At 62.5% G+C, this 113,918-nt stretch carries 106 protein-coding genes and 3 pseudogenes (1 of these 109 running past the window's edge); 47 read left to right on the forward strand and 62 right to left on the reverse strand.

Features of this window, described 5'->3' with window-relative positions:
• Positions 1-486: 486 nt before the first annotated feature.
• Positions 487-1,506: a LacI family DNA-binding transcriptional regulator gene (locus tag ONR57_RS20355; RefSeq protein WP_265125537.1), complete on the forward strand. Its 1,020-nt coding sequence runs from the start codon at positions 487-489 to the stop codon at positions 1,504-1,506.
• A 98-nt stretch (positions 1,507-1,604) separates the two neighbouring features.
• Here the strand turns inward: ONR57_RS20355 and ONR57_RS20360 are convergent, their stop codons facing one another.
• From ONR57_RS20360 to ONR57_RS20385, 6 genes are all read right to left on the reverse strand, one after another.
• Positions 1,605-2,555: a hypothetical protein gene (locus tag ONR57_RS20360; RefSeq protein ID WP_265125538.1), complete on the reverse strand. Its 951-nt coding sequence runs from the start codon at positions 2,553-2,555 to the stop codon at positions 1,605-1,607.
• Between the two features lie 134 nt (positions 2,556-2,689).
• Positions 2,690-3,061: a nuclear transport factor 2 family protein gene (locus ONR57_RS20365; RefSeq protein ID WP_265125539.1), complete on the reverse strand. Its 372-nt coding sequence runs from the start codon at positions 3,059-3,061 to the stop codon at positions 2,690-2,692.
• 3 nt (positions 3,062-3,064) lie between these two features.
• The gene (locus tag ONR57_RS20370; RefSeq protein ID WP_265125540.1) at positions 3,065-4,126 is read right to left on the reverse strand and encodes a nitronate monooxygenase family protein; all 1,062 of its coding nucleotides are present in this window, start codon (positions 4,124-4,126) and stop codon (positions 3,065-3,067) included.
• Positions 4,123-4,872, reverse strand: a complete 750-nt coding sequence (locus ONR57_RS20375; RefSeq protein WP_265125541.1) for a CoA-transferase subunit beta — start codon at positions 4,870-4,872, stop codon at positions 4,123-4,125. Before ONR57_RS20375 ends, ONR57_RS20370 begins: the two co-directional genes overlap by 4 nt.
• Positions 4,869-5,729 (reverse strand): CoA transferase subunit A, encoded by an 861-nt coding sequence (locus tag ONR57_RS20380; RefSeq protein ID WP_265125542.1) that lies wholly within the window; start codon positions 5,727-5,729, stop codon positions 4,869-4,871. The genes ONR57_RS20375 and ONR57_RS20380 overlap by 4 nt, the downstream gene beginning before the upstream one ends.
• Positions 5,722-6,504, reverse strand: coding sequence for an enoyl-CoA hydratase family protein (locus ONR57_RS20385; RefSeq protein WP_265125543.1), 783 nt, complete (start codon positions 6,502-6,504; stop codon positions 5,722-5,724). The genes ONR57_RS20380 and ONR57_RS20385 overlap by 8 nt, the downstream gene beginning before the upstream one ends.
• Positions 6,505-6,591: 87 nt before the next feature.
• On the opposite strand from ONR57_RS20385, the gene ONR57_RS20390 reads away from it, so the two are divergent.
• The 5 genes and pseudogenes from ONR57_RS20390 to ONR57_RS23425 all read left to right on the forward strand — a co-directional run.
• On the forward strand, positions 6,592-7,392 hold the full coding sequence (locus ONR57_RS20390; RefSeq protein WP_265125544.1) for an SDR family oxidoreductase: 801 nt from the start codon (positions 6,592-6,594) through the stop codon (positions 7,390-7,392).
• A complete protein-coding gene (locus ONR57_RS20395) occupies positions 7,389-8,300 on the forward strand; it encodes an SDR family oxidoreductase (RefSeq protein ID WP_265125545.1) in 912 nt (303 codons plus the stop codon). Before ONR57_RS20390 ends, ONR57_RS20395 begins: the two co-directional genes overlap by 4 nt.
• A complete protein-coding gene (locus ONR57_RS20400; protein WP_265125546.1) occupies positions 8,297-9,478 on the forward strand; it encodes an NADH:flavin oxidoreductase in 1,182 nt (393 codons plus the stop codon). The genes ONR57_RS20395 and ONR57_RS20400 overlap by 4 nt, the downstream gene beginning before the upstream one ends.
• Positions 9,479-9,591: 113 nt before the next feature.
• Positions 9,592-10,110 carry a helix-turn-helix domain-containing protein gene (locus tag ONR57_RS20405; protein ID WP_265125547.1) on the forward strand — a complete coding sequence of 173 codons (519 nt, stop codon included), beginning with the start codon at positions 9,592-9,594 and terminating at the stop codon, positions 10,108-10,110.
• Positions 10,110-10,550 (forward strand): annotated as a pseudogene (locus tag ONR57_RS23425) (DUF6036 family nucleotidyltransferase); the annotation flags it as partial. The gene ONR57_RS20405 and the pseudogene ONR57_RS23425, both read left to right, overlap by 1 nt.
• Positions 10,551-10,681: 131 nt before the next feature.
• Here the strand turns inward: ONR57_RS23425 and ONR57_RS20415 are convergent.
• Both ONR57_RS20415 and ONR57_RS20420 read right to left on the reverse strand, forming a co-directional pair.
• Complete coding sequence (locus ONR57_RS20415) at positions 10,682-11,302, reverse strand: response regulator transcription factor (protein ID WP_265125549.1); 621 nt, start codon at positions 11,300-11,302, stop codon at positions 10,682-10,684.
• Entirely contained in the window at positions 11,299-12,423 is a 1,125-nt protein-coding gene (locus ONR57_RS20420) for a sensor histidine kinase (RefSeq protein WP_265125550.1), read from the reverse strand. Before ONR57_RS20420 ends, ONR57_RS20415 begins: the two co-directional genes overlap by 4 nt.
• Before the next feature lie 139 nt (positions 12,424-12,562).
• On the opposite strand from ONR57_RS20420, the gene ONR57_RS20425 reads away from it, so the two are divergent.
• From ONR57_RS20425 to ONR57_RS23545, 5 genes are all read left to right on the forward strand, one after another.
• Entirely contained in the window at positions 12,563-13,612 is a 1,050-nt protein-coding gene (locus tag ONR57_RS20425) for an ABC transporter permease (RefSeq protein ID WP_265125551.1), read from the forward strand.
• Positions 13,613-13,634: 22 nt separating this feature from the next.
• Positions 13,635-14,321 (forward strand): ABC transporter ATP-binding protein, encoded by a 687-nt coding sequence (locus ONR57_RS20430; RefSeq protein ID WP_265125552.1) that lies wholly within the window; start codon positions 13,635-13,637, stop codon positions 14,319-14,321.
• Positions 14,322-14,378: 57 nt separating this feature from the next.
• On the forward strand, positions 14,379-15,569 hold the full coding sequence (locus ONR57_RS20435; RefSeq protein WP_265125553.1) for an alpha/beta hydrolase: 1,191 nt from the start codon (positions 14,379-14,381) through the stop codon (positions 15,567-15,569).
• A gap of 125 nt (positions 15,570-15,694) precedes the next feature.
• Positions 15,695-16,036, forward strand: a complete 342-nt coding sequence (locus tag ONR57_RS20440) for a 2-oxo-4-hydroxy-4-carboxy-5-ureidoimidazoline decarboxylase (protein ID WP_265125554.1) — start codon at positions 15,695-15,697, stop codon at positions 16,034-16,036.
• Complete coding sequence (locus ONR57_RS23545) at positions 16,018-16,236, forward strand: Ig domain-containing protein (RefSeq protein WP_374116502.1); 219 nt, start codon at positions 16,018-16,020, stop codon at positions 16,234-16,236. Before ONR57_RS20440 ends, ONR57_RS23545 begins: the two co-directional genes overlap by 19 nt.
• A gap of 19 nt (positions 16,237-16,255) precedes the next feature.
• Here the strand turns inward: ONR57_RS23545 and ONR57_RS20445 are convergent, their stop codons facing one another.
• The 16 genes from ONR57_RS20445 to ONR57_RS20520 form a co-directional block, all read right to left on the reverse strand.
• On the reverse strand, positions 16,256-16,981 hold the full coding sequence (locus ONR57_RS20445; protein ID WP_265125555.1) for a histidine phosphatase family protein: 726 nt from the start codon (positions 16,979-16,981) through the stop codon (positions 16,256-16,258).
• A gap of 26 nt (positions 16,982-17,007) precedes the next feature.
• Positions 17,008-17,760 (reverse strand): SDR family NAD(P)-dependent oxidoreductase, encoded by a 753-nt coding sequence (locus tag ONR57_RS20450; RefSeq protein WP_265125556.1) that lies wholly within the window; start codon positions 17,758-17,760, stop codon positions 17,008-17,010.
• The gene (locus ONR57_RS20455) at positions 17,748-19,376 is read right to left on the reverse strand and encodes an NAD(P)/FAD-dependent oxidoreductase (RefSeq protein WP_265125557.1); all 1,629 of its coding nucleotides are present in this window, start codon (positions 19,374-19,376) and stop codon (positions 17,748-17,750) included. Before ONR57_RS20455 ends, ONR57_RS20450 begins: the two co-directional genes overlap by 13 nt.
• Before the next feature lie 5 nt (positions 19,377-19,381).
• Positions 19,382-20,359: an alpha/beta hydrolase gene (locus ONR57_RS20460; RefSeq protein ID WP_265125558.1), complete on the reverse strand. Its 978-nt coding sequence runs from the start codon at positions 20,357-20,359 to the stop codon at positions 19,382-19,384.
• Positions 20,356-21,798: a TRAP transporter large permease gene (locus tag ONR57_RS20465; RefSeq protein WP_265125559.1), complete on the reverse strand. Its 1,443-nt coding sequence runs from the start codon at positions 21,796-21,798 to the stop codon at positions 20,356-20,358. Before ONR57_RS20465 ends, ONR57_RS20460 begins: the two co-directional genes overlap by 4 nt.
• Positions 21,798-22,307 carry a TRAP transporter small permease gene (locus tag ONR57_RS20470; RefSeq protein ID WP_265125560.1) on the reverse strand — a complete coding sequence of 170 codons (510 nt, stop codon included), beginning with the start codon at positions 22,305-22,307 and terminating at the stop codon, positions 21,798-21,800. Before ONR57_RS20470 ends, ONR57_RS20465 begins: the two co-directional genes overlap by 1 nt.
• Positions 22,308-22,320: 13 nt before the next feature.
• Complete coding sequence (locus ONR57_RS20475; RefSeq protein WP_265125561.1) at positions 22,321-23,598, reverse strand: hypothetical protein; 1,278 nt, start codon at positions 23,596-23,598, stop codon at positions 22,321-22,323.
• Positions 23,599-23,625: 27 nt separating this feature from the next.
• The gene (locus ONR57_RS20480) at positions 23,626-24,609 is read right to left on the reverse strand and encodes a 3,4-dihydroxy-2-butanone-4-phosphate synthase (RefSeq protein WP_265125562.1); all 984 of its coding nucleotides are present in this window, start codon (positions 24,607-24,609) and stop codon (positions 23,626-23,628) included.
• Positions 24,610-24,619: 10 nt separating this feature from the next.
• Positions 24,620-25,654 carry a 4-hydroxy-2-oxovalerate aldolase gene (dmpG, locus tag ONR57_RS20485; RefSeq protein WP_265125563.1) on the reverse strand — a complete coding sequence of 345 codons (1,035 nt, stop codon included), beginning with the start codon at positions 25,652-25,654 and terminating at the stop codon, positions 24,620-24,622.
• A 1-nt stretch (position 25,655) separates the two neighbouring features.
• The gene (locus ONR57_RS20490) at positions 25,656-26,546 is read right to left on the reverse strand and encodes an acetaldehyde dehydrogenase (acetylating) (RefSeq protein WP_265125564.1); all 891 of its coding nucleotides are present in this window, start codon (positions 26,544-26,546) and stop codon (positions 25,656-25,658) included.
• Positions 26,547-26,555: 9 nt separating this feature from the next.
• Positions 26,556-27,338 carry a 2-keto-4-pentenoate hydratase gene (locus ONR57_RS20495; RefSeq protein ID WP_265125565.1) on the reverse strand — a complete coding sequence of 261 codons (783 nt, stop codon included), beginning with the start codon at positions 27,336-27,338 and terminating at the stop codon, positions 26,556-26,558.
• A gap of 5 nt (positions 27,339-27,343) precedes the next feature.
• Positions 27,344-28,531 carry an acyl-CoA dehydrogenase family protein gene (locus ONR57_RS20500; protein WP_265125566.1) on the reverse strand — a complete coding sequence of 396 codons (1,188 nt, stop codon included), beginning with the start codon at positions 28,529-28,531 and terminating at the stop codon, positions 27,344-27,346.
• 54 nt (positions 28,532-28,585) lie between these two features.
• Positions 28,586-30,250, reverse strand: a complete 1,665-nt coding sequence (locus tag ONR57_RS20505; protein ID WP_265125567.1) for an FAD-binding protein — start codon at positions 30,248-30,250, stop codon at positions 28,586-28,588.
• The gene (locus ONR57_RS20510; protein ID WP_265125568.1) at positions 30,247-31,134 is read right to left on the reverse strand and encodes an alpha/beta fold hydrolase; all 888 of its coding nucleotides are present in this window, start codon (positions 31,132-31,134) and stop codon (positions 30,247-30,249) included. The genes ONR57_RS20505 and ONR57_RS20510 overlap by 4 nt, the downstream gene beginning before the upstream one ends.
• Positions 31,135-31,209: 75 nt before the next feature.
• The gene (locus ONR57_RS20515) at positions 31,210-32,427 is read right to left on the reverse strand and encodes an acetyl-CoA C-acetyltransferase (RefSeq protein ID WP_265125569.1); all 1,218 of its coding nucleotides are present in this window, start codon (positions 32,425-32,427) and stop codon (positions 31,210-31,212) included.
• A 25-nt stretch (positions 32,428-32,452) separates the two neighbouring features.
• Entirely contained in the window at positions 32,453-33,244 is a 792-nt protein-coding gene (locus tag ONR57_RS20520) for an IclR family transcriptional regulator (RefSeq protein WP_265125570.1), read from the reverse strand.
• Between the two features lie 134 nt (positions 33,245-33,378).
• Here ONR57_RS20520 and ONR57_RS20525 point away from each other — a divergent pair, with 134 nt between their 5' ends.
• Genes ONR57_RS20525 through ONR57_RS20555 form a run of 7 tightly spaced genes read left to right on the forward strand, consistent with a single transcriptional unit; the run spans position 33,379 to position 39,229 of the window.
• Positions 33,379-34,524: an acyl-CoA dehydrogenase family protein gene (locus ONR57_RS20525; protein WP_265125571.1), complete on the forward strand. Its 1,146-nt coding sequence runs from the start codon at positions 33,379-33,381 to the stop codon at positions 34,522-34,524.
• Positions 34,521-35,396 carry a VOC family protein gene (locus ONR57_RS20530; protein WP_265125572.1) on the forward strand — a complete coding sequence of 292 codons (876 nt, stop codon included), beginning with the start codon at positions 34,521-34,523 and terminating at the stop codon, positions 35,394-35,396. Before ONR57_RS20525 ends, ONR57_RS20530 begins: the two co-directional genes overlap by 4 nt.
• Positions 35,393-35,920, forward strand: a complete 528-nt coding sequence (locus ONR57_RS20535) for a flavin reductase family protein (RefSeq protein WP_265125573.1) — start codon at positions 35,393-35,395, stop codon at positions 35,918-35,920. The genes ONR57_RS20530 and ONR57_RS20535 overlap by 4 nt, the downstream gene beginning before the upstream one ends.
• Positions 35,917-37,089, forward strand: coding sequence for a Rieske 2Fe-2S domain-containing protein (locus ONR57_RS20540; protein WP_374116503.1), 1,173 nt, complete (start codon positions 35,917-35,919; stop codon positions 37,087-37,089). Before ONR57_RS20535 ends, ONR57_RS20540 begins: the two co-directional genes overlap by 4 nt.
• 14 nt (positions 37,090-37,103) lie before the next feature.
• On the forward strand, positions 37,104-37,358 hold the full coding sequence (locus tag ONR57_RS20545) for a hypothetical protein (RefSeq protein WP_265125574.1): 255 nt from the start codon (positions 37,104-37,106) through the stop codon (positions 37,356-37,358).
• Positions 37,351-38,361, forward strand: coding sequence for a ferredoxin--NADP reductase (locus tag ONR57_RS20550; protein WP_265125575.1), 1,011 nt, complete (start codon positions 37,351-37,353; stop codon positions 38,359-38,361). The genes ONR57_RS20545 and ONR57_RS20550 overlap by 8 nt, the downstream gene beginning before the upstream one ends.
• Positions 38,362-38,389: 28 nt before the next feature.
• Positions 38,390-39,229, forward strand: coding sequence for a MaoC/PaaZ C-terminal domain-containing protein (locus ONR57_RS20555; RefSeq protein ID WP_265125576.1), 840 nt, complete (start codon positions 38,390-38,392; stop codon positions 39,227-39,229).
• Here the strand turns inward: ONR57_RS20555 and ONR57_RS20560 are convergent.
• Positions 39,204-39,749 (reverse strand): TetR/AcrR family transcriptional regulator, encoded by a 546-nt coding sequence (locus ONR57_RS20560; RefSeq protein WP_265125577.1) that lies wholly within the window; start codon positions 39,747-39,749, stop codon positions 39,204-39,206. The genes ONR57_RS20555 and ONR57_RS20560 overlap by 26 nt on opposite strands.
• Positions 39,750-39,798: 49 nt before the next feature.
• Between ONR57_RS20560 and ONR57_RS20565 the strand changes: the two genes are divergently transcribed.
• Positions 39,799-40,551, forward strand: a complete 753-nt coding sequence (locus tag ONR57_RS20565; RefSeq protein ID WP_265125578.1) for an SDR family NAD(P)-dependent oxidoreductase — start codon at positions 39,799-39,801, stop codon at positions 40,549-40,551.
• A 12-nt stretch (positions 40,552-40,563) separates the two neighbouring features.
• Here the strand turns inward: ONR57_RS20565 and ONR57_RS20570 are convergent, their stop codons facing one another.
• From ONR57_RS20570 to ONR57_RS20580, 3 genes are all read right to left on the reverse strand, one after another.
• Positions 40,564-41,622, reverse strand: coding sequence for an alpha/beta hydrolase (locus ONR57_RS20570; RefSeq protein WP_265125579.1), 1,059 nt, complete (start codon positions 41,620-41,622; stop codon positions 40,564-40,566).
• A gap of 64 nt (positions 41,623-41,686) precedes the next feature.
• Complete coding sequence (locus ONR57_RS20575; RefSeq protein WP_265125580.1) at positions 41,687-42,418, reverse strand: SDR family NAD(P)-dependent oxidoreductase; 732 nt, start codon at positions 42,416-42,418, stop codon at positions 41,687-41,689.
• A 101-nt stretch (positions 42,419-42,519) separates the two neighbouring features.
• Positions 42,520-43,680, reverse strand: a complete 1,161-nt coding sequence (locus tag ONR57_RS20580) for a steroid 3-ketoacyl-CoA thiolase (protein ID WP_265125581.1) — start codon at positions 43,678-43,680, stop codon at positions 42,520-42,522.
• Positions 43,681-43,835: 155 nt separating this feature from the next.
• Here ONR57_RS20580 and ONR57_RS20585 point away from each other — a divergent pair, with 155 nt between their 5' ends.
• Positions 43,836-45,062, forward strand: coding sequence for a cytochrome P450 (locus tag ONR57_RS20585; protein WP_265125582.1), 1,227 nt, complete (start codon positions 43,836-43,838; stop codon positions 45,060-45,062).
• Positions 45,063-45,151: 89 nt separating this feature from the next.
• Here ONR57_RS20585 and ONR57_RS20590 read toward each other — a convergent pair whose 3' ends face one another.
• Complete coding sequence (locus ONR57_RS20590) at positions 45,152-46,861, reverse strand: SulP family inorganic anion transporter (protein ID WP_265125583.1); 1,710 nt, start codon at positions 46,859-46,861, stop codon at positions 45,152-45,154.
• A gap of 96 nt (positions 46,862-46,957) precedes the next feature.
• Complete coding sequence (locus ONR57_RS20595) at positions 46,958-47,305, reverse strand: helix-turn-helix transcriptional regulator (RefSeq protein ID WP_265125584.1); 348 nt, start codon at positions 47,303-47,305, stop codon at positions 46,958-46,960.
• Positions 47,306-47,589: 284 nt separating this feature from the next.
• Here ONR57_RS20595 and ONR57_RS20600 point away from each other — a divergent pair, with 284 nt between their 5' ends.
• The 3 genes and pseudogenes from ONR57_RS20600 (at position 47,590) to ONR57_RS20610 (ending at position 51,548) form a co-directional block, all read left to right on the forward strand.
• Complete coding sequence (locus ONR57_RS20600; protein ID WP_265125585.1) at positions 47,590-49,194, forward strand: ABC-F family ATP-binding cassette domain-containing protein; 1,605 nt, start codon at positions 47,590-47,592, stop codon at positions 49,192-49,194.
• A gap of 35 nt (positions 49,195-49,229) precedes the next feature.
• Positions 49,230-49,595 (forward strand): helix-turn-helix transcriptional regulator, encoded by a 366-nt coding sequence (locus tag ONR57_RS20605; protein ID WP_265125586.1) that lies wholly within the window; start codon positions 49,230-49,232, stop codon positions 49,593-49,595.
• Positions 49,592-51,548: pseudogene (locus ONR57_RS20610) on the forward strand (heavy metal translocating P-type ATPase). The gene ONR57_RS20605 and the pseudogene ONR57_RS20610 overlap by 4 nt, the downstream one beginning before the upstream one ends.
• Positions 51,549-51,616: 68 nt before the next feature.
• Here ONR57_RS20610 and ONR57_RS20615 read toward each other — a convergent pair.
• The 5 genes from ONR57_RS20615 to ONR57_RS20635 form a co-directional block, all read right to left on the reverse strand.
• Complete coding sequence (locus ONR57_RS20615) at positions 51,617-52,780, reverse strand: thiolase domain-containing protein (RefSeq protein WP_265125587.1); 1,164 nt, start codon at positions 52,778-52,780, stop codon at positions 51,617-51,619.
• On the reverse strand, positions 52,777-53,820 hold the full coding sequence (locus ONR57_RS20620; protein WP_265125588.1) for a thiolase domain-containing protein: 1,044 nt from the start codon (positions 53,818-53,820) through the stop codon (positions 52,777-52,779). The genes ONR57_RS20615 and ONR57_RS20620 overlap by 4 nt, the downstream gene beginning before the upstream one ends.
• Positions 53,817-54,803: a Zn-ribbon domain-containing OB-fold protein gene (locus tag ONR57_RS20625; RefSeq protein ID WP_265125589.1), complete on the reverse strand. Its 987-nt coding sequence runs from the start codon at positions 54,801-54,803 to the stop codon at positions 53,817-53,819. The genes ONR57_RS20620 and ONR57_RS20625 overlap by 4 nt, the downstream gene beginning before the upstream one ends.
• A 112-nt stretch (positions 54,804-54,915) precedes the next feature.
• A complete protein-coding gene (locus ONR57_RS23430; protein ID WP_265125590.1) occupies positions 54,916-56,454 on the reverse strand; it encodes an alpha/beta fold hydrolase in 1,539 nt (512 codons plus the stop codon).
• Between the two features lie 187 nt (positions 56,455-56,641).
• On the reverse strand, positions 56,642-57,460 hold the full coding sequence (locus tag ONR57_RS20635) for a crotonase/enoyl-CoA hydratase family protein (RefSeq protein WP_265125591.1): 819 nt from the start codon (positions 57,458-57,460) through the stop codon (positions 56,642-56,644).
• 60 nt (positions 57,461-57,520) lie between these two features.
• Here ONR57_RS20635 and ONR57_RS20640 point away from each other — a divergent pair, with 60 nt between their 5' ends.
• From ONR57_RS20640 to ONR57_RS20655, 4 genes are read left to right on the forward strand one after another with little or no spacing between them, the layout of a single operon-like run.
• On the forward strand, positions 57,521-59,134 hold the full coding sequence (locus ONR57_RS20640; RefSeq protein WP_265125592.1) for an acyl-CoA synthetase: 1,614 nt from the start codon (positions 57,521-57,523) through the stop codon (positions 59,132-59,134).
• On the forward strand, positions 59,115-60,218 hold the full coding sequence (locus tag ONR57_RS20645; protein ID WP_265125677.1) for a nitronate monooxygenase family protein: 1,104 nt from the start codon (positions 59,115-59,117) through the stop codon (positions 60,216-60,218). Before ONR57_RS20640 ends, ONR57_RS20645 begins: the two co-directional genes overlap by 20 nt.
• Before the next feature lie 8 nt (positions 60,219-60,226).
• Positions 60,227-61,672, forward strand: a complete 1,446-nt coding sequence (locus ONR57_RS20650) for an aldehyde dehydrogenase (RefSeq protein ID WP_265125593.1) — start codon at positions 60,227-60,229, stop codon at positions 61,670-61,672.
• 9 nt (positions 61,673-61,681) lie between these two features.
• Positions 61,682-62,122, forward strand: coding sequence for a nuclear transport factor 2 family protein (locus ONR57_RS20655; RefSeq protein ID WP_265125594.1), 441 nt, complete (start codon positions 61,682-61,684; stop codon positions 62,120-62,122).
• A 59-nt stretch (positions 62,123-62,181) separates the two neighbouring features.
• Here the strand turns inward: ONR57_RS20655 and ONR57_RS20660 are convergent, their stop codons facing one another.
• The 8 genes from ONR57_RS20660 to glyA are packed head-to-tail and all read right to left on the reverse strand — an operon-like array spanning position 62,182 to position 70,586.
• Positions 62,182-62,430 carry a CsbD family protein gene (locus ONR57_RS20660; protein ID WP_265125595.1) on the reverse strand — a complete coding sequence of 83 codons (249 nt, stop codon included), beginning with the start codon at positions 62,428-62,430 and terminating at the stop codon, positions 62,182-62,184.
• Between the two features lie 43 nt (positions 62,431-62,473).
• Positions 62,474-63,856: an L-serine ammonia-lyase gene (locus ONR57_RS20665; RefSeq protein WP_265125596.1), complete on the reverse strand. Its 1,383-nt coding sequence runs from the start codon at positions 63,854-63,856 to the stop codon at positions 62,474-62,476.
• The gene (locus ONR57_RS20670; protein WP_265125597.1) at positions 63,853-64,275 is read right to left on the reverse strand and encodes a glycine cleavage system protein H; all 423 of its coding nucleotides are present in this window, start codon (positions 64,273-64,275) and stop codon (positions 63,853-63,855) included. The genes ONR57_RS20665 and ONR57_RS20670 overlap by 4 nt, the downstream gene beginning before the upstream one ends.
• A 25-nt stretch (positions 64,276-64,300) precedes the next feature.
• Complete coding sequence (locus ONR57_RS20675) at positions 64,301-64,891, reverse strand: sarcosine oxidase subunit gamma (RefSeq protein ID WP_265125598.1); 591 nt, start codon at positions 64,889-64,891, stop codon at positions 64,301-64,303.
• Complete coding sequence (locus tag ONR57_RS20680) at positions 64,884-67,739, reverse strand: 2Fe-2S iron-sulfur cluster-binding protein (RefSeq protein ID WP_265125599.1); 2,856 nt, start codon at positions 67,737-67,739, stop codon at positions 64,884-64,886. Before ONR57_RS20680 ends, ONR57_RS20675 begins: the two co-directional genes overlap by 8 nt.
• Positions 67,736-68,014 carry a sarcosine oxidase subunit delta gene (locus tag ONR57_RS20685; RefSeq protein WP_265125600.1) on the reverse strand — a complete coding sequence of 93 codons (279 nt, stop codon included), beginning with the start codon at positions 68,012-68,014 and terminating at the stop codon, positions 67,736-67,738. Before ONR57_RS20685 ends, ONR57_RS20680 begins: the two co-directional genes overlap by 4 nt.
• A 17-nt stretch (positions 68,015-68,031) precedes the next feature.
• On the reverse strand, positions 68,032-69,264 hold the full coding sequence (locus tag ONR57_RS20690) for a sarcosine oxidase subunit beta family protein (protein WP_265125601.1): 1,233 nt from the start codon (positions 69,262-69,264) through the stop codon (positions 68,032-68,034).
• On the reverse strand, positions 69,261-70,586 hold the full coding sequence (gene glyA, locus ONR57_RS20695; RefSeq protein ID WP_265125602.1) for a serine hydroxymethyltransferase: 1,326 nt from the start codon (positions 70,584-70,586) through the stop codon (positions 69,261-69,263). The genes ONR57_RS20690 and glyA overlap by 4 nt, the downstream gene beginning before the upstream one ends.
• A gap of 111 nt (positions 70,587-70,697) precedes the next feature.
• On the opposite strand from glyA, the gene ONR57_RS20700 reads away from it, so the two are divergent.
• Entirely contained in the window at positions 70,698-71,363 is a 666-nt protein-coding gene (locus ONR57_RS20700) for a GntR family transcriptional regulator (RefSeq protein ID WP_265125603.1), read from the forward strand.
• Positions 71,364-71,405: 42 nt separating this feature from the next.
• Here the strand turns inward: ONR57_RS20700 and ONR57_RS20705 are convergent, their stop codons facing one another.
• Entirely contained in the window at positions 71,406-71,852 is a 447-nt protein-coding gene (locus tag ONR57_RS20705) for a cyclopropane-fatty-acyl-phospholipid synthase family protein (RefSeq protein ID WP_265125604.1), read from the reverse strand.
• A gap of 145 nt (positions 71,853-71,997) precedes the next feature.
• Here ONR57_RS20705 and ONR57_RS20710 point away from each other — a divergent pair.
• Positions 71,998-72,284, forward strand: a pseudogene (locus ONR57_RS20710) (IS30 family transposase); the annotation flags it as partial.
• Between the two features lie 79 nt (positions 72,285-72,363).
• On the opposite strand, the gene ONR57_RS20715 reads toward ONR57_RS20710, so the two are convergent.
• Positions 72,364-72,858 carry a nitroreductase family deazaflavin-dependent oxidoreductase gene (locus ONR57_RS20715; RefSeq protein WP_265125605.1) on the reverse strand — a complete coding sequence of 165 codons (495 nt, stop codon included), beginning with the start codon at positions 72,856-72,858 and terminating at the stop codon, positions 72,364-72,366.
• Positions 72,859-72,967: 109 nt separating this feature from the next.
• Complete coding sequence (locus ONR57_RS20720) at positions 72,968-75,517, reverse strand: molybdopterin-dependent oxidoreductase (protein ID WP_265125606.1); 2,550 nt, start codon at positions 75,515-75,517, stop codon at positions 72,968-72,970.
• Between the two features lie 521 nt (positions 75,518-76,038).
• On the opposite strand from ONR57_RS20720, the gene ONR57_RS20725 reads away from it, so the two are divergent.
• The 3 genes from ONR57_RS20725 (at position 76,039) to ONR57_RS20735 (ending at position 78,445) form a co-directional block, all read left to right on the forward strand.
• The gene (locus tag ONR57_RS20725) at positions 76,039-76,227 is read left to right on the forward strand and encodes a hypothetical protein (protein WP_265125607.1); all 189 of its coding nucleotides are present in this window, start codon (positions 76,039-76,041) and stop codon (positions 76,225-76,227) included.
• A 188-nt stretch (positions 76,228-76,415) separates the two neighbouring features.
• Entirely contained in the window at positions 76,416-78,020 is a 1,605-nt protein-coding gene (locus ONR57_RS20730; protein ID WP_265125608.1) for a hypothetical protein, read from the forward strand.
• Between the two features lie 245 nt (positions 78,021-78,265).
• Positions 78,266-78,445, forward strand: a complete 180-nt coding sequence (locus ONR57_RS20735; RefSeq protein WP_265125609.1) for a hypothetical protein — start codon at positions 78,266-78,268, stop codon at positions 78,443-78,445.
• 340 nt (positions 78,446-78,785) lie between these two features.
• Here ONR57_RS20735 and purU read toward each other — a convergent pair whose 3' ends face one another.
• Entirely contained in the window at positions 78,786-79,634 is an 849-nt protein-coding gene (gene purU / locus ONR57_RS20740) for a formyltetrahydrofolate deformylase (protein ID WP_265125610.1), read from the reverse strand.
• A gap of 18 nt (positions 79,635-79,652) precedes the next feature.
• A complete protein-coding gene (locus tag ONR57_RS20745; protein WP_265125611.1) occupies positions 79,653-82,118 on the reverse strand; it encodes an FAD-dependent oxidoreductase in 2,466 nt (821 codons plus the stop codon).
• A gap of 329 nt (positions 82,119-82,447) precedes the next feature.
• Between ONR57_RS20745 and ONR57_RS20750 the strand changes: the two genes are divergently transcribed.
• Positions 82,448-83,239 (forward strand): IclR family transcriptional regulator, encoded by a 792-nt coding sequence (locus ONR57_RS20750; RefSeq protein WP_265125612.1) that lies wholly within the window; start codon positions 82,448-82,450, stop codon positions 83,237-83,239.
• Positions 83,240-83,246: 7 nt separating this feature from the next.
• Here ONR57_RS20750 and ONR57_RS20755 read toward each other — a convergent pair whose 3' ends face one another.
• Together ONR57_RS20755 and ONR57_RS20760 are read right to left on the reverse strand one after the other, a co-directional pair.
• Complete coding sequence (locus ONR57_RS20755; RefSeq protein WP_265125613.1) at positions 83,247-84,467, reverse strand: NAD(P)/FAD-dependent oxidoreductase; 1,221 nt, start codon at positions 84,465-84,467, stop codon at positions 83,247-83,249.
• 1 nt (position 84,468) lies between these two features.
• Positions 84,469-84,801 carry a bifunctional 3-phenylpropionate/cinnamic acid dioxygenase ferredoxin subunit gene (locus ONR57_RS20760; RefSeq protein WP_265125678.1) on the reverse strand — a complete coding sequence of 111 codons (333 nt, stop codon included), beginning with the start codon at positions 84,799-84,801 and terminating at the stop codon, positions 84,469-84,471.
• 182 nt (positions 84,802-84,983) lie between these two features.
• Between ONR57_RS20760 and ONR57_RS20765 the strand changes: the two genes are divergently transcribed.
• Complete coding sequence (locus tag ONR57_RS20765) at positions 84,984-85,781, forward strand: IclR family transcriptional regulator (RefSeq protein ID WP_265125614.1); 798 nt, start codon at positions 84,984-84,986, stop codon at positions 85,779-85,781.
• A 264-nt stretch (positions 85,782-86,045) separates the two neighbouring features.
• Positions 86,046-87,935, forward strand: a complete 1,890-nt coding sequence (locus tag ONR57_RS20770) for a BCCT family transporter (RefSeq protein WP_265125615.1) — start codon at positions 86,046-86,048, stop codon at positions 87,933-87,935.
• A 110-nt stretch (positions 87,936-88,045) separates the two neighbouring features.
• Here ONR57_RS20770 and ONR57_RS20775 read toward each other — a convergent pair whose 3' ends face one another.
• Genes ONR57_RS20775 through ONR57_RS20785 form a run of 3 tightly spaced genes read right to left on the reverse strand, consistent with a single transcriptional unit; the run spans position 88,046 to position 91,931 of the window.
• Positions 88,046-89,635, reverse strand: a complete 1,590-nt coding sequence (locus ONR57_RS20775; RefSeq protein ID WP_265125616.1) for a GMC family oxidoreductase — start codon at positions 89,633-89,635, stop codon at positions 88,046-88,048.
• Positions 89,636-89,646: 11 nt separating this feature from the next.
• Complete coding sequence (locus ONR57_RS20780) at positions 89,647-90,741, reverse strand: acyl-CoA dehydrogenase family protein (protein WP_265125617.1); 1,095 nt, start codon at positions 90,739-90,741, stop codon at positions 89,647-89,649.
• Positions 90,742-90,749: 8 nt separating this feature from the next.
• Entirely contained in the window at positions 90,750-91,931 is a 1,182-nt protein-coding gene (locus ONR57_RS20785; protein WP_265125618.1) for an acyl-CoA dehydrogenase family protein, read from the reverse strand.
• A gap of 121 nt (positions 91,932-92,052) precedes the next feature.
• On the opposite strand from ONR57_RS20785, the gene ONR57_RS20790 reads away from it, so the two are divergent.
• From ONR57_RS20790 to ONR57_RS20800, 3 genes are read left to right on the forward strand one after another with little or no spacing between them, the layout of a single operon-like run.
• On the forward strand, positions 92,053-92,937 hold the full coding sequence (locus tag ONR57_RS20790) for a 3-oxoacyl-ACP reductase (RefSeq protein WP_265125619.1): 885 nt from the start codon (positions 92,053-92,055) through the stop codon (positions 92,935-92,937).
• A 14-nt stretch (positions 92,938-92,951) separates the two neighbouring features.
• Positions 92,952-93,713, forward strand: coding sequence for a glucose 1-dehydrogenase (locus tag ONR57_RS20795; RefSeq protein ID WP_265125620.1), 762 nt, complete (start codon positions 92,952-92,954; stop codon positions 93,711-93,713).
• A gap of 2 nt (positions 93,714-93,715) precedes the next feature.
• A complete protein-coding gene (locus ONR57_RS20800; RefSeq protein WP_265125621.1) occupies positions 93,716-95,182 on the forward strand; it encodes an FAD-binding protein in 1,467 nt (488 codons plus the stop codon).
• Between the two features lie 47 nt (positions 95,183-95,229).
• Here ONR57_RS20800 and ONR57_RS20805 read toward each other — a convergent pair whose 3' ends face one another.
• Together ONR57_RS20805 and ONR57_RS20810 are read right to left on the reverse strand one after the other, a co-directional pair.
• Entirely contained in the window at positions 95,230-95,355 is a 126-nt protein-coding gene (locus tag ONR57_RS20805) for a hypothetical protein (RefSeq protein ID WP_265125622.1), read from the reverse strand.
• A gap of 79 nt (positions 95,356-95,434) precedes the next feature.
• Entirely contained in the window at positions 95,435-96,331 is an 897-nt protein-coding gene (locus ONR57_RS20810) for an alpha/beta hydrolase (protein WP_265125623.1), read from the reverse strand.
• A gap of 148 nt (positions 96,332-96,479) precedes the next feature.
• Here ONR57_RS20810 and ONR57_RS20815 point away from each other — a divergent pair, with 148 nt between their 5' ends.
• On the forward strand, positions 96,480-97,346 hold the full coding sequence (locus ONR57_RS20815; protein WP_265125624.1) for a helix-turn-helix domain-containing protein: 867 nt from the start codon (positions 96,480-96,482) through the stop codon (positions 97,344-97,346).
• Between the two features lie 145 nt (positions 97,347-97,491).
• On the opposite strand, the gene ONR57_RS20820 is transcribed toward ONR57_RS20815, so the two are convergent.
• Genes ONR57_RS20820 through ONR57_RS20850 form a run of 7 tightly spaced genes read right to left on the reverse strand, consistent with a single transcriptional unit; the run spans position 97,492 to position 106,201 of the window.
• The gene (locus ONR57_RS20820) at positions 97,492-99,141 is read right to left on the reverse strand and encodes an amidohydrolase (RefSeq protein WP_265125625.1); all 1,650 of its coding nucleotides are present in this window, start codon (positions 99,139-99,141) and stop codon (positions 97,492-97,494) included.
• 5 nt (positions 99,142-99,146) lie between these two features.
• Positions 99,147-99,596, reverse strand: coding sequence for a cytosine permease (locus ONR57_RS20825; RefSeq protein WP_265125626.1), 450 nt, complete (start codon positions 99,594-99,596; stop codon positions 99,147-99,149).
• On the reverse strand, positions 99,593-100,579 hold the full coding sequence (locus tag ONR57_RS20830; RefSeq protein WP_265125627.1) for a cytosine permease: 987 nt from the start codon (positions 100,577-100,579) through the stop codon (positions 99,593-99,595). Before ONR57_RS20830 ends, ONR57_RS20825 begins: the two co-directional genes overlap by 4 nt.
• An 18-nt stretch (positions 100,580-100,597) precedes the next feature.
• Positions 100,598-101,146: a DUF3156 family protein gene (locus ONR57_RS20835; RefSeq protein ID WP_265125628.1), complete on the reverse strand. Its 549-nt coding sequence runs from the start codon at positions 101,144-101,146 to the stop codon at positions 100,598-100,600.
• Positions 101,143-102,546: an APC family permease gene (locus ONR57_RS20840; RefSeq protein ID WP_265125629.1), complete on the reverse strand. Its 1,404-nt coding sequence runs from the start codon at positions 102,544-102,546 to the stop codon at positions 101,143-101,145. Before ONR57_RS20840 ends, ONR57_RS20835 begins: the two co-directional genes overlap by 4 nt.
• Positions 102,547-102,579: 33 nt before the next feature.
• Positions 102,580-104,073 carry an aldehyde dehydrogenase gene (locus tag ONR57_RS20845; RefSeq protein WP_265125630.1) on the reverse strand — a complete coding sequence of 498 codons (1,494 nt, stop codon included), beginning with the start codon at positions 104,071-104,073 and terminating at the stop codon, positions 102,580-102,582.
• Between the two features lie 7 nt (positions 104,074-104,080).
• Positions 104,081-106,201 carry an FAD-dependent oxidoreductase gene (locus tag ONR57_RS20850; RefSeq protein ID WP_265125631.1) on the reverse strand — a complete coding sequence of 707 codons (2,121 nt, stop codon included), beginning with the start codon at positions 106,199-106,201 and terminating at the stop codon, positions 104,081-104,083.
• Between the two features lie 209 nt (positions 106,202-106,410).
• Here ONR57_RS20850 and ONR57_RS20855 point away from each other — a divergent pair, with 209 nt between their 5' ends.
• The 8 genes from ONR57_RS20855 to ONR57_RS20890 form a co-directional block, all read left to right on the forward strand.
• The gene (locus tag ONR57_RS20855; RefSeq protein WP_265125632.1) at positions 106,411-107,331 is read left to right on the forward strand and encodes a LysR family transcriptional regulator; all 921 of its coding nucleotides are present in this window, start codon (positions 106,411-106,413) and stop codon (positions 107,329-107,331) included.
• Between the two features lie 112 nt (positions 107,332-107,443).
• The gene (locus ONR57_RS20860) at positions 107,444-108,124 is read left to right on the forward strand and encodes a DUF1028 domain-containing protein (protein ID WP_265125633.1); all 681 of its coding nucleotides are present in this window, start codon (positions 107,444-107,446) and stop codon (positions 108,122-108,124) included.
• Entirely contained in the window at positions 108,121-109,284 is a 1,164-nt protein-coding gene (locus ONR57_RS20865) for a M20 family metallopeptidase (protein WP_265125634.1), read from the forward strand. The genes ONR57_RS20860 and ONR57_RS20865 overlap by 4 nt, the downstream gene beginning before the upstream one ends.
• A 19-nt stretch (positions 109,285-109,303) precedes the next feature.
• Positions 109,304-110,728: an aspartate ammonia-lyase gene (locus ONR57_RS20870; protein WP_265125635.1), complete on the forward strand. Its 1,425-nt coding sequence runs from the start codon at positions 109,304-109,306 to the stop codon at positions 110,726-110,728.
• A 17-nt stretch (positions 110,729-110,745) separates the two neighbouring features.
• Positions 110,746-111,576: an alpha/beta fold hydrolase gene (locus tag ONR57_RS20875; protein WP_265125636.1), complete on the forward strand. Its 831-nt coding sequence runs from the start codon at positions 110,746-110,748 to the stop codon at positions 111,574-111,576.
• A 60-nt stretch (positions 111,577-111,636) separates the two neighbouring features.
• Positions 111,637-112,557, forward strand: coding sequence for an acetaldehyde dehydrogenase (acetylating) (locus tag ONR57_RS20880; protein WP_265125637.1), 921 nt, complete (start codon positions 111,637-111,639; stop codon positions 112,555-112,557).
• Entirely contained in the window at positions 112,554-113,597 is a 1,044-nt protein-coding gene (dmpG, locus tag ONR57_RS20885; protein WP_265125638.1) for a 4-hydroxy-2-oxovalerate aldolase, read from the forward strand. The genes ONR57_RS20880 and dmpG (ONR57_RS20885) overlap by 4 nt, the downstream gene beginning before the upstream one ends.
• Before the next feature lie 167 nt (positions 113,598-113,764).
• A protein-coding gene (locus tag ONR57_RS20890) for an NAD(P)/FAD-dependent oxidoreductase (protein WP_265125639.1) crosses the window boundary here: on the forward strand, positions 113,765-113,918 show its 5' portion. 1,136 nt of this gene lie beyond the right edge of the window; the window shows 154 of its 1,290 coding nt (coding positions 1-154); its start codon is at positions 113,765-113,767; its stop codon lies beyond the right edge, outside the window.

The following is a 113,918-nucleotide window of genomic DNA, read 5'->3' on the forward strand; positions in this document are numbered from 1 at the left end:
CCGCCGCAGTACCCCCATACACATTGATGACAACACCATCATCAGACGCACACGACACAAGACTTAAAGAGAGCGCTCCGGCCGCTGAGATAGCAGCGCAACGCTGCCATCTGCGCGAGCGCGTTCTGTGGAACCGAGGTTCCATGTACTGGCTCCTAACTTTGCACTCACGATCGACATGTGAGTGAGGGATAAAGGCGCGAATGTCCTTTCTTCGAATGTTCTGAAGCTTGAGTTGGCGTTGTAGTCAGCCGTGCAAGCGCCGCCCCAGCTCGTTGCTTCGGCAGCCCCGGTCGGCCCGTCGGTGAAGACTGGTGATGCAGGCGCTGAGCGCCATCAGAGCGCGGAGGGTGTGCTCCGCAGGTCCTGCTGAGAGTAGTTATCGTATATGTGCTCTATGCCACGCAAGCGTTTTCCGTAAGCGTTTGCGTTACTATAACTAAGACACCACGGTGGCTGTCAAGGGTTGAACGGAGCGCAAATCTGATGCCACGCTCTCATGAGGTGACAATGGCCGACGTTGCCCGCGCGGCTGGTGTCTCTCTCGCCACGGTGTCGCGGGTACTCAGTAATGCGCCTGGCGTTGGCGCTGCTACTCGGGCGAGGGTGCGCGGCGAAGCGGAGCGCCTCGCCTATGTTGTATCTCCCGAGGCGTCTGGCCTCGCCCGCGGAACGACACAGAGGGTTGCGGTCCTCGTCCCGAGGGTTACCCGATGGTTCCACGCGGCGATGCTTGAAACCATCGAAAGCGAACTGCGCACAAGGGGAATAGACGTCCTCTTGTATCAGGTCGAGCAGTCGGAGCTGCGAACCCAGTTCTTTACCAACTTGCCTGCACGGCGAAAGGTCGATGTGGTGCTGCTGATCTCGCTTCCGCTTGACGAACGGGAAGCAGAGCGGCTTGCGGACCTCAAGGTTCACGTAGTGGTCGCTGGCGGTCAGATTCTGGATTACCCGTACGTGATGATCGACGACCACACTGCCGCGCGAGCGGCAACTGACTATCTCACCAGCCTGGGGCATGAACGAATCGCCACGATCACGGTCAATGATCCCGCTTCGCTGTACTATTCTTCGGCCGCTGCGCGCCTTCGGGGTTACACGGACAGTCTCGCTGCCGCCGGCCTGGAGGTCCGGCCGGAATACATCGTTCGGCTGCCTTACAGAGCCGAATCCGGATGCGAAGGTATCCGCCGGCTTCTCGGGCTCGACGAGCCGCCCACCGCTGTCGTCACCTACTCCGACGAGATTGCGCTCGGCGCGCTGCGTGAGCTTCAGCGGGGCGGAGTCCGAGTGCCCGGCGACGTATCCCTCACAGGCTTTGACGGGCACCCGATGGCAAAACTCTTCGGAATCACCACCATCGATCAACAGATCGCGGAGCAGGCGAGGGTGGCGGCCCGGATGGCAATCGACTTGATGGGCCGGAAATCGGTCCGTCCGGCAGTGTTGGTTGGCACTGAGCTCGTGGTCGGAGACTCAACGGGTGCTCCGCCGCGGACGTAGGCGGCGCACCTGGGAGCGGCAAGGACGATCAAGATGTGTCACCGCTGTGGTCGACAGCGGCAGATCAGACGCCTTCGCACTCAAGTACTGCAGCCGCACTAACTGAGTCCGATTAGGCTGCTGAAGTCGATGCAGAGGGATCCCTGGCAGCCGGGATCTTCTGGCGCGGTGTATGTGATTGTCACACTGGGGGACTCGGTGCTTTGGGCAATCCCGGTGGAATCGCCGAGGGAGGAACCTCCACCTCCGCCGCCGCCTCCTTGAGCCTCGTTCGAGCCGCCGCCGCCCCCGCCGCCGTAAAAGCCACCTCCTCCGCCGCCGCCCGCAGGGCCAAATCCGAGACCGCCTGTGCCGCCGATACCGAGGACGCCACTTGCGCCGTCACGGAAAGGGGAAGTAACTCCCGCGCCTCCGCTACCTCCCGTAGTATCGGTTCCCGCCTCGCCGCCCTGACCGGACGCGTTGCCTCCGTTGTCTCCAGCGTCCCCGCCAGGGGCGGAGCCCGCGCCGCCGTTGGCACCGCCACCACCTCCGCCTGCGGCGATGATGAGTCGGGAGTCCAGATCGGCAGCATCCGTGCGCACATCGGACGCACCGCCGCCGCCCCCGCCAGCGGTGCCTCCGGCGCCTCCGCTGGCACCGCCATTCACCCCGCCTGCACCCGGTGATATAGGCGCGCCATCTGCACCGTTACCGCCGACGAAAACGAAAAGTGGGCCCGACAAACCGCTCAGCGTGCTGGTAGCGGTTCCCGCTAAACCGCCAGCTCCGCCAGCGAGTCCACCGCCGTCTGAGCCGTTGCCGCCATGACCACCGACAGCCGATATTTCGAGTGTGTCCACCCCCGCCGGAATCTCAAAAACATGGGCCCCAGGGGTGTCGTAAACGCATGTCACCTCGCCAGCTGTCTGCGTGCATTCGGCGGGCAACTGAGCGGTCGCGGTGGCCGGGAACGCGAGCACTGCGGCAGTGAGGATGCCCGTAGGGACGACGCCGCGAAGCACCGTCGTGCGTCGACGAGTAAGACGGGTACTTCGCGGCATCTCCATGACGTTCTCCACATCTGATCCGGGGTCCCATGACTTCGGCGAATGTGGTTACGCTAGCGATCCGCCGCAATGACGTCCGGTGAATTCCGAAATTGACGCGATATCGACACGGCGTCACGAGCAGGGCAGCAACCTCACTCCACTGTCATATCGTCCTGTGACCAGAACGCCCGCATGCTTGTGATCTTGCCGTCGTCATTGAACGTCATGACGTCGATGGGGTGCACTGTGATCGTCTGCTCGCCAGCCTTGGCCACCACTCTCAGCCCAAACGCCGCGCTGTTGCCGGCGACGCGCACACCTTGGTGTTCGGCGGCGATGTCTGCTTGGCACACCGTGGCGTAGAACTTTTCGATCGCATCGCGGCCTTCATGCAGGGGTGTGCCAACGGGATCTTCGACCGTCGCGTCAGCCGTGTAGAGGTCCGCGATGTCGGATGCGGACCCCGCAGTGAGTCGTTTCGCATATTGTGCGACGGTTTCGCGAATCTGTTCAGGTGTAGCCATGTTTCATCCTTCCGTGAGTTTGCTGAGTTCTGCGAGCCGGATTTCGGCGTCGGTGATGATGCGGCCGACGAGATCGGCGACGGTGGGGACGTCCTCGATCATGCCCACCACCTGTCCCGAGGCGAGGACACCCGCGTCGGTGTTGCCGTCCACAAGACCGGCCCGCAAGAGCATGGGTGTGTTCGCTGCCATCATGAGTTGCGACCACGTCAGGTTGTTTTCGCGTTTTGTGGCGAGCCCTTCCCGAACCAGCCCGCGCCACGAAACCCCGGTGAGGCTCTGGAAACGTTTCGTGTTGCGGGCGGCATGCGCGAGGCCCCGGACCGGTCCGGATTGTTCGAGATGATTGACCAGCGACGTGCGGAGCACTCGGTGCGGCATGCCATCGACCTTGCGGGTCACGACTGTGTCGTTGAGGCTGCGGGCGAGGTACTCGCGCTTCACTTCTTCCGGCACAGTGCTTTCCTGCGTCAGTAAGAAGCGTGTACCCATGCCGATACCCGCGGCACCATACGCGAGCGCCGCCGCGAGACCGCGTCCGTCGAAGAACCCGCCGGCCGCGATCACCGGGATATCGACCGCGTCGAGCACGGATGGCAACAGGAGCGTGGTTGCGACGCCACCGGTATGGCCTCCGCCTTCACCACCTTGCACGAGGACGGCGTCGGCGCCCCAGCTCGCGACCTTTTCCGCGTGCCTGGCCGCGCCGACTGACGGAATGACGACGATCCCGGCGTCCTTGAGCTTGCCGATCATGGCCTGATTGGGGGCGAGTGCGAACGACGCGACACGCACCCCCTCTCGGATGAGCAGGTCGACCCGCTGATGCGCGTCTTCAGCATCGGCGCGCAGGTTCACTCCGAACGGTGCGTCGGTACGCTCCTTCGTCTCGTGGATCGCTCGCGCCAGTTCGTCATACGTCATCGTCGCGGAAGCGAGGATGCCAAGCGCACCTGCTTGCGCACTGGCTGTCACGAGCCGCGGGCCAGCTACCCAGCCCATACCTGTCTGGACGATCGGGTGCCGCACGCCCACGAGGTCAGTGAGTGCGGTGCGTAACGTCATGCACGGACCTCCTTGTCGCGCAGATTTTTTGGATCGAGGACGTTGCGGATGAGGTGCAGTTCCTCGTCCGTCGGCATTCGGGTTTCGGTAACGCTGGACTTGTCCAGTGCGAAACCGGTGTTTGCGGTTATTTCGTCAAGCGTGACACCGGGATGTGCCGACACGACGCGCATTGACCGGTCGGGTGTTTCGAAGTCGAATACTCCGAGGTTAGTGACGACCCTGTGCACATCGTGGAATGCGGTCGCGGCTGGTCCCGCCTTCTGCGCGTTGTCGTATCCGACCCCAGACACGACGTCGACGGCGTCGACGAAGACGCGTGTGGAATGACGCGGCACCCAATAGCTCGTCCGGTGGTTGACGGTGTTGCCGGGGCCGCCGCGCACCCCGAGCAGTTGCCGGGTGGGCCGGGAATGGTCCCCAATGGCGGAGATGTTCTGGTTGCCGAAGCGATCGATCTGGCTCGCGCCCATAATGACGTGGCGTTTACCGTGCGGGACGATGACGTCGAGCATTTTCTTGAACGGCTGCCAACCCTCGATGACCTTCTGGCCCGCGTCAGACTCGGGGGTGAGGAGGTAGGCCTCTCCGTCGGAGAGCAGCAGGTCCGGCGCGAATGTCTGGCGCGCGAGTTTCGCCCCGAGCTGGGGCACCAATCCCATTGGGCTGGCCACGATTTCGCCGTCACCGTGGAAGAGTTCAGCGCAGGCGACCACGGCGATTTCTGCACGGGTGGCGTCACTCATGCGGCTTCCTCCCTCAGTTTCGTGACCTCAGCCTGGTAACTCGCTTCGTCACCGACAAGGAAGCGGTCGTGAAATTCGCGCCACCCCTCTGCTGTTTTGCCGCTTTCGGCGTAGCGGCGCTGGAACGTCTCGTCCCGACCGTAATCGGGGTAGCACGACGTGAAGTGAGCACCATTCGGGGCTTCGACGACCCCGGCGACTGCGCTGCGGTTCAGCAACAGTGTCTGGACTGGTTTGCCCCGCGTGAGTTCATCTGTCGGGATGACCTTTTCGGCTGACACGAAGCATCGATCCGCGGCAAGTGCGAAGTCATCGTCAAAATAAGGGTCTGGGCCAAGGTATTGAGCGTTGCCGTGTATGTCGGCGCGGTTCATGTGGACGAGCGCAACGTCGAGCCGCAGCGCGGGCATCGCGATGAGTTCCTCGTCGGAATAGGGCGAGCGAACCGTTTTAAGATCAGGATTTGTCGTGACGACGCTCGAACCCAAGCCAGCACGAATCGGCAAGAACGGCAGCCGTTTTGCTGCCGCTGACAGTCCGGCGGCGAACATTCCTTCGTCGTACTCGGCGACAATCAGCTTTCCGTCTTGCCGTGCTCGGCAAAAGTGCGGATCGAGCGGGATCGAGTCGAGCGTGACGAAGCCGAACACGAGCTTTTTGATTCGCCCCGCGGCGGCAAGAAGACCGACATCAGGTCCGCCGTAGGAAACGATGGTGAGGTCCTTCAGCTCAGAACGCAGGATTGCCCGCACCAGAGCCATCGGCTTGCGGCGCGACCCCCACCCACCGATCCCGATTGTCATCCCGTCTTCGAGTTCGCCGACGACCTGGTCGAGCGTCATGCGCTTGTCAGCCATTCACGTTCTCCCCATTCGTGTTTCCGCCTGTGCGAGCGAGGAACTCCTGGCGTGCGCCGTCAGACACCCCGGCAAGGTTGAGTTCGAACGTGAAGCCCTGCTCGTACCGGTAACTGCGGTGGACAGGCTGCGGGTCGATGCCGTTGATTGCTTCCTTCGCCTTGCGGATGACGCGGGTGTCTTTGGCAGCGATCGCGCGAGCAACCTCGAGCGCCGCTTCATCGAGTTCATCGCGGGGGACGACACGGTAGACAGAGCCGTGGTGCAGCAGTTGTTGCGCGGTGACAGTACCGGCCGTGTAGTAAAGAGCCCGCATCAAATGCTGGGGGACCAGCCGGGCCAGGTGTGTTGCTGCGCCCAGTGCGCCCCGGTCGACTTCAGGAAGACCGAAAGTCGCATCGTCTGAAGCGACGACGATATCGGCATTGCCGACGAGACCGATGCCGCCACCGAGGCAGTACCCATTTACGGCGGCGATCACTGGGACCTTGCAGTCGTAGACCGCTGCGAACGCGGCCGCGCATCCGTGATTAGCTCCAATGAGTGCTTCGTATCCCGCGCTGCGCTCGATCTCTTTGATGTCCACTCCGGCGTTGAACCCGCGCCCTTCAGCGCGAAGGACAACCACATGGCAGTCAGGATCGTTGCCCGCGGTGGTAATCGCGCTGGCGACGTCGAACCACCCCTGCACGGTCAGGGCGTTGACGGGTGGCGCGTTCATCGTCACCACGCGGATGTGTTTCCCGGTGTGGACCGAACTGACGGCTGCTGCCATATTTACCTCCGCTACCAAACCTAACACTTGCTTGGTACGGTAGCAGGGAACCGGTCCAACCGGTAGGCGAGAGTTTGGAGGTTCACTATGTCGGCACCGTCCTTCGGCCTCGACGGGGCCGTTGTACTTGTGACGGGAGGAGTTCGCGGAGTCGGGGCTGGAATCACCCGGACATTCCTGCGGCTCGGTGCGACTGTCGTGTGCTGCGCGCGAAACGAACCAGGTGAGCCGGTCCAGGCGGCAGGACGCAACGCGGAATTTCTGCCGTGCGACGTCCGGGATGACCAGTCTGTCGCCGACCTTGTCGACAGCATCATCGACCGGCACGGCAAGATCGATGTCGCAGTCAACAATGCTGGCGGGGCACCATACGCGCTTGCGGCAGATGCTTCGCCGCGATTTCACCAGAAGGTTGTCGGCTTAAACCTGTTGGCGCCCCTCTCTGTCGCACAGCACGCCAACAGGTACATGCAGGCTCAGGAGCACGGTGGTTCCATCGTCAATATCTGCAGCGTGAGCGGCACTAGGCCGTCACCGGGTACTGCCGCGTATGGAGCGGCAAAGGCCGGGCTCGACAACCTCACTTCGAGCCTCGCTGTGGAATGGGCACCGAAGGTCCGCGTCAATGCGCTGCGCGTCGGCATGGTGCGCACCGAACTTTCGTCCCTGCACTACGGAGACGACGACGGGATCGCCGCGGTCGGCGCGACTGTGCCGCTGGGGCGCTTGGCAGAGCCGGAGGAGATCGGAATGTGCGCGGCGTTTCTCGCCTCGCCCCTCGCCTCATACGTCACCGGTGCAGCACTTGAAGTCCACGGAGGCGGGGAACGGCCAGCCTTCCTCGCCGCAGCATCAGTGAATAACGCACATATCGGAGGGAATCAATGAGCGGCATCGCCGACGGGCGGATCGTCATCGTGACCGGAGCGGGACGGGGAATAGGCCGGGCTCACGCTCGCGCCTTCGCGGCGGAAGGTGCGAGTGTCGTGGTCAACGACATCGGCGTCGCAACGGACGGTTCGGACCCTTCGTCCGCTCCAGCGCAGCAGGTTGTTGATGAGATAATGGCCGCGGGCGGCAGTGCGGTCGCCAACACCGACGACATCGCAGATTGGGACGGCGCAAGCAGACTCATCCAGGCCGCGGTCGACACCTTCGGCGGTCTCGACGTGCTGGTTAACAACGCCGGCTTCCTGCGCGACCGTATGCTCGTGAACCTCAGTGAGGAGGAATGGGATGCGGTCATGCGGGTGCACCTCAAAGGGCACTTCGCTCCCATGCGGCATGCGGCTTCATACTGGCGCAACGAAGCTAAAGCCGGGAGTCAGCGTGACGCCCGGATCATCAACACCAGCTCCGGCGCCGGTTTGCTCGGCAGCGTCGGGCAGGGCAACTACTCGGCAGCTAAAGCGGGCATAGCGAGCCTGACGCTCGTCGCCGCAGCCGAGTTCGCGCGCTACGGGGTGACGGTCAATGCGATCGCCCCCGCAGCGCGTACCCGGATGACAGAGCAGACCTTCGCGGACATGATGGCGAAGCCAGGTGAGGGTTTCGACACGATGGCCCCAGAGAATGTTTCCCCGCTAGTGGTGTGGCTAGGCAGCAGCGAATCGTCCGACGTTACGGGGCGGGTGTTTGAAGTCGAAGCGGGCAAAGTGTCAGTTGCGCAAGGCTGGCGGCACGGCCCGGCGCGGGACAAGGGGGAACGCTGGGCGCCAGCGGAACTCGGGCCCGTCATCAAAGAGTTGCTCTCTGAGGCTGCCGACCCCGAACCCGTGTACGGCACGCACGCATGAACGACATGTTCGCCCCCGCGCGGATTGGTCCAGTTACGTTGCGTAACCGCGTGATTAAAGCCGCGACATTTGAGGGACGCACCCCAGACGCGCTCGTGACAGATGATCTGATCGACTTCCATTGTGCGGTCGCTGCGGGTGGGGTCGGCATGACGACAGTCGCGTACTGTGCGGTGGCGCCCGAAGGGCGAACCCAGCGCGAGCAGTTGTGGATGCGGCCCGAAGCCCTGCCGGGCCTGCGCCGTCTCACCGATGCGGTGCACCGCGAGGGCGCGGCGATTTCGGCGCAGATAGGGCATGCGGGTCCTGTCGCGAACGAGAAGTCCACGCGACTGCGGGCAGTTTCTCCGTCGCGGATGTTCAGCCCGCTCAGTATGCGTCCGGTGCGTGCAGCCGGAATCGGTGACATCCGCCGGATCATCGGCGCGCACGCCCAGGCGGCGCGTATCGCGGTCGATGCAGGATTCGATGCGGTCGAGATCCACTTCGGTCACAACTACTTTGTGAGTTCGTTCCTGAGCCCGCGGCTGAACCGGCGACGCGATGAGTACGGCGGCGGCCTGCCGAACCGGGCGCGACTAGCGCGGGAGATTGCGGAAGCGGTGCGGATCGCAGTTGGCGACTCCATCGCGGTGCTCGCCAAGCTTAATATGAATGACGGTGTGCCAGGAGGGTTCTGGCTGGATGAAGCGATCCAGGTCGCGAAATGGCTGGACGTGGACGGTCATCTCGATGCGCTGCAATTGACGGCAGGGAGCTCACTGCTCAACCCGATGTACTTGTTCAAGGGTGATGCCCCAGTGCGGGAGTTCGCGGCTGCGATGCCGCAGCCTATGCGGCTCGGGATTCGGCTCGGCGGGCGGGCGTTCCTCAAGGCTTACCCATACCGCGATCTTTTCCTGCTTGACCAGGCCAGACAGGTCAGAGCTGCAGTGCGGATGCCGCTCGTGCTGCTCGGCGGGGTCACAGACCGAGCTTCGATGGACACCGCGATGGCGGAGGGTTTCGAATTCGTCGCGATCGCGCGGGCACTGTTGCGGGAACCGGATTTGATCAACCGTCTGAAGGAAAACCCGACCGCGCAGTCACTGTGCATTCACTGCAACAAGTGCATGCCGACAATCTTCACGCGTACTCGGTGTGTCCTGAACTGTGTCGAACGGGTTGACGAGATTTGACGATCGCGCGGCACCATCTCAGTTACACGGCTGAGATGGGATTTCGGGTGCCGCGGTTGCCAGGTCCAGTTACGCATGTCTGACCCTATAGCATGCAGTGCTATAGTTCGCGTATGCCTGTACAGTCTGATCTGCTGCGTCAGGTGATGTCTGAGACTGGCACCACCCAGTCCGCGCTGTCACGGGTCAGCGGAGTGAAGCAGCCGAGCATCAGCAAGTTTCTAGCCGGACGCGTCGAGATGAGCGACAGCATGCTCGACCGGCTGCTTTCCTGTATGGGATATCGCCTTGAGGTTGATCGGCGGGCAACAAGGCCCGAGCTAGCGCGCTCTGTGGAGCGGTCCTGGCGACTGCACCGCCAACTCGCCACGCACCTGGATCGGCAGACTCTGAATGAGTGGGCGCCGGCGATTCAGCGAAATCTGAAACGGCTGATTGAAAACGTTCAGGGGCAGCCACATGAGCGGAACTTACAGGCATGGAGGAAGCTCGTCGACAGCGGAGACGTGCCTGGGCTGCGGCGGGTAATGACTGGCCTGGATACTGCGTCGATTGAGATGCGTGAGGTGTCCCCGATGGGCGGGCTGCTGTCGCAATCGGAGCGATCCGGAGTGCTTGGCAAGGCGGGCTGATGCGGCTCGACCAGTTGGAGCACGCGATCCGTGCGGCGTGCCAGATTGTCGGGCAGCCAGCTGTGATCGTGATCGGGTCCCAAGCGATCCTGGGTACCTATCGCGAGGACCAGCTTCCACCTGAGGCGACGATGTCAACCGAGGTCAACACTCTTCCAGTGACAGACGACAACTCGGAGGGGGCGCAGCTAGCGGACATGATCGAGGGTGTTGCCGGTGAGTGGTCCCTGTATGAGGAACAGCATGGTTTCAGTATCGATGGTGTCGATGTCACGACTGCGATCCTTCCCGACGGCTGGCGCGATCGCCTGGTTAAGGTGCAGAATCCGAATACCGCCGCGCCTTCTGGCTCGCCGCAATATATCGGCTGGTGTCTCGACAAGGAGGATCTCTGTGTCGCGAAGCTTTGCGCATACCGCGAAAAGGACCTCAACTTCGTCCGTGCCTTGCTCCGAGCTCGGCTGGTCGACAGTGAGCTGATAGCGGACCGCCTCCTCACAGTGCCTGAACAGCGCACATTCGCTGTGGAGCGTGCGCGCGTGGCTGCGAGCGTAGTGCGTCAAGGCGCCACCTACGACAACAGCCCGCGCTTCTGTGCCTCGAGAACAGCTTTCGTCCGGCTGTCGACTCCGAGTTTTGAAAAGATCTGCACGAGATGTGATTTCACGGTTGCCTCGGAAACCGACAGGCGCCGCGCGATGTCACGGTTAGAGCCGCCCCGCGCGAGTTCGGTGATGATCTCGAGTTCACGCGGGGTAAGCGCCGTATCTGATCCGGTGACGCGGTTGAGAAGCCGTGAAGCGACCGGGGCAGCCAGCACTGTTTCGCCGCGCGCAGTAGCCCGAATCGCGCGCGCAAGCTCGGCGGGATGCGCGTCTTTGAGCAAGTAGCCAGTTGCGCCTGCATCGACCGCGCGGACAATGTTCGCGTCGTCTTCATACGTGGTGAGCACGAGCACTCGCGGTGCGTTCGGCAGCCGCCGAATCAGCTGTGTCGCCCTCGCCCCGTCGGTTCCGTCACCGAGATTGAGATCCATGAGAATCACGTCAGGTCTGGTTGACTGAATAATGGTCAGTGCCTCTGCGGCGGTAGCCGCTTCACCACAGATTTCGATGTCTCCGTTGGGATGGAGAACGGCAGCGAGCCCGGCTCGCACAACGGGGTGGTCGTCGACCAGCACAACACGGATCATGGCGCCTCGATCGGGATGCGGGCTGTGACGGTCGAACCAGCGCCCGACTCGGATGTGACAGTGAGCGTGCCGCCCTGTTCTTCGATCCGCGAGGTGAGGCCAGCGAGCCCGTACCCGCTGCCGTCAGGGCGAGGAACCTTCGTCGAGGCAGCGTCGAATCCACACCCGTCGTCGCTGATGCTGACCTCCGCGCACGTGTCGGTAACCGCTAGGCGGATGAGCACATGGGATGCGCTGGCATGCCGAACCGCATTTGCCAGCGCTTCTTGGGTCACACGGAGCAACGCAACTTTGTGCGGAACAGGGAGTGGCCGATTCCACTCCTGCTGCTCAACGGTCACCGGCAGCCCCAGCTGCCGGGTGCGTTCTGCCGCGGACAGGATCGCTTCGGGAAGCGTAGCGCCGTCAGTCGTGGCGAAACCGCGGATGAAGCCCCGGGTTTGTGCCAGCGCGTCCTGAGCGGTGTCGAGAGCGACGTCCAACTGCCTCCGGTGCGGGTGAGTCTCGGGCGTATGGGTGAGCGCGGATCGGAGCAACATAGTGATCGACGTGAGGCTTTGCGCCACCGTATCGTGCAGTTCCCGGCCCAGCCTTTCCCGCTCATAAAGCTGCCCCGCTTCATGTTCGCGCGCTGACAGTTCTTTCTGAACCCGTATAAGTTGTTCGGACTGACGACGGATCTGGTGGTAGACCTCGGTGATCGCCACCGCGGTCGCGATACCAATAACCGGCCCGAGCACGGCCGCTGCCTGCAACTGGTCGTGGTGCCACGCGAACGATGCCACTGATCCAGCGGCAATTGTGAGCACCAGTGGCAGCGCCGCCTTCCACGGCAGCACATGCCAGGTGAGAACAGTAAGTAAAAAAGCCAGCCACACGAATGCGGGGCTTAGTGCGATCAACGTGGCCCAGCCGAGGAGCAACACCACCAGCCAGAGCCTGGTTTGGGTGTCGTTGCGCTCGTCGAGCCGCAGCGAGACCAGATACCACCCTCCGAAAACGACAGCCGCGGCCACGGTGGCCGCATCGCCGATCGACTGCACGATCCCTACAGTCAGCAGCACAGCGAAAAGAATGCCCCCAGCGAGGCGTGCTGTCCGATCGGAAAGAGTTCGCGGCATTCCACGATTATTGCTGCCGGGCGAAGCCCGGTCCCTCCAACTTTCGATGGAGAAAGATCTCACCGTTTGCGCGAAGCCGCACGTACCTCTCCTTAGCGAATCTGTCAGCAACAGTTTCGGACCACGAAAAGGAAGCACGATGAAGAGTTCGCTGGCGTTCATCGGCCTGCGGGATATCGCATTTGCCCGCGGCCGGTTCACGCTCATCACAACGGTGATCGCGATGATGGCTTTGATGGTTGTAGCGTTGTCTGCGCTCACCAATGGCCTTGCTGGGCAATCAGTGTCCGGAGTGGAACGGCTTCCGGGGGCGGCCCTCGTGGTGCAGCAGGCTCCCGATGGGGACGCCACAACACTCGCGCAGAGCAAGGTCGATGAGGGTGTCGCGGCTGGGTTGGATACCCCGGTGCTGTCCGCGCTCGGCGTGACGTCGGTGCAGCTCGCTCACGGGGACACGATGGTGGCAGCGACAGTATTCGGCGCTGAACCCGATCTGTTCCCCGCGGCCGATACGGGCGCACTGCCAGCTGACGGTGACGTTCTTCTCCCGGCGGCGGCTGCGGAGGAACTCGGCGCTGAAGCAGGGGACACCGTGATGATTGGCGACCACTCGCTGCGCGTGCGGGGAATCGGTCAGGCAGGGTTCTTCGCTCACACCCCGGTCGTTTACACAACGCTTGAAACCTGGCGTTCCCTCAATAGTGGCGACGACCTGAGCGCCATCATCACCACGGACGTTCCGGCGGCGGCACCGGCGGGAACAACTGTGGTTCCGATGGCAGACTCGGTAACACTTGTTCCAGGCTTCTCGGCGGAAAACGGCTCGCTGCGCGCCATGCAGGCGATGCTTCTCGTTATCTCCGCACTTGTCGTGGGTGCATTCTTCGCGGTGTGGACCGCGCAGCGGCAACGCGATCTCGCAGTGGTGCGCGCGATGGGGGGCACACGAGCGTACCTGCTCCGTGACGGCCTGATACAGGCGCTCATCGTGCTCGCTGCTGGGCAGATGGTTGGTGCAGCACTCGGCATCGCCCTGGCAGCCGCTGCATCTGCCGTGGTCCCGATCGAGCTGTCCTTCGCCGCTGTAGTTGCTCCCGTCGCGGGCATGACGATCCTCGGCCTCGTTGGCGCAGCGTTCGCGATCCGGAAAGTGACCACCGTTGACCCCCTCGTCGCGCTTCAGCGCTGACCAGAATGAAGGAAGTACTGCCATGAGCCTCGCTCTCCAAAATGTCACTCTGACCTATCCGGACGGGGACGGTCGCCTCACAGCTCTCGACAACGTGTGCCTCGACGTGCCACCAGGGGCGCTAGTGGCGGTCACCGGGCCATCCGGTTCCGGCAAGTCAAGCTTGCTGGCCGTCGCAGGCACGCTCGTTACACCAGATGAGGGGGATGTCGTGATAGCGGGCGCGAGCACGCGTTCGTTAAGTCAGAAGCAGCGCGCGAAGATGCGCCGTAACGAGATCGGGTTCGTCTTTCAACAGGACAACCTCCTGCCCGCCTTGACCGCACTAGATCAGCTCCTGCTGTCTGCTGACATGCGCGGCATGCGCGTGCGGGCGTTCCGTGACAAGGCCATTCGGCTGCTTGAAGAGGTCGGACTCGCTCACGCGGCACACCGTCGGCCTCACGAAATGTCCGGTGGAATGCGCCAGCGCGTCAATATCGCTCGCGCGCTCATGGCGGATCCCTCGCTGCTGCTCATCGATGAACCAACTGCATCGCTTGACTCCGAACGCGGCAAGGAGATCGTCGCCATGATCTGCGAGCTCGTGCGCACCCGCAAGCTCGCCGCAGTCCTCGTCAGCCACGACCTCAGCACGCTCACGGACGCGGACCGGATTGTGCAAATGAGGGACGGAAGGCTGAGTCGCGTCGGGATCGTAGCGAGCTGAGGGGTACGTATACGCGATAGCCTGGATAGTGATCTTGATCCCGACTCAGGAGGGCTAGTGGCGCTCAGTGAAACCCGCGTACTGAAGTTTCCCGGTGTTCGGTCATTGCGGCGCCCTGGGCCTCCCGAGTTTGATCTGCGGTTCGCAGTTGAAGGCCCCGAAGACGGTCACCGGGTCCTTGTCTTCCCTGGCGGTCCAGGGCTCGCGTCGATTCTTCCGTACCACCGGTTGAGGAAACGGTTCGCGGCGGCAGGGTACAGAATCGCCATGATCGAACATCGTGGGGTGGGCGCATCGCGCCGATGCGTCGAGGGGAGCGATCTTCCGCTGTCGGCGCTCACTGTGGACGCTGTCATCGACGACGCACTTGCCGTGCTTGACGAGCTGGGCTGGGACGAGGTGCTCGTCTATGGGACGTCCTACGGGGGATGGTTGGCGCAGAGGCTCGCGATCGCCGCACCACAGCGGGTTCAGGGAGTGGTACTCGACTCCACGTTTTCGTCCGCTGATGATCACGAGGAACGCCGGCGGGCTGTGCGTGCCCTCGTAACCGGGGACGGCCCATTAACTGCGGAGGTTGACGAGCTGGTCCGCAGTGGCCGGGTCTCTGAGCGGCAGATCGTTAACGTCGTGGCCCCCGTGTACGAGTTCGGTGGGGTAGAGCTGGCACGAAAGATGCTGCAGGCGAGACTTACTGGCCAGCAGTGGGCGTGGAACTTCGTGGCAAGACTGGCCGACAACGAGATCGGGAAGACGCAGCCGTACCTGCTGGAATACGACTTGGTCGGCGTGATTATGCATCGCGAAGTGGATAGTTCACAGCCGGATGGTCAGCCATTCGACCCCATTGAGTTGTTCGCGCCGATGGCCGAGAAGTTCGGCCCGTATCCAGGTGAACCGCAAAACCTGCGGCCCGCACTGGCCGTGCTTGACTGCCCGGTGGGCGTGGTGCACGGTGCACGGGATATGCGGTCACCACGCGTGGTCGCGGAGCGGCTCGCATATTCATGTCCAAATGTGACGCTTGTTGTCTTCACGGACACCGGGCATAGCCTTCTGGATTCGAGGCCCCGAGCCGCTGTGGAGATCACTGACGCAGTGCGGCAGCGAGAGCTCAGCTCGGTCGCAGAACGAACCGCTGAACTCGAACGGCGGAGCCGATTCTCGCTGAGACTGGTCATGCCGCGACTGATCTCGTCGTTGCTGACGGTGGAGGGGGTGTTGCACCGGGTTCGCATTCGGCGCTGACCGTAGCTGTGCCTGTGCGCCCTTCACACGGCCGTTACAGCAGCGTCACCACCAGAAAAAGTGCGCTTCGTAGCCTGCATTCAGTCTGCAATAGCGACTCTTGTTACTAGTACAGGTGGTGGGGTATGACGATCGCGCATTTCAATTCGCTCAGCCCGGAACGGGCGGCAGCGCTGCTCATCTCAGTCGCCCACATACCGCGGTGGGTCAACACGATCGTCGACAAACGCCCATTCCCGTCCGTGGACCGGTTGCTGGAATTCGCTGAGCGGGCGTCGATGTGCTGGACACAGCAGGAGGTATCGGCGGCGCTGGCGAAACACGCGCAGATTACCGAACGGGTCGGTGGCGGCGGCGCATGGACGGAACACGGTGATACAGCCGCCACGCAGCAAACCCCAGCCGCGCAGTCCTACGAGTTGCGCACCCTCGCGATGCACCGGCTTGAGTGGTTGCTGGGGGATTGATCGGTGTCCTGCCGCCCGGCCTCAGCCTCGATGCCAATGGCACGCTATCGGGTGCACCCACGCAGGCCGGCATATTCGAGTTCACTGTAAGCGCAGACAACGGGATTGATCCCGCCGCGTCTCTCCAGGCCACCCTGGTGATCGAGGAAGCACAATGCACCGATTCCCTGTGCGGCTCCATCACGCTGCCGGGGAGCTAGGGGCAGTGGAGGCGAAACCTCACGCGGGCGGGAAGGGTTCACCGTTCCACTCGACGATCTTCCAGCCATTCCGCGGCGAACCCTCGAGCGTGACGATCCCGGTGTTCCGCAGCGTGTCAGCGCCCCAGATGTCGAGGTCATGCCCCGGGTCGTTGAGGAGGGTGCCAATCATCACCGACGCGGAGTGCGCGTAAACCACCGAGTTCTGGTTGCGTGTCTTGTGGATGGCGGCGAGTGCGTCATTGAATCGGGTCTGGAACTCGGTTCCGCACTCGCCGGGAGCCTCGAAGCACACGCTCACGTCACCAGAAAGCCAGCTGTCGAGGACGCTGAACAGTGTGTCACCCGCCTGGTCGTGGGTGAGGCCGTCGAGACCGAACTGGATTTCCTCCACGCCCGGCAGCACGCGCACGTCCATGGCGAGTTCATCGGCAAGATACTGCGCGGTCTGCTGGGCGCGCGGCATGACGGATGCGTAGATCGCGTCGATGTCGCGGTCCCCAAGTTGCGCTGCTGTCTCCTTCGCCTGCTGGTGCCCGCGCTCAGTCAGCACAGGACCGGGAATCGAAGTGTTTATCACCTGCGAGGTGTTGCCATACGATTCCCCATGCCGGACGAACGTGACCGTGACATCTGTGTGCGGATTCGCGGCTTCCGCCGTCCCGCATGCAGTGGCAGCGGCGAGGGAGGCGGCTGCGGCGAGAGCCACGACAACGCGGGTGTGCTTGCCTTGTGTGTAACTCATGTTGATCTTCCTTCTATGTGGGTGTTTCATCGGGGGAGAACGCCAGTTGTCAGTCCGCCGTCGCACACCAGCTCGGTGCCGGTGCAGTACGACGAATCGTCTGAGGCGAAGAACAGGACGGCACGTGCGACCTCGTCGGCGCTCGCGGCGCGTCCAATGGGCAGGTCGTGCATGACTTTCTGCACGGTTGGATCGGCGAGCCGATCAGTGATCATGGGAGTGTCCACCATCCCGGGGAGGACGCAGTTCACCCGGATGCGTGTTGGCGCGAGTTCAAGGCTCGCGGTCTTAGAGAGCCCTCTCACCGCGTATTTCGAGGCGACATACGCGGAGTAGCCGGGCAGCGCCTTGACTCCGGCAGTAGATGCAATATTGACGATGGAACCGCAAGGCGACATGTGGGACGAGGCTGCGCGCATGCCGAGGAATACCCCGAGCTGGTTGATCTCCACAGCCCGCATGAAGGCGTCTGCCGAACCGTTAGCGTCTGCCAGGGATGTGGGGTAATAGACAGCTGCGTTGTTGACGAGAATGTCGAAGCGGCCGAACTCCCGCAGCGTGCAGCTGATCGCCGCGTTCCACGAATCCTCTTGTGAAACATCGAGGTACGTGAAGCGGCTCGTAGAGCCCAGCGCACGAGCGAGTTCGTTCCCCTCATCCTCACGGACATCTGCGACGACCACGCGAGCACCTTCGTCGGTGAACAGTTTCGCCTCGGCAGCGCCCTGGCCACGGGCCGCACCGGTGATGACGGCGACCTTGCCTGCTAGCTTGCCCATTGGTGGCTCCTTGTCATAAGGACGAGGCCCTCATATCCCGCGGCCTTCACGTCCTCGCAGATAGTCGTGTAATTGCCGAGCCCGCCGCAGTACAGCATGAAGGTGCGCGGCTTACCGGGAATGTTCGCGCCGACGTACCACGAGTTGGCGAGTGGCAGGAGGGTGCTGTTCGCAAGTTCGGTGACGTGTTCGGTCCACTTCTCAGCGGAGTCCCGGCGGGCCTCGACTTGCTGCACACCGGTCTGTGCACAATGGGTGATCAAGTCGATGATCCAGCCCACCTGCTGCTCCGAGGTCAGAATCATGTTCGCGAGCACCGCTGGCGAGCCGGGGCCGTTGACGACGAACATGTTGGGGAAACCGGGAATGTGCATCCCGAGGTACGTCACCGGTCCGTTCCGCCACAGATCTCCCAGGCGTGTGCCACCGGCGCCCCGAATGTCGATGCGCTGCAGGGTTCCCGTCAGCGCGTCGAAACCAGTCGCGTAGATAATGACCTCAAACTCGTAATGCGCTGCCCTGGTGCGGATCCCGCTGGATGTAACGGCCTCGATCGGCTCACGCCGCAGGTTGACCAGTGCGACATTGTCCCGGTTGAACGTCTCGTAGTACCCCGTGTCAGTGCAAATGCGCTTCGCGCCAATGGGGTGGTCGGTAGGTATGAGGTCGTCGATAATATCTGGGTCGCGAACGATATCTCGGATTTTCTCCTCGAAGAACTCGCGCGCGTACTTGTTCGCGGTGTGATCGATGTTCTGATCGGGAAACGTCTTGCTAAAGAGGACACCTCCGGTGCGCCACGTCGCCTCGAATGCCGCGCGCCGTTCCTCAGCAGTTACCTCCGTGGCGTTCTGCGGGTGCGCTTGGTGTGGTGAACCGCCGCCACTCACGCGCGCGTTGCGTCGTCTCTCCGGATAGTCCCGGACGATGCGCTTGTAGTCCTCGTCGGTGAGTGGACGGTTGAATGCTGGAACACTGTAGTTGGCGGTGCGCTGAAAAACGGTGAGCGAGGCGGCCTCGCGAGCGACCATGGGGATGGTCTGGATGCCGGACGATCCCGTACCGATCACAGCGACACGCTTACCCTCGAACGACGGAGACGTGTCTGGCCATTGCGCGGTGCGGTACACCTCGCCGGCGAAATCACTAGCACCCGGCAGCGCGGGAATATTCGGGGTGGAAAGCGACCCGGTCGCGAAAATGACGTTGCGTGCCCGATAGGTGTTTCCTGACGCCGTGCGAATGGTCCACACCGATTCCTGGGCGCTGAAGTGAGCCTGCTCGACGCGCTCTCTGAAGCGGATGTGGGGAAGGAGGTCAAACCGCTGCGCGACGTGGTTGAGGTACGCCAGGATCTCTGGCTGGGTCGCGTAACGCTCACTCCACCGCCACTCACGCTGCAGCTCGTCGTCGAAAGAGTAGGAGTAGTCGATGCTCTCGACATCGCAGCGGCAGCCGGGATACCGGTTGTAGTACCAGGTTCCTCCCACGCCGTCCCCGGCCTCGAGGCAGACGACATCGAGCTGTGCCTGGCGGGCAGTGTGAATGGCGTAGAGGCCAGCAACACCGGCCCCCACGACGAGGACGTCGTGTACACCGTCTCGGTGCTCACGCATGGTCATCACTTCCTAACAAGGTGGGCTTGGCTGAGTAGCGCTTTGATGTCACGAAACAGCAGGTCCCGAGCCGAATCCGCGGCGCGCAGCGAGAGGATCGTGGCGAAACCGTGGAACAGGTCTGGATACCGCCGATGAATGACGGGAACACCTGCTGCGGCGAGCGTTTCGGCGTAGTAGATGCCCTCATCGCCAAGCGGATCCAGACCGGCGGTGACGACGATGGCGGGCGGCAACTCCGAGTGGTCTGGCGCGCGAAGCGGTGCGACGTGGTGTTCCGGAATGGGAAGCGACCAGTCAGGCAGATACTGCTGCCAGTACCACAGCATTGCTTCGGCGGTGTTGAAGAACCCCGTCCCGAAACGTTCAAAGCTCGACGTGCTGCACGACGGATCGATCACCGGATACAGCAGAATCTGCCCCGCAACATGTGGGCCGCCACGCTCGGTGGCGATCATGCACGCGACAGCAGCGAGGTTCCCGCCCGCGCTATCACCGGCCACGAGGATGCGCTCCCGGTCGCCACCGATCCGGTCCGCGTTCTCCGACGCCCACACCAGGGCAGTCCAGGCATCTTCAGCCGCGGCTGGGGCTTTGTGTTCCGGTGCAAGCCGGTAACCGACCGAGAGCACGATCACGTTCGCGCCGCGGGACAGTTCCCGGCAGAACGCGTCGTGGCTGTCGATATCGCAGAACACGAACCCGCCGCCGTGCAGAAAAATCACCACGGGCAGCTGTTGGCCTTCGGCGTCATGGGGTACGTATATCCGTACGGGGAGGGGTCCGCCGCTGCCGGGGATCTGGAAGTCCTCCGACTGCTCTACCGCGTTGTGATTGGTAACTGGCAGCCGCCGAGCGGCGACGGCTGCGCGCGCCTCCTGCGCTGACATCTCTTCAACGCGGGGGAAATGCGTATTGAGTGAGTCGAGAACTGTGCGTATTTCCTGGTCTAACACTGTTGCCTCCGAAGCATGAACCGTCACATATGGCTGGGCAGGAATGTTGCGAGCCCGGGTGCCGCGATCAGCACGACGCACAAGACTGCAATTGCGGGCAGGAACAACGCGATGCCGCGAAAAACATCCCCGAGTGTGATGCGCTGGCCGAGACTGACGTCCGGGTCTTTGACGAGATCATGGACGATAAACGCCAGCACCCCGACCGGGGGCGTGATGATCGCAACTTCCGCGAGGATGACGACGAAAACCCCGAACCACAGCGGTGAGATACCGAGCTCCGCCACCACCGGGATGAGCAGTGGGACCGTCAGCAGCATGATCGAAAGTGGGTCCATGAACATACCCATGATCACGAATGTGACGAGGATGATGAGCAGGAATTCGATCCGGGTGAACCCCATGTCACCGACCCACCGCGCGAAACCCGGCCCGATGCCAGACACGGACAGCACCCGGGCGAGCGCCATCGCCCCGATGAACAGGAAGAAGATCGTCCCGACGCTTTTCAGCGTGTCCGTGGTGGCTGTGGCGACCTTCTGCCAGGGCTGGTCCTTGCGCTGGTACCACAGCGCGAGCAGGGTGGCTCCGAGCGCACCGACGGCGCCTGCTTCGGTCACCGTCACCGCACCGGTGTACATCCCACCGAGCACGAGGACAATGAGGGTCGGCAGTGGCCACAGTGTTGCGGCGGTGCGCAGCTCCCTCGCCCGGAAGCGATCGCGAGAGCTGCCGGTGCGGACTCCTGCCAGCTGCGGCCGGGCGGTACATATCGCGATCACAGTGAGAGCAAAGAAGGCGGCCATGAGCAGTCCCGGAACGACGCCCGCGATCAATTGCTGACCTACCGGCACCTGCGCTAGCCCCGCGTAGATCACCAGGAAGATGCTCGGCGGAATCACCTGTCCCGGAAGTCCTGCGACGATCGTTGAGCCGACGGCGAGACGGCGGTCGTAGCCTGCGCGCAGCATCTCCGGAACACCGATGCGTGCCAGCGCGTGGACCGTGCCGACGGTGGTTCCGCTGACAGCTGCCAGGCCTGCGCCTGCGCCGTTCGTGACGACCGCGAGGCCGCCCGGCATCCAGCCGATCAGTCCTCGTGCAGCGCTGTACACGCGTTGCGTCACGCCAGCCCGCCACAACAGCACACCCATGAAGATGAACATCGGGATGACGCTCAGCTCCCAGCTCGCCACCGTGTCGTAGGGGAGCCGACCAAGCAGGCTGGTGGCCGCCGCGGGGCCGTACAGCCCGTAAAGCCCCAGCACGCCGGGGGCGGTGAGTGCAATCCCGATCGGCACCTTCAGGAACACGAGCAGCAGCATCAAGGTGACCGCCGCACCGCCCACCGTTTCGCGGGTGGACGGCCCGAGTATGAGGATGACGCACACGCCAGTCGCGGTGATGATCGCGGCCCGGATCAGCCATTCGTGGCGCGTGGTGAGGACTCTTGTTTCCTGCGTCATCAACATGACCGTGACCCCCTCGCAGTTGAGACCGCTTCGGCGAGGACCTGCACCGTTATAGCAGCGAAAATCAGGGGAACAAGAAACGTGACGGGCCAGATCACAACCCCCGTCACCCCGCCAGTCAGCCCAAGGTGCTGGCTGTGGAGCGCTTCACGAAACCCGAAATACGCGAAGCCCGCGCAGGCGATTGCCACGAGAAGCAAACCCGCGCAGTGTGTCTCCCGCTGAAGCCGCGCCGGCAACCGATTGAAAAGCACCCGAGCCTCGGTGTGTGCTCTGTCCCGCTGGGCCAGCACGAAACCGCAGAGTGCCACCAGCGGCATGTACCAGTAACTGACGATCTCGTTGGTCCCGGTGACCGGTGCATTGACGAATGTGCGCAACGCGGCGTTGAGCACAATATGCAGCATCATGATGATGAGGCCGGTGGCTGCCACAGCGAGCGTTGCCACCCGGAGCGCACCGACAACGTTGCGCGGCCGGCGGGATGCGGAGAGAGCGGTCATCGCTGGAACACCCTCACGATGGCCGGTGCTGGGACAGAACGTCCTCACGCAGACGATCCATGAACGGTTCGAGATCGATCTCGCTGGACGTGTACCAGTCGAGGAACTCAGCATCGCTCACGCCGGGATAGCCGAGTTCGGCGACGACACCGCGCCACCTTTGCAGAGCGTCCTCCAGGCTGCTGACGAGTGCGTCACCGTCGAGTACGGGGCTGCGGCGGGCTTCGCCCAGCATCTGCGCATTGACTTCGGTGAGAGCCGCGGCGACGTCGGGGCTGAAGGAACTATATGTTCCGCCGTTCTCGTCGATGAGCTCAGCCGCTCCGATCGTCGTGTTCCAGATACCTTCGCGCAGCATCACTTCGATGTACACGTCGAGGCGGTCGTAGATGAGTTGCTGGGCTACTAGCGGCAGCGAATCCCATTTCGCTTTCCCGAAGCCAAGTCCATAGAAGAGCCGCGCGAATCCGACATCGGAATCGATGGTGTAGTTCGGCGCGAGCGGTACGGTGCCGACGATGTAGCGCGTCCACAGCGCCTGGAGTTCACAGTCGATCGTGCCTCGCTGCAGCGCCTGATAGATCTCCGAGTAGGGCAGCGAAACAGGCGACATGCCGAGTGCTTCAGCCTGGCGGGCGAACGCGGCGCCACCCACGCGGACCTGTGCGCCACTCAACTCCGCCAGTGACGCGCGCGGCTGCGTGCACATCAGTCCGGAACTGGTTGCCGCACCCCAGGGAAGGAGGAGTTTGACGCCCTCACGTTCGGTTTCCGCCATGATCTCTGGTGTGGCGAGTGCAGCTTCCAGGTAGCCACCGAGGGCTTCGAGTGTGCCAGCGACGGGTGTGTGGTCACCGAGGAAGCTCGCGTTGGCGAGCGCGCCATGCGCGGGGTAGCGGGACGGCTCATAAACCGCGTACACATAGTCGAAATCAAGTCTGCCGTCAGCCAGGGCTTGTGGTGCCTGGTCTGGTGGGGCGATCGAATTGCCGTACGCCACCTCCATCGTGATCTTCCCGCCCGACCACTCATTGAGCGCCTCTGCATAGGTCTCAATGTGGAGTGCCTGCGCATCACCCGGACTTGTGGGCAGCTGCGTGGTGAGGTGGATTGGCGGGATGTCTTCGAATGCGGCGATGTACTCGTCTTTGGAGGCGCCTGCGACTACCCCGGTGCGGTCTGCGCTGCCCGCAGTGCCCCCGTCGGCCACACACGCGGTCGCGGTGATCGTGAGGGCTGCTAGTGCAGCACCGGCGAGCGTTTTACGGCGTAGCGTTCGTGTGCTCGTCATGACGTGTTCTCCATCAACAGATATGGGTCAGGCGGGTTCGCGTACGCGGTGCGACAGCGCGAAGGCCGCCGCGAACGAGTGGATACCGAGGTCGGTGAGAATCTGCGTTGTGACGGCGCTGGATGCTTCCTCACTCGAACGCAGGTAGAGCACTACGCCGCGGCCGTGCGCCGCGATGGTGCGCATCGCCTCGCGCAGTCGAGAGCGGCACTCACAGGCGAGCGATCCGAAGATGTCGCCAGCGGCGCATTCACGGTGGACGTGGACGAGTACCTCGCCGGTGCCGAACGGGGTATCGCCACACACGAGCGCGACGTGCTCGGATTCGTCAATGGTGCTGCGGTACCCGATAGCGCGAAAGGCGCCGAACTCTGTCGGAATTCGAGCGGACGTGACTTGTTCCACCCACTTTTCGTCATCACGCCGCCAGGCTGTGATATCAGTGACCGCTACAGCGGCGAGTCCGTGCTGTGCCGCAAAGGCCCGCACCTCAATTGCGTTCGCAATGCGGCACGGATCCAGTGGGCTGACGAGCTCAGTGACCACTCCGCAGTGCTGCAGTCCTGCTAGCCGGGCGAGATCGGCAGCGGCCTCCGCAGGCCCACTGCGGCTCAGCAAGCCACCATCCTGAACGCGTTCAGCGACGACATGGCCGGGCCGGGTCAACTCGTCCGGCTGCGTGGTGGCGGAGGCCAATAGCCGGATGGTTCTGGCCCGGTCGGCCGCGGAGATGCCGGTGCCGATATCGTGCGCCGCGTCGACGCTAACGGTGTACGCGGGGGTGCGAGCGTCCGGCGCCGGACAGACAGGGGGGAGGTCCAAGCGGTCGCAAGCCGTACCCGGCAGCGCGACCCGAAGGTAACCCGGCGAGTGGCGCACCGCGAACGCAACGAGTTCGGTGGTCGCGCGTTCTGCTGCGAACACGAGATAACCGGTGCTGCCGTCGAGTAGCAGGACCGCGCTGCCTGCCGCTACAGCGACGAAGGCATCCTGAACGCTGAGGGTGTTCATTGCTAATCCTTCATCGCGCCGTGCCCGCGAGAGCGCGCTGCTCGCTCATCTGCACGGCGATTTCAATCAACTGGTCTTCCTGCCCGCCGATCAGCGCCCGCCTGCCCGCGTCGACGAGGATCTCCGCTCCAGAAACCTTGTAGCGGGCGGCGAGCGAATCCGCGTGCTTCAGGAAGCTCGAGTACACACCGGCGTACCCCATCATCAGTTCCATCCGACCGAGGCGACATTCAGCGTCCATGATGGGCAGGACGACATCTTCTGCGGCATCAGCGATCGCGAAAACGTCAATACCGGTTGGAATTCCCAGCTTCTCGCAGACCGCGACGAATGCTTCGAGGGGTGTGTTCCCGGCGCCCGCGCCGAAGCGGCGAACAGAGCCGTCGATCTGTGCCGCGCCAGCCCGGACCGCGGCGACACTGTTCGCCACCCCCAGCCCCAGGTTCTCGTGACCGTGGAAGCCGACCTGCGCGTCGCCGCCGAGTTCGCCAACGAGGGCAGCAACCCGGTCGCTGGTCTGCTCGAGGATGAGCGCACCCGCGGAGTCAACGACATACACGCACTGGCAGCCCGCGTCAGCCATGATTCTCGCCTGCTTCGCGAGCTTCTCGGGGGGCTGGGTGTGCGACATCATCAAGAAACCAACGGTCTCCAGCCCGAGGTCGCGGGCGGTACCGAAATGCTGAACCGAGGTGTCCGCCTCCGTGCAGTGCGTGGCAATCCGGCAAATGGCTGCGCCGTTGTCGTGCGCTGCCCTGATGTCGTCGTTCGTGCCGACACCGGGCAGCATCAAGAACGCGATTTTCGCCCGCTCGGCGGTCTCGACCGCTGTGCGAATCAGATCGAGTTCGGGGGTGGCTGAGAAGCCGTAGTTGAATGACGATCCGCCGAGACCGTCCCCGTGCGCGACCTCGAGGACGGGAACACCCGAGTGATCGAGGGCGCGGACGATCTGCCGAACATCGTTGATGGAGAACTGATGACGCTTCGCGTGCGAGCCGTCGCGGAGCGACGAGTCAGTGATCCGGATTGACGGAGTAGACATGTCAGTTCGCCCCCTTGAGCTGCGCGAAAACTTCACCCAGCCGCGCTGCCGCTGCGGTCATGATGTCGAGATTGCCCGCGTAGGGCGGCAGGAAGTCCCCTGCGCCTTCAACCTCCAGAAACACTGCGACGCGGGCCATGCCACCGCTGATAGCTGTCGGGGCATCGAACTGGGGCTCCGCCCTAAGCCGGTAGCCGGGTACGTACTGCGCGACGTCGGCGACCATGCTCACGATCGACTCGCTGATCTGCTGCCGGTCCGCATAGGGAGGAATGGAGCAGAACACGGTGTCTCGCATGAGAACTGGTGGTTCGGCTGGGTTGAGGATAATGATGGCCTTGCCCTTTTGGGCCCCGCCGATCGTTTCCAGTCCGCGCGCTGTCGTTTTCGTGAACTCGTCGATGTTGGCACGCGTCCCCGGTCCAGCGGACAGCGATGCCACCGAGGCAACGATTTCCGCGTAATCGACTGGTACGACACGCGACACCGCCGCCACGATCGGAATTGTGGCTTGTCCGCCGCAGGTGATGAGGTTGACGTTCGGAGCGTTCACATGCTCCTTCAGGTTCACGGAGGGGATGACGGCCGGACCTACTGCGGCGGGCGTGAGATCGATTGCACGGATGCCCATCTCGGTGTATCTCGGGGCCGCTGCGCGGTGGACGTACGCAGTCGTCGCCTCGAATACCAGGTCGGGCAGTTCCGGCTGATTCAGCAGCCAGTCGATCCCCTCGTGAGTCACCTCGAGACCGGCTTTCGCGGCCCGCTTGAGCCCGGGGCTTTCCGAGTCAACACCGACCATGTACCGCGGTGTGATGACATCGCTGCGTAATAGTTTGTAAAGCAAGTCGGTCCCGATATTGCCGGGACCGACAATTGCCGCTGTAGCCATCGGTTTTCCTTAAACGAAAGAGAGCGAAACAGAGCCGAGTCCAGAGAATTTTGCGGTGTAGCTCGAATCCGGCAGGACATCGATGGCGCGTGTGCACGAGCCAGGCAGAACGAGGTGCCCTGCGCGCAGCCGAACCCCGTAGGGGCTGACTTTCCTGGCGAGCCACGCCACTGAGGTGGCAGGGTTACCGAGCACCGCATCCGATCTTCCCGCTGCGATAACCGCGTCACCGCGGAACAGCGTGGCGTCGATCATGGTGAGGTCGAGCCCGTCGACTGGGGCGCCGTCCCCGATGACGTAACCGGCCGAAGAGGCGTTGTCGGCGACGGTGTCCACTATGGTGATCCGCCACTCACGGATGCGGCTGTCAATCAGTTCGAGGGCTGGTACCACCCGTTCGGCGGCGGCCAGAACGTCGTATTCGGTGCATTCTTCGCCGGGGAGGTCCGCGCCGAGCACGAACCCGATCTCGACTTCCACGCGGGGATAGCAGTACCGGCTGAGATCGACGGGAAGATCCTCGTGGAGTTCCATCGAGCTGAGGAGATGTCCGTAGTCAGGCTCGTCGACGCCCATCATCTGCTGCATGACGATAGCCGACAGACCGACCTTGTGGCCACGAACCTCATCGCCTGCGGCGAGCTTGCGCCGGATGTTCACCAGCTGGATTTCGTAGGCGTCCTCAACCGTCATGCCGGGGAACGATTCACTGAGAGGTGCGATGGGTCGGCGCTGCGACTCCGCGGTCTCGAGACGTGCGGCGGCGTCGCCGCGCTGAGAGAGAAGAAGCATGGCGATCAGATCATCGAAGTGAGTGGGCCGGGCGAAGGAACAATATCCAGCGAAGCCAGGGCAGAGGCGTGGAAGACCGAGCCGGGCACGTGGATCGCGTGAGCGAGACCCATATGGCCGTCCCGCCAGAACCGCTGCAACGGATGTTCCATACGCAACCCATTGCCGCCAGACCGTGCGACGATCTCATCCATCGCGCGCACTGCCCGCCACGCGGCAGACACTTGTGTGCGCCGGCTCTGCGCGCGGTCAGCAAAGGTGATCTCCTCACCCGCGTCGACCTTGTCATAGAGTCGAGACACGTTGTCCAGCAATGTCACCCGCGAGGCATGGATTTCGGCGGCCGCATCGCCGATCGTTGACAGCACGTACGGGTCGTCACGAACTGCGGTGCCGACAATCTGTACGCGATCACGCTGGTAGTCGAGGTGATGCGCGAGTGCGCCCTCGCAAATGCCGATCACCGCCGCAGTGATTCCCAGCGGGAAGATCGTGGTGTAAGGCACGTGAAACGTGGGGTTTTCCAGTCCCGCCCCCCGCACCTGGCTGCCGTCCATGAGCTTGTTGAACTCGATGACGCGGTAGTCGGGGATGAAGGCATCTTTGACGATGATGTCTTTGCTGCCCGTCCCGCGGAGGCCGACGACATCCCATGAGTTTTCGACAATCTGGTAGTCGCTGCGTGGCAGCAGCACATGGATCATCTCCATGCTGGGCAGTTTCTCCCCGGACTCATCGCCGAGCCACGCGCCGAGGAAGATCCAGTCGCAGTGGTCGGTGCCGGAGGAGAATTGCCAGCGTCCATTGAAAATGTAGCCACCGTCGACGGGGCGCAGAATGCCCATCGGTGCGTACGGCGAGGCGAGCCACACATTGTGGTCCTCGCCCCACACCTCATGCTGGACCTGTTTGTCGGCCATCGCGAGTTCCCAGGGATGAACACCCACGATGCCGGCGACCCAGCCGAGTGAGCCGTCGAGGCTCGCGAGCCGCATGACGGTCTCGGCGAACTCGACTGGGTGTGCTTCCGCACCGCTGTACTGCTTTGGGGCGAGCATCCGCATGACGCCGGATTCACGCAGCAACGCGGCGGCGGTGTCGTCGAGTTTTCCGAGCTTCTCGCTGCTGGCGGCAGTCGCCGCGAACTGGTCTGCATGTTGGTCGACGAACTCTAGTACGGGATTGGTAGACATGTCACACCTCGTTTTCTGCCCGCGCGAGTGGGCTGATTCAGTAGTTGAGAAAGTTCAGCGCTGGCCTAGTGCGTGCAGGACAGCGAGGTAGCCGAAGACAATGGATGGTCCGATAGTTGCTCCCGGACCGGCATATTCTCGTCCCATGACCGACGCGGATGTGTTGCCCGTGGCGTACAGTCCGTCGATGCGGGCCCCGTCCTCACGGAGCACCCGGGCGTGCTCGTCACACACGAGTCCGCCTTTAGTGCCGAGATCACCAACCTCGATGCGGAACGCATAAAACGGTGCTTTGCCGACTGGATCGAGGTTGGGGTTCGGCAGCGTGGGATCTCCGTAGTAGTGCTCATACGCACTGTCCCCGCGTGAGAAGTCCTCATCCTTGCCTTGCGCGGCAAAGGTATTGAAGCGTGCAACGGAAGCACTGAGATTCTCGGCGTTCACCCCGATCTTGCGAGCGAGTTCACTCATCGTTCCGGCCCGGTGCACGATTCCCGCGTCATAAAACGGCTGCGGGATCTTGCCGCCTGGCATGATCTGCGCGAACGGATACCGGGTGCGCGTGCGGGCATCCATGATGCACCAGGCTGGCAGATGTTTGCCTTCGAGCTGGTCGTGTACGAAGTTGACGTACGGTGCGGCCTCGTTGGTGAATCTGTTGCCGTCACTAGACACAATGAGCTGGCGGGGGATGGCACGTTCAGAAACGAGCGGAATCGTGCTGCCACCGGGACGTTCGACGGAGGGCATCCACCACGCATCGTCCATGAAGTCGATCGCGGCGCCGAGTTCAATGCCGGCGTTGATGCCGTCACCAGTGTTCGAGGGAGCTCCAAGGCTGTGGTTCGCCTGCCCGCCATCGGGGAGGTAGGTGTCACGCATTTCGGCGTTGTGCTCGAAACCGCCCGTAGCGAGGAGCACTCCGCGCCACGCACCGATGCGCAGTGGCCGTCCGTCACGCTCGATCGTCACACCGGTCACGCGGCCGGTGGTGTCCTGAATGAGCCCGGTCATCGGGCTGTTCAGCCAAAGGGGCACGCCAGCGTCGCGCAACGCGAGGCGCATCCGCGCGACCAGCGCCCGGCCACCGGTTGCCATGCGGCGGCGGCGGAAAAGGTTACTCAGCACCCGCCACATGGATACGGCGATCATGCTGCGGCCCTTCCATGTTCGCGTGACCATCGCCATGTGGTGGTAGTCCTTTGACGTGATCCACAACCCCATTGGGCCGACGAGCAGGTTCGGGCCAAGGTCATTTTCGAGGGCGCCGAGCTTGCGAGTATCAAACGGCGGTACCTCGACAGACCGTCCCTCGGGCCGGCCGCCCTCAAACTCCGGGTGGTAGTCGGAATATCCTTCAACCCAGAGGAATGCGAGCCATGGGCTTCGTTCGAGCAGCGCCATCGCATCGGGCCCGTAGTCGACGTAGGCTTCGAGCCGCTCGCGCGGCACCTCCCCGTCGGTGAGAAGTTCCAGGTAGCGCAGGATCGATTCGCGTGAGTCGTTGTGACCGCGCCGGCGCAGCTCCGGGTTGTTTGGGACCCAGATGGCGCCGCCGGAAAGTCCGGTCGAGCCGCCGAATGAGGCGGCCTTTTCGACAACGACGGTCGACGCTCCTTCGTGGGCGGCGGTGAGCGCCGCCGCCATCCCGCCGCCACCGGAACCGATCACGACGAAGTCGTATTCGTCATCGAAAGCGGGCGTGCTGTCGGGGGTCATGGTCGCTCCTCATTGCGGGTGAGAAAAGCCAGAACGACGGACTCCCAGGCGGATTTCTGTTCGATCATCACCCAGTGTCCGCAGTCCGGAAACACGTGAAGTTCGGCGTTTGGAATGGTGCGCATCGGCACGATCGCCATGTCGAGGGGGCTGACGCGATCGTCGCGCCCCCATGTGATGAGCGTTTGTGCTGTGATCTTGTGGAGCATCGCCCACGGGGGCGGGGCGTCTGACGTGTTCATCGCCGCAACCATTGCCTGGAGGGCGGCACGCCCATACATCTTTCGGGCACTGGCGAGCGTTGCGGGGTCGGTTGCCTGCTGCCAGCGCTGTTCGATCAGCTCGTCAGTGACGAGACTGCGGTCGAACACCATCGAGTTGAGCCACTCGACGAGTCGTTCACGAGTGGGGTTCTCAGTGAACTCGACCAGCAGGTTGATGCCCTCACTTGGTCCCGGGCTGAACAGGTTCCGGCCGATTCCGCCGATCGTTACCAGCTTGCGCACCCGTTGCGGCTGTACTGAAGCGAACTGGCTGGCGATGATGCCGCCCATCGAGTTGCCGATGACATCGACCTGGCTAAGCCCCAGCCCGTCCAGGAAACGGGTGACGGCACTGAGTGCACCCACCATCGGGTGCTCGCCGGTCCCGTCACTCACCCCAAATCCAGGGAGTTCCAGGACAAGGCAACGGAAGTGGGGCGCGAAGCTCGCGAGGTTGTCACCGAAGTTGCGCCACCCGCTCACACCGGGGCCTGATCCGTGCAGAAGCAGGAGCGGAGGGAGGTGCGCTGCGCCAGCCTCGTGGTAGCGGAGAACCCCTCGCCCCGTGGGGAGTTCACGCAAGGTGGCGTCATAAGTTACGCGGTCTATTAGCTCCGTCACACTCTGGACGCTACGGTGTGGCAGGTCACGCTAGCTACGGCGTGTCCCGCTCATCGGAAGACTCAATTCACTACGTCAGCTGACGCGTTCGACGATCATCGCCATGCCCTGGCCTCCGGCTGCGCACATGGTCACGAGGCCAAGCGTCTCGTCACGGCGGCGCAGCGCGTTGAGCAGGGTTACGGTCATGCGGGCACCAGTCATGCCGAAGGGGTGGCCGAGAGCGATCGCACCGCCATAGACGTTCACTTTGTCCAGGTCGGCGCCTAGGTCGTCACAGCTTGGGAGCACCTGCGCGGCGAAGGCCTCGTTTATCTCGACCAGGTCGATGTCGCCGATGCTCAGCCCCGCGCGGCGCATCGCCTGCTGTGACGCCTCGACTGGGCCTAATCCCATGATTTCGGGGGAGAGTGCAGACACCCCGGTGGAAACGATCCGGGCGAGTGGTGTGATGCCGAGATCCGAAGCCTTCTGGTCTGACATCACGACGAGTGCTGCGGCCCCGTCGTTGAGGGGACAGCAGTTACCGGCGGTGACAGTGCCGTCGCGGTGGAAAACGGGCTTGAGTATCGCCAGGCTTTCAGCAGTCACTCCGGGTCGCGGTGAATCATCTGTGTAAACAACCGAGCCATCGGGTGTGGTGATGGGGACGATTTCGGTTGCGAAAACCCCGGCAGTCACGGCGGCCTCAGCGCGATTCTGGCTCAGTGTTGCGAACTCATCCTGAGAGCGGCGGGACACACCGCGCTGGGCTGCAACGAATTCGGCTGTCAGGCCCATCGCGACGTAAGGGTTGGGCAGCTCGCCGTCGATGCGGGGGTCTTTCCATTCGAGCGTGCCCTCGGCGATGGCCTGTGTGCGCTTGGTCGCGTCGCCGTATCTGGGGTTGCCGGTATCCGGCATCCCATCCGCTTTCCCTCGGGTGTACCCGGAGACCACCTCCACGCCGGCTGAGATGAAGACATCCCCCTCCCCGGCAAGGACCGCGTGCGCGGCCATGCGAGTGGTCTGAACGCTCGAGGCGCAGTAGCGCTGGACGGTTGTGCCGGGGAGGGCGTCAAGATCCAGTCCGAGCGCGATCATGCGGCTCAAGCCGTAGCCCTGCTCACCGGCTGGCTGCGCGCAGCCGACGAGAAGGTCTTCGATGTCTGCGGGGTCGAGCTCGGGTACCTGGCCTAGTGCCGCGCGGGTGACGGCGGTCGCGAGATCGTCCGCGCGGCACTCGCGCAGGGACCCTTTATGTGCCCTGCCGATGGGCGAGCGGGCTGCCGCAACGATAACTGCTTCTCTCATAACCCTCCTGTCAACCTAACGCTTGCTAGGTTACACAGGATGCCGGGTACCTCCTTCCGGACGCAAATGCCCGTCCGATTCGCTGAGCGGATGTGAGCAGAAGGCTGGCTAATGACCGGTGTCTGACCAGATCGCGCGGGCCGGTGATCGAGACGGCGGCGACTGCATAGCCGCCGTTGTCCCGGATGGGAGCGGCGAGGCAGTGGATGCCACGATAGTTCTCCCCGCGGTCGAACGCGATTCCCTGTTCGCGCACCTGGCTGAGTTCGCGGCGTAGCTGTTGCGCGTCGCGGGTAGCGCTGGTGCGCGGTGGCGTGCCCGCGGCGATTACCTGGTCAGTGAGGTGTGGTGCGGAGAACGCCATGATTGCTTTGCCGGAGGCTGTGCAGTACGCGGGCTGCCTCCCGCCTGCATGCGACGGATCCACCCCAGGCGGCAGAACCCCAACCTTGTCGATGTAGAAGATCTCGTGGCCGTCAAGGATGGAAAGATGCGCAGCGAGGCCGGTCCTGCCGTGCAGCGCGTGAAGCTGCGGCAGGGCGCACTCGTGGAGCCGGTTGTGGTGGGCGGCAAGGCCGCCGAGTTCGAGGATGCCGATCCCGAGCCGGTAGTTGTTTTCCGACCGTTCGAGCGCACGCAGCGCAACGAGCTGGTTAAGAATCCGGTGCACCGAGGACCGTGGCAGTCCAGTTTTGCGGACAAGGTCCGCGAGGGACTGTTCGGGTGGGCCACTGCCGAACGCGTAGAGAATGCGCGCCGCACGGGCCAGCATGGACGGTTCGAGTTCGGGTTCGGTTGCGACAGCGGGGACAGGCATGTGGCCGCTCCTTTGTCCCGGACAGCGGGATAACTGCGTGTGTGATTTGGGTTACGTACGTACTGTAACCCACATGAGACATCATTGTCTCATTTCTTTACGGCTTTGGTTCGGGACTTGCGGAGAGGCTGTGTATGTCTGAACTCGTGCTCGACTCGGTGCGTGACCTCCTGCCTGGCATCAGGGAACGAGCGCAGCGCACCGATGAGGGTCAGACGGTCTCGAGCGTTGCGGTCAAGGAACTTAACGAGACTCGCTTATTCGCATTGCTTCGGCCCAGAGAGTTTGGGGGCATCGAAGGCGAATTGCTGACGTGCTGCACCGCAATCAAAGATGTCGCCCAAGCATGTGGCTCCACTGGTGTCCTCGCAGCCGCATTCGCTGTTACGCCCTGGCGCGCTGCGTTACTCCCACACGAAGCACAAGAGGAAATGTGGGGAACGGCGTTTGACACCATGATGTCGTCGAGCGTGAGTTCCTCCGGCACGATCACGCCTTCGCCAGATGGTTACCTCGTACGCGGGCGATGGGCGGGCATTCCCGGTTGCGAGCACGCGGACTGGCTCGTCGTGCGGGGAGCGCTCGCAGGCAGCGGCGAGACTGCGGTTCTGCTCGCGCCAGGGGAGTACACGGTGATATCCGATGAGCCTCGCTTAGGCCTGCGGGGCGCGCTATCTCGCGCCGTGGTGGTGGACAGCATGGTCGGTGCCCACCGGATTCGGGTGCTCGGTAGCGGGGCAGGCATAGAGCATCTGCCGCCGTCGTCTGCCCCGCTGTACCGGCTACCGGCGGACGCAGTGGCTGGGGCCGTCTTTGCTTCCGCTGTGATCGGCATGGCAGAAGGCGCGTTTGCCGAGTACACCATGTTGCCGCGCAGCGAACCCGACTCGCACCAACTCGTTCGGTTCGCTGCTGCGGCCAGCGATATTGACGCCGCGTGGCTACTGATAACACGCAACCTCTGCGACATCGTCGCGCACACGATCGCTCATGAAGACATCCCAGAAGAACTTCTCCTGCGTACTCGCCGTGACCATCACGTCGCCCTCGCGCGAGCAACCACAGCGACGTCAGTTCTCGTCGAGAGTGCCCGGGGAGCTCCGTCCCAGGCGCTGAACGTCAGTAATCCTGTTACGCGCCACTGGCGCGACATTCATACGGCCCGCGCATGGTTGCCTTCCGGCAGCACGGCGGAGTTAGCCCGCTACAGCCGCGCTGTTCTCGAAGACGGCGGACTCACACCCGTCGATCACACCACTCAACACCTGGAGGAAGAATGATCCATTCACTCGGATACCTGAGGTTCGAGACCGCCAAGCTCGACGAGTGGCGCCGCTTCGGCACTGACGTCCTCGGTCTCGAGGAGACGACTGGGCCCGCGCAGGACCATCTGTACTTCCGGATGGACGAGCAGGCTGCGCGTTTCGAATTCATCCCGGGTGACACCGACAGGCTCCTCGCCGCAGGATGGGAAGTGCCGAACCGGCGGGCACTTGAAGATACCGTTGCCCGGCTGGAAGCCGCGGGTCATGCCGTCAAGCCCGGTTCTGCAGAGGAAGCCGCTAGCCGACGCGTCGAGCGCTTGATTCACGTCGACGATCCCAACGGCAATCACCTTGAAATTTACTGCGGGCCCGCGCTGAACCACAGCCCCGTTGTCACACCCCATGCGGAACGCTTCGTCACCGGGAACCTTGGGCTCGGACACATCGTGCTCTCCGCGGCCGACATCGACGCGTCCTTCACCTTTTACACCGACGTACTCGGATTCCGGCACCGCGATTCACTCCGATTCCCCGCCGCGGCCATTGGTGGTGAGGAAGGTGCGATGAACTGGGTGCGGTTCTTAGGCTGCAACCCTCGCCATCACAGCCTTGGTTTGTGTGAAGCGCCGTTCCCCGCCGCGATCTTCCACTTCATGGTGGAACTCGAAACCCTCGACGACGTGGGACGTGCTCTGGACCGTTTCCATGAGCGGGATATCACGATCATGCAGTCCCTTGGACGCCACACCAACGACAAGATGGTGTCCTTCTACGCCGCAACCCCGGGCGGCTTCCAAGTCGAGTACGGCACTGACGCAATTCTTGTTGATGACGCGACCTGGACGGCCAAAGAGATCACCGAAGACGCGTACTGGGGCCACCGATGAGCACTCTGAGCCCGGCTTCTCCCGCGGACTTCCGGCGTGTCCTCGGTCGGTTCGCCTCTGGTATCACCGTCATCACCTCGGTTGACGAAGCAGGTCCGGCCGGGTTCACTTGCCAATCTTTCTCGTCGCTGTCACTGGACCCACCGCTCGTGCTGTTTTGTGTCGCCGATGCGTCAACGAGCTGGGCGCGCATCGCGCCCACTGGACGGTTCGCGGTCAACGTCCTCGCCGCGGATCAGCGGGACGTGTGCCGGAACCTCGCGGTCCCGGGCTCACCTGACAAGTTTCGGCGCGTTGTATGGCACAAATCCAATCTAGGGACCGCTCACCTCGGGGGCGCTCTCGTCACCATCGATTGCCGTATCAGCGGTGTGTATCCCGGCGGCGACCATCGCATCGTCATCGGCGAGGTTCAGGAACTGCATGACCATCGCGAAGGTGACCCACTGCTCTTCTTTGGTGGCCAGTTCTGCTCCGCATCAGCCCATTTCGGCGTTTCCGCTGCCCAAGGAGGAAAGCAGTGACTATCCAAACCAGTCCCGCTGGCCGAACGGTTCGCACGATCGAAGCCGCGCCACCACCCGCCAGGTTCGCGCGCGGGTGGCACTGCCTCGGGCTCGCCGACACCTTCAAAGATGGCAAGGCGCACGCGATCGAGGCTTTCGGCACCAAACTCGTCGTTTTCCAGGGCGATGACGGCAAGCTCAATGTCCTCAACGCGTACTGTCCGCACATGGGTGGTGACCTCACTCATGGCACAGTGAAGGGAAACGCGGTTGCCTGTCCTTTTCATGACTGGCGCTGGGGCGGTGACGGTAAATGCGCGGGGATTCCTTACGCGAAACGAGTTCCGCGTGGTGCACGTACGCGAGCGTGGATCACGCTGGAAGAAAACAAGCAGCTGTTTGTGTGGAATGACCCGCAAGGTGCGCCTCCGCCGCCAGAGATGACCATTCCTCGTATCGAGGGCGCGTTCAGCGACGAGTGGAGCAACTGGACGTGGAACAGCTTGCGCGTCGAGGGTTCGCATTGCCGCGAGATCGTCGACAACGTTGTGGATATGGCGCACTTCTTTTATGTCCACTACGCGCTGCCGGAGTACTTCAAGAACGTCTTTGAGGGTCACGTGGCTACCCAGTACCTCAACGGGACAACGCGTGCGGATGCCGAACTGGGCTTTGTCCCTGGATCCACCGACGAGATCGCACAGCGTTCGGAAGCAGCGTATTACGGGCCGTCCTACATGATCGATTATTTATGGAACACCGCCGCGGGTGTCACCAGTGAGACAGTCCTCATCAACTGCCATTACCCGATCAGCAACAACAGTTTCATGCTGCAGTGGGGCGCGATCGTCAAAAAGTTCCCCGGCATGAGCGATGAGGAATCCGATGCGGTGGCCGCGCAGGTAGCTGACGCGGTTGGTTTGGGTTTCCAGCAGGACGTCGAGATCTGGAAGAACAAAGCCCCGATCGACAACCCGCTCCTGTGCGACCAGGACGGACCGGTCTACCAGCTGCGCCGGTGGTATCAGCAGTTCTATGTCGATGCTGAAGATGTCACGCCTGAAATGACCGACCGCTTCGAGTTCGAGATCGATACATCCCGCGCGGTCGAAGTCTGGAAGCGGGAAGTGGCCGAGAACGTCGCCAACGGAGTGTCCTTCTCCGTCATTCCAGCCTCGTTGCGTTAGTGAGGGAGTAGTGGATGAGTACACCGATGGGCGCGCCCGCATGCCCAGTTCAGTGTGCACAGTGCGGTGGCACGGTGCGTGTGCGGAAGAACAGTCTCCCGCACACCAGCGTGCAATGGACCACTGGTGCAGTCGCCTCCTGCCACGAGTTCGCACCACGTCTCGCCACTGGCACGCGCTGCGCGCTCATCCGGCATTGTGGTGCGTTGCGTGCCTCCATCGAAGCTGCGGTAGTGCGGGGAGACCTGGGGGTTGAGAGTCATGACTGACATTCGGAGGCTTCGAGTGATCGATGTCGTCACCGAAACGGCAGACGCATGTTCGCTGGTATTCGACGTATCAGCAGAGCAGGTGCCCTACCGCCCCGGGCAGTTCCTTACGATCGAACTGCCCGGCGGCGCACGTTCGTACTCACTCGCGAGTTCCCCTCACACCGAAGAGCAATTGAAGGTGACCATCAAACGTGTTGTGGGAGGGTACGGTTCGAACTGGTTGTGTGACCACATTCAGCCGGGTGACGAACTCCGCGTCCTCGCCCCTTCAGGTGTGTTCACCCCGCGGACCTTCGCGAACGATCTCTTACTGATGGCCGCCGGCAGCGGCATCACTCCGGTGATCTCCATTGCGAAATCAGCACTCGTGGCCGGGGAGGGGTCGGTGGTGTTGTTCTACGCCAACAGGGACGAACGGTCCGTCATCTTCGCCTGTGAACTCGCGGAACTCGCCAAGCGCTATCCAGACCGGTTTACGGTGCTGCACTGGCTCGAGTCGGTTCAGGGTCTGCCCACGAATGCTGCGCTACTCACCCTTCTCGCCCCGTACCGTCATCACGAAGTGTTCGTGTGCGGGCCGGCCGGATTCATGGACGCTGCGCGCGCGACGTGCGACAGCCTGGAAATGCCAAGATCACTCGTGCATTTCGAGAAGTTCGTGTCGCTGTCAGGTGACCCATTCGCGCAACCTGACCTCGGCATCGCCGTCGCTGATGACGACGATTCGGGAAGCCTGCACGCCGAAATCGATGGTGACGTGATTGAGGCTGCGTGGCCACGTACGGCACGCATGCTTGACATGCTCGTCGCTGCCGGAGCTGATGCCCCATTCTCCTGCCGGGAAGGGTCGTGCGGCGCGTGCGCGTGCCGGGTGATCGAAGGTGAAGTGGCACAGCCGGATACGGACGTCCTGGATCCAGGCGATCTCGAGCAAGGCTGGGTGCTCGCCTGCCAGGCAACGCGCGTCAGCGACAGCGTCAAGGTCAGTTACGAGGAATAGCCACATTTGAGTACAGAAGGGTGCCGAGATGCCCGAGCATGAACTGACCGGAAAAACATTGGGGCGCAGGACTGTTTCCTACAGCGAGCGTGACGTGATGCTCTACGCGCTCACTATCGGCGCGCAGGCTGACGAGCTCGATCTGATCTTCGAAAAGCAGCTTCAGGTGCTGCCCACATATGCGCTCACGCTCGGGTTGTGGGCGCCCGACCTGCTAGGTGAGCTAGGTGCGTATGACGTTTCGCGGGCCGTACATGGCAGCCAGGAGCTGGAAATCCACGCACCACTCCCGGTCGCGGGCGATCTTGAACTGGATGCCGCAGTCGCAGCGGTGTGGGATAAAGGCCGCGCGGCGGTGTTCGACGTCGACGTACGCAGTCAATGGTTCAGCGCAAGGTATTCCATCTTCGCCCCGGGGGCAGGCGGATTCGGTGGGCCGCGCGGGAGTGCGGCGGACCGGTGCGGCGCGAGAGTTGATGGGACGGCGACCACCGTCGCGGTTCCGACCTGGCCGGAGCAGGCCGCGCTGTATCGTTTGACCGGGGATAGACACTTGATTCATATATTGCCGGACGCCGCGAAGACCATCGGGCAGCCTCGGCCGGTTATGCACGGGCTGTGCACGCTGGCCACGAGTATTCTCGGTTTCTCCCGCTCGGTGGGGGCAAGCGCCGTGGACCTGACCAGGCTGGCCGCACGCTTCAGTGCCCCCGTCTTGCCCGGCCAGGTTCTGGAAGTAGCAGGACACTGTCAGGACGGACGTGCCTCGCGGTACGACCTGGCGGTGACAGCCGATGGCGTGCCGGTGATCTCCGATGCGTACGTAGAATTCGCCTCGTCTGCTAGCGGACGCGGGCCCCTTCCATGAAGACAGTCATGATGGCGTCGGTCGCATCTTCAATCCCCAGCTGGCGCAACGGGTCGAGAGTGAGGGCGCCGATAATCAACGACCCGAACAGCACGGATAGCTGGTGCGCGGGCAGATCGGTGCGGAGCACACCCTCCTGCTGGCCGCGGGCAGCGAGATCGCGCATAACGTCGCCGATCTTTTCTTCTTCCGGCCAGAGCTCTTTGCGGTGGGTGCTGACTGTCCACAGTTCGCGGCCCACGCTAAGCAATGCCCGGGTCGCCCGACTTAGCGCATCCGGAACCGGAACGGAGTCAATGCGGGCTTCATCGAGCGCTTCGAGTGACGTTTGCGCGGCGAAGCGACTGAGTTCGACGAGGAGTTCTTCACGACTGGAGAAGTACCGATACAGCGTCGCCCGGCCAAACCCGCCTTCGTCAGCGATATCAGCCATTCCGGCGCGCTCATGCTTGCGCAGTGCGGCGGCGGCCGCCTGAAGGATTGCGCGCCGAGTGCGCGTGGAGGGGTCGGGTTTCGTCATCACAAATCATATTAGACACAGGTGTATCAGTTCGAGAAAGGCATGAACATTGTTGCGATTCAAAGGAAAGACGGTTCTGCTGACAGGAGCAGCCACGGGGATCGGACGGGCGGCCGCGCTCCGCTTGACCTCCGAAGGCGCCGCCGTATACGCGGTCGACCGGAATGCTGAGGAACTGAAGGACACTGAAGCAGTTGTCGCCGAGGGCGGCGCTGGACAGATCATTACCCGGGTGGCCGACGTCTCCGACGAGACGTCAGTAATCGACGTGGTTGCCGATGCAGTCGGCGAACTAGGCGGAATCGATGTGCTAGCGAATGTCGCCGGGGTGCACAAGACCACCCCAATCGATGAGCTCTCAGTCCGCGACTTCCAAGGACTTATCGACGTCAACCTGATGGGTACGTTCCTGTTCTGCCGCGAAGCCATGCCGCATCTGCGGAAATCTCGTGGCGTCGTGATCAACATCGCGTCGACCTCCGCAACTCACGCGCATCCGTTCATGGCGGCGTACGCGGCAACTAAGGGCGCCGTACTGGCGTTTTCGCTCAGTCTCGCCGCGGAGGTGTCGGCCGATGGAGTGCGGGTTGTTGCGATCTCTCCAGGCGGAGTAGTCACCCCGCTGATGACCGGGGTGGCTTTCCCGGAGACTGTCGATTCGTCGTTCTACAGTCGGATCCAGCCACAGCTAGGATTCGGTGATCCGGCCGCGATCGCAGGCACGATCGCGTACGCAGCATCCGAGGATGGCGCGTTTCTCACCGGCGTTGAACTGCGGGTCGATGGCGGCTCGCACGTGTGAGAAGTACCGCGACTAGTGCAGACCGCGGCGCAGAGCCTCACCAATCGCTGCGGCAACGTCTCCGGCTGCTGCCCGTGCCACCGGATCGGGCAGCATGCTGACGAACCCGTGTGGCAAATTGTCGAAGCGCTGGGCCGTGACCTTCACTCCCGTCTTCTTCAGGACGGCGGCGAACGCCTCACCTTGATCGCGCAGCACGTCCATGCCGGCGGTTGCGATGTACGTGGGCGGCATCAGGGACAGTTCCTCGGCATTGAGGACGCTGAATCGGAGGTCCGCTCCGTTCTCCACGCCGCCTAAATACCAGTTCAATGCACGGTCGACGCCCGCGCGGGTGAGCGGCGTATCAAACAGATCCGATGATTCGTAGTTTGCGAGATCTGCGTCGAGGGCAGGATAGATCAGCGCTGCCAAAACCGGTCTGGGTGTGACGCTTTCGCTTGTCGCATCTTCGCGTGCTAGCTCGAGGGCAACTGCTGCGGCGAGGTTGCCACCCGCGCTGTCTCCTGCGATCGCGATTGCGTGTGGATCGATGCCCCAGTCATCCGCTTGCGCGACGGCGTAACGGTATCCGGCCAGACAATCGTCGAATGCGGCTGGAAATGGGTGATCGGGTGCGAGGCGGTAGTCGAACGCGAACACACGAACACCCGCTTTCGCGGCGAGGAAGCGTAACAGTGGGTCGTACCCACCTACGCTTCCCACATGCCATCCACCGCCATGCAGAAAGACGATGAGACCGTTGCCCCGGATGTCAACCGGCTCGTATAGCCGTGCATGAAGGGGAGTGCTCTCGCCTGCGAACTCGAGGTCGGTCGCACTCACCGCGAGTGCATCGGGTGCCACGTTCAGTCCCATGAGCAGATCGACCATAGCTCGGGAACGTTTGGTCGGCGCCCGCAACGCTGCGAGATGAGGTGCCGCCAACGCAGAGAGGACGTGTAGCCGTGCGGGCATGAGCTGACCGTCGACTGGTGTGCGGCCCCGCGCCAGCGGCGACCACCACGCGTCGGGCGTGGCTCCCATCACGCGTGATAGCCCACGTTTAGCCAGGTCGACCACAGCTCCCATTGCGCCCTCCTTGTCGAACGTCGCTACGCGCATTCGACATGCTTCCATACGGGACCGGGAAGCACTACCGTGCCGTGTAGCCCCCGTCGGCTACGAATTCGCTTCCGGTGCAGTAGGTTGACTCATCGCTGGCGAGGTAGGTGACGAGGCCGGCGATCTCCTCCGGTCGTCCCATGCGGGGAACGGGCAGGCCCTGCACCATCATTTCGATTCCTTCCTTGCCGATCGTCATCGGTGTTTCTATGACGCCGGGGTGCACAGAGTTCACCCGGATGCCGTCTGCTCCGAGCTCATGCGCGGCCGCTTTCGTCATGCCGCGCACCGCCCACTTCGAGGCGACGTACGCGATGATTTCGGGTGCTGCGACGATGCCCTCGATTGATGAGATGTTGATGATCGAGCCACCCTTGGCGCGTCGCATGGAGGGGAGTGCCGCACGCATACCGAGGAAGACACCTACCTGGTTGACGTCGATGACCTGCCGGTAGTCGGCTTCACTAAGTTCCTCGATCCGCGCACGCTGCACCATTCCGGCGTTATTGACGAGCACATTGATCGGGCCGAAGGCGTCCTCGGCGGAATCGACCAAATCACCCCAGGACTGTGCCGACGTGACATCGCATTTGGTGAACTTTGCCCGCGTCCCGAGCCTACTGGCGAGTGCGTCGCCCTCGTCGGTGAGGAGATCCGCGATAGTGACGGACGCCCCTTCGTCTATCAACATTCGTGTGATCGCGGCCCCGATACCCCGGGCGCCACCCGTCACCACAGCGTTCTTGCCTGTCAGCCGTCCCATCAGTGTGCTCCTGCCTGCGAGATGAAGTCGTGGCCCCGAAGCTACTGAGCAGGGTGGTTGGTGGAATAGCTCATAGTCCGGTGAGCGGGAGGATCGCGGGCCTAAATCCGCTCGATGATCGAACCGGTCGCCATTGCACCGCCGCAGCACATGGCAATCAAAGCGGTACTCGCGTCGCGGCGTTCCAATTCATGCAATGCCGTCGTGATGAGCCGTGCACCGGTGCTGCCCACAGGGTGCCCGAGAGCGATCGCACCGCCGTTGACATTCACCTTGGCCGGGTCGGGTTCGTGCACTTGCTGCCACGACATCACGACCGAAGCGAACGCTTCATTGACCTCGAAGAGATCGATGTCGTTGATCGACATTCCGCTTTTGTTGAGCACGCGCGCGGTCGCAGCGATCGGGCCATCAAGGTGGTAGTAGGGATCGTCGCCTACGAGCGCTTGCGCGACGATGCGTGCGCGCGGCGTCAGACCGAGTTCGCGGGCGCGGGATTCTTCCATGATGAGCACCGCAGCCGCGCCGTCGGAGATCTGAGACGAACTTCCGGCAGTGTGTACGCCGTTCTCGAGCACGGCTTTGAGTTTTGCGAGTCCTTCGAGGGTGCTATCTCGAGGACCCTGGTCGCGCGTGACGAGATGAGATTCACCGGTGGGCATTCCGTCACTCATGACTGGTGCCTTCACTGGCACGACCTCACGATCGAATCGCCCAGCTGCCCACGCCGCGAGCGCCTTGTGCTGGGACGCCACGGCGAACTCGTCCACCTCCTCTCGGGTCAGGCCTCGCCGTTCGGCGATGCGTTCGGCAGCGGCGAACTGGTTCGGCATGTCGATCGTCCACGAATCGGGGCGCGGAGTACCGATGCCTTCGCCACGGTTGGCGCCCAGTGGTACGCGGCTCATTGATTCGACGCCACAGGCGATACCAGCGTCGATGGCGCCGGAGGCGATGAGTCCGGCAATCAGGTGCGCCGCTTGCTGGGCCGAGCCACATTGCGCATCGATGGTGGTCGCACCGGTAGTTTGCGGAAGTCCGGCATGTAACCAGGCGGTGCGCGTGACGTTGCCGGCTTGCTCGCCTGCCTGGGTAACCGTGCCGCCGATAACCTGTTCAATCGTGTGCGGGTCTGCCTGGTTTCGCTCGAGTAGCGCCGTTTGCGCTGCGCCGAGGATTTCGGCGGGATGCAGGCCGGAAAGCCAGCCGTTTCGCTTACCTATCGGCGTCCGGGCCGCATCAATGATCACAGGGTGTCGCATAAAAGAGTCCTCCTACGTCGATGTTTCTGAATATAGAACACGTTCTTGCAAAAGGCTATGGCGCTTCGCTGCCAGGCAGAGTAGGGTGATGATCACTCAATTGTAGAACGTGTTACACCCAGTTACACCGCAGCCGGTGCAACCAGGAGGCAGATGTGGGCGAACCGCGCATTCCCGAAGGATTCGACTTCACCGACCCAGACATGTGGGCACAGCGTGTCCCGATCGAAGAGTTCGCTGAGCTGAGAAAGACCGCTCCGGTGTGGTGGAACCCCCAGCCGGCGGGCCTGAGCGGATACAACGATGGCGGCTATTGGGTAGTGACGAAACTCGCTGATGTCAAAGAGATTTCGAAGCGGCCGGAAACATACTCCTCCAGCGAGAACACGGCGATTATCCGCTTCAGCGGCGATATCGAACGCGAGCAGATCGATGCCCAGCGCGTCATTCTCATCAACATGGACCCGCCGGTGCATACCAAAGCCCGGCGGATTATCGCGAAGGGCTTTACTCCGCGCGCCGTAAGCGGCCTGCAGGACGCGCTCACCGAGCGAGCGGCGCGCATCGTTCACGAAGCCAAGAAGGAGGGGAGCGGGGACTTCGTTCAGCAGGTGGCGTGCGAGCTGCCGCTGCAGGCGATAGCCGAACTCCTTGGTGTACCCCAAGAGGATCGCCGCAAAATTTTCGACTGGTCCAACGAGATGATCGGGTACGACGACCCGGAGTACGACATCGATCCGCTGGCGGCATCCACCGAGCTCATGGGTTACGCCTGGAACATGGCGGAAGATCGTCGCAAGTGTCCGGTCGATGACATCGTGACCAAGCTCGTTACCGCGGATATCGATGGTGAATCGCTCGCGTCTGAGGAATTCGGATTCTTCGTAATTCTCCTCGCCGTCGCCGGCAATGAGACGACACGAAACGCCATCACCCACGGCATGAAGGCTTTCATCGACCACCCCGATCAATGGGAGCTTTTCAAGGAACAGCAGCCACGGACAGCCCCAGACGAGATAGTGCGGTGGGCGACGCCAGTGACGGCCTTCCAGCGGACAGCCACGGGGGACACCGAACTTGGCGGCCAGCTGATCAAGAAGGGCCAGCGGGTTGGGCTGTTCTACGCGTCCGCCAACTTCGATGAAGAGGCATTCGACGAGCCGCAGAAGTTCAACATCCTCCGGGACCCCAATCCGCATGTCGGTTTTGGCGGTACGGGGACGCACTACTGTATCGGTGCCAACCTCGCCCGTTTGGAGATCGACTTGATCTTCAAGGCCATCGCCGACGCGATGCCAAACATCCGGGAAGTTGCTCCACCGGTGCGGCTGCGCTCTGGCTGGCTCAATGGCATTAAGCACTACCCGGTGGCGTACGAGTAGTCGCCCTTGTCCCTTCCCAAATCTATCTGCCCGGGTCAACGGCAACTACCCAAAACAGCGAGTAATGATTGACCTGGACAGATAGATTCTCACCGTATGACGAGCCGTCGGGCGTACCTAATCGCTTCAGGTGTTGTCGGGAACAAACGGCGCAGACCGTCGCTGTCCGGTGCCACGCCGAGTGCCGCAAGTGGCTGCAGATGTTCTGCTTTCGTGCCCGATAGCAGAACGGTGATGTGCCGATGCTGAAGCTTTTCAATAACGTCCCTGAGCACCAGTACGCCTGTCGCATCAAGCGCGGTGACCCGTGAGAGGCGGAGGATCACGACCTTCACATCACTGACCTCCGCGAGTTCAAGCAAGAATCGGTGTGCGGCCGCGAAGAACACCGCACCGTCGATTCGGTAAGCGACAATATGCTCGCGCAGAAGGTCATGTTCCTCGACAGCGTGATCGCCAGTGTCAGCAAGGGGGACCTGCTCGAGTTTCGCGCTGCGAGCTACCGCGCGCAGCGCGAGTACGCCAGCGATACCCACGCCCACCGCGACGGCGGTGATCAAGTCGAACACCACGGTGACAGCAAAAGTCAGTGCGAGGACGAGTGCGTCGGCACGTGTCGCGCGAAAGATCGCGCGAACCGACGCTGTTTCGACCATTCGCACCGTAGTCGCGAGAAGTACCCCAGCTAGTGCAGCCAGTGGAATCTCTGCGACGAGTCCTGTTGCGAGGTAGGCGATGCCAGCAAGGATCACAGCGTGACTAAGCGCGGCCAAGCGCGTGCGGGCTCCGGAGCGCACATTCACTGCTGTGCGCGCGATGGCCCCGGTCGCAGGCACGCCGCCGAAGAGCGGCGCGGCGATGTTGCTGAGGCCCTGGCCCAGCAGTTCCCGGTCGGGGTTGTGGCGGGTACCCACCGCCATCGAGTCTGCCGCGGTTGCCGACAGAAGGGACTCCAACGCTGCGAGCGCGGCTACAGCGAGCGCGGGCGCAAGCAGCGCGGGAACGTCACTTAGCTGAAGGAAACTCAGTGACGGCGCAGGAAGGCCCTGCGGTAGTGCGCCAATCTTGGCGACATCGAGATCGAAGAGTCGCGCAGCGGCCGTTGCGACAGCCACAGTGGCTAGGGCAAACGGAAGCTTGGGAAAGTGCCGGCCACCCGCGAGGATGACGGCTGCGACGAGCAGTGCAATCGCTGGTTCTGTGAGCGATGGATGAGAGGCGAAGCGGAGCACCGCGTCAAATGCGCTTCGCCATACTTCTTCACCCTCGGCGTCGCTGATGCCGAGGGCGGTGGGAATTTGCTGCAACGCGATGACGACAGCGATTCCTGCCGTGAAGCCTTCTATCACAGGCGCAGGCATATACCGGACAGCTCGCCCGATCCCGGCGAACGCGAGCACCACGAGTATCAAACCCGCAAGCAGCCCCACGGTCAGTACCCCCGTGGCACCGTGCTGTGCCGCGATAGGAACTAACACCACAGTCATTGCGCCGGTCGGCCCGGTTACCTGGAATCGTGACCCGCCGAATATGGCTGCGATCGCGCCGGCAACGACCGCCGTCGCGAGCCCAGCTGCCGCGCCAAGCCCGGAGCTGATTCCGAAACCGAGCGCGAGGGGCAGCGCTACGAGTGCTACGACGAGCCCTGCGAGGAGGTCGCCACCCGGTGCGCGGACGGCTGGCCGCCAGTCGGTCCATGTCGGCAGTAACGAGCACGTGGTCTGAAAAACGCGAGGTCTTCTGCTGCCGGCGTTCGCCGGGGACTCTGGGGAGACGCCCTCGGCGCTGAGTTCGGACATGCGCTGCCTCGCTGTTTTATTACATAAATAAAATCTTACTTGCAAATATTAGCAAGTGAATAGGAAGGGTGAGGTGTGAAGTTTGCGACAGTCTGGTCAGTGGGCGGGCGGTTCAGCAAACTCGTCGAGCAGTTCAGCCTGCCCCGCTACAACGCTAGTGAGGATTTCACGCGAAACCTGGAGGAGTTCGGCGACGCGAGGTGATGTCAGTGTGTACAACACTGATAAACCTTCGCGTCTCGCCGTGACTAGCCCCGCACGCCGCAGGACTGCCAACTGCTGGGACAGGTTCGCCGGTTCAATGCCGATCTCGGCGACCATCTCGGAGACGGCATGTTCACGCTCGCTGAGCAACTCGAGCACCCGGATGCGCGCCGGATGTCCCAGCGTTTTGAAAAAGTCCGCCTTCATTTGATACAGCGGCTGGCGTGCGTCTGCGGGCATCGGCCCTCCTCTGTCCTCCACTGTGAATTGGCGGTACTGTGCTGCCACTATATGCGCTCGCAAATCCATCTGCGCATGTCAGTAGACCAAGGCCGGAGTCTGCGGTTATGCCTGAGGTGCACAGATGGATTGGGAAGCCGGGGTCAGAAAACCGATCGACTGTCCCGTCGCCGCTATGTCATGCTGTTGACCGCAAGCAATCAGTCTAGGGGGAGAGGCCAGCCGATGGACCTGACAGCGAACGCCGCGTATCTCGCACCGTCCGTTGTCGTCGAAAGGCTCCTATGTCTCACCCCTCCGCGCCCAACGCGGTCACCTGTATCGATCTCACCTTCGAGTGGCCTGACGGGTCACCCGCGCTTACCCGGCTGAACTGTGCTTTCCCACCAGGCCGTACCGGCCTGATCGGCCGCAATGGTGCGGGTAAGTCCACGCTGGTCCGTCTCGTCGCGGGGCAGTTGGCTCCAACGTCGGGGCGTGTCAACGCGAGCGGGGCTGTTGCGTTCCTGCCCCAGACGATCGCGCTGGAAGCTGGCCAGACGGTCAGTGATCTCCTTGGGATTGCAGTCAAGCGCGATGCGCTGCGGCGCATCGAGTCCGGTGTCGTCGACGAAGCTTTCTTCGCGGTGCTCGGTGACGACTGGGATATCGAAGAACGCGCCGTCGCAGCGCTGAGCAAATTCGGCATCAACCCGCAGGGCGCGCAGGGCGCGGCCGTGCTCGACCGTGCTGTGGGCACGTTATCCGGCGGCGAAACAGTGCTTACTGCGATAGCGGGTTTGATGCTGCGCAGAGCACCCGTCACAGTTCTGGATGAGCCCACGAACAACCTCGACCGGCGCGCCCGAACGCTGCTCTACGATGCGGTTGCGAACTGGCCGGGTGTGTTAATTGTCGCGTCGCATGACCGTGAACTCCTCGACCATATGGACCAGATCGCCGAACTGCGCAACAACGAGATTCGAGTGTGGGGCGGCAATTACTCCGAGTACATCGAGCAGCGTGATGCCGAACAGCAGGCAGCGGAACGCATGCGGCGCGTCGCAGAGGGAAAACTAGCTCAGGAAGAGCAGCAACTCGTTCAGGCGCGCATTAAGCTCGACCGGCGCGTCCGGTACGGGAAAAAGATGTACGCGAACAAACGTGAACCCAAGATAGTTATGGGTCAGCGCAAGCGCGCTGCGCAGGAGTCCGCGGGTAAGCACCGAATCATGCATGAGGGAAAGATCCAGGCCGCAAAGGAGAAGCTGAACGCAGCGGAGAGTGCCGTGCGTGACGATGATCTAGTCCGCATCTCGCTGCCTGCAACACATGTGCCCCAGGGGCAGGATGTGCTCACGCTGTTTTCTGGCGGTCGGCGCCTGTACGTACGCGGGCCGGAGCGAATCGCACTTGTAGGTGCCAACGGGTCGGGAAAAACGACACTGTTGGAGGCAATCGCTGGCGGGGCCGGATGTGGCCCAGTCGAATGGGTGATTCCGCAGATCGGCTACCTGCCCCAGCGGCTGGACATTCTCGACGACGCCAGTTCTGTCATGGACAACATCAGAGCAAGCGCGTCATCCGCCACCGAACAAGAGGTGCGGGCGAAGCTCGCCCGGTTCTTGATCACCGGTCACGGTGTCAGCCAGTCGGCCGGGACGCTGTCGGGAGGAGAGAGATTCCGGGTCGCACTTGCCCGGATTCTGCTTGCTGACGAAGCACCTAAGCTCTTGCTGCTCGACGAGCCGACTAACAACCTGGATCTCGACAGCGTGGAACAACTGACACGCGCGCTCTCCAACTATCAAGGTGCACTGCTGGTTGCGAGTCATGACGAAACGCTCCTGGGTGATATCGGAGTCACCCGCCGGTGGATTGTCAACCGGGGAACGATTGCGGAGGAATAGCACAATCAATCGGCGTTCGTCGATATAATCGGTTGGTGGCGATTGATACCTGTTCTGGCCCACAAGGCAAGTCTCTTGAGCCTGCCGCGGCGCTGTTCCGCAGCCTGTCAGAGACCACTCGGCTTGCGATTGTGCAACGCCTCGCAAACGGTGAAGCACGGATAGCGGACCTTGTCGCTGAACTCGGTCTCGCGCAGTCAACGGTGTCAGCTCATGTGGCGTGTTTGCGGGACTGCAAACTCGTCGAGGGCCGTCCAGTTGGCCGACAGGTCTTCTACAGTCTCGCGCAGCCGGAACTGATCAGCCTGCTCAAATCCGCGGAAACGCTGCTGTCTGCAACGGGAAGCGCAGTAGCGCTGTGTCCGAATTACGGCCTTGCTGCGAAGGCGGCGGACGGATGAGCGACATGTGCGGCTGCAGCCATGACGAACCGGCGCACAGTGCGGGGGCGGACTCAAAACCTCCGGTTATGGCACGTTAAGGAACTTCGCGCGGCCGCTGCGGCCGGAGTGCTCCTGCTCGTAGCGCTGATTGCCGAGTGGAGCGGTGCGCCGGACCCGATCACGCTGGTCTTCGCCGCTGCGGCATTGCTGATCGCCGGTGCGACGTTCGTGCCGCCGACCCTGCGCCGATTGATGAAAGGCAAAATCGGGGTCGGCACGCTGATGACGATCGCCGCTATTGGCGCGGTCCTCCTCGGTGAAGTGGAGGAAGCGGCGATGCTGGCCTTCCTCTTTTCGATCGCAGAGGGGCTGGAAGCGTACTCACTAACGCGGACCCGCCGCGGGCTGCGCGCGCTGCTGGCCGTAGTTCCGTCGCGAACCACCGTTCTGCGGGATGGTCGGGAAACCGACACGCCAGCAACTGAACTGCAGATCGGCGACCGAATGCTCGTGCGGCCAGGAGAGCGAATCGCCACCGATGGAATCATCCGCGACGGCCGCAGCAGCCTGAATCTTTCCGCGATCACAGGCGAATCGGTACCTGTGGAGGCGGGCCCGGGTGACGACGTGTTTGCGGGTGCGATCAATGGCGCTGGGGTTTTGACGATCGATGCAACCAGGACCGCCGAAGACAACTCATTAGCCCGCATAGTGCGCATTGTGGAGGCCGAGCAGAGCCGCAAAGGGGCAGCTCAGCGTCTTACTGATCGCATCGCGCAACCGCTGGTTCCCGGCATCATGGTGGTCTCCCTGCTGATCGCTGTGGCGGGTGGCGTGTTCGGTGATCCGCTCGTATGGATTGAACGCGCGCTCATTGTGCTTGTCGCTGCGTCGCCGTGCGCACTCGCTATCTCTGTTCCTGTCACGGTCGTTTCCGCAGTGGGCAGAGCGAGCAAAATGGGTGTCCTCATCAAGGGCGGTGCGGCCCTGGAGTCGCTGGGCAAAGTGCGTGCGATCGCCTTCGACAAGACCGGAACTCTCACGCGAAACGAACCATCTGTAGTCGGCGTCCGCACTCTCGGCGGTGTCGCGCGTAATCACGTTCTCGGTATTGCGGCAGAGCTTGAGACGCGCAGTGAGCATCCGCTTGCCAGCGCCATAGTGAATACCGTCAGCGACGTCACCCCCGCCACAGAAGTGAAGGCAGTCGCGGGTGCTGGTATCACCGGCAGGGTCGAAGGGCGGCTGGTGCGCCTGGGCCGCCCGGGCTGGCTGAACGCCGGTGCGTTGTCGGACGATGTCGAACGGATGCAAGCCGCGGGAGCAACCGTGGTGCTCGTGGAGGATGACGGTCAGATCCTCGGGCTGATCGCGATCCGCGACGAACTCCGCCCCGAGGCTGCCGCCGCCGTGCAACGCCTGCGCCGTGACGGTTACCGGGTTTCAATGCTCACCGGCGATAACGGTGCTACCGCGGAAGCTCTCGGCGCGGCGTCAGGAATCGTCACCGTGCACGCTGAGCTTCGCCCGGAAGACAAAGCTGGTCTCGTGAAGCGTCTCCGGCGCGATCCGGGGATCGCGATGGTGGGCGATGGTATCAATGACGCACCCGCACTTGCTGCAGCTGATGTCGGTATCGCGATGGGTGCCATGGGCAGTGATGTCGCGATCGAAACTGCTGACGTGGCGCTGATGGGTGAGGATCTGCGGCATCTTCCGCAGACCTTTGCTCACGCCCGCAGGGCCCGCCGCATCATGCTGCAAAATGTCGGGCTCTCACTCGGTTTGATCGCTGTGCTGATACCGCTATCTCTTACGGGAACGCTGGGACTCGCCGCAGTCGTGCTCATCCATGAACTCGCAGAGATCGCGGTGATCGTGAACGGTGTCCGGGCGGGCAGGCGGGGCGAGGCGCTATCAGACCCAGCTTCCGGCAGGGTCACCGATGCGCCGTCGCTTGCCAGCGCCTAACGTCGCGGGTGTTTGTATCGGATTCATGCTGCGCACTCGATACAAACGCTCGCGACGCTGAGGGCCAGTCACTCGGGCTTGTCGGCCCCCACCAGCCACATCGCAAAGTACTGAGACCCGCCGCCGTACGCGTGGCCGAGTGCCTTCCGTGCACCATCGATCTGGTAGTCGCCTGCGCGGCCCATCACCTGCTTCGCGGCTTCAGCGAAGCGCAGCATGCCGGAGGCGCCAATCGGATTCGAGCACAGCACCCCGCCGGAAGGGTTGACCGGGAGTTCGCCGTTGCGTTCAGTCACACCAGCTTCGGTGAGCTTCCAGCCCGGCGTATCACGGGCGAAACCCAGGTTCTCTAACCACATCGGCTCAAACCACGAGAAGGGGACGTAGATTTCCGCCGCATCGACTTCTCGCAGCGGGTCGTCAATACCGGCTGCCCGCCACAGCGCGGCGGCGGCGTCACGGCCCGCCTGCGGGTTCACCTGGTCGCGTCCCGCGAAGGTTGTTGGCTCGGTCCGCATGGCCATGGCGTGGACCCACGCGACACTTCCGCTCGCAGCAGCGGCGGCAGCTTCATCACCGATCACCATCGCGCAGGCTCCGTCGGAGGACGGGCAAGTTTCGTCGTAACGAATGGGGTCCCAGAGCATTTGGGACGCTTGCACCGACTCCATGGTGATATCGGGCTGACGGAGGTGCGCGTACGGGTTCAGCGCACCGTTTCGGCGATCCTTCACAGCGACCATCGCGCCGATGTGCTCGGGCGCGCCGGAGCGCTGGATATAGGCCCGAACGTGCGGTGCGAAATACCCGCCCGCACCAGCGCCGACCGGCATCGAAAACGGCGGTGCTATCGAAAGCCCCCACATGGCGTTAGATTCGGATTGCTTTTCGAACGCGACGGCAAGCACACGGCGGTGCACGCCAGCCATCACTTGGGTCGCAGCGACGATCGATGTCGAGCCGCCGACCGAACCAGCGGTATGCACTCGAAGCAGGGGTTTACCCACGGCTCCAAGTGAATCCGCCAGGAAGAGTTCCGGCATCATGACGCCCTCGAACAAGTCTGGCGCTTTGCCGATCACGACGGCGTCAATGTCTTTCCACTCGACTTGCGCATCGGCCAGCGCACGGTCGATTGCTTCACGGATCAGCCCGGGCATCGACACATCGGTGCGTTTGGTGCGGTGGTGGGTCTGTCCCGTACCGAGTACTGCGGCTCGGTGTGCGCTCATGACTGTGCCTCCATGACAGCGACGAGGTTTTGTTGCAGCAGCGGGCCGCTCGTAGCGTGCGCCAGGACGCGTGACGCGTCACCAGAGTGAATCCGGGCAGCTGCCTCACCGATGCGAATCAATCCACCCGCAAACATCGGGTTGCCGGCAAGTGGGCCACCTGAGGGGTTGATTCGCACAGTGTCGCTGAGCTGCAAAGCCTCCCGCAGGATGATTTCTTGGTGGGTGAATGGCGCGTGGAGTTCGGCTACCTCGATGTCACGTGCGCCGGCGGCCTGGCCTGCTGCGTGTGTGGAGGGCGAGGTGGTGAGATCGCGAGCACCGAGCACAGCACTGTCGACGCGATGATCGAAACCGCTGATGACGGCCGGCCGTGCGACGAGGTCGCGGGCACGTGCTTCGGTGGTAAGGATCAGCGCGGCCGCACCGTCTGAGATGGGTGCGACGTCGTAGGAGCGCAGTGGATCGGCGATCATTGGAGCGTCAGTGACCAGTTGACCAGATCGCTGGGCGTAGGGATTCGCTGTGGCATCGGAGAGACTGCGCGCCGCGATCGCCATCATGTCGTCTTCGGTCCAGCGTCCAGCTTCGAGGCCCAGGCGTGCCTGCATTGCTGCGAGGCTGATTGAATCGGGCCACAGTGGCGCGACGGTGTAAGGATCGAGCTGCAAGCTGAGTACTCGGCGCAGTTCCCCAGCCGACGATTTGCCGAAGCCGTACACCAGGGCGGTGTCGACCTCTCCGGTGAGGATTTTGATCCACGCTTCGTACACCGCCCATGCAGCGTCGCATTCCACGTGCGACTCGTTGATAGGCGGAAACGCGCCGAGCGCGTCGACCGCTGCGATGAAGGAAAAGGCCCGCCCCGCAAGATAATCAGACGACCCTGAACACCAGAAGTCGATGTCAGATTTCGTGAGGCCCGTCTGCCCGAAAAGATCCGAAAGAACCGGTACCAGCATTTCGACGCCGTTGGTGGTCCCTTCGGTTGAGCGGACGCTGGGTGACTGGGCGAAGCCCACGACGGCGACATTTCTCATAGGTGCCTCGCAAATGTTTCGATGGGGGCGTCGGGCTCGCCAGTTGGCGCAAAGTGGTCGATGTTGCTGAGCGAGGTTTGCCACTCTTCTTGCGGGCGCCACACTGCGCGCACACGCATTCCCATCCGGACGTCCGCGGAATCACAGCCACGCACGAGGTGGAGGAAAGCGATGTCAGCCCCGTCAAGCAGGATGTAGGCGACGACGTAGGGCGGTGTAATGCGCTGGCCGAGGAACGGGACATTGACGATGCAGAACGTCGTGACGATACCCGTGTCAGGCAACTCCACTTCGGTAGTGGTGGGGACGCCGTCAACCGGGCATGCGCCGCGCGGCGGAATGTAGACCTGGTCGCATTCGGGGCAGCGCTGCCCGATGAGCTTGCCGTCGGCGAGTGCGCGCAGGTAGCGGCTTTCCTCGGCAGAAACGGTGTGGTTGTAACTCAATTGGATCGGGGTGATCACGGTCGTCACAGTGCCGGCGTCATCGCGTATCGACTCGGGTGGCGCCTGTGGTTGCGGCGGCGCTGCGCTTTCGCTGTTAGCGGGCTCAAAATAGGCGATGTCCCGGATGTGGCCGGTTGGTGTTTCCGCCCAGTGAACTTGGACGCGCATGCCGGTTTGCATGTCGCTCGGTGCGGGCACGTTCACCGCGTGCAGGAACCCAGTGTCGGCCCCGTCGAGCTGGATCAGCGCCCACGCGAAGGGCTGCTGGATCGGCTGGCCATCAACGGGTTCCGGGCACCACGCCCACGTGAGCACCGTGCCTTCAGTCGCAACGTCAACGAACTCGGTGAGCGGTTCCGCTGTCACCGGATCGTATTCGACAGGCGGAACATGCACTCGCCCGTCACTGCCCCTGTTGCCAAGGATGTGTCGCTGGGAAAGGGCAGTCATGAATGTGGATAGCACGGGACCGAGCGAGCGGGTGTAGCCGAACTCGATCGTCAGTGGTGCGCTGAGTGGTGCTGTATCAGTCGTCACAGAGATAGTGGAACACGTTCCTGCCTAATAGGCAACAGTCTGTGCGCAAGTCCGAAGACAATTGGTGGAACAAGTTCTAAATTACCCGTGGGTCACGCGAACCTGGGTCCCGTCACGACTCCGCGGCGATCCGTGCCAAAGCCTCGCGGAAAACCCCGGGTTGCTCGAATAGCGGACGATGGCCGGAAGTGTCGAAGAGAACCATCTCTTTGTGGGGTGCATTCAAGAGATCGAACCACTCATGCGCTGGTTCGGTGCGGCCGCGTGCCTCGAACCGTCCCTGCATGAGGTACACCGGGATGTCGAGTGTTGGAGCGTCAGTGCGAAAGTCGACCTCTTGCAGTTGCGGGTAGATGATGCTGAACACATCGAGGACCGCACCGAGGATATGAAGCTGCTCGAGCAGCGTGTACTCACTGACGAAGATATTCTCCGAGAACTGCCCGGCGCCTTCGGAATTCGGGCTGTGATCGTAAGGATAAACATCTGAGGTCTCGTATGTTGTGGCGGTCTCGTAATCGCTGATCCGGTGGTAGGGCGGGTAGCCGATCGCGCTCAAGTGTTCCACCACCTCCTGGCGGCCGGCCGCGCGCGCCCAGGAGAGGGTGTCCTCGTAAATGATCTGATCGGTTTCCGCGGGGCTGACCATCTGTCCGACACCTATATACGCCGCGAAGAGGTCCGGCCGCTGCTGGGCGGCGCGAACGCCGACTAGCGACCCGTATGACTGGCCGACGAGATACGTTGGCGGTGCGCCGAAGCGCTCGTGCAGAAGCTCCGTTAGTTCGATGACGTCACGCACCGCACCATCGAATGTCAGGGTGGACGCAGGATCGAGCGCGCTGTAGGACTTGCCTGTCCCGCGCTGGTCCAGTGTGACCACGGTGAAATCCTCTTCGAGGGTGGCGAGGTGCCGGCGCATGGCGCCGAGTTCGGAACCGCCCGGCCCGCCCGCGATGTAGAGCAACAGCGGGTTGTCGGTGTCATGCCCGCGGGTCATGACTGCCAGGTCTTTTCCGTCTAAATGAACCGTAGTCAGCTCAGCGATGCTGCCGGATTTCAGAGCTCCATTCGCATCGATGATCGGATCGGTGCTCGCTGGCCGGGCAATCCCCACTGCGAGTGCGGCGAGCAGGATAGCAAGCACAACGGTCATCGTCCGGCGGAAGTACGCCCAGATGCGGCCCGCGAGTCCGCGGTACTGGGGAGTGGAGCCGCTCCGGCGCTTCGCGTACGCAGCGCCGAGCGCCACGCCGAGCATGAGAGGAGCTATCGCCAGAAGGCCGTGCACACCGCGTCCGGTCGCGAAGGCAATGAACCCGAATTGAGTGCTCACGCGAATCGCGTCGACCGTCGGTCCTGTCACTGGGAGGCGGGCGAGTTCCAGCGCAATAACAAAGGCGAGGGGCGCGAAGAGCAACGCCCACCTATTGCGGGCGGCACTCCCTGCGAGCAATCCCGTGACCAGCGCGAGCGCCATGGTCGCTAGGCCCTCGCCTGTGGTGATTGGCCCTCGCGGCGTGATCAATCCCGAGAGCACGCCGAAGAGGGCTGGAAGCGCGACGGCGATGACGACGCGCAGCGGGATTCTGGCGGTGCGCGCCGGGATCGCGCCGGGCGGCGGGGCAGCGAGGGCTGTTGTTGGCGGCACGGGCACTCCCTGGGCAACGGGCGGATGTTAACCGTCACAGCGTGCGCCGAGCTGCCATGGCTGCGCTATGGGAAAAGGTCCCCGAACGGTGAGCTTCAGGGCCTTCGTCACGCACTTCGCAGCCGCTAGCGACGCCTCCCCCGTGAAATCGGCGAAAACTGTCGCTAAAGGCTGCGAAGTGCCAGCGTCACTGCCCCCGAAACACCGGCTTGCGCTTCTCCGCGAACGCCCGGGGCCCTTCTTTGGCGTCCTCGCTCAGGAAGACCCTGATCCCGATCTTCGACTCGATCTTGAAAGCCTCTTCTTCGGGCATCGCCTCGGTGTCGCGCATGGTCTGCAGAATCGCGCCCACGGCGACCGGCCCGTTGGCGCAAATCTGCTCCGCAATCTCGAGGGCCTTGTCCAGCGCGGTGCCGTCGGGGACGACGTGGCCGATGAGGCCGATGTCTTTGGCTTCGGCGGCGGTGATGTGTCGTCCGGTGAGCAATAAATCCGCGGCGACGGTGTAGGGGATCTGGCGGGGGAGACGCACCGCGGATCCGCCCATGGGGAAGAGGCTCCACTTCACCTCAGAAATGCCGAACTTCGCGCTCTCTCCGGCAACGCGAATATCGGTTGCCTGGAGTATCTCGGTGCCGCCTGCGATGGCGGGTCCTTCCACCGCGGCGATTAATGGCTTCGTCAGCCTGCGGCCCTTCAGTAGCGCCGGGATCGAGGCGGGATCCCAGCCGCCGCCAGACATCGCTTTGCCGGGGTTGTTCTGACTCATGTTCTTCAGGTCGGCTCCTGCGCAGAACGCGCCACCGGCCCCGGTGAGGATGCAGCAACGGATTTCAGAATCTGCGTCCACAAGGTCCCACGCTTCGGTCATAATGGACAGCATCTCGCCGGTTAGCGCGTTGCGGGCGTGAGGCCGGTTGAGGGTGACGATCAATGCGCCGTTACGTCGCTCAATGAGCGCGTGCGGTTCGGTTTTGGTGTCGGTCCCCGGGCCTGGATTCACCATTTTCCAACCTCCTGTGCGATAACCATTGCTCAAAACAATAACATGTTCTAGTTTGGGGAAATGGCACTGAACATCGCTGATCTGTTGGAACACGCTGTCGATGCCGTGCCGGACCGCACGGCAATCATCTGTGGCGACCGTCAGGTGACCTTCGCGGAACTGGACGAGCGCGCCAACCGCCTGGCACACCACCTCGCTGCGGCAGGGGTGGGTGAAGGCGACCACGTTGGAATCTATTCACGCAACTCGATCGAAGCACTCGAATCGATGTTTGCGGTGTACAAGATTCGCGCCGTCGCTATCAACGTGAACTACCGATACGTGACGAGCGAACTGCGTTATCTCTTCGACAACGCTGACCTGACGGCACTCATACATGAGCGAAGTTTCAGTGACCTCGTTGCGGAAGTCCTCCCAGAGATTCCGTCAATCAGGCATGTTGTCGTTATTGACGACGGATCAGGCAAAGACTTTTCCGCCTACGGTGGCGTCGTCTACGAGGAAGCGCTCGCATCCGCATCGCCCCAACGAGACTTCGGCGAGCGAAGCTCCGATGACATCTATGTCGTCTACACCGGTGGCACCACGGGTTACCCGAAGGGCGTGATGTGGCGGCACGAAGACGTGTGGCGCGCGCTTGGTGGTGGCATCAACTTCATGACCGGCGAATATGTGCCGGATGAGTGGACGATGGCCAATGACGCAAAGAACAGCCCGGGCCTGGTGCGCCTCACCATGTCACCGCTCATCCATGGCGCCGCACAATGGGCGGCATTTGGTGCGCTGTTCACCGGCAGCCCGATAGTTCTCGTCTCTCGAGCCGACGCGCACGAAGTGTGGCAGGCAATCGAGAAGCACAGAGTCCAAGTCCTCACCATCGTCGGTGACGCCATGGCGCGCCCACTGCTCAGCGCCTACGCTGAGCGCAACTACGACGCGTCCTCGCTGCTCGCGGTCACCAGCCATGCCGCACTCTTCTCGCAGTCAGTGAAGCAGCAGTTCCTCGACACCTTCCCAAATCTGGTACTCACCGACGCGATCGGTTCCTCGGAAAGCGGTTTCACCGGCATTGGAATGGTCACCAAAGACGGCGACTACTCTCAGGGGCCCAAGGTCAACTTCACGAAACAAGCCGTGCTCATCGACGACGACGGAAACCTCGTCGAAAAGAAGCCCGGCAATGTGGGCCGCATGGCGCGCACCGCGCATGTCCCGCTCGGCTACTACAAGGACGAGAAGAAGACGAAAACCATCTTTGTGGAGATCGACGGTAAGCGGTACGTCATCCCCGGCGACTATGCCCGGTACGAGGAAGACGGGTCAGTCACGCTGCTCGGGCGAGGCTCGGGTTGTATCAACACCGGCGGTGAGAAGGTCTTCCCTGAAGAAGTTGAAGGTGCGCTGAAATCGCACCCTGACGTGTTCGACGTCCTGGTGATCGGCACGACGGACGAGCGCTTCGGCCAGCGGGTGAGCGCAGTGGTCCAGCCCCGAGACGGCGCCACGATCGATATCAGCGAGCTCGACGCGCACGTCCGTACGAAACTCGCTGCATACAAGGTGCCACGTAGTTACTGGGTGGTTCCGGAGGTGCACCGGCAGCCAAGCGGCAAACCAGACTACCCGTGGGCAAAGGCCCTCGTGGAGGAGAATGATGCATACGCAACTGTGTGATCTGTTCGGCATCGACTATCCGATTGTCGCGTTCACTCCGTCCGAACATGTCGCCGCGGCAGTGACCCGGGCAGGCGGCCTCGGGGTGCTTGGATGCGTTCGCTTCAACGACGCGAGCGACCTCGACAAAACGCTCGACTGGATGGACGCCAACACCGACGGCAAACCGTATGGTGTCGACGTTGTCATGCCGTCCAAGATTCCTGAAGAGGGATCGAAAACGGAACTCAGCAGCTATATCCCGGAGGAGCACCGCGAGTTCGTCGCGCGCACATTGAGCGAGCTCGGCGTGCCTGAATCGCAGGCCAACGACGATACTGGCGGTGTTCTCGGCTGGCTGCACTCGGTCGCGCGCTCGCACGTCGACGTGGCTTTGAACCACCGCGTGTCACTGATCGCAAATGCACTTGGTTCGCCGCCGAGTGACGTGATTGAGCAGGCACACGCACGAGATGTGAAAGTTGCGGCACTCGCGGGTAAAGCGGTGCATGCCCGAAGCCACGTCGACAACGGCGTCGACATCGTCGTCGCACAGGGCTACGAGGCCGGCGGACACACTGGAGAGATTGCGTCGATGGTGCTTCTGCCTGAGGTCGTGGACACAGTGGGAGCGGACGTTCCCGTCCTCGCCGCGGGCGGCATTGGATCCGGCCGGCAGGTCGCGGCCGCGCTGGCGCTCGGGGCATGCGGCGTGTGGATGGGCTCGTACTGGCTGACCACCACCGAGTACCTGGAGTCGATGAACAACTCGTCGACGATGCAAGAGGCGCTCGTTGCCGCGACCTCGTCCGACACAGTCCGCTCACGCATCTACTCAGGAAAACCAGCGCGGCTGCTCAAATCACGGTGGACCGACGCCTGGCAACAACCCGGTGCACCAAAGCCGCTTCCGATGCCCCTGCAGAACCTCCTCGTTGCGGAGGCGCACCAGCGCATCGCGGCCTCACACGACCCGTCGGTCGTCGCGATGCCGGTTGGCCAAATCGTCGGCCGGATGAATGCTGTGCGGCCAGTCGCCGACTTGATGTCAGAACTCGTGTCCGAGTACGGGGACGCGGTCGACCGACTTCAGAAAACCAGGTGAGGGACTTCATGCGCGAATACAAAGAGCTGTACATCGGCGGTCACTGGGCCGCGCCCTCAAGTGAGCAGCGAGTCGACGTTATCTCGCCACACAGCGAGGAGACGGTGGGTTCAGCCCCGGCAGGCACACCGGATGACATCGACCGCGCCGTCGCTGCGGCGCGCCAGGCATTCGATGAGGGGCCCTGGCCACAACTCGATCCGTCCGAGCGGCTTGCCGCAGTGCAGAGAATCACCGACGCATACAACGCGCGGCAGGCGGAGCTTTCCGAACTGATAAGCTCCGAAATGGGTGCGCCGCTGTGGTTTTCCCAGGTAGGGCAGGTCGGTGCGACGTCGATGGCGCTCGCGGCCTTCCTGAACATCGGGTCGCAGTACCAGTGGGAAGAGCGGCGCACGGGCTTCTTCGGCCAGGACGTGGTCGTTCGTCGCGAACCAGCCGGTGTTGCCGGCCTGATTACGCCGTGGAATGTGCCGCACTTCACGACGATTTCCAAGCTCATTCCTGCGCTTCTCGCAGGGTGCACGGTGGTGCTGAAGCCTTCCGAGGAAGTGCCGCTTTCGGCACTTGCGCTGGCTGAGATAATCGATGAGGCGGGCCTGCCGGAAGGCGTTGTGAGCATTGTCCCTGGGGGCCGCGATACCGGCGAGCATTTGGTGACACACCGCGGCGTCGACAAAATATCCTTCACCGGCTCGCCGTCCGCGGGCAGGCGAATTGCGTCTCTTTGTGGGCAAGACCTGCGGCGCGTCACGCTCGAACTCGGTGCGAAGTCGGCCGCGATAATCCTGGACGACGCGGACCTCGCCATGACGATCGAGCGACTGCCACTCGCATCGCTGCTCAATAGCGGCCAGGCATGCATCGCGCAGACACGGATCCTCGCCTCGCGGCAGCGGTATGACGAGGTTGTGGATGCCGTTACGGCAATGGCGCAAGGGCTTCCGGTAGGGGACCCGCTCGATGCCGCAAACTACATCGGCCCGATGGTGTCACGACGTCAGCAGCAGCGTGTCGACGGCTATATCTCGCTCGGACAAGAAGAAGGGGCCCGCATAACAACCGGCGGAAACGGCATGCCGGACGGGCTTGATCGGGGCTGGTATGTGCGCCCAACGGTGTTCGCGGACGTCGACAACCACATGCGGATTGCTCAGGAAGAGATCTTCGGGCCCGTCCTGGCGGTTATTCCATACGACGACGAGGCGGACGCGATCCGCATCGCAAACGACTCTGCCTACGGCCTTGGAGGGTCCGTATGGACGTCCGACGTCGAGCATGGTGTCGACGTAGCCCGGAAGGTGCGTACAGGAACACTGGGTATCAACCAGTACCTGCTCGATTTCACCTCACCGTTCGGCGGTTACAAGTCGAGTGGCTTCGGGCGTGAGTTCGGCCCAGAAGGCATCGAACCATACATCGAATACAAGTCGATCTCACTTCCGATCGGATAGGTGAACACCGTGGCCGTAACAGTCAGCTGGGATGAGAATGCGGGCCAGCCGCCGGCGCGCGTCGCAGCGCTGCGCTCGATGCGAGCCGTCGACGCGGGCAACAAAGAAGAGTGGCTGGCGCTGTTCGCTGCGAACGCGGTCGTCGAAGACCCGGTTGGACCGTCTGGTTTCGACCCGGCAGCCCAGGGCCACCACGGGCATCGGGGAATCGCGGCGTTCTGGGACACCGCGATCGCGAAGGTTGACCGCTTCGACTTCACTATGCGCGACTCCCACGCATGCGGGAATGAGGTCGCCAACGTCGGCACCATCACGTCGTACTTGCCGGGCGGCTACCGCGTCGACACCGATCTGATCACGGTGTACAAGGTCGACGATGACGGCAAGATCCTGTCGATGCGGGCTTTCTGGGAAGTGGAACGGGCGGCCGCGACCGCGCGGCACGTGTGAGCTGCCCTGAATAGGAACACCCGGCCCGCCTAGCGCGGACCGGGTGAACGCCTGTGAATTTACTGTTCGGAGGCTTCCCGTGCCTCGTCAGCGGCAGCCTGGCCGCGTGCCTTCTCGGCTTCGGCTTCCTTTTGCGCCACCTCGCGCTGGTTTTCGGCCTTGTCCTGTTGAGCCGCACCTTCACGCTGCAGTGAGTCGTTTCCAGTCACCGCGCCCGCGGCTTCCTTCACTTTGCCCTTTACGTCCTCGACGACGCCCTTGACGCCAGATTCTGGGCCGCTGTCCTTATCAGTCACAGTATTCACCATCCTTTCGCCGAGCGAGATACCCGGCACGGACGGTGCTAAACATTCAGCATTCCACGTGATTCACGGCGACGTTGATGGCCAGTCCGCCCATCGACGTCTCCTTGTACTTCGACAGCATGTCCGCCCCAGTTGAACGCATGGTTTCGATCACCTGGTCCAGGCTGACGCGGTGTGTGCCATCGCCCCGCAACGCCATGCGTGCTGCGTTGATTGCCTTGCCCGCAGAGATTGCGTTGCGCTCAATACATGGGATCTGCACGAGCCCAGCGATCGGATCACATGTCAGCCCCAGGCTGTGTTCCATGGCGATCTCAGCCGCATTTTCGACCTGGCGCGGCGAACCGCCAAGAACTTCAGCCAAACCAGCAGCGGCCATGGATGCGGCAGAACCTACCTCACCCTGGCAGCCGACCTCCGCGCCGGAGATCGATGCGCGCTCCTTGTAGAGCGAGCCGATTGCGCCGGCGGTGAGCAAGAAACGAATGGCGGTGTCATCCGCGTCCATACGTCCCGCTGGGGTGTAGTGGACGGCGTAGTGCAGCACTGCGGGAATGATGCCAGCCGCGCCGTTGGTTGGCGCGGTCACGATCCTGCCGCCCGAGGCGTTTTCCTCGTTCACCGCCAGCGCGACGAGGTTCACCCAATCCTCGGCGAACTCGGGCTGCCTGTCCGGGTCCTCCGCGCTGAGCTTCAGGAACCAATCGCGCGCGCGACGACGAACTCTCAGCGTGCCCGGCAGATAGCCGGAACGAGAGATTCCGGTTTCTTCGCACTCGCGCATCACGTCCCTGATGTGCAGCAGCCGTTCGTGAACGTCATGAGCAGAACGCTTTTCGCATTCCGACCGGTGCATGACCTCACTGATAGAGCATTCGAACTGATCGGTTAGCTCGATGAGTTCCTTCGCTGAGGTGAAGGTGAGTCCGCCGACCGCGGGCGGCGGCGGCTGCGACGCTTCCGCTTCGGTGACGACAAATCCGCCCCCGACCGAAAAATACGTTTCCTCGTGGACAACAGTCGCTTCACCCGCAAAAGCGCTGAGCGTCATACCGTTGGGGTGAAACGGCAGCGCTGTCAGCGGGTGAAGAACGATATCGTCTTCGCTCAGTTTCACCTTCTGTGTACCGCCGAGGGTGATGCATCCCGTCGAACGGATCGTCGTGATGCGCTCCTCGAGGTAGTCGGTGGTAATGGTTTCCGGATGGTTGCCTTCCAGCCCGAGCAGCACCGCGGGCATGGTGCCGTGGCCTTTGCCGGTAGCTGCGAGCGATCCGTACAGGTTCACCTGGACGTCAGTGACGTCATCAAGCCGGCCGCGTTCGCGCACCTCCGCGGCGAAGCGGGCAGCTGCCCGCATCGGCCCAACGGTGTGTGAGCTTGACGGTCCGATGCCAACGGAGAAGAGATCGAAGACGCTGACTGTCATCCGTCGTCCCCCTTCGTGAGTATGCGCGCGTACTGCGCAGGCGTGAGGAGCCCATCCATCGAGGACGCCGATGTGGGCAGAATGGCGAACAGCCACCCCTTGTAAAACGGATCATCCATGGCCAGTTGCGGATTCGCTTGCACATCCTGATTGGTAATGGTGACGAGTCCGCTGATCGGCGAACACACAGTGACGACCGCCCCGGACGACATCCGCAGCACGGCACATTCGGTACCGGCACGGACGTCGTCACGGACCCCGGGAAGCTCGACAGCCACGACGTCACCACCAGGCGCGATGGGGATGTCGGTAACACCGGCACGGATCGGGTAGTCAGCAAAGCGCGCACCCGGAGGAAGCGCCAGCCAGCTATGTCCCGGGGTGTAGTGGCGGTCGGTCGGAATCATGTTTGCTCTCATGGAGGTTCCTTTGAACGAGGGAACGTTACTGGCTTCCGAGAGTGAATTCCGCAGCTGCGTCAAGCAGCCAGCTGGCCAGGTAGTGGGCGAACGACGAGCGCACGAGAATCCGGTAATCAGTGCCAGCGTCATCGAGCGCGATGAGGACGACACCTGCCTGGTCCAGCATGGTTTGCACCGCAGAGCCTCTGGTGAAGGCACGCGGATGCAGGTCGATCGAGCACCCCTTCTCCAGGATGTCACGCGCACGCGACCCCTTCAGATGAACTACGGTGCGCTGACCAGAAACATCAGTTGCACTACCGCCGTGCGGTGCCACCGCCGACCGTAAGTCATTCTCTAGCGCCGGAGCCGGTGAGGCGGAAGTGACAAGCCACTCCTCGGGCCCCATCCACACCACGGTCGTCCCTCCGTGTGTGACGCACGTGGAGGGTGTGGTAGGCAGTTCGACGCCGAGTGTGCCGGAGGCGGCGCGCCCGCCCGGACCCGACGGGTCGACCCACAGCGTGGTCATCGTCGTGAACGGCTCTTCCGTGATGCTCACGGCCGGGGCGAGCGCGGAAAAGCGCTCTTCCCAGGCCTCCAGCGGACTAGCCGGGGTGAGAACTCTAGCCATCGCGGCGCGCTCCTTCCGGATCGACAAGAACAGAACTGGTTATCTCGACGGGAACGAGTTGCCCTTCGAGAGGTACGTGGATCACTTCGCCGACGCGCGACCGGCCGCCTTTCACCAGGGCTAGCCCGAACGGACGTCCCAGCGCAGCGCTGTGGTAGCTCGAGGTGACATGTCCGAGCATCGGCACTGGGGGCGGCGGCAGCACACCATCGGAGACCTGCTCGATGAGCTGAGCGCCCTCAGGAATGAACGTCTGCCCATCGATAGGCACCACCCCGACGAGCTGTTTGCGCAGCGGGTTCTGGTTCTCTGCTCGTGAGAACGAGCGCTTTCCGACAAAGTCGCGCTTCTTCTTCGACACCACCCAGGTCATGCCGAGGTCCTGCGGCGTGACGGTACCGTCGGTGTCCTGTCCGACGATGGGGTAGCCCTTTTCGGCCCGCAGCACGTGCATAGTCTCGGTGCCGTAGGGGGTGATGCCATACTGCTCGCCTGCGGTGACGAGCGCTTCCCAGAGCGACAGTGCGTACCACGTGCTGACGTTGACCTCGAAAGCGAGTTCCCCGGAGAAGCTGATGCGTGCCACCCGAACGGGTACGTCACCAAAGTGCGTGTCGCGCCAGGCCATGAACGGGAAGTTTTCGTTGGAAACATCGAGATCCGGGAAGAGGTCGCCGATGAGCGCGCGCGACTTCGGTCCGACAACCGGGAACGTTGCCCAGTGCTCGGTCACAGAGGTCAGGCGGACCCGCAGGTGCGGCCACTCGGTTTGCAGCCACTCCTCCATCCACTCGAGTATCTTCGCGGCACCGCCCGTGGTGGTGAATACGAGGAACCGCTCATCATCGAGTCGCATCACGGTGCCGTCATCGATAACCATGCCATCGACTCCGCACATCACGCCGTAGCGGACCATCCCGACCTTGAGCGTGCTCATCATGTTCGTATAGATGAGATCGAGGAAGGTGCCGGAATCTGGGCCTTGCACGTCGATCTTGCCGAGCGTTGAGCCGTCAAGGATCCCGACATCGCGCCTCGCCGCGGCACACTCGCGCAGAACAGCCTCGTGCATGTCCTCCCCGGGCAGGGGATAGTAGCGGGGCCGCTTCCACTGTCCGACATCTTCGAACACAGCGCCGTGGGAGACATGCCAATCATGCACGGCGGTAACGCGTTCCGGGTCGAACAGGCTACCGCGGCTGCGGCCGGCCAGTGCGGCGAACGCGACCGGCGTGTAGGGCGGACGAAACGTTGTGGTCCCGAGTTCCTGGATCGGCTGCCCTAGTAATTCCGCAGTGATACCTGAAGCGATGATGCCCGACGTCTTGCCTTGATCGTGCGCGGTACCGATAGTGGTGTATCGCTTGACGTGTTCGACCGAATGCAGGCCCGCACCGACTGCCCGTGCCAGATCAGCAACGGTAGCGTCGCGCTGCAGGTCGACAAATTGGGTGTCCTCACGCGCGGTATCGGGGACTCGCCACAGCACGAGCGGCTTCCCGGACGAATTACTCGATGACGCGGAGCCGATTGACTGCAGGCTGTAGGTAAATCCGAGTGAATCGAGCGCTGCGGTCGCAGCGGACTGCCCCTCACGTAAACACGCGCCCAGCGTGAACACACCGTTTGCTGAACCCGATACCGCGAGTCCAGGCACGGCTCCATCCGGCACGAAGGCCCCGAGCGCATCGTCGAATCGCAGTGTGCCGCGAACCTGGCTAAACAGATGCACTGCCGGGTTCCAGCCGCCACTCACCAGCAGGGAGTCACACTCGATTGGGGCAGCGTCGCGTTCGGCACCGCGCGGCGCAACGAGCGCGTGGGTGATTCGTTCATCCCCACGGGTGCCCGTCACCACTGAACCCGCGCGGACGACTATTCCGCGCTTGGCGCACGCGTTGTGCCATTTCTCCGGTGTAATGTCGCGGGCGTCGACAACAGCCTCGATTGTGACCCCGGCGTCGTGCAGATCGATCGCGGCCGCGTACGCGCTGTCGTTTGTTGTGAAGATGACGGCGTTGCGGCCAACGGCGACACCGTAGCGGTGCAGGAATGTCCGTGCACTTCCCGCCAGCATGATTCCGGGGCGGTCGTTGTCACTGAAGACAATTGGGCGCTCGTGCGAGCCGGTCGCCACAATGATGTGGCGAGCTCGGATGCGCCACACCCGCTGACGGCTGAGCGCAGTAGGTGCGGTGAAACCCAGGTGGTCGGTACGCCGCTCGAGCGCGAGGACGAACCCGTCATCGTAGTTACCGAACGCGGTGGTCCGCTGCAGGTGAAGGACCTCCGGGTACGTCGCAAGCTCCGCAGCTGCGGAACGGACCCAGTCAAGGGCTGGCCGGCCATCGATAGTCTCAGGAGAGCCCAGCAGGGACCCGCCCGCTTCACTGTGTTCATCGACAAGGATGACGCGCGCGCCCGAACGGGCGGCAGTCAGTGCAGCAGCGAGACCAGCAGGTCCGGCCCCGACGACGAGGATGTCGGCATGTGCGTGTTTGCTGTCGTACTTTGCGGAGTCGGGGATCTCCGCGAGCCGGCCCTGGCCCGGGACCCCCCGTGCGACCAGACCGTCGAACAACTCAACGGTTGTCGCGAGCAGCATTGGCTCGGGGAACGGCTCCTCTATCTGGACGAGGCCACCGGTGTCTTCCGCCCAAGCGGCGGTAATTCCGCGTGGGCGGCCCAGCTTGATGCTGCTGGTGATGTGGTGGATGCCGTGCGCGAGGAGGGCGGAGGCGATGGTGTCACCGGGGTGCCCGCTCAGTTGCTGGCCGTTAAAGGTGAAGGTGTACTGGGTGCTGCGGTCGATGCGACCGCCCTGTGGGGTGCGAAATGGTGCGCTCACTGGATCGCCGGCCTTTGCTCGTCGAGTCGGTAGACCTTGTGGAATCGGTACGTGGCTGTGTCACGAATTGCGTTGAACCACCGCCGGCATCCGGCGGCGTGGTGCCAGCGTTCCGCGAAGGGGCCTTTCGGATTTGCCCGGAAGAAAACGAAGTGCGCCCATTCCTCGTCGGTAAGCTCCGCTGGGTCCGCAGGGTAGGCGACGTGTGCTTCGCCGCCGTAGTGAAACTCGGTTTCCTCGCGGGCGCCGCACCATGGGCAGGTGATGAGTTGCATGTGCTGCTCCTTGATCCTCAGTGGGCAACCGCGGCTGCGCCGTGCTCGTCGACGAGTGCGCCGGACACGAAGCGGTCGAGACTGAACGGGGCGATGTACGGGTGTGGCTCGTCGTTCGCGATGGTGTCCGCGAAGCACCAGCCGAGACCGGGTGTCGCTTTGAAACCTCCAGTGCCCCAGCCACAGTTGAGGTACACGTTGTCGTACGGGGTGCGCCCAACGATTGGTGAGGCGTCAGGGCAGGTGTCAACGATTCCGGCCCACGTCCGCAGCAGGTGTGCCCGGGCGAATGCCGGGAACAATTCGACCGCGGCAGCCATCTGGCGTTCGATGATGTGGAAGGCGCCGCGCTGACCGTATCCGTTGTAGGAGTCGATACCGGCTCCCATGACCAGTTCGCCCTTGTGTGCCTGCGACACGTAGACGTGAACGTGGTTCGACATGACGACCGTGGGGTGCACCGGTTCGAGGAGTTCGGAAACGAGCGCCTGCAGCGGATGGCTCTGCAGCGGTGTGCGGAAACCCAGCATGTCCGTCAAAGTCGAGGTGTGCCCCGCGGCGCACAGCGCGACCTTTCCGGCGGCTATGTCACCGCGCGTGGTGCGGACACCGACAACTCGGTTGTCTTGCTTGATGAAGCCAGTGACCGTGCAGTTCTGGATGATGTCGATCCCGGCCTCGTCAGCACGGCGGGCAAAACCCCAGGCGACGTAGTCGTGCTTGGCGATGCCCGCACGCGGCTGGTACGTAGCGCCGAGCACGGGGTAGCGAATGTCGCTGGAGATATTGATGATGGGGCACAGCTTCTTCACCTCATCGGGGCCGACCCATTGCGCGTCGATACCGTTGAGCTTGTTCGCCTCCACTCTGCGCACGCTGTCGCGGACATCCTGCAGTGTGTGTGCGAGATTGAGGACGCCGCGCTGGCTGAACAGGATGGGGTAGCCGAGGTCTTCCTCGAGGCCCTCCCACAGTTTCAGGGAGTGCTCGTAAATGCCGGCGCTCTCGTCCCAGAGGTAGTTGGAGCGAATGATTGTCGTGTTGCGCGCCATGTTGCCACCGGCAAGCCAGCCTTTTTCGAGGACGGCGATGTTGGTGATGCCGTGGTTCTTCGCGAGGTAGTGCGCGGTCGCCAAACCGTGTCCGCCACCGCCAACAATGACGACGTCGTACGCCTTCTTCGGTTCTGGGTTGCGCCACAGGAATTCTGGATGGTCGGGCAGGTGGGCGCCGGGGGGCTGAGACGTCATCGGGTTGCCTCCGTGAGGTCGGGGTAGAGCGGGAATTGCGCGGCAAGTGAGCTGACACGGCTTCTGAGACTGTCGAGAGCGTCAGAATCGGTGCCGGGGCGCAGTGCGAGGCTGAGGATGTCGGCAACAGTTGAGAACGCGTCAACGGTGAATCCACGGGTCGCCAGTGCGGGCGTGCCGATACGAACACCCGAACTCACCATGGGTGGTCGCGGATCGAACGGAACAGCATTCCGGTTCACAGTGATACCGACATGGTGGAGGCGGTCCTCGGCTTGCTTGCCGTCGAGTTCGGAGTCACGCAAATCTACGAGAACGAGGTGCACGTCAGTGCCGCCGCTCACCACGTTGAGGCCGGCTGCGCGAGAGTCGTCACGCAGGAGCCTTTCAGCGATGAGTGCGGCGCCTTTGAGGGTGCGCTCCTGACGCTCCCGGAACTCAGGCTGCGCGGCGAGTTTGAATGAAACGGCCTTCGCGGCGATCACATGTTCAAGCGGTCCGCCCTGCTGGCCGGGGAAGACCGACGAGTTGAACTTCTTCGCCAGGTCCTTGTCGTTGGTGAGGATCACGCCACCGCGCGGGCCGCCCAAAGTCTTGTGTGTGGTTGACGTGACGACATGCGCATGCGGCACGGGAGACGGATGCAGTCCGGCCGCGACGAGCCCGGCGAAGTGGGCCATATCGACCATCAGGTAGGCGCCCACCTCGTCGGCGATCCGGCGGAATGCCGCGAAATCAAGCTGTCGCGGATACGCGGACCAGCCCGCAAGGATGAGCTTAGGCCGGTGTTCGCGGGCGAGCCGCTCCACTTCCTCCATGTCGATGACGTGGGTGTCTTCGCGCACGTGGTAGGCCGCCACGTTGTAGAGCTTGCCCGAGAAGTTGAGCTTCATCCCGTGTGTCAGGTGGCCGCCGTGGGCAAGTGCGAGACCAAGGATTGTGTCGCCCGGCTCGAGGAGTGCGGACATAGCCGCCGCATTGGCCTGTGCTCCGGAATGGGGCTGGACGTTGGCGTACTCCGCACCGAACAGCGACTTCAAGCGGTCTATAGCGAGTTGTTCGATCACATCGACGTGTTCACATCCGCCGTAATAGCGGCGGCCGGGATAGCCCTCCGCGTATTTATTGGTGAGGACCGAACCTTGCGCCTGCATTACGGCGAAGGGCGCGAAGTTCTCGCTCGCAATCATTTCGAGTGTGTCCTGCTGCCGCCGAAGCTCGGCAGATATCGCTTGGTGCACATCGGGATCTAGAGCGGCAAGGGGATGGCTAAGCGTTGGGTTAGTAATCGCTTGGGTGAGTTCGTCAGTCTGCACAGTCATTGGTCGCCCCTCTGAAGGATCAGGAACGAAGATACTGATATATCAACGTTGTTGTAGAGTAAGGTTAGTGCGAGACTTAGGTCAAGACCCCGGACGAGAGCGGAGACAAAAATGGCACAGCCGGCACTCCTGGATACCTTGCCCGCTGTCGGCACTCATGCTGACCGTGCCTACGAGCTGGTGCGTGAGCGTCTCATCATGCTGGATATCCGGCCGGGCGAGCCCATCAATGATGATCGCCTCGCCGACGAATTTGGATTCGGCCGTACGCCCGTCCGCGAGGCGCTCAAGCGTCTCGAGAGGGAACGGCTCGTCGTTGCGTATCCGCGTCGCGGCACATTCGCCACCGGAGTGGATATGACGGATCTGTCCGACATATCAGAGATCCGCAAACAGCTCGAGCCGACAGCGGCGGCACGAGCGGCACGGTCGGCTTCGGCAGAAACCCGTGCACGGCTCTCTGCGCTCGCTGACGAAATCAGCCAGATCAGGCCGGGGGAGGACTCGCGTGAGGTCCTGCGCAAAGACATCCGTGTCCACCGCGAAATCTATCGAGCCGCCGGAAATCCCTACCTCGAAGACATACTCGTGAGTCTCGACTCCCATGCCACCCGAATCTGGTGTCTCTTTCTCGACCGGCTGCCGGATGTCGCTAGCCATGTCGTCGAGCATGTTGCGCTACTGCACGCAATCGCAGATGGTGACGCAGAAACAGCGGAGAGATTGACGTTGTCGCACGTCTCGGGGTTCGAGACTGCGATTCGGGGCTTGCTGTAAGACGGCAACTGCCGACCTGGCAACCCCCTCCGCCTGTGGGACCTAATCCTTGCCCAGGCCGGACACCAGCGCCGCCCGCGACAGAGGATCGCCGCCGTCCACGATCAGAATTCCTGACGGCTTCAGGGCGGCGCAGATCCTTGCCAGCGCCCGATCGGCGAGTTCGGGGTGCCGTCCGTCAAGCGCGCCCACTCGTACCGCAAATGCAAGATCGAAACGCTGCTCATCTTCTGCCAAGTCGAACACTTCGATTGCGGCCTGACGATAGCTCAGCGTGCCCGCGGCGATCCCCGGTTGAGATCGCCCGATCGTACGGGCAATCGCTCTGGGGGATCGATCGATTGCCAGCACGCTAACGCCTTCACTGCGTCGTGCGATCTCCCGGGCTGCCGCACCGGTTCCACAGCCTATCTCCAGCACTCGCATGCCTGGGCTCAGTGGCAGTGCGTCTACGATTTCGCGAAGCCGGGGTGAAAGTGTCGCACCCATACAATCGACGGTAACCGCACGATTGAGGTGCCAGAAGAGTCTTCGTCACAAACAGCACGAACGGCGTGTACACGGCCATGGTGACGGTGATGCCGGTCAGGCCGGTGTGCACGTCAATCATCTGCCCGATCGCTGCGGGATCCACGGAGTGGTCATTGCGCGGCACAAAGCGATCGCAGCGGATCTCGGCATCACCATCTACTTCTGTGAGCCCACTCTCCCTGGCAGCGCGGCAGCAACGAGAACGCGAACGGAATACTTCGCCAGTACTTTCCGAAAGGCACCGATCTCGGTATCTACACCGACGAGCACCTCCGCTCCGTCGAAGACGAGATCAATTCCCGACCCAGACTCATCCTCGATAACCGCACCCCGGCAGAAATTTTCGGTGCTCTGATAGCCTCTCGAAATCCACTCTTGTTGCGACGTTGACTGGAACCCGCCCCGTCACAACCGGCCCAAATATCGGACCGTCGTCAGCAATGGGAAATTGACTTATGTCACGCTTCTGCTAAGCGTTCAGCGGCTCCAAGACACCGAGCGGTATCTTGCGCGAGGTCATCGCGTCATACGTATCGAAATGCCGATAGTTCTTGGTCAAGAGACCCCAGTACCGTTCACGTTCGGATTCGGACACTTCGCGAAATCGAACAGCAATCTGCCTGTTGTCGATCGTGGCTATCGCCTCGCCCGCTTCGCGCAGGTTCAAGTACCAGGCCGGAAGCTTCGGGTTGCCGCCGTTGGATCCGGCGACGACGAGGTCGTCACCGTCCCTGGTCAGGATCAACATGACGGTTCTCGGCGCCCCCGTCCTCCGTCCTCGAACAGTGAGCGCGAATACCGGGGCGGGGAAATACAAGTCGAACAATCGCCCGAGCGGCTTTCCGTAAGAGCGGGCATGGACCCTCGTGAAGGCGGACATGAAACCCTCGGCATATGTCGTGAGCACATGGTTGAACATGCCGACGAGGGTTTTCTGACGTGGTCTCATGTCATTGCTGGGCATGACCTGATGGTGGACGTAGATCCCTGCAACCACTGCACGTAGTCGCGGTCGAATTCGATGGACTATTCACCTCGGCGATTCCCTCATCGGCGGAATTAATCAAATTCGGCTACGCTTGCCCCGCCTGGACGTTTGGCACCTTCTCAATGCGGGCGGGCACGGTCTTGTGCCAGGGATTACCCCAGAATTTGTCTCGGCGAGCGAGTGTGGTGAGCGTGTTCGGGGGAACTCCAACGGTCGTCTCAACGCCGTCGTCGTCCGGGTGAATGACACCCATGCCGTTGGGCAACGAGACGTGACCCTCCTGCATGATGTCACTCACCTCCACGACTGCTGGCGCTGAACCCGATTCGGTGGTGATTCGGACGCGGTCCCCTTCGACGATTCCGAGGCGTTCGGCATCCTCGGGCGCCATACGCAGAGCGCCTTCTCTGTCACGCCGACGCCAGTCGGGATCGCGAATGATGACGTTGGCGGTAAACGATCGACGTTCGCCCGCTGACAGAACAAATGGAAATTCGTCGGAAGTGTAGTTCGGCTCCACGGCGTCGATAAGCGCGAGTTCCTCGATCAACTCCGGGATGGCCATGTGAATCTTTCCATCGGCGTGCTGGATGTAACCCCAGGCATCCTCGTAGCGGTCTTCAGCAAACGTCACACCTTCGCGGCGCGCCACAATTGCCTCAAACAATTGCTCACCTTGAGCGAATCCGCGTTCTGTGAAACCTGCACGAGCCACTGCGTCCGGGTTGCCGATGACGCATACATGTGCAAGGGCCCAAATCAGGGCAAGTGATTTCTGTCCGGCTGACATCACCGATCCGAGGCTTCGATACAGCAGGTAGGGGGTCAGCCCCGCAAGCTCGGGTTGCCTGCCGATGGTGGCGAAAAAGGTGAGCGCAAAAGCGCTTCTTCCTGCCTTGGCAGCAGCGGTCAAGTCCTCCACCAGTTGCTCGTCCACGACGCCTAGACGGTCGAGTACCGCCGCATAGATCTCGGGCTCGGAGCGAGTGCCCGGCAGTGGCTCGATGATCGGATGGCGCAGCTGGAAGTTGTTGTGTGGGAAATGCAACGTGAACAGTGACGCCTCGTACTTCTCGAACTGACTTGACGCCGGCAAGACATAATCGGCCTCGCGGGCTGTCTCAGTGAAGGCGACATCGACGACGACCGTGAGCTCAAGTGCCCGCATGGCCTGCCGAAACCTCGCCGACTCGGCGAGAGAATGTACCGGGTTGGATGCGTCTACCCACATTGCGCGGAACCGAGATGGATGATCGGTGAGAATCTCTTCGGTAATGGAATTGCACGGAATCAGGCCGCTGATGACTCTAGCTCCGGTTACCGGTGTCATTGTCGGTGCGGTGTTTCCGCTGAGCACGTCGACGATGGTCCGTGCGATATCGACCGATATCGCGGAGTAGAAGGCGGCCACAACGTGGTCAGCCACGCTAGCCGACAACCGGCCGCCAGCAGGTAATCGCGTCGCCGTCGCAGTCGTCCGACGCAGAGCCGGTGTCCCCCATCGCATCGCGGCTTGTCCGATCATGCGCCGCGCGCCTGCCGTCCGTGGGCCGGGATCTTGGCTCTGGACATTGTGCCAGCGCCCCGCGATAGGGAAGACCCACGAATGGATATGCACGCCCCCGGGCTTGGCGAAGTTGCCGGTAAGGATCCACATCAGCTTATTCAGGTACGCGACAAGCGTGCTGTTCGGGGATTGCTGCACGCCCAGGTCCTCGTAGGTCGCCGCGCTTTCGGCCGCTGCGATTCGCCGCGCGGCTGCTCGAATCTGAGTCTCGGGTACGCCACAACGTTTCGCATATTGCGCGATGTCGATCCTGCCCAGCATCTCCAGCACCGCGGCACTACCAGTGGTGTGGTGATTCAGGAAGGCGTGATTCACAAGATCTTCTTGCACGAGCGTCGCCACTATTGCACCGACGCACCACGCATCGGTACCAGGCTTCAGTTGCAAGTGGTAGTCCGCGAGTTCGGCCGTTTCGGACCTCCGCGGATCAATGACAATGATCGAACGATCCGGGTCCCGAGCCAGCTCGCGCAGAGTGGCCCGTGCTCGAGTAACCCCGTGCGATTGCCACGGATTCTTGCCGATGAAAATGGCAACTTCGGTGCGCTCGAAATCTCCTGAGGTATGCCCACCGTAAAGCTCCTGGTCAACCCAGCCCTCGCTCGTTTTCTCCTGTGCGAGAGGATTGGACATGTACTTGGCGCCAAGCCCGTGAAAGAGGGCGCGACCGTACGCTCCGCCGAGGTGATTCCCCTGACCGCCGCCACCCTGGTAGAAGATCTTGTCACCGCCATGCCGGCGTTTAATGTCAGCTAACTTCGCCGCGATCTCATCGAGTGCGGTTTCCCAATCGATTTCTTCGTAAGTGCCGTCCTTGCGCCGACGCAGGGGACTCGTCAGTCGAGTCGACGTGCTTTGATACTTATCGAGGCGGAGCGGCTTTTCGCACGTGTAGCCCGCCGAACCCGGGTGGTCCTTATCGCCGCGGATCTTGGCCAAACTCCGACCATTCACCTCGACCTCTAGTCCGCAATTGCACTCGCACAGGATGCACGCGGTCTTCTGCCAATTCGGCGCGGCCTGTGCCTCACCGGCAATGGTGGTTTCCGGGACGTTCTCCGGGCGCATGGCGCGCCTCCTTCCATGGGCGGTTTGGAATCAGCCGCACGCCGTGGACGTCATTAACGATCGGCCATACACCGGAACCTAACCTGGACGGCGTGTCCAATCAAGGGTTGTATGGGACAATGTGTCCCATACAACCAGAATGCAGTTGGTGTCGCGCTACCGACGGCTTGCTGATGCTGGACATCGACATGACCTAATGACAGGCGTGGCTGCGTGGCCCGTACCTGCGCCCAAGCAGGGCAGACTGGTGTCGGTGTGCCTGGCCTTTGAAATGTCTGCTCGTCAGCCCGTGCGGCATACATTGGGTTGTGACGTCCGATCGCCCCCGGGCAAGCTAAGCCGCGCCGTCGGCTGCCCCGGCTCAGCGCCGCACAGCCGATGCTGCTTAGCCGAGCAATCCCAGAACTCCGTCGACTCCGCCTGATCGGCAAGTCTCCGGACGACATCGCGGTGCGTGCGGTGTGGCCGCTGTTCGTTGCGACGGACATGGTAAAAGGGCTGGACACCGGGAGCACCGGGCATTGGGTATTTCGCTGACCGCCGAGGATGTCGCCGATTCGATTCTGAGGATCGCAGAAAGCCGATCCTCGCTGATCCCACGGGGCCCGCATTATCCGGTTGGCTGGCAATCGACTGCGTTTATGGCGGTCGCGGATCTCGTGCCGTGGTGGATCCTGCGGCAGATCAACCGTGTCACCTCTGGTCACTAGGCCGCAGGGCGGCCCCCTCTGCCCGGAAAGTGCGACGTGCTGGTGCTCGATACCACTCGCGAAGAAGGCGACTACCTCGGCGGGGCAAGGTCGGAAGGGCTTGACCTGCCAGTCGTCGAACGTGACCGTCTATGATCGAACGGTGTCTTCATCGGAATTAAAGCGAAAAACTGTGCGCGGGTTGATATATGTCCGATGAAAAGCGATCATTTAGTCCATTTCGAACTATTTCCCTCAGGTCGAAAATTCTGGTCGCTGCCCTGTGCGTCATAGCGCTATTTGCTGCCGCCGGAGCGGCCGTTGCGCACGCCATCGCCGATCGCAAAGCTGAAGAGTATTTCGAACACCAAGCTGAATTTATTGAGTTGATCAACGACAACGTGCGCGATCCGTCTGGTCTCGAGAACGCGGTCGAAACGGTCCCGACACTCGAGAGTGTTGCCGCGAGTCGCATGTTCAGCAAGCAATTCCGCGTCGCGGAAGCGCAGTCCCTTGCGCTTAACATCTACACGGAACTACTGCGCGAAGTACTCATCTCGTTCCGAAGCCCATCGCAAGAAGAATCCCTCGTTCAACCACTCACCGCACGCGCGTCCGCGTTTCGCGGCTCGATCAACGATGCGTATTCAGAGGTGTTCAGACGTGTCGGCATCCGCGCATTGAAAATCGAGGAAGACTTCGAGTCGGCGCGTTCTACTGCTATCGAGTTCCACGCCCGAGCGCTGTCGGATGCGCGCGCGCACAAGACTGACATCGCGGACCTGACTGCCGACAATGAGTTCATGCGGTCTCGCGTGGCGTTTTACCACGCGCAGGTCGATGGCTTCATCGATGCACAGGCTCGTGCTCTCGAGGCGGCCGAAGAATCGTCGACGATGGGCGCACTTTACCGGACATATGCCCTCAACGAGCGTGCTTACCAATCAGCCAGGGAACGGTTGAACTACGGCATCCGAGTCCTGGAACAAGGGCACTATGACATCGGGTTTTACGTCCGAGCGCTGATCCGCAGCATCGGGAGCGTCCCGGCGATGGACAGTCTGAGTGCGGACCAGGTGCGTATCGCCGTCATGGCCGGACACTACGGAGATATGGGACGCGAAGTGTTGGCAAACCCGCCTACCGATCAGGACCAAACCGGGGTGGCCCACATTGCCCTGGCACGCTACTTTCTCCAACGTTTCGTCGACGAAATCGATCGTTCCGATGCGTCCGAACGTGCAAAAGAGTCCTACGCCGAACGCGCCGAAAGGGCGCTTCACGCATTGAGTCTGCTACCCGACGCCGTTATTGACGGTCGTCAGACCGGGACGGGCGCTGTTCCGGTAAGGGCCTCGGCGCTCCGCGACGGTGCGTACGACGTGTGGACAACCTCGAACTACCCCCACCCGGGACTAGACTTGACCAGAGATGAGCGCTCCGTCGCGTGGGACGCTGCGGAGTATGACGAGGCGTTGCAATTCTTCGAAGATCAATCAAGCGAGCTCATGCCTCGCGACGATCAGTTCAAGAATTCGGCACAAGCTTACGTCGAGGCGATGCGAGTGTGTATCGCCGCCGACCTGAAGTACATCCGCGGTTTGGAAACGAACTTCCGAGAGTCAGGTGACGACCCTGCTTCCACTGCCCGCAGCAGAGAGAAAATCTGGGAGGTCAGCTTGACGCACGCGGAGGAAAGCCGTGCGTGCCGTCAAGACATCGACAGGGAATCCGAGGTTTTGACCGATCTCGCGGCAGATACTCGCAAGCTCTACGAGAACGCCGCGAATCGCTTCGCGCAAATCTATCGCTGAAGCAAACATCCGCAGTACGCAGGACTGTGCACATCTCCTCGACCCCGAGCCGAGTCCGCCGGCGTCTGTGAACAAGCCAAGAAGGTGCTGAATCTTCCACGCTAGGGTCACTTTGGGTCACGTCCGGACCTGCTCACTATTGATCCTGCACCAACGTCCGTATTGTCGGCGACGACGGTCGTCGTCGCTGCCGGGCCCGCTATAGCGATCGCCAACGCGAAACTCACCTACAACCAACGGCCGCGTTGAGCCCGCACTTCCGTGAGGTTCTCGTCCTTGAAAAGGACACGCTGCCGACCGAGCCCGCGGCGCGCTCCGGCGTCGGGGACACGACCTTTCGTGATCTGGTGATCAGCCGGATCGTGGACCCGACATCGCTGCTGGACACGGGTCGGGTCTTGACCGGCCTCGACAGCATCCGGTGAACGAGCGGACGATGCGGCGAACCCTCGACCGCGCTCAGCAGCGGGGCTACCGCGACCTGATACTCGACGCGCTGGGGTGGCTCCGAGGCAGGCACTAACCTGATTGTCCGGACTCAGGTGGTTCGCCCACGACGCGACGAGAGCATAGGACTTCTCGGAAACCCACGCGCGCTGGCTGGAGACTGCAATCGCACACGCTGTGGGGCAGCCGACACGCGACATGATTCCAGCGCGAGAAGTGGGGACATCACTGGCCGGTGACACAAGGTCAGCTGGCAGTGGCAACGACGGCAGGGCCACAAGGTCCGGAGGTCCCGTACCTTGTGGCCCCCGCATTTCGTCAGTTGAACACGACTGTCCGGTGTCCGTCGAGCAGCACCCGATGTTCACAGTGCCAGCGCACTGCCCGCGAGAGAGCGAGAGCCTCAGCGTCTTGACCGATCGTCGCAAGGCGCACCGGCGCATATGAGTGATCGATCCTGATCACCTCTTGCTCGATGATCGGGCCCTCATCCAAGTCGGGCGTCACGTAATGTGCGGTTGCCCCAACGAGTTTCACGCCGCGATCATATGCCTGGTGATATGGCTTTCCGCCCTTGAAGCCGGGAAGAAACGAATGGTGAATATTGATAGCGCGGCCGTGGAGCGCATTGCAGGCGTCGTCGGAGAGAACCTGCATGTAGCGAGCGAGCACCACGAGATCGGCTTGATACTCGTCGACAAGCCGGAGCAGCTCTGCCTCGGCTTCCGGCTTGGTAGCAGCCGTGACGGGAACGTGGATGAACGGAAGTCCCGCGGCTTCGGCCATCGGGCGCAAATCCGGGTGGTTAGACACCACAGCGACAAGTTCGCCGCCGAGCGTTCCCGCGCGCCAGCGGAAAATCAAGTCGTTGAGGCAGTGTCCCATCCGCGACACCATCACGAGAACGCGCGGCGCGTCGTCGGCGTGGAATTGGTACTCCATGCCGAATGCGTCCGCTGTCTCCGCAAAGGCCTCCGTGAGCGCTTCAGCGGTGGTGTCGTCCGTGGTGACGAACGAGGTTCTCAAGAAGAACGCCCGGTTTGGGTTGTCATCGAACTGTTTGTGTTCGGTGATATCGCAGTTGTGCTGGAACAGGAAGGCGCTGACAGCCCGGATGATGCCGGGTCGATCGGTACAGCGCAGTGTCAGGGTGAACGTGTGGGACATGTGATTTTCTCCTCGCTGCTAAGCCTTGATTCGCTTCATTTCTGGATCGACCAGCGGCTCATCGACGACGGTTGCGGCGATAACGCGGTCGAAGTACTGAATTTCGATCTGTGTTCCGGGTGTGGCCGCAGCGGGCAGCCACACGTAGGCAATTGGTTTTCCGACGGTGTGACCGAACGCTGCACTTGTTACGTAACCGGCGGGCTCGCCATGCATGAAGGCAGGTTCGTGCCCGAGAACGATGGACTTACCGTCGTCGACAGCGACGCAGGCCAGTCGTCGGGTCAGCGGTTTCTGCTTGATGCGCTGGATCGCTTCGCAGCCGATGTAGCCCTGCTTCTGTGCGCTGACGGAGAATCCCAGACCGGCTTCAAACGGGTTGTGCTCCGTAGTCATGTCCGATCCCCAGGCGCGGTAGCCCTTTTCGATGCGCAAACTGTTGAAGGCGGCCCGGCCTGCGGCAATCACGCCATATTGCTGACCCTCAGCCCATAGCGTGTCCCAGAGACGAAGGCCGTACTCGGCGGAGGTGTACAGCTCCCATCCGAGCTCGCCGACGTAGGAGAGGCGCATTGCTGTGACGGGGATGCCGTCGATCCAGACCTGCTTGGAGCGAAAGTACTTGAAGCTCTCGCCGCTGAAGTCGTCCGAGCTCAGTGCCTGTACCAGTTTGCGCGCCTGCGGACCCCACACCCCGATGCAGCAGGTGCCGCCAGTGATGTCCCGAATGATCACGCTGCCGTCAGAAGGTGACTGCCTGCGGAAATAGTCAACATCGAGGTTGCCGTTGGCGCCGATCTGAAAACTCGTCTCAGACAACCGGGCGACCGTGAGGTCGCTGCGAACGCCGCCCGCTTCGTCGAGCATCAGAGTGTAGGTAACGGAGCCGACAGACTTGTCCATCTTGCCCGTCGTAAGCCGGGTCAGGAACGCCAGTGCGCCAGGTCCACTGATTTCGACCCGTTTCAGCGGAGTCATGTCATACATGGCGACAGCGGTCCGGGTCCGCCACGCCTCCACAGCGGCGATTGGTGAAGAGAATTGCGCTGCCCATGCGTCTCGGGGAGGTGGCGTCCACTCGGGCGGCAGCTCGTCGAGTAGCCCTGCGTTCGCCTCGAACCACTGTGGGCGCTCCCAGCCACCGCTTTCGAGGAAGAACGCACCGAGTTCTTGCTGGCGCGCGTGGAACGGGCTTACGCGCAGGTTTCGCGGTGAGATGCGTGGCTGCAGTGGGTGCAGGACATCGTAGATTTCGACGAAGTTCTGCTGGCCGGTTTCACTCACGTACTCAGGGGAGGTCTGAATCGCTTCGAAGCGATGAACGTCGCAGCCGTGCAGCGAAATTTCGCTGCGGCCCTCGACGAGCAGCTGTGCGACTGAGCGTGCGACGCCGGCGGAGTGAGTCACCCAAACCGCTTCGGCGATCCAGAATCCCGCCACCTCAGGTGACTCGCCAACAACCGGGCCGCCGTCTGGCGTGAACGAGAAGACACCGTTGAAGCCCTCTTCGAGCTTTGTCGATTCGAGGCTTGGAATGAGCCTTTTGCATTCTGCCCAGGACGGTGCGAAGTCCTCTTCGGTGAACGGCAGCATCGAGGGCATGGCATTCGTGGTCACATCGTCGCTCTCAGCGAGATATCGCAGGTCCACCGGCATTGGCCGGTGGGCGTAGCTGCCGATTCCGAGACGGTCACCGTGCTCGCGGAAGTACAGATCCTGATCCTGGTGCCGCAAGATCGGCAGGCTGGCTTCCGCCAGTTCGCTGTTCTTGCCCACCAGTTCTGGGACCTGCCCGGTTTTCGCGTACTGATGGGCCAGAGGGAGGAGGGGCACACGCATCCCGACGAGTTCACCGACTGCAGGCCCCCAGAAACCCGCGCACGAGACGACGATGTCCGCGGGGAAGGTGCCGCGTGAAGTGACCACCCCAGTGACGTGGCCACCACTTTGTTCAATGCCAGTTACCTTGGTGGAGCCCTGGAATTCGGCTCCGCGCTGAGTGGCGCGACGGATGAGGGCGACGACCACCCGAGATGCCTTCGCCAGCCCGTCTGTCGGGACGTAGAGGCCACCGAGGATCTGGCTCTGATCGACGAGCGGATGGAGCTTGCCGCATTCCCGCGCGTCGAGTACGGCGGCGTCTGCAACCCCCCAAGAGGTGGCCCAGGCCTGTTTCCTGTGGAGGTCCGCGAGGCGCTCCTCTGTGGTGGCGACCTCAAGACCGCCGAGCTGACTGAAGCACCATTGGCCGTCGACGTCGAGGCTCATGAACTTCTCAACCGTGTAGCTTGCGAACTCGGTGAGTGCCTTCGACGCGTTGGTTTGAAAGACAAGACCGGGGGCGTGCGAGGTGGAGCCCCCGGTGAGCGGCAGCGGTCCCTGATCCAGAACGGTGATTCGGTCCCAGCCTCTCGCGGTGAGCTCGTCAGCCAAATTGGCTCCGACGATGCCGGCTCCGATTATCACTACGCGGGGTGACCTCATAGCGGTCCTCTCTGGTGTCTGGGATGCGCTTGTAGTGCGGCTGCCGCGGAATCTTTGATCTCAATGCAGCCCCACAGGTGGGGGACAACCCATTCGAACTCGCCGCTGCAGCGGTGGAACAGCAGGGATACGACTGATATATCAATACACTAAGTCTGATACTTTCATGCGTCAACCCCTCACTAGCTGCGACTTCGCGGATTCTTGAACGTTGCGGAATTGACGGTCTGAACCCGCCCAGAGTGCGCTAGGACGACGCGCCTACCGCTGTGTGCCCTTTGTTACAGTTGGGTTTCCCGGGCCTTACTGTCCAGTATCCTGAGTCTGATATGACTGATCTCGCTGGGTTTACGGACGCGCGCACCACGAATGGTGTCCAGTCGGTTGATCGTGCCCTGATAATCCTCGAAATTGTTGCCAGGCACGGCGAAGCTCGGGTGACGGACGTTGCCGCGGAACTCGGCGTTCATAAGTCCACCGCGTCTCGCCTCATTTCGGCGCTCGAGTCGAGAGGGTATCTCGCGCAGGTAAAAAGCCGCGGCCGGGTCCAGCTTGGAAGGTCGATTGTGCGACTGGCGCGATCCGCGGCACCGGACGGAGACCTTGTACGGCACAGTCAGGAATTCTGTGCGGTACTTGCTGGCGAGGTTGGCGAGACGGTCAACGTGTCCATTCTTGATGGCGACCGGGCGGTGTGCGTGGTGAAAGCGGATGGGCCATCTGGGGTTGCCGCCCACACCTGGGTTGGCCAGGGGAGCCCTGCGTATGCCACTTCGAGTGGCAAACTTTTGCTTTCTGAGCTGAACCAGGCGGAACTGGCGGAACGCCTCGCGGGTGGGTTGAGCGCGGTAACACCACGGACGATCACGGATTTCAATGAACTCTTGCGCGTCCTGGCTGACGTCCGCGAGCGGGGTTGGGCGGAGGCTGAAGAGGATCTGGAAGCAGGCCTCAACGCGGTATCGGTGCCGGTCCACGATTTCACGTCCAAAGTGGTAGCAGCCCTGAGTGTTTCGGGTCCTGCGTACCGGTTGAAGCCCGATGTTTTCGAGTCGGTGGCACGATCTGCCCGAGCCATCGCTGACCAGATCAGCAGCCGGCTCGGGTATCAGTCGGTGTAGGTCGGGGCTACGTAGCTAGCGCGGCTGTCTCAGGCCGGGGCTGGCAGTAAGCCTTGCTGAGCTGCTTCTTGTAGCGAGTGAACAAACGGACGTTATTCATCGCGAAGACTCCGGTTGGCACGCCGTCACGTTCGTAGACGACGACGAAGGTGCCCGATACGGGGTCGCCTTCTACCCAGCGGATCTGGTCTGCCTGTCCCCGGGCCCCCGCAAACTGCAGCATCTTTCCGTACTGGTGCGACCAGAAGTACGGTATCGCCGCGGGGCTGGGTGTTTTGCCCAAGATTGAATCCGCCGCGATGCCTGCTTGTGCTATCGCATTGCTCCAGTGTTCGCTGCGGTGGTGGGCGTTGGCCCACACATCGTAAGAGCGGGCGCAGTCACCAATGGCATACACCCCAGGCAGATTCGTTTGACCCGCTGTATCGGTGACGAAGCCGTCATCGATGAGGATTCCTGAGGATTCCGCCCATTCAACATTTGGAACGGCGCCGATCCCCACTAGTACGGTGTCGGCGGGCAATATGCGTCCGTCCGCAAGCTCAACCGCGTGGACCCGCTCATCACCCGCGAGTCTCGCGACAGCAACGCCCGTGACGAGGTCAACACCGTTGGCTGCGTGCTGGCTGGCGCAAATTGCGCCGAGTTCAGCTCCTAGCGGCCCGGCCAGCGGGGTCGGCGAGGCTTCCACGACAGTAACGTTCAGGCCCATGCTCACGGCGCTCGAGGCTACCTCCGCCCCGATAAAACCGGCACCCACGATGACCACGTTTCGCGACTGCCGCAACGAGGCGCGCAACTCCCTGGCATCGTCGAGACTGCGGAGAGTGTGGACTCCGCGGAGGCCGGAGCACCCCGGCAGCGTCCGCGCCCGCGCGCCAGTTGCGAGAATGACCACGTCTGCGCCGATGGTCTCGCCACCGGAAAAAGTCACGCGATAACCACCGCACTCTGCTGCGGACAATTCGGTGGCAGTGTGTGCCATGCGCCATTCGGCATCTAAAGCGGCGTCATCGCCACTCATCAGAGCGATGTCGTCTTCTGTAAGTGCACCCGTGAGAAAATCTTTTGACAACGGAGGGCGGTCATATGGGCCGGAGGGTTCGCTGCCTGCGACGGTCAGCCTTCCTGTGTATCCGCGTTCGCGCAGCGCACGGGCTGCTGAGAGTCCTGCGAGTGATGCGCCAACCACCAGAATCGAGGCGGGACCGCTTGCGGAGTAGGTCATTTCAGGCACCTCCCGTTGTCAGCTTCAGATAGATAACGCCGTCGAGGACGACAACTTCGTGCGTGCGCACGGCAATCTTTGCGGGCGGACCGGAAGGGACGCCGGTGCGCAAATCGAAACAAGCTTCGTGCAGTGGGCACTCCACCTTGCAGTCTTCGACCCAGCCATCGGCGAGTGACGCATCTTGGTGCGTGCAGGTGTCGTCGATCGCGAAGAGTCCTTCGTCTGTATGGAAGATTGAGACGGGGCTCATTCCGGGCGGAGTAATCGTCGTGACTTCACCCTCAGGCAACGCTGAAAGTTGGCAAACGGGCATTACCGCTGAGCCCGGCATCTGTTCGGGCAGGGCGGTGTGAGAGCGGTGGTCGAGAATCACTCTTACCTCCGGTGGGACTAGGGCCGAAACGGAGGTGCCGTGTTGCGTTATGTGCACTTGACGGCGCCTTACGCAACACAATGCGCTGCCGGTTGCCTGATGTCAAGACTTTTCGATACCAAATCGCATAGCCTTTAGTAATGGGGAAAGACCTGCATGGCACGCCGCCCCTTCCCGTGGAAGGGCGAGCAAAAACTGTGCATGCTGTCGAACGCGCACTGGACGTCTTGGAGCTCATCGCTGCCGAGGGGCGCTTAGGGGTGTCGGAGACTGCCGACCGGCTCGATGTCCACCGCTCCACCGTTGCCCGGCTGGTCACCTCGCTGCAGCAGCGGGGATTCGTTGAGGAGTCGGCCAATCGCGGCCAGTATCAGCTGGGATTCGCTGTCGTCCGATTGGCGGAGGCAACAGTCGCGCAGAGCGCGCTGGTTGAGTCTGCTCAACCGGAATGTGATCGTCTTGCTGAGCATTTAGGGGAAACGGTGAACCTCGCTGTGCTGGACCGGTCGTCGATAGTGAATGTGCTCGAGTGCCGGGGAGATCGGCGCGTTGCGGTGCGCACGTGGGTGGGTAAAGAGTCACCCGCTCACGCGACCGCCACCGGCAAGGTGCTGTTTTGCGAGATGTCACCTACCTATGTCGAGCAACGCATCGGATCGGCGTATGAGGAGTTCACTGCCCGGACGATTGTCGATATTGCGTCGCTCGCCAGGGAACTCTGGAAGGTGCGAGCAGGCGGGTGGGCAGCGACTGTTGAGGAGCTCGAAGAGGGCTTAACCTCTGTCGCCGTACCGGTGCGAAGCCCGGTGAGCAAACGAATCGTTGCTGCGCTCTGCGTGTCCGGACCGTCGTACCGGCTGCCGGAAGCGTGCTTCAGCGAGGTTGTCCAAGCGCTGTCCGATGCCGCCCTGCGTATCGAACAGAATCAGGTGGCGTAAGGCTGGCGCCAAAGCAGTACGGGTGTGATGATTGACACATCTCTAGCGCGGGAGTTAGTTTTGTATCGCGCATCTGGTCTCGCATAGTGCAACAAATGCCCAGCCGGTTCCTGTGCGCAACAAACTTCATGTTCAAGAAACCGCGGCCCGCGGCGAAGCCCCTTACGTCCCGCATTTCGCGCACACGCCGGGGCGGCCCGCACGAAGGAACGGTGGCACTATGGCTGCCTTTGGCGATCACGAAAATCTGACAGAGGAACGCATATGACCGCGTGGACATCACTGCGCAAACCAGTCTTCATCCCTGCCTCGCTCGCTATATTCGGTCTTATCGCATTCGCCGCCTTCTACGGCGGCACTGCCGAGGACGCATTCACTGCCCTCAACGGCGTGCTTGCCGACGGTGTCGGCTGGTGGTACGTCCTAGCGGCCACAGGCTTCGTGATTTTCGCGCTGTACTGCGCGTTCACGCGCATCGGCAAGCTGCGGCTGGGATGCGATAACGAAGAACCCGAGTTCGGCCTGCTTTCCTGGTTCGCCATGCTCTTCTCCGCAGGCATGGGTATTGGTCTGGTGTTCTACGGAGTCGCCGAGCCGTTGATGCACTACCTCACGCCCCCCGAGGCCGGTGGAGTTGCGGGTGGCACGGACGCTGCCGCGAATCAGGCTCTCGAAATCACGATGTTCCACTGGGGCCTGCATGCCTGGTCGATTTACGTAGTGATCGGCTTGGGGCTTGCATACATGACGTTCCGCAAAGGCCGGCCTCTCGCGGTCCGGTGGCTCCTCGAGCCGCTGCTCGGCCGTAAACGCGTCGAAGGCTGGATGGGGCACACGGTCGATGCCGTCGCGATCGTGGGAACGCTGTTTGGTGTCGCCACGTCGCTGGGTTTTGGTGTTCAGCAGATCATGGCGGGCCTCGAATACCTGGGCTGGATCGAATCGAACAACCTATGGATCCTGGGCGTTGTCGTTGTCATCACACTTATTGCCACGCTCTCCGTTGTATCCGGTGTGCACCGGGGCCTGAAGTGGCTCTCAAATACGAACATGACCCTCGCGGCACTGCTGGCCTTCTTCGTATTCGCGGTGGGTGCGACACTCTTCCTGCTGCAGGCGTGGGTCCAGAATCTCGGCAACTACGCGCAAGCGCTACCAGAATTGATGTTGCGAACTGCCCCGTTCTCCGACGATGGCTGGGCTGCCGCGTGGACAGTCTTCTACTGGGGCTGGTGGATCAGCTGGGCGCCCTTCGTCGGCATGTTCATCGCTCGGATCTCCCGGGGCCGCACTATTCGCGAGTTTGTGATGGGTGTTCTTATCGCTCCGACACTCGTCAGTTCGGTGTGGTTTACCGTCTTCGGTGACTCCGCGATTCTGCGGCAGCGCGAAGCTGGCGATGTGGCCCCCGGTGACAGTGTGACCGCGAGTACCGCGCTCTTCGCATACCTTGACACGCTTCCACTTGCCACCATCACCAGCATCCTGGCGATCTGCGTCGTGGTGTTCTTCTTCGTAACATCCTCGGACTCAGGGTCTTTGGTGGTCGACATCCTGGCCACGGGTGGGGCAATCGAAACGTCGAAGATCACTCGCACGTACTGGGCGGTGCTTGAAGGAGCAGCTGCCGCTGTCCTCTTGATCGTCGGCGGCAGTGAAGCACTCACTGCGCTGCAGACGGCGTCGATCGTCACGGCTCTGCCGTTCTCGATCATCATGGTGCTCGCGTGCTTCTCATTGCTGCGGGCCTTCCGATACGACGTGAGTCAGATGTCCAATTACGTGCACATGGTCGAGGTGTCCGCCCAGGGCGAGCAAAGCGCGGCGGCACCGGTGGCCGCACAATCCTTGCCGCCGCACCGCTCTGTGTGGCGCGGCGCGCGGGGAATCTCCGCATCGCTCGCGACTCTCGACACGCCGAGGCCAGTAAGCGGCGACCGCAACGGGACCGGTGGAACGGTGTACTCCCTGCGTCCGGTGGAGTCGTGTGACATCGTGATCGACCCCGCAACCGGTGCTGCGACAGTTGCGGAAAATGCAGTGGAGGACCCCCTTGCTGGGCAGGTGTTCGATACACCTGAGTTCGCGGCCTCGCATGAGGGGTCGCTACGGGCTGCGCCCCCGGACTCGGATCCTCCTACGAAGGTCAACTAGGCCGATTCTGGCCTAAGCATCCGGAGCGGCGGACTAAATCCATCTACGAGAGTCAACGGAAAACCCGATTCTGGCGCGGTTTTCGATGACGCTCGTAGATGAATTTGGGGTCAGGAGAGCAGGTCAGCGCACCGCTCACCGATCATCATCGCCGGTGCGTTGGTGTTGCCCCCGGTGATGCTCGGCATAATCGACGCATCGGCGACGCGAAGCCCTTCGACGCCGAGGACCTTGAGCTGGGGATCGACGACCGCACGTTCGTCAGTCCCCATCCGGCACGTGCCAACGGGGTGATACACCGAGTGGATGCGGGTGGGGAGCTCGCGCCGCAGCGCGGTCTCGCTGAGGAAGGCCGGCCCGGGCGCGAACTCGCCTCGGACCTCGTGGGCGATGTCTTTGTGCGCCATGACTTCCCTGATCAGCTGAATGCCTTCAACAAGGAGGTCGGCGTCCGCCGGTTCGGAGAGATACGCGGGATCAATGAGTGGTGCGGCGGTGGGGTCTGCCGATGCGAGCCGCACCTCGCCGCGGCTGTGCGGATAAATCAGGGTGGGAAAGATGGTCAGCGCTGGCCGGGTGTCGACTTTGTGCCGCACCGGCAGGTCTTGATTGGGCGTCGGATACGACCACGGGAGCGTATGAATCTGCAGGTCCGGCACAGTTGACGCGAATGAGGTGCGCAAGAAGCCCGCAGCTTCGAAGACGGTGCGTCCGAACCAGCTATTGCCGCGGGTGGATTCCTGCACCATGCCGGACAAGAAGTGCAGTGGTGTTCCGCGGTGCAGTGCGGAGGGCATCAGAAACGTCATCGGCACGAAGAGGTGGTCGTGCAGGTTCTTCCCGACTGGCAAGTTTTGCCGCACGCGGATGCCGAAGTCACGGAGCTGTTCGGCCGGTCCAATGCCGGAAAGCATGAGCAATTGGGGCGAGCCGAATACGCCTGCCGCGAGTATGACTTCTCTTGCAGCACTGATGATCCGGATTCCCGACTTGTCGAGCACCTCGACCCCGGTCGCACGATTTCCGGTGAAGGCGACTCGCGTTGCCGTCACGCCGGTTTCGACCGTGAGCCGCGGCGCGCCGCCCAGGTAGCCGCGCGACGAACTGTAGCGCAGACCGTTGCTGGCACTTTGCTGGAAGATCCCGATGCCCTCTTGTTCCGGGCCGTTGTAATCATCAATCAGCGGAGCGCCCGTTGTGGCAGCCAGCGCATCCATGAAACGCAGCGACGCATCCGTCACGTCCCGCTGGCGTGTGACCTTGATAGGTCCGCCTGCGCCGCGGTGTTCATCCGCGCCGCCTTCCCAGTCTTCGAGTCGCTTGTAGGCGGGCAGCACATCGTCGTAACTCCAGCCATCGCATCCCTCAGCAGCCCAGCTGTCATAGTTGGCCCGATTGCCACGGACGAACAGCATTCCGTTGATTGAGCTCGACCCACCGAGCACCTTGCCGCGAGTGTGCGGGATTTTGCGGTCTGCCGCGTGCTTCTGCGGCACCGTGTAGTAACCCCAGTCGAACCGTTTCTTGACCTGCGGCACCGTGTGCACGATCGAGATCATCCCGGGTGTCCGGACGAACCGGCTGCTGTCCTTGCGTCCCGCCTCGATCAGGGTGACGTTCGCGCCTTGCTCAGCCAGCCGCGACGCGACGACGCATCCCGCGCTGCCCGCGCCAACGACGACATAATCAGCTTCACTCATGGTGGCCTTCCTTAGACGATCTCTTCGGCAAGTCGCGTTCCGAGCGTGCGCAGCTGCGCGGTGGCGCCGCCTAATGCGAATTCTGCGCGCTTCGCGGCGACGAAGTAACGATGCAGCGGATAATCGGTGTCGATACCGACGCCGCCATGAATATGGACCGCGGTGTGCGCAACCCGGTGTCCGGCCTCCGCAGCCCAGAACTTTGCGGTCGCTAGCGCGTCGGCCGCATCGGCATCACCATCGCTCACCTGCCAGGCGGCCTGCCATAGCGTGAGCCGCACAGCTTCCACGTCGATGTAGGCGTCGGCCAGTCGCTGCCGCACCGCCTGGAACGAGCCGATGGGTTTGCCGAACTGCTCGCGAGTACGTGCGTAACTGCTCGTCATCTCGAGTGCGGTTTCGAGCGTGCCAAGCTGCTGGGCACATAGGCCCAACGTCAGATGCTGGCGCAGCCATGCTGGCGAACCGTTGCCGGGGTTCCCCAGCAGTGTGGATTCGCCGGCCTCAACGGCGTCAAGCTCCAGGTGCACGGCGCCGGAGCCGTCGGTGGTGTGCTGGTCTGTCAGCGTGGCGCCGTTCACATCGCGTGGTACACAGAAGAGCGCGTGTCCGTCGGGCGTTACCGCCTCGCACAGGAACGCGCTGGCGAACGAGCCATCGAGGATCGCCGTGTGGGAGCCTGACAGTCGCCAGCCGCCTGTTCCGCGTTCCGCAGTGAATGGCGCGGTGTCACCCTCGTCGGCGATCACCGGTGCCATCGTGGTGGTGCCGCGGACAACGGGTACGAGCCAACGCTCGAGCTGTTCTGGGCTTCCATATTTGGCTAGCGCGGCGGCTGCACCTGTGACTGTCGTCAGGTAAGGCACCGCAGCGCACGTCCGCCCGATCTCGATGAGGATGCTGCACTGTTCGAGGACCCCGAAACCAGCACCACCGACCGAACTGGGCAGCGCCGCGTCGACCAGTCCAGCGCTGGTCATCGTCTTCCACAACTCGTGATCAAAACCGCCGAGTGGCCTATCCGGATGTGCCGAATTCCATTCGCCCAGAACTTGTTTTGCCAGACTGGCCAGGTCACGCTGCGCTTCGGTGAGGGAGAAATCCATTGATGGTCCTATCGGGTAACGGGCAGGCGCAATGCGGTGGCGGCGATGATGTCACGCTGGATCTCGTTAGTGCCGCCGCCGAACGTGAGGATGAGCGCTGCCCGGTGCAGCCTTTCGATGCGGCCTTTGAGCAGAGCACCTGGGGAGTTATGGCGGATGACCGCGCCCGTACCGAGCACTTCCATCAGCAGACGGTACCCTTCGGTCGCGTACTCGGTGCCGAAGACTTTTGTCGCTGACGCTTCTGCCGGAGTGATCTCGCCGGTCTCGGCACCCCAGGCGGTCCGCCAGTTTCGGAGTTTCAAGTACTCGGCGTGTGCATGTACGCGCGCGAGGTGTAGCTGCACCCATTCGGACTCGATGACGCGGGAACCGTCGGGGCATTTGGTTTGTTGCGCCCATTGCCGAACCTGCCGCAGTGACTCTTGGAGAGGTGCTGCTGGTGTAAGGGCCACGCGTTCGTAGTTCAGCTGGTTGGTTATCAGGGGCCAGCCGTTGTTTTCCTGGCCAACGAGTGCTTCCGCGGAGACCCGGACATCGGTGTAATAGGTGGCGCTTGTGCCCGGACCGGCCACGGTGTGGACTTTTGTCCAGCTGAAGCCTGGCGTGGCGGTGGGAACGATAAAAATGGAAAGGCCCTTTTGCTTCGCAGCGTCCGGATCGGTACGTGCGGCGAGCCAGATGTAGTCGGCGTACTCGATGAGGCTCGTCCACATCTTCTGACCATTGATGACGTAGCTGTCACCATCGCGGACCGCCCTCGTTTTGAGTGACGCGAGGTCAGTGCCTGCCTCAGGTTCGGAGTATCCGATGGAGAAGTTGAGTTCGCCGGCAGCGATCTTCGGTAGGTAGAATCGTTTCTGATCTTCGGTGCCGTACCGCATGATCGTCGGCCCGATGGTATTAAGCGTCAGAAAGGGGATCGGCACCCCGGCGATCGCGGCTTCTTCGGTGAAAATAAGCTGCTCGATCATCGGCCGTGCCTGGCCGCCGTACTCCTCGGGCCATCCTGCGGCAAGCCATCGGTCGCGCCCGAGCTGGCGGATGATCTCCTTATATGCGGTGCCGTCGCCGTATTCTCCGCCCGCGGTTTCGAGGCCCTCGCGACGTTCTGGCGTCATGACGCTGGTGAAGTACTGACGCAGGTGGTCGCGCAGCGTCAACTGGTCGGTGGTGTAGCTGATGCGCATTCAGCGCCCTCTCTATCAACCCTCTTGTCCAAAACAAGAACACGTTCTACTCTAGCTATGAAACACGCTGTGGGAAATACCTATCCGAAAATTGCCGAACAACACGAGGCCAGGAGAGCGAGTGGGGAAACTCGAAGGAAGAGTCGCGGTCGTTACGGGCGCAGGTGCGGGACTTGGGCGCGCCGAAGCGCTCGCGCTCGCAGAGCAAGGGGCCCGCGTTGTCGTCAACGACCTGGCACCATCCGTGGCAGACGTCGCTGACGAGATCGAAGCGGCTGGTGGGAAAGCCCTCCACGTCAGCGGCGATATCTCTGAACGCGCCACCGCAGACGCAATCATCGCGGCGGCGAGCGAGCATTTCGGTGGACTTGACGTGCTTGTCAATAACGCCGGGGTCTTGCGCGACCGCATGCTCTTCAACATGTCCGACGAAGACTGGGACCTCGTCTTGCGGGTCCACTTGCGTGGACACTTTCTCCTCTCACGCAACGCTGCCGCATTGTGGCGGGCGCGTTCGAAGGAAACCGGCGCCCCGGTGAAAGCGAGTGTCATCAACACCGCCTCTGAAGCGTTCTTATTCGGCGCTGCGGGGCAACCGAACTACGCGGCCGCGAAGGCTGGAATCGCGGCCCTCACCGTTGCGACAGCGCGGAGTATGTCGCGATACGGCGTGCGGGCGAACGCCATATGCCCGCGCGCACGCACCGGCATGACGTCGGACGTCTTCGGTCCCGCACCCGAAACAGGGCTGGACAAGCTTTCCGTCGACCATGTCGCGCCGTTCGTGGCCTTCCTCGCGTCGGACGCCGCAGCGAAGATTTCGGGTCAGGTGTTCGTCGTGCACGGCGGAATGGTGACGTTGATGGCACCGCCGACAGTCGAAAAACGATTCGACGCAGCGGGCACACTCTGGTCTCAAGAGGAGATGGCGAGTTCAATCGGAGGGTACTTCGCTGATCGTGACCCGGCTCGCGTTTTCGCCGTGTCGGACTTGCCAGCGGAATGACGGAAAGAGGCAGCATGAGTCGACTAGCGGGCAAAGTAGCACTCATCACCGGCGCGGCACGCGGCCAGGGCGCCGCCGCGGCGCAAAGATTCGTCGCCGAGGGCGCAAAGGTAGTCATCACCGACGTCCTCGATACGGAAGGCAAACTGCTCGCCGAAGAACTGGGCGAATCGGCGGCATACATTCACCTCGACGTCTCCGACGAACAGAATTGGGCAGAAGCCGCCGAATTCACGACGACGCAGTTCGGCCAGCTCAACGTCCTGATGAACAACGCAGGAGTGCTGCACTTTTCGCGCCTTCAGGACACCAGGCTCGAAGACTACCGGCGCGTCATCAACATCAATCAGGTCGGAACATTCCTCGGAATGAAGACTGCTGTCGAGCCGATAAAGGCCGCTGGCGGCGGCTCGATCATCAACGTGTCCTCCGTTGAAGGCCTCGCCGGTATGCCGTTCGTGGTCGCTTACACCTCCAGCAAGTTCGCGATCCGGGGGATGACGAAAGTTGCCGCGCTTGAACTCGGAGAGTACGGAATCCGGGTCAACTCCATCCACCCTGGAATGATCGACACCAAGATGGTTCAGGACGCGGCCGGTGGTGCCGACGTCGACACCAGCTGGGTTGGTAAACGCGTCGCGCTCGGCAGAGTCGGCAAAGCCGTGGAGATTGCCAACGTCGCAGTCTTCCTCGCGAGCGACGAAAGCTCCTACTGCACAGGAGCAGAATTCGTCGCCGACGGCGGCGCCACCGCGACTCACGCGCTGAAGGTGTAACGATGCCGACGGACGTTCCTGAACTCCTGAATACCGCCGACGTCACCGAATGGGAAGACTCCGCGGACGTCATTGTCGTCGGATTCGGCGTCGCCGGTGCCTGCGCGGCGATAGCAGCCGCCGAGGCCGGTGCGGAAGTCCTGCTTCTCGAACGTGCCGTCGCGAGCGGCGGCACCACGGCTTTGTGTGCCGGACAGATCTACCTGGGCGGGGGGACACCCGTGCAGGAGGCCACCGGGATCAGCGACGATGTCGCCGACATGTTCCGCTACATCGAAGCGGTGAGTCCCGCTCCAGATACTGAAAAAATCCGGCTGTACTGCGAGGGCAGCGTCGATCACTTCGTCTGGCTCGAATCCCTGGGTGTGCCCTTCGAAAGATCGTTCTACGCCGGGAAGGCGGTTTATCAGCCGGGCACTGAAGGGCTTATGTGGACGGGCAATGAACTTGTGTGGCCGTTTCGCGATCAGGCCCGGCCCGCGCCGCGTGGCCACAAAGTTGCCGCTCCCGGCGAGACTGGGGGTGCCGAACTCATGCGGATACTCACCAAACACGTCGAATCCCTCCCGATCCGTGTGCAGTACGAAACACGGGTACGGAACTTGATCGCGGACGACACCGGGCGAGTTACCGGCGTGCATGTAACGCGAGTGGGCGGAGATCCCGCGAATCTCCGCGCAGGCAGCGTCGTCCTTGCCGCGGGCGGTTTCGTGATGAACAAGGAAATGATCGCGCGCTACACGCCACGACTGGCCAGCGGGTTTATGCCGTTAGGCACGCCGGGTGATGATGGACTGGGCATCAGGCTGGGGCAGTCCGCGGGTGGCGTCCCTGTCCACATGGAAGGCGCGTTCATGACGGCCGCGTTCTATCCGCCGCCCCAAATGCTCAATGGCATCATCGTGAACGGGGCGGGCCAGCGGTTCGTCGCTGAAGACTCGTATCACGGCCGCACCGCTGGCAGCGTCCTTGCGCAGCCAGACGCGCGGGCCTACCTGATCCTCGACGCTGAAAGCACGGCATGGCCGGAGATTCCGCTCGCACCGTTCATTGACGGCTGGGAGAGCATCGAAGAGATGGAAGCGGCGCTTGGAATCCCGGCCGGCAACCTCGTGGCGACGCTGGCGGAGTACAACTCGAACGCCGGACGCAGTGAAGATCCGGAATTCCACAAGCACCCGGACTGGCTGACACCACTCGATGCCGGACCTTGGTCGGCATTCGATTTGTCGCTGGGCAAAGCATCCTACGTCGGGTTCACGCTTGGCGGGCTCTGCACCAGCGCTGACGGGCAGGTCCTCGGAGCGAGCGGCCCCATAGCAGGGTTGTATGCCGCTGGTGCGTGCGCATCGAACATCGCGCAGGATTGTTCCGGATATGCGAGTGGAACGTGCGTTGGCGAGGGGTCATTTTTCGGCCGCCGGGCGGGTGTACATGCCGCGGCCGAGGTTCGTGCGCACGTCAGCTGACCTGGGGCGTGCCCTCTTAGCGCGCGAGGGAGGCTGGACCGGATCCGTCAGTCGTCATTGTTTAGCGATGCCAGCGAACGCGACCCAGAGAGGTCAGCGATCTCCTTCTTCCAGGTGACGAGATCGTCGGGGCAGAATGTTATCGCCGCGACGCCGCTTAGACGGGTGGGCACCGCGTTCGTTCCCCCTACACGTGGACACGGAGGCTCCTTGCTACCGGGACGAGGAGCCTCCGTGATGCATGTCTGGCAACTACGGGGCGAGGTGCTTGGCGAAGAAGGTGTTGAGCTTGTTTACCGCCTGGGTGACGTACTGCTCGACGTCATACAGGTCCACATGGGTTGCGCCGTCGATCTCGAACAGCTCGGCGGTTTCCCCGGCAGCGGAGACCGCACCGTCACTGAAGCCCTTTGTCTCGGCCTCGGTGCCGGCGATCATCAGCAGCGGCCGCGGTGAGATCTTCCCGACTCCGGCGTACGCATCGAACTGATCAAGCTGGTCGACACTGCGCAACGCGAATTTGCCGATCGAGCGCGGGTGCTGTGCTCGCGGGGTCTTGTAGTAGTCGAAGAACTCCCGCACTGCCTTCGGTGTCGAATCGTCCACCGCGTCGGGCAGCACCGGCACCATGGGGACCTCCTCGCCCCTGGCCTCGGCAATCCGGGCGGCACCGGCCTGCTCAACCAGTTTCGCGAACCCGTCCGGGTCCGGAACACGGAAGAAGCTCGTGGCATCCGCGCCGCTGACGGTAGCGACCGCCTTCATCCGGTGATCGGTCTGCGCAGCAAATGGAACATATCCACCGGAAGCGCAGATCCCCAGCACACCAATCCGTTCCGGATCCACGTCCGCGCGGGTGCTCAGGTACGTCACCGCGCTGCGGAAGTCCTCCGCACGCTGGAACGGATCCTCCAGGCCCCGCGGCTCACCCTCACTCTCACCCTGATACGCGGCGTCGAACGCCAGCGTGACGAAACCCAGCCCGGCCAGCCGCTCAGCGTAAAGCCCCGCGGTCTGCTCCTTGACACCGGTCATTGGGTGGCCGACAACGATCGCAGGCAGCCGTCCCTCGGCCTCATCCGGGGTGTAAAGATGCCCGGCAAGCTGCAGATTGCTGCTGACGAATCGAACATCGGACTTGATAGTCATGATTACCTCCGTGGTCGGGGCTCTCGATCCGTCTACCGGATCGCGTGACATCAAGTCTCTGCGCCACCGCGGGACCTATGAAGGCACAAACTCATCCTGGGAAAGAACTATCCCAGGATGGATGAAGCGCCGAAGCTAACCTTGAAACATGGCCAGCACGGTACAGCCCGCACCACACCTGCGTGAGCTCGGAGCTTTCCTTAAAACTCGCCGGGGCGAGCTCACTCCGCCCAATGTGGGACTGCCGGATCTTGACCAGCGCCGACGGGTGAGTGGGCTGCGGCGCGAGGAAGTCGCGCAGCTCGCCGCGATCAGTACCGACTACTACACCCGCATCGAGCAGGGACGTCTCGCGCCCTCCGAGTCCGTACTAGAGGCACTTGTGAGCGCTCTGCAACTTGATACCGACCAGGCCGAATATCTCGTGAGCCTGGCAGATCACGCAGCGCACCGATCTACACCCCGCCCGGCACAAAACCGCACCGGCATGAGCCGAGTCCGCCCACAGGTACGCCGTCTGCTCGACCAGCTCACCGAAACCCCCGCCATAGTGCTCGGGCCGCGCACCGACATCCTCGCCTGGAACTCGCTGGCCACCAAGGTATACGCCGACTTTGACCAGATGTCTCCCCGCGAACTGAACTACGTCCGGCTCATCTTCACAGACCCCCGGATGCGCGAGCTCTTCGCCGATTGGCCTTCGGTCGCCCGATCTTGCGTTGCGATCCTGCGCCGTGAGGCTGCCGCGAACCCTGCCGACCCCGCCCTCTCCGCCCTCGTTGGCGACCTCACCATCGCCGATCGCCAATTCGGGCAGTGGTGGGCAGCGCGCAATGTCGCCCGCCAAGACTTCGGGACTAAAATTCTCAACCATCCAGTCGTTGGTGAACTCACCCTCGACTGGGAAATCTTCCGCTACTCCGGAGCACCCGAACAACAACTCGTACTCAACTCCGCTGAAGACGGGTCACCAACCCAGCAGCGCCTGGCACAACTGACGCATCCTAGAACATGACAACGCCCCGCAGATTACGACCAGCGTTCATGTCGTCAAACCCCCTAGGAACCTCGTCGAGCGAGTACCGACTAGTGATCAGCTCGTCCAGCCGCAGCGTTCCATTCTTATACATTTCCTTCTGCAGCCGCTAAAAGCGAGCAGATCAACGACTGCTCACAACCTCGCCCCCCACCATCGTGAGAGTCGGCTTTATAGCGCTGATGTGTTCGGTCGCCACAACGTTCTGATCAAGGACAACGATGTCAGCGAGCTTGCCGACCTCAATAGTTCCCGATTCGGTGTCGAGGTGATTGGCATACGCCGAACCGATTGTGTAGGCGTCTAGTGCGGTGCGCAGATCGAGTGCTTGCTCGGCTTCCAGGGGGACAGTCAATGCCTCCACACCAACAGCGTGGGGGTCCTCGGGCGGCGCAGTCCGGTGTACTGCGGTATGCAGCGCCCACATAGGATTGGGGTCGGTCACGGGCCAATCACTGCCCATCGCGAGTCGTGCGCCCGCGCGTGCCAGGGAGCCGAATGGGAAGTGCCATTTCTCACGCTCCTTGCCAAGCAGCGGCAGTTTCCGCTCGACGATTTCGGCGTCTCGACGCGCCCATAGCGCCTGGATGTTGGCGATCACGCCGAGTTCCGCAAACCGGGGAACATCCTCAGGGTGTATGACATCGACGTGCGCGATTTGATGACGGTTGTCGGTGATCCCATTTGCGGTCCGGGCGTATTCAAGCGCATCAAGCGACTCGCGCACTGCCCGGTCGCCAACGGCATGCAAGTGGATCTGGAAGCCATCGGCATCAAGGAGTTGAGCAATATGGCGCAGTTCGTCCGCGTCGATGAACGACATACCCCTCTGATCTGCAGGGCCGTGAGACGTGAGATAGGGGCTGAGCATCGCGCCAGTGCAGTTCTCGCAGATACCGTCTTGCATGATTTTGACGCTTGTGGCCCGAAACCGTTCGAACTGTCCGAGCATTCGGCGTGCACGCAGTTCGTCCATCTGCGCGAGACCGCGCTCGGGAGTCCACCATAGAGCGCCGACAACGCGAGCCGTGAGCTGCTCTTTCTCCGCCACGCTCACATAGGTGGGCAGGTTGTCCGGGGTGCCCCACATGGAGCCGATGATCGCGTCCTGCCAGGCAGTCACACCGAGCGAATGGAGGTGCTGTTGAGCCTCGAGCAGCGCGCGCTCCATCAGCTCGGCAGAGGGCTTCGGAACCAGCTGCGCCACAAGATCAGCAGCTGCCTCCACGAGAACCCCTGTTGCTGAACCGTTCTCGTCCCTGTTGATTCGGCCGCCGGGCGGATCGGGGGTGGTATCGGTGATTCCCGCGAGCTGGAGAGCGCGGCTGTTCACCCACACCCCGTGGGCGTCATGGCTCCCGAGGATTGCGGGCCGGTCCGCCACGACCTCGTCGAGGTCGTGGCGCGTTGGCAGGCTGCCGGGAAATGCATCGCCGTACCAACCGGACCCGGTTATCCAGTCGTCGTCGTGCGTTGCGGCGTATGCCTTGATGCGCTGCAGGTACGCGTCGCGAGAATGCGGTAGCTCAGACAGGTCACATCGCAGTCTGCGAAGTCCGGATTCCAAAGGATGCACATGGCCGTCCTGGAAGCCAGGCATGATGGTTCCCCCGGCCGCATCGATGACTTCTGTCCTTGGCCCTGACAGTTCCAGCACCTCATCGCCGCCGATTGCAGCGATTCGGCCGGACGTGATCGCGATGGCGCTTGCGGGCTCGCGAATCGCCGGGGCTCCGAACACATTACCGCCGCGAATAATGGTGTCTGCGTCCATCTTTCTCACCTCACCAAGACCGATTCTGCGTGCAGGGGCTCCTCGGGTGCTGGTTTGCGGTGCGCGGGCGTATGCCGGGTGGCAAGCATATAATAGGCACCGCCCGAAACGACCAGCCCAATAATCCAGGCGACGTCAACACCGCCTAGCACTGTTGCCAGCGGTCCTGTGTACAGCGAGGTCACCGCGAACGGAATCTGTACGACGATGCCAAGCAGATAAGCGCCCAGCGCCGTCCAGTTCCAGTAGCCGTAGCGGCCGCCATCGGCGGCGAAGAACGCTGCCACGTCGTAGTCTCCGTGACGGACCAGGAAGTAGTCGACCAGGTTGATCGCGGACCACGGCACAAGCACGTACAGCAGCAGCAGAATAAAGTTCTTGAAACCGACGAGGAAGTCACCCTGCCCCGCGATCGCGACTGTCAGTCCCACAGCGTGCAGCGCGATGGTTGTCACCACTCACTGGGTAACCAGCCTTTACGGAACGTCTCTCCAAGGGTAAGGGCGTTGAGCATCGCGCAATAAATGTTTCCGGCGTTGGTACTTGCAGATGCTAGCGCGAAGGCGATCAGTACAAAGACACCCAGGCCACCGAGGAGGGTGCCGAGGCCGACCATCGGTTCGCTGCCGGGGAGGGCCGCACCTACCAGGGCGCCCAGGCTCATGACAAGCACGGTGCTCAGCACCGAGCCGCCATAGGTGCCCCAGAATGCGCCTCGCGATCCGATTCCAGCGGGAAGGTATCGGGAATAGTCCGAAACATATGGGGCATAAGCTTTTTGCCACACAGCTCCGATCGCCATGACCGAGAAGAAGCCCACCGCATTGAAGTCTCCGGAGAGCGTTGTGCCGGATAAACCGGAAAAACCTAGCCACAAGAGCGACGCGACGATCAGGAGTCCGATGATCAGCGCCCACATCGTCACAACGACACGGATCAGTTTGAGGCCGAAGATCGAGATGGTCAGGCTGATCGTCGTGGCGATGCAGATGCCGGCGGTGACGCTCAGCGCGGGAATCACTTGATGGAGAGCCTGCGCGCCCACCACGAGGTTGGAGATGAAGAAGCCGACGAACATCACGAGTGCGATGGCGACGATGAGCGCGGCTCCTCTGGCGCCGAACTGTCCGCGAGCTTGCAGCATCTGCGGGACACCTAGCTGCGGACCCTGCACGGCGTGCAGGGCCATAAAGACACCGCCGATGAGGTTACCGATGACGATCGCGGCGAAAGCCCACCAGAACGGGAGTTCAAAGAGAACGGTGGAGATTGCACCCGTCACGACAGTGAGCGGCAGCATATTGATGCCGAGCCAGATACCGAACAGTCCTTTGCCGGAGCCGTGCCGCTCAGCGAGCGGAATTGGTCCGATGGTGTGACGCTCCAGCAGACTAGAGGTCGCGCGTGGCTTCTCTGACGAAGCGCTGAGAGGCTTCATTGAGTTCCTTCCGAGGGGCTAAGCTGCGTCGGTGTGAAGTAAGTTCGCTAGTTCACCGATCGCGTTGACGATCAGACCGGCTTCGGATTGCGTCACGGCCATGTTGTAGTTGATCGGCGGGAAAAACACCCGCAGGTGCGCTGCCGCGTACGGTTCGACGCAGATCCGCCATTCCTTGTGTTGCGGTGACCATGTGACTGTGCAGGAGGTCAGATCCACTGCCTGCACAAGCGCGGCGAGCGCGGGGCCAGTCAGCGGGGAGGTGAGGGGGCTGGCTTCGTCGCTGGATGGCTTCCACTGAAAGCGGCGCTCCTTCGAACCGGTGACCTTGAGTTCGAGCACACACGGTTGCTCGGGGCCGCGGGCAGTGGGGACGATCGCCCCGGCTTGCAATTGGCTGATCCGGCCGAGGAGCATGCGGCGCACCCGGAACTGAAGGGTGACCTGGTAGGTGGCATCGGCTAACCGCAGGCGCTGGGGCTGGCGCTCTGTGACGGTCATTCCGGCCTGCTGGAAGGGGAATGCCTGCGCATCGAGCCGAGTCGGGCGGGACATTGTCATCGTCATCGGACGCTCCCAGGAGTCGCAGCCGCTGGTTCCTCGTCCGCGGGCAACGCCTCCGGCAAGGCAGTCGGCGTGAAGAAGGGAACCTTCTTGACCACTCGCAGCCAGATCACCGCATACCCAATGATGAGCGCCGCGCAGACACCGGAGCCGATCCAGATCGTGGTTCGCATCTCTGGATCTGGGTGAATGTTGACGATCATCCACAGGCACATCGCGATCCCTACCACCTGTGGCAATGGGTAAAGCGGGGTGCGGAATCCGCGACGCGCATCAGGGTAGCGGCGCCGCAGGACTACGACGTCGACCTGCGCGAGAATGTATGAGAGCAGCCACATTACGGTCGCGATGAGAATAAGCGTCAGGATCGACCCGCTGTCGGCGATCGTGACGATCGAGGTAACGATCACCGCCGTCACGGCGAACACAGCTACCCACGGGGTGTGGAACTTCGGGTGCACCCACGCGAAGATGCGGGGCAGCATGCCGTCGCGGGCGAGGCCGTACAGCATCCGGGGGACAGCGGCGAGGATAGCCGAAACGGAGCTGGCAGCAGCGAGAACTGTTGCGGCGGTGAGGATAAGCAGCCCTGCGTGGCCGGCTATTCCCTCGGCAACAAGCAGGTGCGGTATGGCGGAGGTTGCGAGTTCGTCGAGTCCGACGTACCTCAGGGCGGCGAAGCCGAACAGCATGTCGACGCAGAAGACTGTCACCAGACCGACGATCATCGCTCGGGGGATAATTTTGCCGGGCCGCCGGATTTCCTCGCTCATGGGGCATATGAACTCGATTCCGATGAAGAGGTAGATGCCCATCGCAATAAGACTTGCGACTTCCACCCACCCCGCGGGGTTAAACGGAATCGGATCGGTCTGGGTGACGCCGCCCCCGAGTTCAAGGAGTCCCGTAAGCCCGAATCCGATCAGAACAAGCATCATCAAGCCTGTGATAATCGCCTGGACCCGGCCGAATGAACGCACCCCCAGCAAGTTGATGACGCAGAACAGCACCGTCACCACGACAGCGAACAGCGCTGGTGAGATGGCAGGGAAGAGCGATTGGGCGGCGAGTCCGCCGACGAACTGATTCGCCGGTTCCACCGTTGCGACGAGCACGAGATACCCGGCTAGAACACCGAAAATCGCGGGCCCACGGCCGAGTGCGGGCGCGGTGTAGGCGCCGATCATGCCAGCACCCGGAATGAGGTTCGCCAGCTCCGAATAGGAGAAGGCGATGAGAATCATGATGAGGAGTGCGGCCCCGGCCGCTACCATAAACGCCGGCCCACCGAGGCCGAAGCCGTTGCCCAGAGTGGTTAGTGTGGTGGCGGCGACAACGAGGCCGATCCCGGTGAAGAGGGCGCCCCAAAACCCCAGGGCACGCTCAAGTTTGGGTGTGGTCACGACGATCAGATCCCTTCAGGGTGCGGGTCTGAATCAGTGTTTGATCCAGGTTGTTTTCAGCCCGCTGTATTTGTCGAGGGCGTGGAGCGACAGGTCGCGGCCGAAACCAGATTGGCCGAACCCGCCGAAGGGGGTTTGTGCGCTGAGCGCATCGACGGTGTTGACCGAAACCGTGCCCGCGCGCAGCGCAGCGGATACTCGCAGTGATCGCGACAGATCTGCTGTCCACACGGAGGCCGCGAGGCCGTAGACGCTGTCGTTGGCGAGTTCGATCGCGTGCGCTTCGCTGTCGAACGGGGTGATGCAGAGCACCGGTCCGAAGATTTCTTCCTTCGCGATCCGGCTGGCTGGGTCAACGTCGGCGAACACGGTCGGTTCGAGGAAGCAGCCCCGCCCATCAACATAGGTCCGGGCGCCGCCGGTAAGGAGCCGGGCGGAGTTGCGGGCCTCTTCGATGAAGCTAAGAACCTGCTGGATGTGGTCTTCGTTGACCATCGCACCCATTCGGCTAGCTGGGTCGAGGGGGTCGCCGGGTGCGTACTCGCGCGCCGCTGCGGTGATCTTTGTCAGGACCTCGTCGTGGATCGACCGGTCGACGAGTAAGCGCGAGTTCGCTGAACACACCTCGCCCTGGTTGGCGAAGATGCCCCCGCATGCCGCGGCCACGGCAGCATCGAGGTCAGCGCAGTCAGCGAATATCAGGTTGGGACTTTTGCCGCCGCATTCGGGCCAGACTTGTTTGAGATTCGATTCGGAGGCGTAGCGCAGGAACAGTTTCCCGACCGCGGTGGAGCCAGTGAACGCGATGCAGTCCACATCGGGGTGCAGGCCCAACGCTTTGCCTGTGATTTCGCCAGGCCCGGTGACGACGTTCAGCACCCCATCAGGGAGGCCCGCCTCTGTCGCCACTTCGGCGAGCCGGAGCGCTGAAAGCGATGCTTGCTCGGCCGGTTTCAGCACGACACTGTTGCCGGCCGCGAGTGCGGGGGCAAGTTTCCACACCGCCATGTCGAGCGGGAAGTTCCACGGCGTGACAGCGCCGACCACGCCGAGTGGCTCGCGGGTGACGAGCGCGAGATTCCCTGGCTCGGTTGGTGCGACCTCACCACTGATCTTGTCGAGCGCCTCCCCATAGAAGGCGAAGAGTTCCGCCGCGGAGGGCACGTCGATGGTGAGCGCATCCGTGACAAGTTTGCCCATGTCCATGCTGTCCAGCAGGGCCAGCTCATGGCGATTGTCGAGAATTAAACTGGACAGGCGCTGCAGGACACTTTTCCGGTGCGCGGGTGAGGCGCCGGACCACTGCCTGCTGTTGAATGCCGAGCGTGCCGAGCGGACTGCCTTGTCGACGTCAACAGGGCCGGCGGACGCGACGTGCGTTAGCAAGTCGCCGGTGGCGGGGTTGATCGACTCAAACGTGCCGCCAGATTCGGCGGGACTGAACTTGCCGTGGATGTAGAGGTCGCTGCGGGGCTCGATGGCGGCTGCGCGCTGTTGCCATTCGGCAAGGGTGCTCGGCTCGGTCATGTCGCTCCTAGTAGTTGCTGACCGGCTGAACCGGTGTAATCGGGAGATAGGTGACGGGTTCTTCGGCGAGTTCGGCGACTTCGCGGAGGTATGGCACTGGTCCGAGGGGCTGCGGTTCGTCGAGTTCTTCGGCGTAACGGTGGCCGGACCAGACTGCTGCGGCGATCGTCGACGGTGCCCAGGCGTCGCCGATGCCCCGCACGCTTTTCAGGTCTGCGGCAGCCCATTCGGACTGGCGCGCCTGAAGTTCGTGGTAGAGCGAATCATGTGGCAGCCGCGCCGTGATGAGCACGATGCTGTCGGCAGTGACGGTGGATTCGTCGCCGGTGAAGGCGCATGCGGTGCGCACGCCGTCGGGGGTCACTGCGGTGACTGCGGTGTTGGTCAGCACTGTTACGCCGGCGCGGATAACGCGCTTGCGCACCCGGGCGACCTCGAGCGTATTAGTCGTCCACTGTGACACGTGTGCGGCTGGCGTGATCAGCGTGACGTCGAGGCCCTCCTTCGCGAGAAGTTCCGCGACCACACTGCCCATGTAGTAGTGGTCGTCGTCGAACACGACGACTTTCGGTCCGCGCGGACGCTGGCCTGCCATGATGTCGTCAGGGCTCAGCACCTCGGCCCCTTCAGCGACGTCAATCGGTCGCGTGTGCCACCGGCCTACTCCGTCCCGGCGCCAGCTCGATCCGGTGGCGACGACGACGTGCTGGAAGTCGTTCTCGATGATGTCGTCCGCTGTCATCTCGCTCTGCCGGAAGATGTCGACATTGCTGAGTTTCTCGAGTTGCTGAAGCCGGTAGTCGACGACGCGGATCCAGGCTGAGAGACCCGGCAGTTGGGACTCGCGTGCCACGCGACCGCCGAGGTTTCGGGTTGCTTCCGCAAGGCTGACCGAGTATCCGCGGTTGCCGAGTGAGCGGGCTGCTTCAAGCCCGGCGGGCCCGGCGCCGACGACGAGGACGGTGGAGTCACTGGACTTGGGGCGGATCCGCTCGGGGTGCCAGCCGCGGCGGAACTCCTCACCCATCGTCGGGTTCTGGGTGCAGCGGATCGGGGACATGGTGAAGTCGCCGGAGACGCAGATGTTGCAGCCGATGCACTCGCGGATGTCTTCAAGGTCCCCCGTCTCGATCTTGCGGGGGAGGAAGGGGTCAGCAATTGACGGCCGGGCAGCGCCAATGAGGTCTAGCACTCCGCTTTTGACTTGGTGCACCATCATGTCTGGTGACGTGAAACGGCCCACCCCCACGACCGGTTTGGTGGTGAGCTGCTTGAGTCCGCGGACGTACGGTTCCTGCTCGGCTTCGGGGCCGAAGCGGGAGGTGACGGAGTCGTCTTCCCAGCTGCCGAGTACGAAGTCCCACAGATCGGGGTGTTCACCGAGCATGCCGATGACGTCTTCGATTTCGGCGCGGGTGATGCCCTCGTCACCGAGGAGTTCGTCTACCGAAATGCGGCAGGCGACCGCTGCTTTTCCGTCTGCTTCCTCGCGGGTGTCTTCGAGGATCTCACGAAGAAGGCGTACCCGGTTTTCGAGGCTGCCCCCGTACTCGTCCGACCGGTTGTTGTAGCGGCGCGACAAGAAGTGGTGCAGGCCGCCGATCGCATGTCCGGCGTACACGTAGACGATGTCGTAGCCGGCGGTGATCGACCGGCGTACTGCTTCCCGGTGCCAGAAACGCATGTCTGCGATATCTGCTTTGGTCATCTCCCTGGCCTGGACGGGGTCGTAGTTCCAGGACACAACAGGCAGATTTTGTGGCCCCAGCGGTGTTTCGCGACTGATGAGGTTCGGGCTGTTGAGGCCGTTGTGCGCGAGTTCGATTCCGGCGAGCGCACCGCCTTCGTGAATCTTCTCGGCGATCCGCGCGACGGCGGGGATGTCCTGGTCGTCCCAGAGCCGGAGTTCGATGAAGGGCCCGATGTCTGAGGTCGGGTGTATCTCCACCTGCTCGGTGCAGACGACGGCCCATCCGCCTTCAGCCTTAACGCGGCGCATGTAGGCCTCGCCGGAGGGATCGCGGTATCCCATGCCATTGCAGTGCGGCACCTGAAAGAATCGGTTCCGGGCGGTCACTGGCCCGATTTTGACCGGCTCGAAGAGGATGTCGTACCGGGGGTCTCGCATTGGGTGCTCCTGGAAGCTGATCGACTGATGCCGTCGCCGGCGGGGCTGTGCGGCGTGAGCGCTCCGGGCATCATGTGAGGCAACTCACGCCGTTAGGTCAATTGTTTGCCCTACATTGGCAACAGTCAAAGCGTCGTTTTAGTTGATCTGCATCAGAAATACAGATTTATAGTGGTAGATGACCACTTCCGCCAGTGGAGGGACGAGAAATGCGCCGTCGGCCCGACGTGACACTCACACAGCTCCGTTATTTCGTGACGGCGGCCACGTACTCGAGCATGACCAGGGCGGCCGAGGAATTGCATATCGCGCAGTCCGCGGTCTCGGCAGCAATCTCGCAGCTTGAACAGCAAATCGGCACCCAGCTGTTCATCCGGCAGCGTGCGCGCGGGCTGGTTCTCACCGCAGCTGGGGAGGAGATGCTGCGCGACACCACCGCTCTGCTCGCGCATCTTGGTGAGGTGCTTGATGCCGCGAGCGGCCACGTGCATACCGTTCGGGGCACGGTGCGGTTCGCATGCTTTGTGACGCTCACGCCGTTCGTGCTGCCCCGATTGATTTCGGACGTGGGTGCTGCGCACCCGAATCTTGAGGTGCAGGTGGCGGAGATGCAGGCCGACGCCATTCGCACTGCTTTGCGCAACGGCGCGGCTGAACTCGCGCTCACCTATGATCTCGCTCTCGGGCCGGGGGTGGAGACGGAGGTTCTCGGGTTCGCGGAACCGCACGTCATCCTGCCGCGTGAACACCGCTTCTCGGATCGCACTTCGGTTCGGCTCCAGGAGCTTGCCGACGAATCAATGATCCTGCTCGACTTGCCGGATAGCCGCGACTACTTCGAGTCCATTTTGGTGGCTGCAGGCGTCGTGCCCGACATTCGTTATCGCTCGGCCAGCTACGAGACGGTGCGCGGCCTCGTTGCGCGGGGACATGGCTTCTCGATTCTCAATCAGCGGCCCGTGCACAACGAAACATATGACGGCGGCCAGGTCAGCGTAGTCGCCATTGATGGGGATGCGCCGGCGCTGCCGATTGTGCTTGCTCGGCTGCAGGGTGTGCGCAGCACCGCGCGTGCCCGCGCGGTGGCAGCTGCGGCGCGGAGGATCTTTGGTGTACCGCAAGAAAGCTGATCCCCGCCACATCTGAATTTCAGATTCTATTCCACGATAATCCGTGTTTTACAGATCGCCCGCTGGCTTCCCATGCTTGATGACATAGCAGAACGAACAGCGAGGGGACGTCATGACATTTTCGCTCGTGGCTCGGGATAACTCTGGGGCCGCTCCCGCATACGGCATGGTGATCTGTTCTTCCAGTCCAGCCGTAGCTTCACGGTGTGCGCACCTGCGCGCTGGTGTGGGCGCGGTTGCCTCGCAAAACGTCACCAACCCGCATCTCGGCCGTGTCGGACTTGACGCACTAGCAAGCGGTCTGGGCGCCGAACAAGCATTGAAATCGGTGCTGGACCACGAACGATTTCCGGACTATCGGCAGCTCATCATTGTTGGCCCGAGCGGCGCGACGGCGATCCACACCGGTGAACGAGCATTGGGTATCCGGCACGAGATCCAAGCGGAAAGCGCCGCTGCTGCCGGAAACATGCTTCGCAGTGAAGGCGTCATAACGGCGCTGCTTTTCGGATACACGTCCTCATCAGGAGAGACGTTCGAGAGCCGTCTGCTCGACGGGCTCGCGGCGGCGCTGGAGGCCGGAGGTGAGGCAGGGCCCGTACATTCGGCCGGGCTGGTCGTCGTGGAAGACGTGCCCTGGCCGGTGACTGATCTGCGTGTCGACTGGCACGACGACCCGGTCGGTGAACTTCGGCGCCTCTGGCAGGTGTGGGGACCGCAGAAAGCGGACTACCGCCTGCGCGGCCTCGACCCCTCCGGCGCACCCACCTACGGCGTTCCGGGGGACATGTGACTACCTCAGCTGATGCGGTGATCCAAGCGTCCGTCCGTGGCGCAGAACAACAGCAGCTCGATCTCCTGCACGATCTGCACGCGCACCCGGAGACCGCCTGGGAAGAATTTCGGTCCTGCGTGCGAGTGGCCAGTGTCCTCGACGACGCGGGATTCACTGTCGAAGAGAAACTCGCTGGCCTGCCCACTGCGTTCGCCGCGCGCATCGGATCAGGCCCCCTGCACTTTGCGGTGTGCGCCGAGTACGACGCGCTGCCGGGCATCGGGCACGCGTGCGGGCATAACATCATCTCGGCGATCTCGGTTGGTGCCGCACTCGCGCTCGCGCCGCTGGCCGATGATCTCGGCGTCTCCCTGACGGTGTTGGGGACACCCGCCGAAGAGGGGGGTGGCGGCAAGATCGAGATGCTCGAACGCGGCGCATTCGCGGGTGTGCACGCAGCTGCGATGGTGCATCCAGGCCCGGTCGACGTGGCGCGTGCGGAGCCATATGCGGTAGCGCACAACCACATTCGGTACGACGGTAAAGCCGCCCATGCGGCAGCCTACCCAGATCGGGGAATCAACGCCGCCGACGCGTTCACCGTCGCACAAGTCGCGATCGGGCTGCTGCGGCAACAACTGCCACCCGGATCGCGCGTCCACGGGGTGATGACTAACGGCGGCGAAGCACCCAACGTCATCCCGCAGCGAACCGAGGGACGCTGGTACGTGCGGGCGGCGACGCTTTCCACGCTGACGCAGCTAGAGGCCCGCGTCAACCGGTGCTTTGAAGCCGGTGCTCTCGCCTCGGGCTGCGAACTCTCAATCGAACCTGAAAGCAAGCCGTACGCTGAGTTCCGCAACGACGAAGAGCTTCTCGCCCTTTACTCCGCGCGAGCCACAGAACTCGGCAGACGTTTCAGCTCGGGCCCCGACTCATTGATGAACCGGGCGTCCACCGACATGGGCAACGTTTCCCAGGTTATTCCCGCAATCCATCCCTACATCGGCATTGACTCGCTGCCGGCCGTTAATCATCAGCCTGAGTTCGCCGCCGCCGCGGCCTCAGTCGCCGCTGAACGCGCGGCGATCGACGGGGCGTGCGCGCTCGCGCTGACGCTGCTAGACGCGGCGGCCAATGCTCCTGTCCGAGCGCGTTTGCTCAACAGTGATGCCTGAAACAACCGGAGACGTTGCAATGACAAGTTCACCCATCAAGGCCATGTCTGTCGGCGAGGTCCGGCGCGAACATGATCTTCTCGGCGAGCGTGACGTGCCCGCAGAGGCGTACTTCGGTATTCACACATTGCGGGCAGTGGAGAATTTCACCATTACCGGCACAGCGATCGCACGGTACCCCGACTTGGTGCGCGCGCTTGCCTGCGTGAAAGCTGCGGCGGCAGCGGCGAATTGTCGCCTGGGTTTACTCAGCCACGAGCAGGCTGACGCGATCGCATTGGCTTGCGACGAAATTCGTGCGGGCGCGTTACACGAGCACTTCGTTGTCGATGTCATCCAGGGCGGTGCCGGGACGTCGACGAATATGAACGCCAATGAAGTCATCGCTAATCGCGGTCTCGAACTGCTGGGATTTGGCCGGGGCGAGTACGCGCACCTGCATCCCCTCGAGCATGTCAACAAAGGGCAAAGCACCAACGACGTGTATCCGACCGCCATCAAGATAGCGGTGCAGTTTGCCGTCGAGCGGTTGCGCAGCGTGATGGAGAAGCTCGCGTCAGCGTTCGCTGCAAAGGCCGTCGAGTTCCGCGGCCACATCAAGATGGGGCGCACGCAACTGCAGGACGCAGTGCCGATGACTCTCGGGCAAGAATTCGGCAGTTACGCCGTGATGGTTCGAGAGGACGCGGACCGACTCGCCGAGGCGGCACGACTGGTCACTGAGATCAATCTCGGGGGCACCGCGATAGGGACGGGCCTCAATACGCACCGTGAGTACGCGCGAACGGTGTGCGCCGAGCTCTGCGGCATCACGGGCCTGCCGCTGACCACCGCCAGTGACCTCGTCGAGGCCACCCAAGATGTGGGCGCGTTCGTCCAGCTTTCTGGCGTGCTCAAGCGCACCGCGGTGAAACTATCGAAGATTTGCAGTGATCTGCGCTTGTTGTCGTCGGGTCCGCGCGCCGGGCTTGGCGAAATTAATCTGCCGCCGGTGCAGGCAGGTTCGAGCATTATGCCGGGCAAGGTCAACCCTGTCGTCCCGGAAGTCGTTAACCAGGTGGCGTTTGAAGTTATCGGGAATGACATCACAATCAGCATGGCGGCTGAGGGAGGCCAGCTTCAGCTGAATGCATTCGAGCCGATCATCGCGCACAGTTTGTTCGAGTCGCTGACACACCTCACGGCGGCGTGCAGCACTCTCGAGTCAAAGTGCGTGCTCGGGATCACCGCCAACGTGGACCGGATGCGTGCGACGGTCGCGAAGTCAGCAGGACTTGTTACGGCGCTGAACCCGCACATCGGTTACGAGGCCGCGACCGCGCTGGCTGCTGACGTGCTCGAAGCCGGGCTCGACGTCCCAGAGCTGGTGCTCAAACGAGGGTTGCTTACCCCTGAGCAACTGGAGGAGATCCTTCGGCCCGAAAACCTCACCCAGCCGTTCTGAGACGCTAACGTCCAGGTATGGGCGTTCACATGATTGCGTTGCCCGACGGCGTGCGGATATGCGCGGAGACCTTTGGCGATCCGAGAGCTCCGGCCATCGTGCTGTGTCAGGGTGCGAGCGCGTCGATGTTGTGGTGGGACGCCGCTGTCTGCGACCTGCTGGCTGACGCTGGGCGATTCGTCATCCGTTATGACCAGCGCGACACCGGCCTGTCAACGAAGTACCCGGTGGGCAGCCCGGGTTACTCGCACGCGGACCTGGCACGCGATGTTCTAGAGGTTTTGGATGCCCTCGGGATCGAGCGCGCGCACCTGGCGGGTTGTTCCATGGCGGGGGGCGTTGTGCTGCACCTGGGTTTGATCGCTCCCGAACGGTTCGCCTCATTGACCTTCATTTCTACGTCGACCGGTGAGCCGGGCCTGCCGGCACCGGAAGCCTCGTTCCCAGAGACGCCTTCCGGCCTTTCGGAACTGGGCGCACAAGTCGAATTCATGCTTGCACAGGTCCGGGCATGCGATGACGTGTCACCGTTCTACGACGACGCGGCGGCGCGGGCACTTGTGCAGGCTGATGCCGAACGTTCTGGCGACTTGCGACCGGCACTTATCAACCACTTCTTAGCCGAGCTAGGCCATCCGGATGATGCTAGTTTTGCTGACCTCACCTTGCCGACGCTCGTGCTGCACGGTGAACTCGACCCGGTGTTTCCGCTTCCGCACGGTGAGGCGCTGGCTCGGGCGGTGCCGGACTCGCGCTTCGTGGTTCTTCCAGCGCAGGGGCATGACTTGTTGCCGCACAATTGGGAGCGGTTCGTGCGAGAACTGGTAGCACACACAAGCGCGCCGTGACACAAAAGAGAACGTGTTCTACTCTTACCGGGTAGAACACGTTCTTATGGAGGGTGGTTCATGGCTACCACTAAGGTCACCGCAGCGATCGTCGGGCCGGGCAACATCGGTACTGATCTGCTGGCGAAACTGAAACGCAGTGACAAGATCGACGTCCGCTACATGGTCGGTGTTGTCGAGAACTCAGACGGACTCACGCGCGCCGCGCGCCAGGGGATCGAGACATCCGCAGGGGGAGTGGACTGGCTCCTGTCGCAATCAGAACTGCCCGACATCGTTTTCGAATCGACGTCAGCCAAGGCGCACAAAGCGAATGCGCCGCGCTACGCCGAAGCCGGCATCAAAGCGATCGACCTGACGCCCGCCGCGCTGGGGCCGTTCACATGTCCGGTCGTTAACCTGCCGCAGCAACTCGATGCGCCGAATCTCAACATGATCACCTGCGGCGGGCAGGCCACCATCCCTATCGTGCATGCCGTATCGCGCGTGACCCCGGTGCCTTACGCGGAGATCGTTGCTTCCGTCGCATCCGTATCAGCTGGGCCGGGAACGCGGGCCAACATCGACGAGTTCACCGCCACTACTGCGGAAGGTATCGAGAAAGTCGGCGGCGCTGACCAGGGCAAAGCAATCATCATCATCAATCCGGTCGATCCACCAATGATTATGCGCGACACCATCTTCTGTGCGATTGACCCGGACGCAGACAAGGACGCGATCAGGGAGTCGATCCATCAGATGGTGCGCGATGTTCAGGTGTACGTGCCTGGGTACCGCCTCAAAGCGGACCCGCAGTTCGACCCGCCACGGCGCGGGTGGAACGGGCGGGCCAGGGTCGCAGTGTTCCTCGAGGTCGCGGGCGCCGGCGACTATCTGCCCGAGTACGCCGGAAATCTCGACATCATGACAGCTGCGGCAGCACGGGTCGGTGACGTGCTCGCGGCCCAGATCGCGCGCGAAAAAGAAGGAGCCCTCAAGTGAATCAGTGGGATGACGTGGAGCGTGAGGTGCGGATCGTCGACACAACGCTGCGCGACGGTAGCCACGCGATGGCGCATCAGTTCACCGAAGAGAATGTGCGTGACACTGTCGCCGCTCTCGACCAGGCGGGAGTCTCACTCATCGAGGTTTCCCACGGGGACGGGCTGGGCGGCTCGACCTTCAACTATGGATTCTCTCTGGTGGACGAGCGCAAGCTCATTCGCACCGCGGTGGAAACCGCGAAGCAGGCGAAAATCGCAGTACTTCTTCTGCCTGGCCTGGGCACCGTGACAGACTTGAAGGCTGCCTGCGAGCTGGGCGCCGGTGCCGTGCGCATCGCCACGCATTGCACCGAGGCGGACGTCTCTGTTCAGCATTTCACCGCGGCGCGGGAACTGGGTCTCGAGACGGTCGGTTTCCTCATGCTGTCGCACATGGTGACCCCGGAGCAGCTCGCCAAGCAAGCGCGCATCATGGCCGACGCAGGCTGCCAGTGTGTGTACGTGGTCGACTCGGCAGGAGCGCTCATTCTCGAGGCCGCAGCGGACCGTGTCGCGGCGCTCGTGGCAGAACTGGGCGGGGACGCGCAGGTCGGCTACCACGGGCATCAAAACCTGTCGTTCGGCGTCGCCAATTCGGTTCTGGCGTATCGGGCCGGGGCGCGACAAATCGATGGTTCACTCGTCGCTCTGGGAGCTGGGGCAGGCAACTCTCCGACCGAGGTTCTCGCTGCGACGTTCGAGCGGCTCGGGATCGCTGCGGGTGTCGACAAGGATGCGCTGATGGCGGCTGCCGAGGACGTTGTGAAGCCGTTCATTACGAGGCTTCCGGTGATGGACCGGTCGTCGATCGTGCAGGGGTTTGCGGGTGTGTATTCGTCGTTCCTGCTGCACGCGGAGCGGGCTGCGGAACGGTACGGCGTACCCGCCCACGAAATCCTGTACCGCTGCGGTGAGCGCCGGTACGTCGGCGGTCAGGAAGACATGATCATCAGTATTGCGCTCGAAATCCAGGAAGAGCGTGCATCGCTTTGCATCTGATCTTTAGATAAAGAACGACATTTTCCACTATTTGCTTTCTGTACTGCGGCGGACCGAGACTAGGAGTACCAGATCACATTTCGCCGCAGAATTACCGCTCGACTGGGGCGGTTCGTCCGATGTATGGCACGCGGCGACTCTCACTTACCTATCGGGTGGAGTACACGATGTCACATCAAGAGACCGAAGTCCTCGTCGTTGGAGCCGGGCAAGCTGGCGTCGCAATGAGCGAGCATCTCACCGAGCACGGTGTACCGCATCTGGTCCTGGAACGTGACCGTATTGCCGAGCGGTGGCGAACCGGGCGCTGGGACTCCCTGG

The organism is Hoyosella sp. YIM 151337, from assembly GCF_026041215.1.
In the GTDB taxonomy this organism is placed as follows: Bacteria; Actinomycetota; Actinomycetes; order Mycobacteriales; family Mycobacteriaceae; genus Hoyosella.

What these genes read in the sequence shown, in the direction of transcription:
- ONR57_RS20355 (WP_265125537.1), top strand. Translation starts at nt 487, where the DNA reads ATGCCACGCTCTCATGAGGTGACAATGGCCGACGTTGCCCGCGCGGCT.
- ONR57_RS20360 (WP_265125538.1), bottom strand. Translation starts at nt 2,555, where the DNA reads ATGGAGATGCCGCGAAGTACCCGTCTTACTCGTCGACGCACGACGGTG.
- ONR57_RS20365 (WP_265125539.1), bottom strand. Translation starts at nt 3,061, where the DNA reads ATGGCTACACCTGAACAGATTCGCGAAACCGTCGCACAATATGCGAAA.
- ONR57_RS20370 (WP_265125540.1), bottom strand. Translation starts at nt 4,126, where the DNA reads ATGACGTTACGCACCGCACTCACTGACCTCGTGGGCGTGCGGCACCCG.
- ONR57_RS20375 (WP_265125541.1), bottom strand. Translation starts at nt 4,872, where the DNA reads ATGAGTGACGCCACCCGTGCAGAAATCGCCGTGGTCGCCTGCGCTGAA.
- ONR57_RS20380 (WP_265125542.1), bottom strand. Translation starts at nt 5,729, where the DNA reads ATGGCTGACAAGCGCATGACGCTCGACCAGGTCGTCGGCGAACTCGAA.
- ONR57_RS20385 (WP_265125543.1), bottom strand. Translation starts at nt 6,504, where the DNA reads ATGGCAGCAGCCGTCAGTTCGGTCCACACCGGGAAACACATCCGCGTG.
- ONR57_RS20390 (WP_265125544.1), top strand. Translation starts at nt 6,592, where the DNA reads ATGTCGGCACCGTCCTTCGGCCTCGACGGGGCCGTTGTACTTGTGACG.
- ONR57_RS20395 (WP_265125545.1), top strand. Translation starts at nt 7,389, where the DNA reads ATGAGCGGCATCGCCGACGGGCGGATCGTCATCGTGACCGGAGCGGGA.
- ONR57_RS20400 (WP_265125546.1), top strand. Translation starts at nt 8,297, where the DNA reads ATGAACGACATGTTCGCCCCCGCGCGGATTGGTCCAGTTACGTTGCGT.
- ONR57_RS20405 (WP_265125547.1), top strand. Translation starts at nt 9,592, where the DNA reads ATGCCTGTACAGTCTGATCTGCTGCGTCAGGTGATGTCTGAGACTGGC.
- ONR57_RS20415 (WP_265125549.1), bottom strand. Translation starts at nt 11,302, where the DNA reads ATGATCCGTGTTGTGCTGGTCGACGACCACCCCGTTGTGCGAGCCGGG.
- ONR57_RS20420 (WP_265125550.1), bottom strand. Translation starts at nt 12,423, where the DNA reads ATGCCGCGAACTCTTTCCGATCGGACAGCACGCCTCGCTGGGGGCATT.
- ONR57_RS20425 (WP_265125551.1), top strand. Translation starts at nt 12,563, where the DNA reads ATGAAGAGTTCGCTGGCGTTCATCGGCCTGCGGGATATCGCATTTGCC.
- ONR57_RS20430 (WP_265125552.1), top strand. Translation starts at nt 13,635, where the DNA reads ATGAGCCTCGCTCTCCAAAATGTCACTCTGACCTATCCGGACGGGGAC.
- ONR57_RS20440 (WP_265125554.1), top strand. Translation starts at nt 15,695, where the DNA reads ATGACGATCGCGCATTTCAATTCGCTCAGCCCGGAACGGGCGGCAGCG.
- ONR57_RS20445 (WP_265125555.1), bottom strand. Translation starts at nt 16,981, where the DNA reads ATGAGTTACACACAAGGCAAGCACACCCGCGTTGTCGTGGCTCTCGCC.
- ONR57_RS20450 (WP_265125556.1), bottom strand. Translation starts at nt 17,760, where the DNA reads ATGGGCAAGCTAGCAGGCAAGGTCGCCGTCATCACCGGTGCGGCCCGT.
- ONR57_RS20455 (WP_265125557.1), bottom strand. Translation starts at nt 19,376, where the DNA reads ATGCGTGAGCACCGAGACGGTGTACACGACGTCCTCGTCGTGGGGGCC.
- ONR57_RS20465 (WP_265125559.1), bottom strand. Translation starts at nt 21,798, where the DNA reads ATGACGCAGGAAACAAGAGTCCTCACCACGCGCCACGAATGGCTGATC.
- ONR57_RS20470 (WP_265125560.1), bottom strand. Translation starts at nt 22,307, where the DNA reads ATGACCGCTCTCTCCGCATCCCGCCGGCCGCGCAACGTTGTCGGTGCG.
- ONR57_RS20475 (WP_265125561.1), bottom strand. Translation starts at nt 23,598, where the DNA reads ATGACGAGCACACGAACGCTACGCCGTAAAACGCTCGCCGGTGCTGCA.
- ONR57_RS20480 (WP_265125562.1), bottom strand. Translation starts at nt 24,609, where the DNA reads ATGAACACCCTCAGCGTTCAGGATGCCTTCGTCGCTGTAGCGGCAGGC.
- dmpG (WP_265125563.1), bottom strand. Translation starts at nt 25,654, where the DNA reads ATGTCTACTCCGTCAATCCGGATCACTGACTCGTCGCTCCGCGACGGC.
- ONR57_RS20490 (WP_265125564.1), bottom strand. Translation starts at nt 26,546, where the DNA reads ATGGCTACAGCGGCAATTGTCGGTCCCGGCAATATCGGGACCGACTTG.
- ONR57_RS20495 (WP_265125565.1), bottom strand. Translation starts at nt 27,338, where the DNA reads ATGCTTCTTCTCTCTCAGCGCGGCGACGCCGCCGCACGTCTCGAGACC.
- ONR57_RS20500 (WP_265125566.1), bottom strand. Translation starts at nt 28,531, where the DNA reads ATGTCTACCAATCCCGTACTAGAGTTCGTCGACCAACATGCAGACCAG.
- ONR57_RS20505 (WP_265125567.1), bottom strand. Translation starts at nt 30,250, where the DNA reads ATGACCCCCGACAGCACGCCCGCTTTCGATGACGAATACGACTTCGTC.
- ONR57_RS20515 (WP_265125569.1), bottom strand. Translation starts at nt 32,427, where the DNA reads ATGAGAGAAGCAGTTATCGTTGCGGCAGCCCGCTCGCCCATCGGCAGG.
- ONR57_RS20520 (WP_265125570.1), bottom strand. Translation starts at nt 33,244, where the DNA reads ATGCCTGTCCCCGCTGTCGCAACCGAACCCGAACTCGAACCGTCCATG.
- ONR57_RS20525 (WP_265125571.1), top strand. Translation starts at nt 33,379, where the DNA reads ATGTCTGAACTCGTGCTCGACTCGGTGCGTGACCTCCTGCCTGGCATC.
- ONR57_RS20530 (WP_265125572.1), top strand. Translation starts at nt 34,521, where the DNA reads ATGATCCATTCACTCGGATACCTGAGGTTCGAGACCGCCAAGCTCGAC.
- ONR57_RS20535 (WP_265125573.1), top strand. Translation starts at nt 35,393, where the DNA reads ATGAGCACTCTGAGCCCGGCTTCTCCCGCGGACTTCCGGCGTGTCCTC.
- ONR57_RS20545 (WP_265125574.1), top strand. Translation starts at nt 37,104, where the DNA reads ATGAGTACACCGATGGGCGCGCCCGCATGCCCAGTTCAGTGTGCACAG.
- ONR57_RS20550 (WP_265125575.1), top strand. Translation starts at nt 37,351, where the DNA reads ATGACTGACATTCGGAGGCTTCGAGTGATCGATGTCGTCACCGAAACG.
- ONR57_RS20555 (WP_265125576.1), top strand. Translation starts at nt 38,390, where the DNA reads ATGCCCGAGCATGAACTGACCGGAAAAACATTGGGGCGCAGGACTGTT.
- ONR57_RS20560 (WP_265125577.1), bottom strand. Translation starts at nt 39,749, where the DNA reads ATGACGAAACCCGACCCCTCCACGCGCACTCGGCGCGCAATCCTTCAG.
- ONR57_RS20570 (WP_265125579.1), bottom strand. Translation starts at nt 41,622, where the DNA reads ATGGGAGCTGTGGTCGACCTGGCTAAACGTGGGCTATCACGCGTGATG.
- ONR57_RS20575 (WP_265125580.1), bottom strand. Translation starts at nt 42,418, where the DNA reads ATGGGACGGCTGACAGGCAAGAACGCTGTGGTGACGGGTGGCGCCCGG.
- ONR57_RS20580 (WP_265125581.1), bottom strand. Translation starts at nt 43,680, where the DNA reads ATGCGACACCCTGTGATCATTGATGCGGCCCGGACGCCGATAGGTAAG.
- ONR57_RS20590 (WP_265125583.1), bottom strand. Translation starts at nt 46,861, where the DNA reads ATGTCCGAACTCAGCGCCGAGGGCGTCTCCCCAGAGTCCCCGGCGAAC.
- ONR57_RS20595 (WP_265125584.1), bottom strand. Translation starts at nt 47,305, where the DNA reads ATGCCCGCAGACGCACGCCAGCCGCTGTATCAAATGAAGGCGGACTTT.
- ONR57_RS20600 (WP_265125585.1), top strand. Translation starts at nt 47,590, where the DNA reads ATGTCTCACCCCTCCGCGCCCAACGCGGTCACCTGTATCGATCTCACC.
- ONR57_RS20615 (WP_265125587.1), bottom strand. Translation starts at nt 52,780, where the DNA reads ATGAGCGCACACCGAGCCGCAGTACTCGGTACGGGACAGACCCACCAC.
- ONR57_RS20620 (WP_265125588.1), bottom strand. Translation starts at nt 53,820, where the DNA reads ATGAGAAATGTCGCCGTCGTGGGCTTCGCCCAGTCACCCAGCGTCCGC.
- ONR57_RS20635 (WP_265125591.1), bottom strand. Translation starts at nt 57,460, where the DNA reads ATGGTGAATCCAGGCCCGGGGACCGACACCAAAACCGAACCGCACGCG.
- ONR57_RS20640 (WP_265125592.1), top strand. Translation starts at nt 57,521, where the DNA reads ATGGCACTGAACATCGCTGATCTGTTGGAACACGCTGTCGATGCCGTG.
- ONR57_RS20645 (WP_265125677.1), top strand. Translation starts at nt 59,115, where the DNA reads ATGCATACGCAACTGTGTGATCTGTTCGGCATCGACTATCCGATTGTC.
- ONR57_RS20650 (WP_265125593.1), top strand. Translation starts at nt 60,227, where the DNA reads ATGCGCGAATACAAAGAGCTGTACATCGGCGGTCACTGGGCCGCGCCC.
- ONR57_RS20660 (WP_265125595.1), bottom strand. Translation starts at nt 62,430, where the DNA reads ATGGTGAATACTGTGACTGATAAGGACAGCGGCCCAGAATCTGGCGTC.
- ONR57_RS20665 (WP_265125596.1), bottom strand. Translation starts at nt 63,856, where the DNA reads ATGACAGTCAGCGTCTTCGATCTCTTCTCCGTTGGCATCGGACCGTCA.
- ONR57_RS20670 (WP_265125597.1), bottom strand. Translation starts at nt 64,275, where the DNA reads ATGAGAGCAAACATGATTCCGACCGACCGCCACTACACCCCGGGACAT.
- ONR57_RS20675 (WP_265125598.1), bottom strand. Translation starts at nt 64,891, where the DNA reads ATGGCTAGAGTTCTCACCCCGGCTAGTCCGCTGGAGGCCTGGGAAGAG.
- ONR57_RS20685 (WP_265125600.1), bottom strand. Translation starts at nt 68,014, where the DNA reads ATGCAACTCATCACCTGCCCATGGTGCGGCGCCCGCGAGGAAACCGAG.
- ONR57_RS20690 (WP_265125601.1), bottom strand. Translation starts at nt 69,264, where the DNA reads ATGACGTCTCAGCCCCCCGGCGCCCACCTGCCCGACCATCCAGAATTC.
- glyA (WP_265125602.1), bottom strand. Translation starts at nt 70,586, where the DNA reads ATGACTGTGCAGACTGACGAACTCACCCAAGCGATTACTAACCCAACG.
- ONR57_RS20700 (WP_265125603.1), top strand. Translation starts at nt 70,698, where the DNA reads ATGGCACAGCCGGCACTCCTGGATACCTTGCCCGCTGTCGGCACTCAT.
- ONR57_RS20705 (WP_265125604.1), bottom strand. Translation starts at nt 71,852, where the DNA reads ATGGGTGCGACACTTTCACCCCGGCTTCGCGAAATCGTAGACGCACTG.
- ONR57_RS20715 (WP_265125605.1), bottom strand. Translation starts at nt 72,858, where the DNA reads ATGCCCAGCAATGACATGAGACCACGTCAGAAAACCCTCGTCGGCATG.
- ONR57_RS20720 (WP_265125606.1), bottom strand. Translation starts at nt 75,517, where the DNA reads ATGCGCCCGGAGAACGTCCCGGAAACCACCATTGCCGGTGAGGCACAG.
- ONR57_RS20730 (WP_265125608.1), top strand. Translation starts at nt 76,416, where the DNA reads ATGTCCGATGAAAAGCGATCATTTAGTCCATTTCGAACTATTTCCCTC.
- purU (WP_265125610.1), bottom strand. Translation starts at nt 79,634, where the DNA reads ATGTCCCACACGTTCACCCTGACACTGCGCTGTACCGATCGACCCGGC.
- ONR57_RS20745 (WP_265125611.1), bottom strand. Translation starts at nt 82,118, where the DNA reads ATGAGGTCACCCCGCGTAGTGATAATCGGAGCCGGCATCGTCGGAGCC.
- ONR57_RS20750 (WP_265125612.1), top strand. Translation starts at nt 82,448, where the DNA reads ATGACTGATCTCGCTGGGTTTACGGACGCGCGCACCACGAATGGTGTC.
- ONR57_RS20755 (WP_265125613.1), bottom strand. Translation starts at nt 84,467, where the DNA reads ATGACCTACTCCGCAAGCGGTCCCGCCTCGATTCTGGTGGTTGGCGCA.
- ONR57_RS20760 (WP_265125678.1), bottom strand. Translation starts at nt 84,801, where the DNA reads ATGCCGGGCTCAGCGGTAATGCCCGTTTGCCAACTTTCAGCGTTGCCT.
- ONR57_RS20765 (WP_265125614.1), top strand. Translation starts at nt 84,984, where the DNA reads ATGGGGAAAGACCTGCATGGCACGCCGCCCCTTCCCGTGGAAGGGCGA.
- ONR57_RS20770 (WP_265125615.1), top strand. Translation starts at nt 86,046, where the DNA reads ATGACCGCGTGGACATCACTGCGCAAACCAGTCTTCATCCCTGCCTCG.
- ONR57_RS20775 (WP_265125616.1), bottom strand. Translation starts at nt 89,635, where the DNA reads ATGAGTGAAGCTGATTATGTCGTCGTTGGCGCGGGCAGCGCGGGATGC.
- ONR57_RS20780 (WP_265125617.1), bottom strand. Translation starts at nt 90,741, where the DNA reads ATGGATTTCTCCCTCACCGAAGCGCAGCGTGACCTGGCCAGTCTGGCA.
- ONR57_RS20785 (WP_265125618.1), bottom strand. Translation starts at nt 91,931, where the DNA reads ATGCGCATCAGCTACACCACCGACCAGTTGACGCTGCGCGACCACCTG.
- ONR57_RS20795 (WP_265125620.1), top strand. Translation starts at nt 92,952, where the DNA reads ATGAGTCGACTAGCGGGCAAAGTAGCACTCATCACCGGCGCGGCACGC.
- ONR57_RS20800 (WP_265125621.1), top strand. Translation starts at nt 93,716, where the DNA reads ATGCCGACGGACGTTCCTGAACTCCTGAATACCGCCGACGTCACCGAA.
- ONR57_RS20810 (WP_265125623.1), bottom strand. Translation starts at nt 96,331, where the DNA reads ATGACTATCAAGTCCGATGTTCGATTCGTCAGCAGCAATCTGCAGCTT.
- ONR57_RS20815 (WP_265125624.1), top strand. Translation starts at nt 96,480, where the DNA reads ATGGCCAGCACGGTACAGCCCGCACCACACCTGCGTGAGCTCGGAGCT.
- ONR57_RS20820 (WP_265125625.1), bottom strand. Translation starts at nt 99,141, where the DNA reads ATGGACGCAGACACCATTATTCGCGGCGGTAATGTGTTCGGAGCCCCG.
- ONR57_RS20830 (WP_265125627.1), bottom strand. Translation starts at nt 100,579, where the DNA reads ATGAAGCCTCTCAGCGCTTCGTCAGAGAAGCCACGCGCGACCTCTAGT.
- ONR57_RS20835 (WP_265125628.1), bottom strand. Translation starts at nt 101,146, where the DNA reads ATGACGATGACAATGTCCCGCCCGACTCGGCTCGATGCGCAGGCATTC.
- ONR57_RS20845 (WP_265125630.1), bottom strand. Translation starts at nt 104,073, where the DNA reads ATGACCGAGCCGAGCACCCTTGCCGAATGGCAACAGCGCGCAGCCGCC.
- ONR57_RS20850 (WP_265125631.1), bottom strand. Translation starts at nt 106,201, where the DNA reads ATGCGAGACCCCCGGTACGACATCCTCTTCGAGCCGGTCAAAATCGGG.
- ONR57_RS20855 (WP_265125632.1), top strand. Translation starts at nt 106,411, where the DNA reads ATGCGCCGTCGGCCCGACGTGACACTCACACAGCTCCGTTATTTCGTG.
- ONR57_RS20860 (WP_265125633.1), top strand. Translation starts at nt 107,444, where the DNA reads ATGACATTTTCGCTCGTGGCTCGGGATAACTCTGGGGCCGCTCCCGCA.
- ONR57_RS20870 (WP_265125635.1), top strand. Translation starts at nt 109,304, where the DNA reads ATGACAAGTTCACCCATCAAGGCCATGTCTGTCGGCGAGGTCCGGCGC.
- ONR57_RS20875 (WP_265125636.1), top strand. Translation starts at nt 110,746, where the DNA reads ATGGGCGTTCACATGATTGCGTTGCCCGACGGCGTGCGGATATGCGCG.
- ONR57_RS20880 (WP_265125637.1), top strand. Translation starts at nt 111,637, where the DNA reads ATGGCTACCACTAAGGTCACCGCAGCGATCGTCGGGCCGGGCAACATC.